Here is a 113051-nt window from a genome sequence, read left to right as displayed (position 1 = left end):
GCGGCATAGGCCAGACCGGCGGCCCCGGCCGCGGCGATGCCGGCGGTGACCTTCAGGGGTACTCCGTAACGCGCACGCATGCCCTCATGTTCGCAGACCCGGCAAGCACGCCGGGAAACCGGCGGGCGCCGGAGCCCCCGTACCTGGCAGACTCGGGGCATGACCACGCTCAAGGCCAAGCTCCAGGAAGACCTCACCACCGCCATCCGCGCGCGAAACGAGCTCGCCTCGTCCACGCTGCGCCTGACCCTCTCCGCCATCACCAACCAGGAAGTCGCGGGCAAGGAAGCCCGGGTGCTCTCCGACGAGGAAGTCCTCAAGGTGATCGCCAAGGAGGCGAAGAAGCGCCGCGAGGCCGCTGATGCCTTCGCGCAGGGTGGCCGTCCCGAGCAGGCCGCGCGGGAGACCGCCGAGGGCGAGTTCCTCGACACCTACCTCCCCAAGCAGCTCGGCGAGGCCGAGCTCGACGCGATCGTGGCGCAGGCCGTCGAGGAGGCCAAGGCGGCGGGCGCCGAGGGGCCGCGGGCCATGGGCGCCGTGATGAAGATCGTGAACCCGAAGGTCGCGGGTCTGGCGGAGGGCGGGCGCGTCGCCGCCGCCGTCAAGAAGCACCTGTCCTAGTACGCGGTTCCGTGCGCGGTTGCGTACGCGGTTCCCGCAAGGGAAACAGGGAGGGCCCCCACCGATCCGGATGCGGATCTGGTGGGGGCCCTCCCTCGCTTTTCGCTACGGGGCCTACGGGGCCCACGGCGCCTAGTCGCGGCCGCCGATGAACCCCGGCGGGATCGTGATCCCGCCGAGCGGGTCGTCCCCGCCGGTGCCGCCCGTGCCGCCCGTGTTCCCGCCGGTGGGGCCGGCGGCGGTCGCCCCGCCGGGCCGCCCGTCACCGGGCTTGCCGTCGCGGCCGGGCTTGGCCGGCTTGTTGGGCTTGCCGCTGGGCTTGCCGCCGGCGGCCGGGCTCGGGGTGTCGGGGATGTTCACCGTGGTGAAGCCGGGGGCCTCGCGGCCGGAGAGCGCGCCGGAGACCGCCTGCTTCCAGATCGGGCCGGGCAGGCCACCGCCGAAGACCTTGTCATAGTACTGGCCGCCGATGGTGATGTTCTCCATCGACACCTGCTTGGCGCCGCCGGAGCCGACCCAGGTCGCGCCGGACATGTTCGGGGTGTAGCCGACGAACCAGGCGTTGTAACGGCTGTCGGTGGTACCCGTCTTGCCCGCGCTCTGCCGGTCGGTCAGACCCGACTGCTGGCCCGTACCGGAGTCGACCACGCCGAGCAGCAGCGTGTTGATGGTGTCGGCGGTCCGCTCGGTCATCGCGCGGCCGCACTTGGACTTCGGCACCGTCAGCGCCTTGCCGTGCGAGTCGGTGATCGACTCGATGGAGACCGGGGTGCAGTACACGCCGCGGTTGGCGAAGGTGGCGTAGGCGTTGGCCATGGTCAGCGGGGACATGCCCTCACTGCCGAGTGCGATGGCCGGGACCTCGGGGAGCTTGGCGCCGTTGGCCGGGATCACGCCGAGCTTGGTGGTCATCTCGGTGACGGGGCACAGGCCGATCTCGGAGATCATCTCGACGAAGTAGGTGTTGACCGACTTGGCCATCGCCTCCTTCATCCCGTACGGGCCGACCTCGGACTCGGTCTCGTTCTCCACCTTCGCGCTGCCGGTGTTGACCCAGGGCTTGTCGCCGCAGGTCCGCACCGGGCTCGGGTAGTCCATGTCGTACGGGGACTGGTACATCTTCGTCGGCGGCAGCCCGCCCTCGAGGGCCGCGGCCGCGACGAACGCCTTGAAGGTGGAGCCGGTCGGGAAGCCGAAGTTCGAGCCGCCCATCTTCTTGTCCACCGAGAAGTTGATCTGGGTCTCGTTCTTGCCGAAGCCGTACGGCTTGGACTGGCCCATGGCGAGGACCCGCCCGGTGCCGGGCTGGACGAGGGTGACGGCCGTCGCGACCTTGTCGTCCTGGTCCACGTGGTCCTTGATGGACTCGTTGACGGAGTCCTGCGACTGCGGGTCCAGGGTCGTGCGGACCGTCAGGCCGCCCTGGTTCCAGACCTTCGCCCGCTCCTCGCGGGTCTTTCCGAAGGCGGTGTCGTCGAGGAAGGTGTTGCGCACGAAGTCGCAGAAGAAGCCCGCGCCCTTGACTGCGGTGATGCAGCCGTTCTTCGGCTTGGTCACCTTCAGCTGGAGCGGCTTCGCCTTCGCCGCGTCCGCCTCGGCCTGCGAAATGTTCTTCACGTCGGCCATGCGCTGGAGGACGATGTTGCGGCGCTTCGTCGCCTCCTGCGAGTCGTTCACCGGGTCGTACCGGCTCGGCGACTGCACCACGCCCGCCAGCATCGCCGACTCGTCCAGGGTCAGGTCCTTGGCGGGCTTGCTGAAGTAGCGCTGGGCCGCGGATTCGATTCCGTACGCCTGCTGCCCGAAGTACGTGATGTTGAGGTAGTTCTCGAGGATCTTCTGCTTCCCGAGCTCCTCCTCGACCTGGATCGAGTACTTCAGCTCGCGGATCTTGCGCCCGAGGCTCTTCTCCTGTGCCTCGCGCACCTTCGTCTCGTCGTCGCCGGCTTCCTCGACGAAGACGTTCTTCACGTACTGCTGCGTCAGCGTCGATGCGCCCTGCGCCGCCCCGCCCTCCTGGGCATTGCGGTTGACCGCACGCAGGATGCCCTTGAGGTCGATCGCGCCGTGTTCGTAGAAACGGGAGTCCTCGATCGCGACGATGGCCTTCTGCATGTACGGGGAGATGGCCGTGATGGGGACCACCTGCCGGTCACGCGAATAGACCGTGGCGATCAAGCCACCCTCGGAGTCCAGAATCGTGGTGCGCTGGCTCAACGGAGGTGTCTTGAGATTGGCCGGGATCTCATCGAACCCCTCGACCGTGCCCTTGGCCGCGAGCCCCAGGGCGCCGGCGCCCGGGATCGCGATGCCCGCGAGCACAACTCCGGAGAGAACGGACACACCGAGGAACTTGGCGGCCTGCTGTGGCCCCGTGAGCCCGCCGCCCGAGCGCTTCTTTCCCATAGAGGGCAGCCTACGTTCTCATTCGCCGGACACGCGCGAATGCCTTGGCCTAAGCTGTCCCCAACTGTCACAGCAGTGCGGTGGGACATCAACCCCTCGGCTTGTTTTTCACCCTTCCCGAATGGGGTGGACGCATGTCCGAATCTCGCCTCCTGTGATCAGCATGCCTCGTCGATTTCACCCAAATCGCCGGAATGGTCGGGCATGTCGCAGGATCACTCCGTCGGGTGATCTGCCGCTTACCCATAGTCCGTTCGGACCATTCAAGATTGGGCCCGTCGGGGGTGTTGCACTGTGCCCACCTTCCGTAACGTCCTCAACTGGCAGCGGTGAATATGCCGCTACCGCCGTGGGGGAGCCTCGATTCGGGAGAGGACGGCGCCGGGATGGGCTGGGTTACCGACTGGAGTGCGCAGGCAGCCTGCCGCACTACCGATCCGGATGAACTGTTCGTTCAAGGAGCGGCACAGAACAGGGCCAAGGCGGTGTGCACCGGATGTCCGGTGCGGACCGAGTGCCTGGCCGACGCGCTCGACAACCGTGTCGAGTTCGGAGTGTGGGGCGGAATGACCGAGCGGGAGCGACGTGCGCTGTTGCGCCGGCGTCCCACCGTCACCTCGTGGAGGCGACTGCTCGAAACCGCACGCACGGAGTACGAGCGCAGTACGGGCATCCTCACCATGGATGACGATGAGGAGATCGGTGTTCCGTACGAGACGTACGCGGCAGCCGGGTAGACCACCTGGGCACCCGTCGTAGGAACGCCTACGCTCCGGCCGGAACCCCGGCCGCGAGTCGCTCTCCGATGGCCCGCAGCCCGGCGAGGTCGTGCACGTCGCCGGGCAGGGCGGCCACTTCGGCCACCGCCACCTCGGGGTGCAGCGAGGTGAAGCGGTCACGCGTGCGCTGTTCGCGCGCGATGACCTGCATGCGCTCCGCGTGCAGGCGCAGCAGTCCTGCCGTGATCACGTCCACGTCGGCGTCCGCGCCGGCGTCTACGGTGTCGGCGCCGATCTCTCGCTCGGTGCGGGCGGCGGTGTCGGTGTCCGTCTCCGTGTCGGTTTCCGTGGAGTCACGAAGTCCAGCTTTCCCGGACTCCTGATCCACAATGCCGCCTTCTTCAAGATTCTCCGCGGCGGCCAACGCCCGCTCCGCGGAGAGCTGTTCGGCGTCGCTGCCATGTACCCGGTTCAGTACGAGCCCGGCCAGCGGCATCCGTTCCGCGGCCAGCCGCTCGACGAAGTACGCGGCCTCGCGCAGCGCGTCCGGTTCGGGCGCGGAGACCACGAGGAAGGCCGTACCGGGAGCCTGGAGGAGCTGGAAGGTCGCGTCCGCGCGGGTGCGGAAGCCGCCGAACATCGTGTCCATGGCGGCCACGAAGGTCTGTACGTCCTTCAGCAGCGAGGCACCCATCAGCTTGCTCAGCGTGCCCGTCATCATCGACATGCCGACATTGAGGAACTTCATCCCCGCCCGGCCGCCCACCTTCGCCGGAGCCATCAGCACCCGGATGAACTTCCCGTCCAGGAAGGACCCCAGGCGCCCCGGCGCGTCCAGGAAGTCCAGCGCGGACCGGCTCGGCGGGGTGTCCACCACGATCAGGTCCCAGTCGTCCCGGGCCCGCAGCTGCCCCAGCTTCTCCATCGCCATGTACTCCTGCGTGCCCGCGAAGCCGGCCGACAGGGACTGGTAGAAGGGGTTGGTGAGGATGGCCTGCGCCCGTTCGGGGTCGGAGTGGCCCTCGACGATCTCGTCGAAGGTCCGCTTCATGTCGAGCATCATGGCGTGCAGTTCGCCGCCGTCCCCGGACACCCCGGAGACCTTGCGGGGGGTGTTGTCGAGCGAGTCGATCCCCATCGACTGGGCCAGCCTGCGTGCCGGGTCGATGGTCAGGACGACCACCTTGCGCCCGCGCTCGGCCGCCCGCACCCCGAGCGCCGCGGCGGTGGTGGTCTTGCCGACCCCGCCCGCCCCGCAGCACACGATGATCCGGGTCTGCCGGTCGTCCAGCAGTCGGTCGACGTCGAGCCGCGGGGGAGCGTCCATCGTCGCCTTCATGGTCCGGGCCTCGCTCATTCCTCGCCCACCTGCTTCCGGAGCTCCGCGGCGAGCCCGTAGAGCCCGGCCAGGTCCATCCCCGCACCGAGCAGGGGGAGTTCGTACGTCGGCACGTCCAGCCCCGCCAGTACGGTGCGCTGGGTGCGCTCCAGCTCCACCCGGCTCGCGTGCTCCGAGGCCTGCGCGAGCAGCGGGTCCACCAGCCGTTCGGCCAGACCGCCGCGCCGGGCGCTGCCGAGGCCGGCCCGGGACAGCGCCCGGGAGACATCGGAGCGCCGCTCGCCGGCGGCGGCGCGCAGGGCGTCCTCGTCGAGGTGGTGCGGCCGGACCATGTTGACGACGACCCGCCCCACCGGCAGGCCCGCCTGCCGGAGTTCGGCGATCCCGTCGGCGGTCTCCTGGACGGGCATCTCCTCGAGCAGGGTGACCAGGTGCACGGCCGTCTCGGGGGACTTGAGCACCTTCATGACGGCCTGCGCCTGGTTGTGGATCGGCCCGAACCGGGCCAGGCCCGCCACCTCGTCGTTGACGTTCAGGAAGCGGGTGATCCGCCCGGTCGGCGGAGCGTCCATGATCACGTGGTCGTAGACGAAACGGCCGGCCTTGTCCTTGCGCCGGACCGCCTCGCAGGCCTTGCCCGTCAGGAGCACGTCCCGCAGGCCCGGCGCGATGGTCGTCGCGAAGTCGATGGCGCCGAGCTTCTTGAGGGCGCGGCCGGCCGAGCCGAGCTTGTAGAACATCTGGAGGTAGTCCAGGAGCGCCCGCTCCGCGTCGATGGCGAGCGCGTAGACCTCCCCGCCGCCCGAGGCGACGGCGATCTTCCGGTCCTCGTAGGGGAGCGCCTCCGCCCCGAAGACCTGGGCGAGGCCCTGCCTGCCCTCGACCTCCACCAGAAGAGTCCGTCTGCCCTCGCGTGCGAGGGCGAGCGCGAGTGCCGCGGCGACCGTGGTCTTGCCGGTGCCGCCCTTGCCGCTGACCACCTGGAGCCTGCTCACAGGGCCCGAGCCTAATTCCTCCCGGGCGGCGGCGGTGGTGGCGGGGCCCCGCACGGCAGGCACTACGCTCGCTCCCATGACCAAGAAGTTCGAATACGCGACCGTCCCGCTGCTGGTCCACGCCACCAAGCAGATCCTGGACACCTGGGGCGAGGACGGCTGGGAGCTCGTCCAGGTCGTCCCCGGGCCGAACAACCCCGAGCAGCTCGTGGCCTACCTGAAGCGGGAGAAGGCGGCATGAGCGGAGTCGTCGAGGCGAGGCTGGCCGAACTCGGCCTGACCCTGCCCGAGGTCGTCCCGCCGCTGGCCACGTACCAGCCGGCCGTCCGGTCGGGTGCCTACGTGTACACCGCGGGCCAGCTCCCGATGGTCAAGGGCAACCTGCCGGTCACCGGCAAGGTCGGCGCCGAGGTCTCGGCGGAGCAGGCCAAGGAACTGGCCGCGACCTGCGCGCTGAACGCGCTCGCCGCGGTGAAGTCCGTCGTCGGCGACCTCGACAAGATCGCGCGCGTCGTGAAGGTGGTGGGCTTCATCGCCTCCGCCCCCGACTTCACCGCCCAGCCGGGCGTGTTGAACGGCGCGAGCGAGCTGCTGGGCGCCGTCCTCGGCGACAAGGGCGTCCACGCCCGCAGCGCGGTCGGCGTGGCGGTCCTCCCGCTGGACGCCCCGGTCGAGATCGAGATCCAGGTCGAGCTGGTCCCGGGAGCCTGACGAGCCTGACCTCAGCGTCTGCCCCGGAGGGGCTGAATCTTGCCCGCAGGGCAAATTCAGCCCCTCCGGCGTTTGCTTTTCAGCCGTCCGGCGTTTGAGGACCGGGGTCTGGGGCGGAGCCCCAGGGTCTTTGCGGGTCCGGGCAGCGCCCGGGGAACGGTGGAAGGGCGGGCCGGGGACTTCGCCCCGCGCAGCGGCAAGGGTCGCTGCGGGGACTTCGCCCCGCGCAGCGGCAAGGGTCGCTGCGGGGACTTCGCCCCGCGCAGGCGGCACCTCCGCAGCCGGGCAGCGCCCCCGCGCAGCGGGGTCTCCGAGGGCACCCCTCGAACATCGGCCCGGATGGCCGTAGCATCCCGCCATGCCGAATGGTCAGTACGGTCAGCAAGAGACCTCCGCAGGAGGTCAGTGGTACCCGCCGGAGTGGCCCGACCGGATCCGCGCGCTCGCGGACGGCGCGCTCACCCCGACGGAACCCAGGCGCGCCGCCACCGTGATGCTGCTGCGCGACACCCCCGACGGCCCCGCCGTGCACATGCTGCGCCGCCGGGTCGAGATGGCCTTCGCCGGAGGCGCCTACGCGTACCCCGGCGGCGGCGTGGACCCCCGCGACGAGGACCACCGCATCGGCTGGGCCGGCCCGAGCCGTGCCGAGTGGGCCGAGCGGATGGGCACCGACCCCGCCACCGCCCAGGCGATCGTCTGCGGAGCCGTCCGCGAGACCTTCGAGGAGGCCGGGGTCCTGCTCGCGGGCGAGTCCGCGGACACCGTCGTCGGCGACACCACCGGCGAGGACTGGGAGGCCGCCCGCGCGGCCCTGGTCGCCCGTGAGCTGTCCTTCGCCGAGTTCCTCGACCGCCGGGGCCTCGTCCTGCGCTCCGACCTGCTCGGCGCGTGGGCCCGCTGGATCACCCCGGAGTTCGAGCCGCGCCGGTACGACACCTGGTTCTTCGTCGCGGCCCTCCCCGAAGGCCAGCGCACCCGCAATGCCTCCACCGAGGCCGACCGCACGGTCTGGATCCGTCCCGCCGACGCCGCCGCCGGCTACGACAAGGGCGAGCTGCTGATGATGCCGCCCACCATCACCACCCTGCGCTCCCTGGAGCCGTACGGGAGCCCCGCCGAGGCCCTCGCCGCGGCCGGGGCCCAGGACCTGACCCCGGTCCTCGCCCGGGCCGCCCTGGAGGGCGGGGAGCTCGTGCTCAGCTGGCCGGGCCACGACGAGTTCACCAAGCGCGTCCGCCTCACGCACCCGGGCCCCGCCCGGCCCGCCCCGGCGGAGCCCGGCAGCGAGAAGCCCGCTCCGGCGGAGCCCGGCCCCGAGAACCCGGGAGGAGCCCCCGCATGACGGATGCCGCCGCCCTGCCCGGCCAGCCCCGCGGAATGGTCGCCTCCGGACCGGCCACCGCCCGCGCGGTGAACGTCCTGGCCCCGAACGCCTCCCCGATGACCCTCGACGGCACCAACACCTGGCTCGTCTCCGAGCCCGGCTCCGACCTGGCCGTGGTGATCGACCCCGGCCCGCTGGACGACGTACACCTGCGCGCGGTGATCGACGCCGCCGAGAAGGAGGGCAAGCGGGTAGCGCTCACCCTCCTCACCCACGGACACCCGGACCACGCGGAGGGCGCGGCCCGCTTCGCCGAGCTGACCCGGTCTAAGGTCCGCGCCCTGGACCCGGCCCTGCGCCTGGGCGACGAGGGCCTGGCCGCCGGGGACGTCATCCGCACGGGCGGCCTGGAACTGCGCGTGGTTCCGACGCCCGGCCACACCGCGGACTCGCTCTGCTTCCACCTGCCGGCCGACCGGGCGGTCCTGACCGGCGACACGATCCTGGGCCGCGGCACCACGGTCGTCGCGCACCCCGACGGGCGGCTCGGCGACTACCTGGACTCCCTGCGCCGGCTGCGCTCGCTGACGGTCGACGACGGGGTCCACACGGTCCTCCCGGGGCACGGGCCGGTCCTGGACGACGCGCAGGGCGCGGTGGAGTTCTACCTCGCCCACCGGGCGCACCGGCTCGCGCAGATCGAGACGGCGGTCGAGAACGGCCTGACCACCCCCGAGGCGGTCGTCGCCCACGTCTACGCGGATGTGGACCGGTCCCTGTGGCCGGCCGCGGAATGGTCCGTACGCGCACAGCTGGAGTACCTGACGGAGCACGGGCTGATCCCCGGGAACCCGGAGTGAGCGGGCCGCGGGCGCGCTAGGGCCTGTCGTCAAACTCCCTTCTGCCTCGCCCTTCTGCCTCGCCCTTCGGGCGACGACGGGAGTTTGACGACAGGCCCTAGGCCGGACGGGGCGTCTTCGTCCCGTGCCGGGCCGTGTACTCGTCCGCGAGCCACGGCCCGAGGTCCTCGACGTAGGCGCGCAGCACGGCCGGGTCGGCGACCGGGTCCAGCGCGGCGGCGGCCGCGGCCCGCATCTGGTCGGCGCGCTCGGGGTAGTACTGCGCGAACACCTCCGCCGACTCGGTGAGGTCGCTGGTCCAGCCGCCCCACCGCGGCATGACGAGGGTGAACCCGGTCCGCACGAGGTGCCGCGAGACGCCCCTGCACAGCTTGCGGTACTCCTCCGGCGTGGCCGCCTCCCGGATCCGCTCGCGCACCCGGGGCAGCAGCTCGGCGAGGTCGCCGTTGGTCTCGCGGGCGAGCAGGCCGTCCGGTCGGTAGCGGGGCAGGTGCTCGGCCAGGTCCGCGCCGAGCAGCGGGGTGCACAGGCAGGCGAGGAACCAGCCCAGGTCGTAACGTTCCTGCTCGCTCAGCAGCCGGTCCTTGCCGTACAGCAGGATCCCGACCCCGTCGATCTCCGCGAACTCCTCGTCGAGGCTGCGCGCCAGTGCCTCGGTGGTGTCGCGGTCCTCCCCGCCGGGTGCGTGCTGCAGGGCGATCAGCAGGTCCAGGTCGGACCGCCCGGGCCGGGCCGTGCCGCGCGGCACGGACCCGTACAGGTAGGCGCTGTGCAGCCGTCGCCCGTACGCCTCCGCGATCCGCTCCCGCGCGGCGGCGACGAGCCCCCGGAACTCGGCCTGCACCTGCCCGAGCGAGCCTTCGCGCTCGAAGTACCCGTACGCGTCGAGGCCTCTGTGCTCCATGGGTCCACTGTGCACAATCCAGCCTCTCCGGCGTTCGAGGCACGGGGGTTCGGGGGCGGAGCCCCCGCAACGGCGCCGCAGGAACACGCAAAGGGGCCCCGCCCGACCGGGCAGGACCCCTCAAACGGCTAAGACCAGCGTCAGCGTGACCGCTTCGCGAGCCGCTCCACGTCCAGAAGAATCACCGCACGCGCCTCCAGGCGGAGCCATCCGCGTCCCGCGAAGTCGGCCAGCGCCTTGTTCACGGTCTCGCGCGACGCGCCGACGAGCTGGGCCAGCTCCTCCTGCGTGAGGTCGTGCACGACGTGGATGCCCTCCTCCGACTGCACGCCGAAGCGGCGCGACAGGTCGAGGAGCGCACGGGCCACGCGGCCCGGAACGTCGGAGAAGACCAGGTCGGACATCTGGTCGTTGGTCTTGCGCAGGCGCCGCGCGACGGCGCGCAGCAGCGCGGTCGCCACCTCGGGCCGGGCGTTCAGCCAGGGCTGGAGGTCTCCGTGACCCAGACCCAGCAGCTTGACCTCGGTCAGCGCGGTGGCGGTGGCGGTGCGCGGGCCCGGGTCGAACAGCGACAGCTCGCCGATCAGCTCTCCGGGGCCGAGGACGGCCAGCATGTTCTCGCGGCCGTCGGGGGAGGTGCGGTGCAGCTTCACCTTGCCCTCGGTGACGACGTAGAGCCGGTCACCGGGGTCGCCCTCGTGGAACAGGGCGTCACCACGTGCGAGGGTCACCTCGCCCATGGAGGCGCGGAGCTCCGCGGCCTGCTCGTCATCGAGCGCCGCGAAGAGCGGGGCACGCCGCAGTACGTCGTCCACGAGTCTCTCTCCTATGTCGACCAGCCGGGGGATCGCTCCCCCATTTTGCCGGACGGCTCAAACAGTGCGATCAATCACGTTCATCACAAGGATGCCGGACGTACGGGTGTGCTGTGCGGCGAGAGGCCGATCGGGGTGGTGTTACCTGAGGTCCGGGGCCGTCGTCGTCGCCGTGTCCCGGACCGGCCGGGTGTCCAACAGGCCGGTGAGAGCACAGGCCAAGGGGTCCGGGGGAGTGACGACCACAGCAAATTCAGCCGTGGGCGAACACGCCCCGGTGGGAGCCCTCCCGGAGCAGTCACCCCCGCTTCCGGGCAAAACTTGGGCCAAGAAACCCCGGCCGGGCGGAGGTCACGTCCGGCCACGGGCGGAGGGCTGTGCGGCGTAGCCTTCGGGGATGGCAGAGAGCAAGGTCAAGAAGGCCGGGGCGAAGCCGGAGAGCCATCTGGCGATGGTGCGGCGGGCGCGCAGGATCAACCGCGAGCTGGCGGAGGTCTACCCGTACGCACACCCGGAGCTCGACTTCCGCAACCCCTTCGAACTGCTGGTCGCCACCGTCCTGTCCGCGCAGACGACCGACCTGCGCGTGAACCAGACGACCCCGGCCCTCTTCGCCGCGTACCCGACCCCCGAGGACATGGCCGGAGCCGATCCGGAGGCGCTGGAGGAGATCATCCGGCCGACCGGGTTCTTCCGGGCCAAGGCCAAGTCCCTGCTCGGCCTCTCGCAGGCGCTGCGCGACAACTTCGGCGGCGAGGTCCCGGGCCGGATCGAGGACCTGGTGACGCTGCCGGGGGTCGGCCGCAAGACGGCCAACGTCGTCCTCGGCAATGCCTTCGGCGTTCCCGGAATCACGGTCGACACCCACTTCGGGCGGCTGGTGCGGCGCTGGAAGTGGACCGAGCAGGAGGACCCGGAGAAGGTCGAGGCGGAGATCTGCGCGATCTTCCCGAAGAGCGAGTGGACGATGCTCTCGCACCGCGTCGTCTTCCACGGCCGCCGGATCTGCCATTCCCGCAAGCCCGCCTGCGGGGCCTGCCCGATCGCACCGCTCTGCCCGGCCTACGGGGAGGGCGAGACCGACCCGGAGAAGGCGGCGAAGCTCCTGAAGTACGAGAAGGGCGGCCAGCCCGGCCAGCGCCTGAGCCCGCCCCCGGACTACCCGGGCCTCCCGGCGCCCGCCCGGCCCGGCCCGGTGGACGCCTGAGCCCGGCAGCGGAGCCGCACCCGCAAGGAACGAATCGGTACCCGCCCCGCGTTTTGCGGAACGTGGGGAAACGCAGTAGCACGGACAGGGGTGCCTATGAGTGAGGCCACGCAGAACCGCCGGACGGGCGCCGCCGCGCAGGAGGACCCGTACGACGGGCGGTACGACACCCGGCGCGGCCGGCGCGGAAGCATCGACCTGCGCACCCACGGACTGCCCGACTGGCTGGACCCCGTCGTCGAGGCGGCCCGGACGGTCCGGCCCACCCAGCTCAGCCGGTTCCTGCCGCCGGAGGACGGCCGCGGCCGCCAGTCCGCCGTACTGATCCTCTTCGGCGAGGGCCCCCGCGGCCCCGAGCTGCTGCTGATGGAGCGCGCCGGCACCCTGCGCTCGCACCCCGGCCAGCCCTCCTTCCCCGGCGGCGCCCTCGACCCCGAGGACGGCGACCCGCGCACCACCGGCCCGCTGCGCGCCGCCCTGCGCGAGGCCGAGGAGGAGACCGGTCTGGACCCGGCCGGGGTCCAGCTCTTCGGGGTGCTGCCCCCGCTCTACATCCCGGTCAGCCAGTTCGTCGTGACCCCGGTGCTCGGCTGGTGGCGCGCCCCCAGCCCGGTCGGCGTGGTCGACCCGGCCGAGACCGCCCGGGTCTTCACGGTGCCCGTGGCCGATCTCACGGACCCCGAGCACCGGGTCACCGTCGTCCACCCCAGCGGATTCCACGGCCCGGCCTTCACCGTGGAATCGGCTCTGGTCTGGGGTTTCACCGCCGGAGTGATCGACCGGATCCTGCACTTCGCCGGCTGGGAGCGCCCCTGGGACCGGTCTCGGGAAGTCCCGCTCGACTGGCGCGCATGAGACGGTGGGCCCTGTGAACGTGCTGGACATCTTGTTGCTGCTCGCCGCCGTATGGTTCGCGATCGTCGGCTACCGCCAGGGGTTCGTCGTCGGCATCCTGTCGGTGATCGGCTTCCTCGGCGGTGGTCTCGTCGCCGTGTCCCTGCTGCCCCTGATCTGGGACCGGGTCACCGACAACGGCACTCAGGTGTCCACCACGGTCGTCGTCATCGCCGTGGTCGTGATCATCATCTGTGCCTCGATCGGCCAGGCGCTGACCACCCACTTGGGCAACAAGCTCCGGCGCTACATCACATGGTCCCCGGCCCGCGCGCTCGACGCGACGGGCGGCGCCCTGGTGAACGTGGTGGCGATGCTGCTGGTGGCCTGGATGATCGGTTCCTTGCTCGCCGGTACGTCACTTCCCACGCTGGGCAAGGAAGTCCGCAACTCCAAGGTGCTCCTCGGCATCGACCGGGTGCTCCCGACGCAGGCGGACACCTGGTTCTCGGACTTCAGCTCCACCCTGGCCCGCAACGGCTTCCCGCAGGTCTTCAGCCCGTTCTCCAACGAGCCGATCACCGAGGTCAAGCCGCCGGACCCGCTGCTCGCGCGCAGCCCCGTGGCCGAGTACGCCAAGCAGTCCATCGTGAAGGTGGTCGGCACGGCGCCCTCGTGCAGCAAGGTGCTGGAGGGCACGGGCTTCGTCTTCGCGCCGGGCAAGGTGATGACCAACGCGCACGTCGTCGGCGGGGTCGCCGAACCGACCGTGCAGGTCGGCGGCGAGGGCAAGCTCTACGACGGCAAGGTCGTGCTCTACGACTGGGAGCGCGACATCGCCGTCCTGGACGTGCCCAAGCTGAAGGCGCCCGCGCTGGAGTTCACCGACAAGGGCGCGGCGAGCGGCAGCGACGCCATCGTGGCGGGCTTCCCGGAGAACGGCTCGTACGACGTCCGCGCGGCGCGAGTCCGCGGCCGGATCAACGCCAAGGGCCCGGACATCTACCACCGCGGAACCGTGCGACGGGACGTCTACTCCCTCTACGCGACGGTCCGGCAGGGCAACTCCGGCGGCCCGCTGCTGACGCCCGAGGGCAAGGTGTACGGGGTCGTCTTCGCGAAGTCCCTCGACGACCCCAACACCGGTTACGCCCTGACCATGGACGAGATCCGCGAGGACATCCGGATCGGGGCGACGGCGAACGGGCGGGTCGGCAGCCAGGGCTGCGCCCTCTGAGCCCTACGGGAGCCTTGAGGGGCTCCCGTAGCGCTGCCGGGCCCCGTGGCCCCGCCGACTACCGGAGCCCCTGTCGGGCCCTGTCTACGTACGTTGGTGCCTGAGCCGGGCGGAGACCCAGCGGGCCCGCCGGCGCAGGATGCGCGGAATCCCGAGTCGGGGGTCGTCGTGGCCTTCGCGGCCCTGCCCCCTGTGCGTGCCCGGCGTGACCGTCGAGCGGCGTTCGTGTGCGGTGTCACCGTAGTCGTGCGTCCAGCCCATACTCCGAGCTGTGCCCGGGGCCCAAGGTCGGTAATCGCGTTGAGGGCGGCCAATTGGCCTATGCGTCAGGCAATTGAATGCTTGTCATATAAACGGCTGTCGACTCAGCGGTCGGGCTCGGGATCCTTCAGCCAGTTGACCAGCTCGGTCGAGAACGCCGCCGGGTCCTCCTCGTGGGGGAAGTGCCCGAGCCCGTCGAAGAGCCGCCAGCGGTACGGGGCTTCGACGTACTGCCCGGACCCCGCCGCACTCCGCGTCCGCATCACCGGATCGAGCGAGCCGTGCAGGTGCAGCGTCGGCACGCGCACCGGCCGCTTCATGCGCCGGTTGAACTGCAGGCCGTCGGGCCGGGCCATGGACCGCATCATCCAGCGGTAGGGCTCGACCGAGCAGTGCGCCGTGGAGGGGATGCACATCGCGCGCTGGTACACCGCGACGTCGTCCTCCTCGGGGAGCCGCGGCCCCGACCAGTCCCGGATCAGTTCGCCGACGAGCGCCCCGTCGTCGGCGACGAGCTGCCGCTCGGGCACGAACGGCCGCTGGAAGCCCCAGATGTGCGAGCTGGCGCGGGTCTGCCCGAAGTCGGACAGCATCGCGGACCGCCAGCGGCGCGGGTGCGGCATCGAGGACACCACCAGCCGGCGCACCAGCTTCGGCCGCATCACGGCCGCCGTCCAGGCGAGGTAGCCGCCCAGGTCGTGCCCGACGAGGGCGGCGTCGGGCTCGCCGAGGGACCGTACGACCCCGGTGATGTCGAGCGCCAGGTTGGCCGGGTCGTAGCCGCGCGGGGTGCGGTCGCTGCCGCCCACCCCGCGCAGGTCCATCGCGACCGCCCGGTAGCCCGCGTCGGCCAGCGCGGTCATCTGGTGCCGCCACGTCCACCAGAACTGCGGGAAGCCGTGCAGGAGCAGCACCAACGGTCCGTCACCCAGCTCGGCGACGTGGAACCGCGCCCCGTTGGCCGCGACGTCCCGGTGCGTCACTTCTCGCCCGCCGGGGATGGCGATCCGGACCGCCGTGGCGGCGGTGGGGGGCGTACCGGACGTGCCGGAATCCGACGAGGGGGAGGTCATGAGGACGAGCGTGCCACACCCACGGCGTTGTCACTGACCGACCGGGCATGGGGCTTGACGGTGCCGACGAGGGCCGCGGTCTCCTTGACCGAGGCGATGGTCTTCACCGGCGGCTTGATCTTCTTGAACTTCGCCATGGCGATCAGCCCGATCACGCCCGCGAGCAGCCAGAACGCCACGCCGACGATCAGGAAGGACCAGGCCAGCCCGAGCCCGAGGTTGTGGATCCCGTACGCCGCCGCGAAGCTCAGCACCGGCAGCGAGAAGAGGAGGAGCACGCCCGCGACGATCGCGGCGCCGCTGCCGATGCCCGCGCGCTTGACGTCCTGCTTGATCTCCACCTTGGCGAGGGCGATCTCGTCGTGCACCAGGGCGGACATCTCGGCGGTGGCCGAGGCGACCAGCTGGCCGAGTGTGCGCTCGGCTCCTGGGGCCCCTTGGTCCACTGCGCTCATCGCTCTCTCCCTCTGTCGTCCGATTGCGACGGCTGTCCTGTCGTCAGGTCAGATCATGCCGGACGGCCGCCGTCGGCGCTGGACCCGCCCGCTGCTTCGGCCGCTGCTTCCCGCGCCCCGGCCGCGACCTCCTCGGCCCTGCGCAGGTGCTCCGCCGCCTTGGCCTCGTAGATCTTCGCCATCCGCAGGTGGTAGTCCGGCTTGTCCTGCTCGTAGATGTCGGGGATGCCGTCGAGGTCCTCGTCGCGCTCCTCGTCCTCGATGAGCGCCTTGTACTTCCGGTTGCGCATCTTCAGCAGGACGCACGCGATGACCGCGGCGATGAGCGAGCCGATCAGGACGGCGGCCTTGATCTCGTCGGTGAGGACGGGGTCGTCGGTGAAGGCGAGCTCGCCGATCAGGAGCGAGACGGTGAAGCCGATGCCGGCGAGCGAGGCGACGGCGAACACGTCCGGCCAGGCGAGGTCGTCGTTGAGCTCCGCCTTGGTGAAGCGGGCGGCGAGCCAGGTGCCGCCGAAGATGCCCACCGTCTTGCCGACGACGAGGCCGAGCACCACGCCGAGGGTCTCGGGCCGGGTGAAGACCTGGCCGATGGACTCGTCGGAGAGTGAGACGCCGGCCGAGAAGAGGGCGAAGAACGGGACGGCGAGCCCGGCCGAGATCGGCCGCACGAGGTGTTCGATGTGCTCACCGGGGGAGTGGTGCTCACCCTCCGTGCGGTGGCAGCGCAGCATCAGGCCCATGGCGACACCGGCGATGGTGGAGTGGACGCCGCTGTTGTACATCAGGCCCCAGATCGCCAGGGCGAGCGGGACGTAGATGTACCAGCCGTGCACGTTCACGCGGAGCAGGAACCAGAAGAGGATCAGGCCCGCGACCGCTCCGCCGAGCGCCAGGAAGTTGATCTCGTTGGTGAAGAACACCGCGATGATCATGATGGCGAACAGGTCGTCGACGACGGCCAGGGTCAGCAGGAACGCGCGCAGGGCGGACGGTAGCGAGGTGCCGATGACGGCGAGGACGGCCAGGGCGAAGGCGATGTCGGTGGCGGTCGGGACCGCCCAGCCGTCCATCGAGCCGTTGCCGAGCACGTTGGTCAGTACGTAGACCAGCGCGGGCACGGCCATGCCGCAGATGGCGGCGATCACCGGGAGCGCGGCCGCCTTGGCGTCGCGCAGATCGCCCGCCACGAGCTCGCGCTTGAGCTCGATGCCGGCGACGAAGAAGAAGATGGCGAGCAGGCCGTCGGCCGCCCAGTGCTGGAGCGAAAGGTCCAGGCCGAGGGAGCCGGGGCCGATGTGGAAGGAGCGGACGCTGTCGTAGCTCGCCGAGATGGCGGGCACGTTCGCCCAGATGAGGGCGGCGACCGCGGCCACGAGGAGCAGGACGCCGCCGACCGTCTCGGCGCGCAGGGCGTCGGCCACGAAGCGGCGCTCCGGCAGCGAGAGGCGGCCGAGGAGCTTGCGGCTCTGGTTGTCGGTGGGGCTGGGCGCGGCCACGGGGGGACCTCCGGGGTGGGTTGGACGGCATGGCGAAGCATGTTGCCGACCAGACTTCCCGGCGCACCCTGTGGAGTAGTTCTTTAACCGTCTAATACTTTACAGGGTGTACGCGTGGGCGTATCCGGTGATCTTCACTTTATGTGCGAAAGGGGCAACCGGCGCGGCGCGCCGGATGCCCCTTTCGTCGTGTCGTACGGGCGTCTCAGACGTTCCTCAGCCGGCGGATCAGCCCTCGCTGCCGGCGGCCGGCAGCTTGCTCTGGATCAGGTCCATGACCGAGGAGTCCGCGAGCGTGGTGACGTCACCGACCGCGCGGTTCTCGGCCACGTCGCGCAGCAGGCGGCGCATGATCTTGCCCGAGCGGGTCTTCGGCAGCTCCTGCACGGGCAGGATCCGCTTCGGCTTGGCGATCGGGCCGAGCGTGACACCCACGTGGTTGCGCAGTTCCGCGACCAGGGTGTCGGTCTCGGAGGCGCTGCCGCGCAGGATGACGAAGGCCACGATGGCCTGGCCGGTGGTTTCGTCGGCGGCGCCGACCACGGCTGCTTCGGCCACGGAGGGGTGCGAGACGAGCGCCGACTCCACCTCGGTGGTCGAGATGTTGTGGCCGGAGACCAGCATCACGTCGTCGACCCGGCCGAGCAGCCAGATGTCGCCGTCCTCGTCCTTCTTGGCGCCGTCGCCCGCGAAGTACTTGCCCTCGAAGCGCGACCAGTACGTGTCGATGTACCGCTGGTCGTCGCCCCAGATGGTGCGCAGCATGGAGGGCCACGGCTCGGTGAGGACCAGGTAGCCGCCTCCGCCGTTCGGGACCTCGTTCGCCTCGTCGTCCACGACGGTGGCGGCGATTCCGGGCAGCGCGCGCTGCGCCGAACCGGGCTTGGTGGCGGTGACGCCGGGCAGCGGGGAGATCATCATCGCGCCGGTCTCGGTCTGCCACCACGTGTCCACGATCGGGCAGCGGTCGCCGCCGATGTGCTTGCGGTACCAGATCCAGGCCTCGGGGTTGATCGGCTCGCCGACCGAGCCCAGGACCCGCAGGCTCGACAGGTCGAACTTCGCGGGGATGTCGTCGCCCCACTTCATGAACGTACGGATCGCGGTCGGCGCGGTGTAGAGGATGGTGACGCCGTACTTCTGCACGACCTCCCAGAACCGGCCCTGGTGCGGGGTGTCCGGCGTGCCCTCGTACATCACCTGGGTGGCGCCGTTGGCGAGCGGCCCGTAGACGATGTAGGAGTGCCCGGTCACCCAGCCGATGTCGGCGGTGCACCAGTAGACGTCGCTCTCCGGCTTCAGGTCGAACACCGCGTGGTGGGTGTACGAGGCCTGCGTGAGGTAGCCGCCGGAGGTGTGCAGGATGCCCTTGGGCTTACCCGTGGTCCCCGAGGTGTAGAGGATGAAGAGCGGGTGCTCCGCGTCGAAGGCCTGCGGCGCGTGCTCGCTGCTCTGCCGCTCGACGATCTCGTGCCACCAGACGTCCCGGCCCTCGGTGAAGGCGGTGTCCTGGCCGGTGCGGCGCACCACGAGGACGTGCTCGACCTGCGGGCACTTGGCGACGGCCTCGTCGATGGCGGGCTTCAGTGCGGAGGGCTTGCCCCGGCGGTAGCCGCCGTCGGAGGTGATGACCAGCTTCGCGTCGGCGTCCTGGATGCGGGAGGCGACGGCGTCGGCGGAGAAACCGCCGAAGACCACGGAGTGCGCGGCGCCGACGCGGGCGCACGCGAGCATCGCGACGACCGCCTCGGGGATCATCGGCAGGTAGACGGCGACCCGGTCGCCGGCCTGTACGCCCAGCTCGGTCAGGGCGTTCGCGGCCTTGGAGACCTCGTCCTTGAGCTCCGCGTAGGTGATCGAGCGGCTGTCGCCGGGCTCGCCCTCGAAGTGGATGGCCACGCGGTCGCCGTTGCCGGCCTCGACGTGACGGTCCACGCAGTTGTAGGCGACGTTCAGCTTGCCGTCCGCGAACCACTTCGCGAAGGGCGGGTTGCTCCAGTCGAGCGTCTCCGTCGGCTCGGTGTCCCAGCTCAGGCGGCGGGCCTGCTCGGCCCAGAAGCCCAGCCGGTCCGCGTCGGCCTGTGCATACGCAGCCTCAGTCACATTGGCGGCGGCGGCCAGATCGGCAGGCGGTGCGAACCGCCGCTCCTCCTTGAGCAGATTGGCCAGGCTTTCATTGCTCACGACGCATCTCCCTTTCCCAGGGTGTCCGTTGTGTCCCCGGTTGTGTCCCCGGGCATAGCTCATCAGTCAATGGCCCGGGTGACAAGAGGTTGCCGGGAATTGGTGTAGACCTATTACCCCGCCGGGCCCACGCACGAGTGGCCCCCTCCCGCTACAGGGTGCGGGAAGGGGCCACTCAGTGGCACGGATACGGGAGGGTATCGGTTCAAAGCTCCCGCGGACGGCTGCTACCCGCTCAGCCGCGCACCGCGCCCGCGCCGACGGTGTCGAAGACCCGGCAGTCGAAGAAGTCCTCCCCCTCCGACAGCAGGTACGCCTGCGCCTCACCGACGTGGAAGTACATCCCGTGCAGCTCCAGCGTGCCCTCGGCGAGCCGCCGGGCCACCGATTCGTGGGCCCTCAGGTGCTCCAGCTGCTGCACCACATTGGTCAGGCACAGCTGCTCCACGGCGTCCGCCGGCAGCCTCCCGGAGATCCGCGCCCAGGCGTGGTGGCGGCTGGCCATCCGCTCCAGGCTCGGCAGCCCGTGCCGCAACCACCGCCGCAACGGGGTCATGGGCACCCCGGGCGCGGAGTTGAGCAGCGCCTGCATGGCCCCGCACCCCGAATGCCCGCACACCGTGATGCTGTCCACCTGGAGGACGTCCACGGCGTACTCGATGGCCGCCGCGACCGAATCGTCCGTGGACTCGGCCCCCGGGAGCGGGACGAGGTTGCCGACGTTGCGGACCGTGAACAGGTCCCCGGGGCCGCTCGCCGTGATCATGCTGGTCACCAGGCGGGAGTCCGCGCAGGTGAGGAAGAGCTGGGAGGGCCGCTGGCCCTCCCGGGCCAGCCGGGCCAGCTCCTCGCGCACGTGCGGAGCCGTGTCCCGCTGGAAGGCGCTGATCCCGTTGGCCAGTTGACCGGCGCCGCGCCCGCGGAGCCCGGCCGGCGGGGTGGGGGCCGGGGCGGGAGGTGCGGCCGGGCTCTCCTCCGCGGTCCGGTCCGTACGGGTCACCGTGCCGCGGTGGTCGCAGTGGTTCTGCCACGGGGTCCAGGGCCGGCAGCACTGGTGGTCCCCGCGCTGGGTTGCCCGCTCGGCGCGCTCGGCCCGCTGGGCCTGCTCGGCTTCGGCGATCCTGGCTCCCGACCGGCCGGTGACCTCCAGCGAGCCCCCGTGGGCCAGGTGGGAGTCCTGCCAGTCCTGGAGGGTCTCGTAGGCGGCGTGGTCCATGAACGAGCCGTCCAGCTCGATGACGGCGTGCCCGTGGTGCGGGATCTGGCTCAGCACCCGGCTCAGCCGCGGCACCGCGAGGAAGGTCAACTGCCCGCGGGCCCACACCCGGTGGACGCCGCTGTCGAGCTGCTCGACGGTGATCCGGGTCCGGGCCAGGCGGTGCAGGGCCAGGGCGACGGCCATCGCGATGCCGATGGCGACGCCCTCGAGGACCCCGCCGAGCACCACGGCCACGATGGTCGTGGCGTAGACGAGGATCTCGCCGTGCCGGGTGACGGTGCGCAGGTGCGTGGCGCTCACCATCTGTACGCCCACCGCCATCACCAGCGCGGCGAGCGAGGCGAGCGGGATCAGGTCGAGGGCGGGGACGAGCAGTCCGGCGGCGAGCAGGATCCACAGCCCGTGCAGCATGACCGAACGGCGGCTGACGGCACCGGCCTTGACGTTCGCCATGCTGCGGACGGCGCCGCCCGCGACGGGCAGTCCGCCCAGGGCCCCGGAGACGATGTTCGCCGCGCCCTGGCCGCGCAGTTCGCGGTTGAGGTCGGCCCGTGCGGGACGCCCCTCCCTGCCTCGCTGGGTGGCGATCAGCTTGTCGGTGGCCACCGCCGACAGCAGGGATTCCACGCTGCCGACCAGGGTGATGGTCAGGACGGCGGCGATGATGCCGAGGACCGGGCCCTCGGGCAGTTCGGGCAGCGCGTGGCTGCGCCAGGACGGCAGGTCCACGCGGGGCAGGGTGAGCCCGGCGAGGGCGGCGCAGGCCGTGGCGACGGCGACGGCGGCCAGCGCGGCGGGCACCTTGCGCAGGTTCCGCCCGGTGCGCCCCGGCAGCCGCGGCCAGCAGAGCAGGACCGCCAGGGTGAGCACGCTGACGCCGAGCGCGGCGGGATGCAGATCGGCCAACTGGTCGGGAAGTCCGATGACATTGGCCAGGGCGGAGCTCTGCGGGGTGCCGCCGAGCACGATGTGCAGCTGTGCCAGCGCGATCGTCACGCCGACACCGGCGAGCATCCCGTGGACGATCGCCGGGCTCACCATCAGCGCGGACCGGGCGGTCCGCAGCGCGGCCAGCCCGAGCTGGCACACCCCGGCGAGCACGGTGATGGCACAGGTGGTGCGCCAGCCGTAGTGCTGGATCAACTCGGCGGTGACGACGGTGAGTCCGGTTGCGGGGCCGCTCACCTGGAGCGGTGTTCCGCCGAGCCGTGCGGCCACGATCCCGCCGGCCGCCGCGGCGACGAGCCCCGCCTGGAGCGGGGCGCCGGTGGCCAGGGCGATGCCGAGGGAGAGCGGCAGGGCGATCAGGAAGACGGCGACGGAGGCGGAGAGGTCGGCCTGGAGGCCGGCCGGGAGGCCTTTGGTGGGGGGAGGGGAAGTGGGGGAGGGGGTGGCTGTCATAGGTCCCGTCTCCTCGGGGGGAGGGGTGAAGCGGCGGGATTCTCAAAACTCGGTAAATGAACGGTAATGGAGAGTAAAGCCCTGTGGTGAGTAATGCGGGCAAACGGCCTAGGAATTAGCGCTCACGAGTGATTAGGCATTTAGTCCGGCTTGTCACACCTTCCTTAAAACGGACCGCGTGGGACGTTGCGGCGCGGAAGTCCTGCGACGGAACTGCGAGGGAAGAGGTGCGGCGGATGACTGCCACCACGAAGAGGCCCGCCACGAAGAAGGCCGCCAAGAAGAGGATCGCCGGCGGTCTCGTCGCCACGGCGCTGGTCCTGGGAGTGGCCGGGTGCAGCACCTCGGAGCCCGCCGGCCGTCCGGCCCCGGGAAGTCAGGCGGCCAAGAAGGGCGCGCCCGCGCCGGAAGGCCCGGCTCCGGGCAGCGTCAAGCGGCTCATCGGGGACGGCTCGACCTCGTACACGGGCCTGCAGCCGAACGTACAGAAGGCGGAGAAGCTGAAGCCCGGCGAAAAGCCGCCGCAGTTCGTCGTCTATTCGTGGGACGGGGCGGGCGAAGACAGCCAGAAGCTCTTCTCGCATTTCCGTGAGGTGGGCAAGAAGTACAACGCCCGTATGACGTACTTCCTCAGCGGCGTGTACATGCTCCCGGAGGAGAAGCGTTCCCTCTACACCGCGCCCCAGCACTCCCCGGGCCGCTCCGACATCGGCTTCGGCGACCCCCAGGGCATCAAGGACACCGCTCTCCAGGTGCGCGAGGCCTGGCTGGAGGGCAACGAGATCGGCACCCACTTCAACGGCCACTTCTGCGGACCCGAGGGCGGGGTCGGGACCTGGTCCGTGGAGGAGTGGAAGAGCGAGATCAACCAGGCGAAGTCGTTCGTCAAGAACTGGAAGACGAACTCGCCGGCCCTCAAGGGCATGGAGGCGCTCCCGTTCGACTACGACAAGGAGATGATCGGGGCCCGCACCCCCTGCCTCGAAGGCCAGAAGAACTTCATGCTGGCCGCGAAGGAGATGGGCGGCTTCCGCTACGACTCCAGCGGCATCAGCAAGCAGATCTGGCCGAAGAAGACGGACGGCCTCTGGGACATCCCGCTCCAGCTGGTCCCCATGCCGGGCCGCGCCTTCGAAACGCTCAGCATGGACTACAACTACCTGGTCAACCAGTCCGGTACGACCACGCAGGGCGATCCCTCCCAGCACGCGTACTGGGGTGAGCAGATGCGCGACGGCCTCGTCAAGGCCTTCGAGCGGACCTACCAGGGCAACCGCGCGCCGCTGATCATCGGCAACCACTTCGAGTCCTGGAACGGCGGCACCTACATGCGTGCCGTCGAGGACTCCATCAAGACCATGTGCACGCAGAAGGAGGTCCGCTGCGTGCCGTTCCGCGAGCTGGTGGACTGGCTGGACGCCCAGGACCCGAAGGCCCTGGAGTGGATGCGCACCCTCGACGTCGGCGAGGCGCCGAAGCAGGGCTGGAACACGTTCCTGACGGCGGGGCCGCCGGCCAAGCCGGCCGCCCCCGCCGGGGTCAAGCCGGCTGCGGAGCCGGCAGACGCGAGTCAGAACGAGGAGTGAGCAGTTCCCGTAGGACGAAACCGGGGTCGACCTGGTCCGCCAGGTCGACCCCGGTCTTCGCGTTGCCCCAGCTCTCCGCGTTGCGCAGGTGGAAGTGGACCATCTGCTCGGTGTACCGCTCCCAGTCGCGGTGCGCGTAGGAGTCGTCCGCCGCGTCCTGCAGTGCCTGCAGGGCCAGCCGGTTGGTGGCCTCCAGCAGCTCGAAGGCGGCCGGGCGGCCCTTCTCCATCGCCCGTACCCAGTCCGACTGCCCGACGGTGACCAGCAGGTCCTCGCCGGCCTCGTCCTGGAGGAACTCGATGTCCTCCGGGCCCTGCACCTTGTTGCCGACGACCTTGAGCGTGATCCCGAAGTCCCGCGCGTACTCCTTGTACTGGCGGTAGACGGAGATGCCCTTGCGGGTCGGTTCGGCGACCAGGAAGGTCACGTCGAAGCGGGTGAACATGCCGGAGGCGAAGGAGTCCGAACCGGCCGTCATGTCGACGACGACGTACTCGTCCGGGCCGTCGGCGAGGTGGTTGAGGCAGAGCTCGACCGCGCCGACCTTGGAGTGGTAGCAGGCCACGCCCAGATCGGACTCGGTGAACGGCCCCGTGGCCATCAGCCGTACGGGCTCGCCGTCGAGCGTCAGGGTGCGCGCGCAGGCGTCGTAGACGGGGTTGTCCTCGTCGACGCGCAGCAGCCGGGATCCGGTGCCGGGCGGGGTGGTCTTGATCATCGTGTCGGCGGAGGCGATGCGCGGGTTGGACCCCCGCAGGTAGTCCTTGATGAGGGGCAGGTGCGCGCCCAGCGCGGGCAGCGAGGCCGCGTCGTCCTCGCTGAGTCCGAGCGCGGTGCCCAGGTGCTGGTTGATGTCGGCGTCCACCGCGACGACACGGGCTTCATTGGAGGCGAGGTGGCGGATGAAAAGGGAGGACAGCGTGGTCTTGCCGCTGCCGCCCTTCCCCACGAAAGCGATCTTCATGTTCACGAAGGGTAGTGGGTCGGTGGCTTTGTGTTGTATGCCTGAGTGAAGAAGACCACTCCAAGGAGGGGTCGGTGCTATGGGGGAGCAGTGCGTAGGCTCCTTACTTATGAGTAGCGCCTCTGCCTCCGCCGCCTCTTCCGCCGGTTCGGCTCCTTCCGGAGCCGCCCCCGCCGACCCGCTCGCTCCGCTCGCCGGTCTGCCGGGTGTCGCCGAGTCGGTGGATTCCGTACGCAAGGCCGTGGACCGGGTCTACGGCCACCGCGTCATGCGCCGCCGTGCCGGGGAGATCACCTCGGAGGCCGCGCTGCGCGGAGCCCGCGGCAGTGCGGCGCTGTCCGGGGCCGACTGGGCGCTGGAGGAGGTCCGCCGCCGGACCGATTTCGGCTCGGAGCCGGAGGCGCGCACGGTGGGTGCGGCCCTGCGCCTGACGGCGGAGGCCGGCCAGCTGCTGAGCATCTGGCGCCAGTCGCCGCTACGGGTCCTGGCGCGGCTCCACCTGGTGGCCTCGGGCTCCACGGCCGACGGCGACGTGGTCGGCCGGCCCCGCCTGGCCGGTGAGCCGGTGGGCGAGCCGTTGATCGACCTGCCCCTGCCCGACGCGCAGGAAGTGGCGGGCAGGCTGGACGGGCTCTCCCGCCTGATCATCGCGGGCGGCTCCGCTCCGGCGCTGATCACGGCGGCGGTGGTGCACGGCGAGCTGCTCGCACTGCGTCCGTTCGGTTCGTACAACGGCCTGGTGGCGCGGACGGCGGAGCGGATCGTGCTGATCAACAGCGGCCTGGACCCGAAGGCGATCTGTCCGGCGGAGGTCGGCCACGCCGAACAGGGCCGGGATGCTTACGTGGATGCCTTCAAGGGCTACGTCTCCGGGACCGCGGAGGGGATGTCGGCCTGGATCGCGCACTGCGGCCGTGCCATCGAGCTCGGTGTCCGCGAGTCGACCGCGGTCTGCGAGGCGCTCCAGCGCGGCGCGGCCTGACGGAGTCCGGTGGGGCCTGACGGGCCGGCGCGGGCTGACGGGGTCCGGACATGGGTTGCGGCGACACCGTACTGCTCTGGTGTCGCCGCTGGCACTTACGCCCAGTTACCAAGCGTCCTCGATGATTGCCCATCAGGTCGGGAGCTTTGCCCGTCACCTGGTGCGGCTGGCCCGTAATCGACGGGTCGACGTCGCGTGGGTGCTCGGCGTTCATGCTTCGGTCCGTGGGCCTTACTGCGTTTTAAAGATGATCCTCTCGGATGTTCTTTGGTCTCGCGGGCCGTTGATTCCTTTGTACTCCGCTTCGGAGTGGAGCGGAACCCCTGGCCGCATTTCTTTGCTTTACGGTGCGAAGCAGGATGTATCGGACATCCAATGTTCGCGCAGGTCAGCGGGGTGCGGCGGCGGCCAGTGCGCGTCGCCGGCTCGCGTACCAAACCAGTCCGGCGGTGGCCGCGGCCGCGCCCACCGCGGCGGCGGCGACCAGCGCCGGCCGTGCGGGCATCGACAGTCCCGGCAGTCGCTGCTTCAGCCGTACCGGCCGGTTGAACACCAGCACCGGCCACTCGCGCGCCACCGCCTCCCGCCGCAGGGCCCGGTCGGGGTTGACCGCGTGCGGGTGCCCGACCGCCTCCAGCATCGGAATGTCCGTGGCCGAGTCGCTGTACGCGTAGCAGCGCGAGAGGTCGTACCCCTCGGACTCCGCGAGTTCGCGTACGGCCTCCGCCTTGGTCGGGCCGTAGGCGTAGTACTCGATCTCGCCGGTGAAGCAGCCGTCCTCGCCCACGACCATCCGGGTGGCGACGACCCGGTCGGCGCCCAGCATCTCGCCGATGGGCTCGACGACCTCGGCTCCGGAGGTGGACACGATCACCACGTCGCGGCCTGCGGTGTGGTGGGCCTCGATGAGGGAGGCGGCCTCGTCGTAGATCAGCGGGTCGATGAGGTCGTGCAGGGTCTCGGCGACGATCTCCCGTACCTGCTGCACGTTCCACCCCTTACAGAGGGCGGACAGGTACTCCCGCATCCGCTCCATCTGATCGTGGTCGGCGCCGCCGGCCAGATAGATGAACTGCGTGTAGGCGGTGCGCAGCACGGCCCTTCGGTTGATCAGGCCGCCCTGGTAGAAGGACTTGCTGAACGTCAGAGTGCTCGACTTCGCAATGACCGTCTTGTCCAGGTCGAAGAAGGCTGCGGTGCGAGGCAAGGAGTGCGGCAAGGGCTGATTTTCCACGACCCGAGCATATGCGCCCACCATTCGGCGTAAAGTGCGGCGCGTGGGTTTGCCTGAGAAGCCTCTCGGGTACACCATGGAAGTCACGGATCGTTCGCGACCGTGCTAACCCGGTCTGGCTCCTCCCCCCCCTGAGTCGGACCGTGGGGACGACCCCCGCTCTCCCCCCCGGCGGGGGTCGTCGCATGTCCGGACGCGGTTTGCGTCCCTGCTTTCGACCCCAAGTGATCACTCCTCGGGCCTCCTCGTCTTCGAGGGGCCTGCGCGGCGAAGGCCCTCACCCCCTCGAACTCGTCACGGTGCGTAGTCGTTCCGGCGCGCTCCGGAACTCACCTGTTGGGGTGAGCGAGTTATTCACAATGGGGCGCCCGTCCACGGTTTTAGAGCAAGATCCACTTCTTTTCCCCGATCCCGTCACGGTGATTCCGGCCGCGAAGTCCGCGGCGCTGGATTTGCTGTGAGAAGGAGGCGGAGATCGTGGCTGGATCGAAGTCGTGTGAAGTCCGGGATCTCGCGATGGCGGGCGGGGACGGGCCGAATCCCGGGGCCGGCGGGCCTGTGGCCGCCGGCGGACGGCCGCTGATCATCACCGAGGACCCCCTGCTGCTCGACGACCTGCTGCGGCTGTGCGCCGCCGCGGGGGCCGAGCCGCATGTGCACCATGCGGTGCCCGAGCAAAGCGGAGCCGGTGGTGGCGAGAGTGGCGACGGTAGCGGCGGGGGCAGCGGGGGCGCCGCCGGGGTCGTAGGGGTCGCGGGGGTCGGCTGGGAATCGGCACCGCTCGTCCTGGTCGGCGACGATGCCGCGCGGCGGGTGCGCGGCGCACCCCGGCGGGACGGGGTCTTCCTCGTCGGCCGGGATCTGGACGACCCCCACGTATGGCAACGGGCTGTGGAGATCGGTGCCGAGGAGGTGCTGACCCTCCCCGACGCCGAGAGCCGGCTCGTCGACCGCATCGCCGATGTCGTGGAGGGTGCCGGGCGGCCCGCCCTCACCGTCGGGGTGATCGGGGGCAGCGGCGGAGCCGGAGCCTCCACCCTCGCCTGTGCGCTGGCCCTGCGGGCAGCCCGGGCCGGGGAGCGGACCATCCTCATCGACGGGGACCCCCTCGGCGGCGGTATGGACGTCCTCCTCGGAGGCGAAGCCGCCGAAGGACTGCGCTGGCCCGACTTCGCCGCCTCGCGCGGCCGCGTCGGCGCCGGAGCCCTGGCTGAATCCCTGCCCGAACTGCACGCCCTGCGGGTGCTCAGCTGGGACCGCGGGGACCGCGTGGTGGTGCCGCCCGCCGCGATGCGCTCGGTGGTGGCCGCCGCGCGGCGCCGGGGCGGGGTCGTCGTGGTCGACCTGCCGCGCCGGGTCGACGAAGCCGTGGCCGAGGTGCTCGCGCAGCTGGACCTGGTGCTCATGGTGGTGCGGGGCGAGCTGCGGGCGGTGGCGGCGGCCGGCCGGGTGGCCGCCGGAGTCCGGATGGTGGCCCGCGACGTCCGCGTGGTCGTACGGGGCCCCGCGCCCGGCGGACTCGACGCGGAAGCCGTCGCCGGACTGCTGGGGGTGCCCCTGGCCGGCGAAGTACCGGTCGAGGTGGGGCTCCCGGGCCGGGTGGCCGAGGGCGAGCCCCCGGGATCGCACGGACGGGGCGCCCTCGCCCGCTTCTGCGACGGCTTCTGGCAGCGCGCGCTCGGCTCCGCCCAGGGGGTGGCGGTATGAGCGCCGTACTCCTCGACGCGGTGCGCCAGCGCCTCGCCGAGAGCGGGGCGGAGCCCACCCCGGCGCGGGTGGCGGCGGCCCTGCGGGCCCAGGGCCGACTGCTGGGCGACGCGGAGGTGCTCGGCGTCGCCGCCGAGCTGAGGTCCGAACTGGTCGGCGCGGGCCCGCTGGAGCCACTGCTCGCCGACCCCGAGGTCACCGACGTCCTGGTGGCGGCCCCCGACCGGGTGTGGGTGGACCGCGGCGGCGGGCTGGAGCTGACCGGGGTGACCTTCACCGACGCAGCCGCCGTGCGCAGGCTCGCCCAGCGGCTCGCCGCCGTCGCCGGGCGCCGCCTCGACGACGCCCGGCCCTGGGTAGACGCCCGGATGCCCGACGGCACCCGCTTGCACGCCGTACTGCCTCCGGTGGCCGTCGGATCGGCGTGCCTGTCCCTGCGGGTGGTGCGGCCGCGCGCCTTCACGCTGGAGGAGCTGGTCGCGGCGGGGACGCTGCCGCCCGGCGGGCAACGGCTGCTGCGGGACATGGTGCGGGCCCGGTTGTCCTTCCTGGTGTCGGGAGGGACGGGCACCGGCAAGACCACGCTGCTCAGCGCTCTGCTCGGGCTGGTCGGCCCCGGGGAGCGGATCGTGCTCGCCGAGGACTCGGCCGAGCTGCGGCCCGACCATCCGCACGTGGTGCGGTTGGAGACCCGGCCGGCCAACCAGGAGGGTGCCGGCCAGGTCACCCTCGCCGACCTGGTCCGCCAGGCGCTGCGGATGAGGCCGGACCGGCTCGTCGTCGGCGAAGTCCGGGGCGCCGAGGTCGCGGACCTGCTGGCCGCCCTCAACACGGGTCACGAAGGCGGCTGCGGCACGGTCCACGCGAATGCGGCCGCCCATGTGCCGGCCCGGCTGGAGGCCCTCGGGACGGCCGCCGGGCTGGACCGGGCCGCCCTGCACAGCCAGTTGGCGGCAGCCCTGACCCTGGTGGTCCACCTCGTACGGGACCGGACCGGCCGGCGCCGGGTCGCCGAGGTGCACGTCCTGGAGCGGGACCCCGCCGGGCTCGTGGTCACCGTGCCGGCGCTGCGCTGGGGCGCCCGCGGGTTCGTACGGGACCGGGGCTGGGAGCGGCTGCGCCCGCTGCTCGCGGGTGCCCGGTGAGCGCCGGGGCGGTGGCGCCGCTGCCGGTGCTCGCCGGAGTGTTGTGCGCCGGAGCGGCGGCCTGGGCGCTGGCCGGAGCCGACGGGGTGTCCCGGCGGGCCAGGGCGGTGCTGGCCGGGTCGGGGCGGCCGGTGGCGGCGGCGCCGGCGCCGTGGGAGCGGCTGGCGGCCGGAGTCAGGGTCCGGGCGGCGCAGAGCCGGGAGTGGGCCTGCCTCGGGGCCGGGCTGGTGCTCGCCCTGCTGGGCGGGTCGGTGATCCCGCTGCTCGCGGGGGCGGCGGCGGTACCGCTGGTGCGCCGGTGGCTGCGGGCCGCGCAGCGGGCGCGGGCCCGGACGGCGCGGGCCGCCGAAGTGGTGGCCCTGTGCGGCGCGGTGGTGGGCGAGCTGCGCGCCGGGGCGCAGCCGGGCCGGGCGCTGACCGAGGCGATGCGCCGCACGGTGTCGGGCCCCGGCGGGCCGGGAGCCGCGGAGACCGGGGTCCTGGCGGCCGCGGCCTTCGGCGGGGACGTTGTCGCAGCACTGCGGCAGGCGGCACGGGAGCCCGGCGCGGAGGGGCTGGCGGCGATGGCCGCCTGCTGGTGGGTCTCCGTGGACGGCGGCGCCGGGCTGGCCGCCGGACTGGACCGGCTGGAAGGGGCCCTGCGGGCCGAGCGGGACCGGGAGGAATCACTGCGCGCCCAGCTCACGGGAGCGAGATCGACGACAACGGTGCTGGCCCTGCTTCCGGTGGTCGGTCTGCTGATCGGTACCGGACTGGGGGCCGATCCGCTGCGGGTGCTCCTGCACACGCCGGTGGGATGGGGCTGCCTGCTGGCGGGCGCGGTGCTGGAGGCGCTGGGGCTGCTGTGGTGCCGGCGGATCGTACGGGTGGGGGAGCGGTGATGGACGGCTTCGCCATCCACAGGCTGGGGACGGCCCTGTGCCTCGCGGCGGCGGCGCTGTGCGCGGTGTCGCTGGTGGCGGCGCGCATCAGGGCGCGGGCGGCCAGACGGCGGCTCACCCGCCTGCTCGCGGTGGAGGCCCCGCGCAGGCGTCCGCTGGCCGGGCCCCGGCTGCGGGCGGCGCTGACGGCCTGGGCCGGGCCGGCGGGGGCGCTGGTGGCGGCCTGGGTGCTGATCGGCGGGCTTGCGGGGGTGGCGGCCGGCATCGCGGCGGGCTTCGCGGTCCGCAGGTGGCTCGCGCGGCGACGGCCGGCCGCGGGGGTGGACCTGGCGGAGGCCGAGCGCCAGCTTCCCTTTGCCGCCGATCTGTTGGCCGCCTGCCTGGCGGCCGGAGCCGGGCCGGTGGACGCCGCCGAGGCGGTGGGGGAGTCGCTGGGCGGCCCGGTGGGTGAACGGCTGGCGATGGCCGGGGCGGAGCTGCGGCTCGGCGGCGAACCGGGCGCCGCGTGGGGGAGGTTGGCGGAGATACCGGGAGCCCGCGCCCTGGCCGAATGCCTGGAGCGCTCCGCGCGTACGGGTGCGCCCGCCGCGGAACCGGTCTCCCGGCTCGCCTCGACGCTCCGGGCGGACCGTGCGCGCCGGGCGGGGGCCCGGGCGCAGCGGGCGGCGGTCCTCGTCACCGCGCCGGTGGGCCTGTGCTTCCTCCCCGCCTTCCTCGCACTGGGAGTGGCGCCGGTGGTGATCGGAATGGCCTCCGGCCTCCTCTCCGGCAGCTGAGGGCCGCCTGGGGGCCACGTGAAGGGCCGCCTGAATGGCCACGTGAAGGGCCGTGTGCGGGGCCATGCGCGGGGCCATGGAAGGGCTTTGTGGGGACTGCTTGAGGGGGGCATCTGAAGATCCGTCCGAATGGCCGCCTGAATTGGGCGCCTGAAATGACCATCTGACATCCGAGATCTGAGATCCGAGATCTGAGAGCACGTCAAAAAGCTGATTCAACGGGAGGTTGTCATGTCGATCATCTGGATTCGTGTGCGGGTGGCAATGGCGGGGCTGGTGGGACGCGCGCGACTGAAGGGCCGTGGAGGCGACGCGGGGATGTCCACATCCGAATACGCCATGGGCACGATCGCGGCGTGTGCGTTCGCGGCCGTTCTGTACAAGGTGGTGACGAGTGAACTGGTTTCGACCGCACTTCAGTCGACCATCGGGAAGGCACTCGATGCGCCGTTCTGACAGCGGATTCGTGACGGCGGAGGCGGCCCTGGTGATTCCGGCGCTGGTGCTGTTCGCGGGGCTGCTGGTGTGGGCGCTGATGGCGGCCGCCGCGCAGATCCGGTGCGTGGACGCCGCTCGGGCCGGTGCCCGGGCGGCGGCCCGGTCGGAGCCGGCGGGCGCGGCGGTGGCGGCGGCCGAGGCGGCGGCCCCGCCCGGGGCGCGGGTGGAGCTTTCCCGGACGGGTGACCTGTGGCGGGTCCGTGTGTCGGCTCCGGCCCCGGGCCCGGCCGCGCTGCCGGTCCGGCTCACCGCCCTGGCCGCCGCCCTGGCCGAGGACACCGTCGGGCCGCCGCCGTGAACCGCCGCGGGGGCCGCCTGCGGGCCCGGGACCGGGACCGGGGGTCGGCCACAGTGTGGGGGGTCGTGGTGGTGACCGTGCTGATGGCGGTGTTCGGCGGGGTGCTCCTGCTCGGGCAGGCGGTGGTCTCCCGGCACCGTGCCGCGGCCGCCGCCGACCTGGCCGCCCTCGCAGCGGCCGCGAGCTGGGCCCACGGCCCGGAGGCCGCCTGCGCCACGGCGGTGCGGGTGGCGGTGGCTCAGGGCGCGCAGGTCACCGGGTGCGTAGTGACGGGAGAGGTCACGGAGGTCACCGCCCGTGCCCCGACGGGCCCCTTCCGACCGGAGCTGCGCTCCCGCGCGGGCCCGCCGCTGCCCCGGGAGCCCCGGTGAGGGGGCCCTCCCACGGAGCCGGGTCCCCGGGACCCGCGGCCTTGCGGAACCCGCAGCCGGGAGGGCCGCGGGGCCCACCCCGCCGTCCGGGAGGGCCGCGGGGCCCACCCCGCCGTCCGGGAGGGCTGGAGGGTGCTCGCCCCGCCCGTCCGGGAGGGGGGGGCGAGGGTGCTCGCCCTCTCCCGGGAGGGGCTGAGGATCCCGCTTCTGCCCTGGGGAGGAGCGAGGGTGCCTGCCCCCCCCGCCTGGGAGGGGTCAAGGACGCCCTGGAGGCCCGTCTGGGAGGGGCTGGGGGTACGGGCGTGGCTCCAGGGCGACTGTCCCGGTTTGGGGGGCGACAGGGGCGATTTTCAGCCAATCGCCGGTGAATCCGCGAAGCCCTGGTTCCCGCTGTCGGCCCTGGCGGCCCGTCGGCCCAGCCCCGCCCCCGAAGGTTCGGAGGGGCTCAGGGGGTCGCTGGTGGGGTGGGGGGTGGGGATTCCGAGAGGAGGTGGGTGAGGAGGCGGACGGCGCCGCGCTTGTGCAGGGGGTCGTTGCCGTTGCCGCACTTGGGGGACTGGATGCAGGAAGGGCAGCCGGCCTCGCACTCGCAGGCGGCGATCGCGTCACGGGTCGCCGTCAGCCAGGCGCGGGCCGTGTGGAAGGCGCGCTCGGCGAAGCCGGCTCCGCCCGGGTGGCCGTCGTAGACGAAGACCGTCGGGAGCAGGGTGTCGGGATGCAGCGGGACGGAGACCCCGCCGATGTCCCAGCGGTCGCAGGTGGCGAAGAGCGGGAGCAGGCCGATGGAGGCGTGCTCGGCGGCGTGCAGGGCGCCGCCGAGGATCTCCGGGTTGATCCGGGCCTCGTCGAGCTGGTCCTCGGTGACCGTCCACCACACGGCCCGGGTGCGCAGGGTGCGGGGCGGCAGATCCAGTTTGGCTTCGCCGAGCACCTCGCCGGTGATCAGTTTGCGGCGCAGATAGGAGACGACCTGGTTGGTGACCTCGACGGAACCGAAGCAGAGCCTGCCCCGGCCCCAGGCGATCTCCGTTTCGGTCTCCAGGACGGAGATGGCGGTCGTATCGCGGGCCGTGGTGGAGAACGGCGGGTTCGCCTCCTCGACCAGCGCGACCGAGTCCTCCAGGTCCAGGTGTTTCACCAGGTACGTGCGGCCCTGGTGGAGGTGGACCGCCCCGTCGTGGACGGCGGCGTGGGAGGCCTCCTCGTCGACCGTGCCCAGCAGGCGGCCCGTGGCGGCCTCGACGATCTGGACCGGGCGTCCGCCGCCGCCCCGGATGTCGGTGAGGTCCGAGGCCCGTTCCCGGCGGGTCCAGTGCCAGGCCGTGGCCCGGCGGCGCAGCAGTTTCGCCGCTTCGAGCTGGGGGAGGAGGTCGCGTGCCGCCGGGCCGAAGAGGTCGAGGTCGGGCTCCGTGAGGGGTAGCTCGGCTGCGGCCGCGCACAGGTGCGGGGCCAGGACGTACGGGTTGTCGGGGTCCAGGACCGTGGCCTCCACGGGCTGCCGGAACAGGGCCTCGGGGTGGTGGACCAGGTAGGTGTCCAGCGGGTCGTCGCGGGCGACCAGGATGGCCAGCGCGCCCTGGCCCGAGCGCCCGGCCCGGCCGGCCTGCTGCCACAGGGAGGCGCGGGTGCCCGGGTAGCCGGTGATCAGGACGGCGTCCAGGCCGGAGACGTCCACGCCCAGCTCCAGGGCGGTCGTCGCGGCCAGACCGAGCAGGTCGCCGGAGTGCAGGGCCCGTTCCAGGGCCCGGCGCTCCTCGGGCAGGTAGCCGCCGCGGTAGGCCGCGACCCGCCGGGGCAGCGAGCGGTCCACGGCCGCGAGCTTCTCCTGGGCGATCACGGCGATCAGCTCGGCGCCGCGCCGGGAGCGGACGAAGGCGACCGTACGGACGCCCTGGACGACCAGGTCGGTGAGCAGATCGGCGGTCTCGGCGGTGGCCGTACGGCGTACGGGGGCGCCCCGCTCGCCCTTGAGGTCGGTCAGGGGCGGCTCCCACAGGGCGAAGACGACCTCGCCGCGCGGGGAGGCGTCGTCGGACACCTCCACCACCGGCAGGCCCGTCAGACGGGACGCGGCGGTCGCCGGGTCGCTCGCGGTGGCGGAGGCCAGCAGGAACACGGGATCGGAGCCGTAGCGGGCACACAGCCGGCGCAGCCGCCGCAGGACCTGGGCGACGTGAGAGCCGAAGACGCCCCGGTAGGTGTGGCACTCGTCGATGACCACGTAGCGCAGGGCCCGCAGGAAGGAGGACCAGCGCGGGTGGGCCGGGAGGATCCCGCGGTGCAGCATGTCGGGGTTGGTGAGGACGTAGTTCGCGTACTGGCGCACCCACTCGCGTTCCTCGACCGGGGTGTCGCCGTCGTAGACGGCGGGCCGGATGGCGTTTCCGAGCGGGCCGGCCAGTTCCCGTACGGCACGGCGCTGGTCGGCGGCCAGGGCCTTGGTCGGGGCCAGGTACAGGGCGGTCGCGCCCCGGCCGTTGGGCGCCTCGGCCCCGTCGGCGAGGGCTGAGAGCACGGGCGCGAGGTAGGCCAGCGATTTGCCCGAGGCGGTGCCCGTGGCGACGACCACGGACTCCCCGTCGAGGGCGTGCTCGGCGGCCGCGGCCTGGTGTTCCCACGGATGGTCGATCCCGGCGGCCTGAATTGCGGCCACGACATCAGTTCGGATGCGATCGGGCCAGACCGCATGACGACCCTCCCGAGGGGGCAAGTGCTCCGTATGGGTGATGCGCGCAGCTCGGGAAGGCCCCCGTGACAGCCGGTCCAGGACCGTGCCGGGGGTGGGTCTGACGTCCTCGTGTGCCGTGGGCGGACCGGGACGGTGAGTGTTGGCCATTGGAACCGAGTGTGTCACCGGCGTGCGGGACAATGGTCCGAAGGCGTCGTGCGCGCCTGCCGGTAAGTGATTGAATGCCATCGCGGCAGCCAATCCCTCTCCTACCTCCGGGTTGGGGAGGCCCCTGGGGGGCGCCGCTCGATAGCAAGGTGCTGGAGGATCCGTGGACCTGTCCCTGTCGACTCGCACTGTCGGCGACCGTACGGTCGTGGAGGTCGGTGGCGAGATTGATGTGTATACCGCGCCCAAGCTGCGCGAGCAGTTGGTCGAGTTGGTGAACGACGGCAGCTACCACCTGGTTGTCGACATGGAGCGAGTGGACTTCCTCGACTCCACCGGGCTTGGTGTGCTCGTGGGAGGCCTCAAGCGCGTCCGCGCGCACGAGGGCTCGCTGCGTCTGGTGTGCAACCAGGAGCGCATCCTGAAGATCTTCCGAATCACCGGTCTGACCAAGGTGTTTCCGATCCACAACTCGGTGGAAGACGCCGTCAACGCCACCGACTGACGGCGCTCGGCGGCGAAACGGCCGATGATGGAGCGGGGGGTACCGGGCCACAAGCGGTCCGGGCCCCTGTAAGGCACGCCCGTAGTCCGAGGGGGACGCGCATGGCCACCGTTGAACTGCGCTTCAGCGCCCAGCCCGAACACGTCCGGACGGCCCGCTTGGTCGCGGCCGCCGTGGCGCGACGGGCCGGTGTGGAGGAAGCCGTCCTCGACGAGGTCCGTCTCGCCGTGGGCGAGGCCTGTTCGCGTGCCGTCGGACTGCATCGCACCAACGGGCTGACCGCGCCCGTCCGGGTGGTGCTGACCGAGGAGGAGAAGGTGTTCTCCATCGAGGTCAGCGACGAAGTACCCGGACCGGCCGGCGGTCCGGCTGCTGCCGTGCCCGGAATGGACGCCGTCCTGGACCCCGACATCGAGGGCGAGGACGAGATGGGCCTTGCCGTGATCAGCGGCCTGGTCGACGACGTCGACGTCATCAGCGGGGAGACCGGCGGGACCATCCGGATGAGCTGGCCCGTCTCGGGGACCTCCGAACTGCCGTAGTCGGCGGGTGCCCGGCTGCGGCTCGACCGCCGCCGGTCGCGGGGCGCTGCTCCCATCGGCGCCGGTCACGGCTCGACGCCCACCGCTTCGTGCCCGTTGTTACCAACCGCTATGTGCCCGTTGCCCGCCGAGTGGCCCTGTGCCGCCCGGGGGTTTTTGTGCTGCCCCGGGGCCCTCGTGGCCCCGGCGGGGTCTTGTGCTGCCCAGCGGTCACATGCCGTCCGGTGGGGCTCCGTGCGGCCTTGCAGGGTGTCGTGGGGCCTCCGCTGGGGCGCATGCCGGCTCGCAGGTCTCGTGGGGCTGGCGGGTTCTCGTGGTGCCCGGCGGGTTCTCGTCCCGCCTCGCGGGTTTGGTGCTTCCCCGTCTGTTTCGTGCCTCGGTCGGGCTGCGCCGCGGGCGGTCCTCGGCGTCCGGTCGTCTGGCGACGGGGGACCGGGCGGGTGCCGGTAAGGCGTCGGAGGCGCCTTGGTGTGGGCGCCGATGATGTTCCGCCGCGCGTGCCGACGTATCTTCTGATCTTATTCAAGGCCCTGCCGAGCAGGGCCTTTTGTGTGCCCGTAGATCAATTCCGTGATCGTTCTCCGGCAGATTTCCCGATCGGTGATCAAGCGTCAATGCTTTTGCCCCGTTACCGCTTTCGAGGGTAATGGAGTGACCAGATCTATTGGTGAGGAGCAAGTGCGGGCCAATTCCGTTTCCTGCGCACTGTTTTGATCGGGTCCCGCTCCCTACAATCCGTCCACATCTTGAGCTCATCACGTCAAGGAGGACGAATGACGGGGCTCTTCACCCCTATCGCGCCGGGTCGCACCACAGACCTGGCATCCGCAGTACTCACGGATGACAATCGGCTCATCGTGATCGTCATTGCGGCCGTGGCCATCGCCGCGCTCGTCGTCGCGCAGATCCTGGTCCGCCAGGTCCTCGCCGCCGACGAGGGAACCGACTCCATGAAGGAGATCGCCGCCGCCGTCCAGGAAGGCGCCAACGCCTACCTCGGCCGGCAGCTCCGCACGCTCGGCGTCTTCGCCGTCGTCGTGTTCTTCCTGCTGTTCCTGCTCCCCGCGGACGACTGGACGCAGCGGGCGGGACGTTCCGCCTTCTTCCTCGTCGGCGCCATCTTCTCGGCCGCCACCGGCTACATCGGCATGCGCCTCGCGGTCCGTGCCAACGTCCGCGTCGCCGCCGCCGCGCGCGAGGCCACCCCCAGAGAGGGCGAGCCCGCCAAGGACCTGACCGAGGTCTCCCACAAGGCCATGCGGATCGCGTTCCGCACCGGCGGCGTGGTGGGCATGTTCACCGTCGGCCTCGGCCTGCTCGGCGCGTCCTGCGTCGTGCTCGTCTACGCCGCCGACGCGCCCAAGGTCCTGGAGGGCTTCGGCCTCGGCGCCGCGCTCATCGCGATGTTCATGCGTGTCGGAGGCGGCATCTTCACCAAGGCCGCCGACGTCGGCGCCGACCTGGTCGGCAAGGTCGAGCAGGGCATTCCGGAGGACGACCCGCGCAATGCCGCGACCATCGCCGACAATGTGGGCGACAACGTCGGAGACTGCGCGGGAATGGCCGCCGACCTCTTCGAGTCGTACGCCGTCACCCTCGTGGCGGCCCTCATCCTCGGCAAGGCCGCCTTCGGCGACCTGGGCCTGGCCTTCCCGCTGATCGTCCCCGCCATCGGGGTCGTCACCGCGATGATCGGCATCTTCGCGGTCTCCCCGCGGCGCACCGACCGCAGCGGAATGACCGCCATCAACCGCGGATTCTTCATCTCCGCAGCCATCTCGCTGGTCCTCGTCGGGATCGCCGTCTACGCGTACCTGCCGGGCACCTACAAGGAGCTCGTCGGCGTCGACGACGCCGCGATCTCCGGGCACTCCGGCGACCCGCGGATCCTGGCGCTGGTCGCCGTCGCCATCGGCATCGTGCTCGCGGCCCTGATCCAGCAGCTCACCGGCTACTTCACCGAGACCAACCGCCGTCCCGTCCGGGACATCGGCAAGTCCTCCCTGACGGGCGCCGCCACGGTCGTGCTCGCGGGCATCTCGGTCGGCCTGGAGTCCGCCGTCTACACGGCGCTGCTCATCGGCCTCGGCGTGTACGGGGCGTTCCTGCTGGGCGGCACCTCGATCATGCTGGCGCTCTTCGCCGTGGCGCTGGCCGGCACCGGCCTGCTCACCACGGTCGGCGTCATCGTCGCCATGGACACCTTCGGCCCGGTCTCCGACAACGCCCAGGGCATCGCGGAGATGTCCGGGGACGTCGAGGGCGCCGGCGCGCAGGTGCTGACCGACCTGGACGCGGTGGGCAACACCACCAAGGCGATCACCAAGGGCATTGCCATCGCCACCGCCGTGCTCGCCGCGGCCGCGCTCTTCGGCTCGTACAACGACGCCATCGCGAACGCGGTCAAGGAGGTCGGCGCCAAGACGGCCGGGGAGATGAACCTCAGCCTGGACATCGCCCAGCCCAACAACCTGGTCGGGCTGATCCTGGGCGCGGCCGTCGTGTTCCTGTTCTCGGGCCTCGCCATCAACGCGGTGTCCCGTTCGGCCGGCGCGGTGGTCTACGAGGTGCGCCGCCAGTTCCGGGAGCACCCCGGGATCATGGACTACACCGAGAAGCCCGAGTACGGGCGCGTCGTGGACATCTGCACCAAGGACGCGCTGCGCGAACTCGCCACGCCCGGGCTGATCGCCGTCCTCACCCCGATCGCCGTCGGGTTCACGCTCGGCGTCGGAGCGCTCGGCTCCTTCCTCGCCGGCGCGATCGGCACCGGCACCCTGATGGCGGTCTTCCTCGCCAACTCCGGTGGCGCGTGGGACAACGCGAAGAAGCTCGTCGAGGACGGGCACCACGGCGGCAAGGGCAGTGCGGCCCACGAGGCGGTCGTCATCGGCGACACCGTCGGTGACCCGTTCAAGGACACCGCCGGTCCCGCCATCAACCCGCTGCTCAAGGTCATGAACCTGGTGGCGCTGCTGATCGCCCCCGCGATCGTGCAGTTCAGCTACGGCGCGGACGCCAGCCCGACCGTACGGGCGATCGTCGCGATCCTCTCGATCGGCGTCATCATCGGCGCGGTGTACGTCTCCAAGCGCCGCGGCATCTCCGTGGGCGACGACGGGGCGGGCGAGGGCGCGACCGCGGAGCGGGTGGGCCAGCAGGGCGACCCGGCGGCGGCGGTCTCCTCCTGAGACGGCAGTTGCGGGCCTGACCCGGCTCTCGCGGGCCTGAACCGGCCCGACTCGACCGTACGCCCGAATGGCGGACGGGGGGCGCGGACTGACGCGCCGTCCGTCCGCCTTTGCGTTTCCCGGATGGTGGACGTGTATCTTCCGGGCCGAGAGCCTTCGAAGGGACCAATCCGGTGAACAAGAAGCTTGCGGCCGCGGTATCGGGCGCTGCGGTGCTGATGCTCGTCCTGTCCGGCTGCGGCGGGGACGACGGCGACAAGAAGACCGACGCCTGGGCCAAGAAGGTCTGCGACAGCTGGCAGCCCGAGCTCAAGAAGATCGAGCAGGCGAACGCCGACATCAAGCGGGTGGCGACCGAGAGCAGTAAGCCCGAGGAGGTCCAGTCGACCGACTCGGCGGCCTTCGGGACCATGTCCGAGTCGTACAAGGCGATGGGTACGGCCCTTACGGGCGCGGGAGTTCCGCCCGTCAAGGACGGGGAGAAGACCCAGGCCGCCGCGGTCATGGGCTTCGAGTCGACGTCGGCGGGCTACACCGCCCTGAAGACGAAGATGGACGCCCTCGACGCCAAGGACCAGGGCAAGTTCGCCGAGGGCCTCAAGGAGGTGGCGGGCGGCCTGGAGGAGGCGACGAAGGGCGGCAAGGAAGCCCTCGACCAGCTCAAGGCGGGCGGGCTGGACAAGGCGATGAACAGCCAGAAGGGCTGCCAGGTGACGACTCCGTCGCCGGCGAAGTCCTAGAAGTCTTCGCGGAGGCCGCCGCTTTGCAGGCGGCGCCGCACACACCGGGGCGGCCGGGATCCTTCGGGACCCCGGCCGCCCCGGCGCATGTCCGTGGTGCTCGGCGGATGTCCGAAGGCCCCAGCGGATGTCCGTGGTGCTCGGCGGATGTCCGCAGGCCCCGGCGGATGTCCGCCCGCGCCGAAGGCCGTGTGGCGCGGGCAACGGCGGCGGCAGCGGCCACAATGGGCGGGTGAGTACCACCAGCCTTCCCCCCGGTCTGCCCACCCGCCTCCCCTCGTCGACCCGCGCGGCCGAGCTCCGCGCCGCGTTGCTCGCCGCGGGCTTCACCGCCGACGGGCTGCTCGACCTGCTCGGTGCCCCGGCGTACGCCGCGCTCGCCCGCAGTGAGACGGTCCCCGCCCTGCGCGCCACGCGGAGCCACGGCGACGGGCCGCTCGCGAGCCTGACCCGGCTGTTCCTGCTGCGGCAGCCGGTGCCGTACGTGCACGCGGCGGCGGCCCTGCCCGTCGATGCGGCGCTGGCCGACGGCTGGCTGCGGCGGGAGGGGGACGAGGTGCACGCCACCGTGGACGTGCGCCCGTACGGCGGTCCGGACGGCGAGGACTGGTTCATCGTCTCCGACCTCGGCTGCGCCGTCGGCGGGGCCGGCGGGATCGGCAGCCGCGAGGAGGGCGTGGTGCTCGGTGTCGGCGGAGCCTCCACGACCCTGGCCGGGATCACCATCCGCATCCCGGTCGGCTCGGCCCTCGACGTCGGCACCGGATCCGGGATCCAGGCACTGCACGCCGCCCAGCACGCGACCCGGGTCACGGCGACCGATGTCAACCCGCGGGCCCTGGAATTCACCCGGTTGACGCTGGCGCTGTCGGGGGCCCCCGAGGCGGAGCTGCTCGCCGGGTCGCTGTTCGAGCCGGTCGGCGGGGCCACGTACGACCTGATCGTGTCGAATCCGCCCTTCGTGATCTCCCCCGGAGCCCGGCTGACGTACCGGGACGGCGGGATGGGCGGCGACGACCTGTGCCGGACCCTGGTCCAGGAGGCCGGAGCCAGGCTCAACCCGGGCGGATTCGCGCAGTTCCTGGGCAACTGGCAGCACGTGGACGGCGAGGACTGGCACGACCGGGTACGGGCCTGGGTGCCGCGCGGCTGCGATGCCTGGATCGTGCAGCGCGACGTGCAGGACGTGACGCAGTACGCGGAGCTGTGGCTGCGCGACGCGGGAGACCACCGCACCGACCCCGCCGAGTACGAACAGCGGTACGAGGACTGGCTGGACGAGTTCGAAGCCCGCAAGACCAAGGCGGTCGGCTTCGGCTGGATCACGCTGCGGCGCAGCGACGCGGCCGAGCCGTCGATCGTGGTCGAGGAGTGGCCGCACTCGGTGGAACAGCCTCTCGGGGAAGCCGTCCTGGCGCACTTCGCGCGCCAGGACTACCTGCGCGACCACGACGACGCGGCCCTGCTCGCGGGCTATTTCCGGCTGACCGAAGAGGTCGTGCAGGAGCAGGTCGGCGCGCCCGGCGCGGAGGATCCGGAACACGTCGTGCTCCGGCAGAACCGGGGCATGCGGCGCGCCACCAAGGTCGACACGGTCGGGGCCGGCTTCGCCGGGGTGTGTGACGGATCACTGACCGCAGGGCGGATTCTGGACGCCATCGCCCAGCTGGTCGAGGAGGACCCGGTGGTCCTGCGGGACCGGACGCCCGAGGCGATCCGGATGCTCGTGGAGCAGGGGTTCCTGGAGCCGGTGAGCGCGGCGGAAACGGAAGCGGGCGCGGGGGCGGAGGCGGCCGGGGAGTAGGGCCGACGGCGCGGGCCGCGCAGTCGGAGCCAGGATGTAACCCCAGGTTCGACTGCTGTCTCCCCCCGGGTGAAATCCTCCCGTCAGCGGGATCCGGGGGGATCCCGAGAGCGGCCCGGGGGATGAGGTGAACGGCATGGAGCACGGTCCGGCGATCTTCGCGGCGGCCGTGTTCCTGCTGTTCGGGGCCGCTCTGCCGGCTTGGATGGGGGCGCGCGCCCCACGCGGCGCGCCGGTGGCCGAGGGCGTGCGCCCCGTCGTGGCCGTACCACTGGCCCTGCTCGTCGGCGGGGTGTCGCTGGCTCTCGGGGTCTGGTGCCTCGGACGGCTGTGAGGGCGGGGCCCGGCCCTTGTGACATGGGGCTCTGTGACATTGGGCTCTGACGTCCGGCCGGTGGCGCTCGGCCCCGCGGCGCTCGGCCCCGCAAAATTCGCCCGGTGGCGCTCGGCCCTGTGACATTCGGCCCACGGCACTCGGGCCCGTGATGCCGGGGCGGTGTCGCCGTCGGTGGTGGTGGCCGCTTCGGTCCGGCGGAGACGGGGGTCCCGGCTCGGGGCCGCCGAATCTGCCGGATGTCGCCCAGGTTCCGGCGGCGCGCCGGGTTTCGTCCGCTCGTCCGGAATGCGCGCAGGACCGTACGCATGGACGCACGTCGATCAACATCGACAAACACCGACGTGAAGAGGGGTCCGGGGGCGGGGCCAGACGGCCCTTCGGCCACTCTGCCCGGTGAGTGCGGAGGGCCCGGCGCGGCATCCGGGCGGCAGAAATGGCACTTGTCGGGTTACCGTTCGAGTGGCCGTTGCGGGCTTCTGCCGTTTGACACGGGGGCGGGTTGTACCGTCACACTCCGCAGCGTCGCCGTACTGCGACCGAGTGCCGACCGGAGAGAAGAGCCAAGTTGTCCCCGACTAGCGAGACCGCAAAGGGCGGCCGCCGACTCGTCATCGTCGAGTCCCCTGCCAAGGCGAAGACGATCAAGGGCTATCTCGGCCCCGGATACGTCGTCGAGGCGAGCGTCGGGCACATCCGCGACCTCCCGAGTGGCGCGGCCGAGGTTCCCGACAAGTACACCGGTGAGGTCCGCCGTCTCGGTGTGGACGTCGAACACGACTTCGCGCCGATCTACGTCGTCAACGCCGATAAGAAGGCCCAGGTCAGGAAGCTCAAGGAGCTGCTGGCCGAGTCCGACGAACTCTTCCTCGCCACCGATGAGGACCGCGAGGGCGAAGCCATCGCGTGGCACCTGCAGGAAGTCCTCAAGCCCAAGGTCCCCGTCCACCGGATGGTCTTCCACGAGATCACCAAGGACGCGATCCGCGACGCCGTCGCCAACCCGCGCGAGCTCAACCAGCGCATGGTCGACGCGCAGGAGACCCGCCGCATCCTCGACCGCCTCTACGGCTACGAGGTCTCGCCGGTCCTGTGGAAGAAGGTCATGCCGAAGCTGTCGGCGGGCCGCGTCCAGTCGGTGGCCACCCGCATGGTGGTCGAGAAGGAGCGCGAGCGCATCGCCTTCCGCTCGGCCGAGTACTGGGACCTGACCGGCACCTTCGCCACCGGCCGCGCCGGTGACGCCTCCGACCCCTCCACGCTGGTCGCCCGCCTGAACACGGTGGACGGCAAGCGCGTCGCACAGGGCCGCGACTTCGGTTCGACCGGGCAGCTCAAGAGCGAGGTGCTGCACCTCGACGAGGCGAACGCGCGGGCGCTGGCCGCCGCGCTGGCGGAGACCTCGTTCGCCGTCAGGTCGGTCGAGTCCAAGCCGTACCGCCGTTCCCCGTACGCCCCGTTCCGCACGACGACGCTCCAGCAGGAGGCCTCGCGCAAGCTCGGCTTCGGTGCGAAGGCGACGATGCAGGTGGCGCAGAAGCTGTACGAGAACGGCTTCATCACCTATATGCGTACCGACTCCACGACGCTCTCCGACACCGCGGTGTCGGCGGCCCGTGCGCAGGTCACGCAGCTCTACGGGGCCGAGTACCTGCCGGAGAAGCCGCGCGTCTACGCGGGCAAGGTCAAGAACGCGCAGGAGGCGCACGAGGCGATCCGTCCTTCGGGTGATCGTTTCCGCACCCCGGCCGAGACCGGTCTGACCGGCGACCAGTTCCGTCTGTACGAGCTCATCTGGAAGCGCACCGTCGCCTCCCAGATGAAGGACGCGGTCGGCAACTCGGTGACCGTGAAGATCGGCGGCCGGTCGGCGGACGGCCGTGACGCCGAGTTCAGCGCGTCCGGCAAGACGATCACCTTCCACGGCTTCATGAAGGCCTACGTCGAGGGCGCGGACGACCCGAACGCCGAGCTCGACGACCGTGAGAAGCGTCTCCCGCAGGTCGCCGAGGGCGACGCGCTGTCGGCCGAGGAGATCACGGTCGACGGCCACTCGACCAAGCCGCCGGCCCGCTACACCGAGGCCTCGCTGGTCAAGGAGCTGGAAGAGCGGGAGATCGGCCGTCCGTCGACGTACGCGTCGATCATCGGCACGATCCTGGACCGCGGGTACGTCTTCAAGAAGGGCACGGCGCTCGTGCCGTCCTTCCTGTCGTTCGCCGTGGTCAACCTGCTGGAGACGCACTTCGGGCGGCTCGTCGACTACGACTTCACCGCCAAGATGGAGGACGACCTCGACCGCATCGCGCGGGGCGAGGCCCAGTCCGTGCCGTGGCTCAAGCGCTTCTACTTCGGCGCGGAGGACGCGACCGAGGTCGTGCCGGCCGACGGTGACGCGCTCGGCGGTCTGAAGGAGCTGGTGACCGACCTGGGCGCGATCGACGCCCGGGAGATCTCCTCCTTCCCCGTCGGCGAGGGCATCGTGCTGCGCGTCGGCCGCTACGGGCCGTACGTGGAGCGCGGTGAGAAGGACGCCGAGGGCCACCAGCGGGCGGACGTTCCCGAGGAGCTGGCCCCCGACGAGCTGACGGTCGAGTACGCGGAGGAGCTCTTCGCGAAGCCGAGCGGCGAGTTCGAGCTGGGCAAGGACCCGATCAGCGGGAACGAAATCGTCGCGAAGGACGGTCGCTACGGGCCGTACGTGACGGAGATCCTGCCCGAGGGCACGCCGAAGACGGGCAAGAACGCGGTCAAGCCGCGGACGGCCTCGCTGTTCCAGTCGATGAGCCTGGACACGGTCACGCTCGAAGACGCCCTTCGTCTGATGTCCCTTCCCCGGGTCGTCGGCGTGGACGCGGAGGGCGCGGAGATCACCGCGCAGAACGGCCGCTACGGCCCGTACCTGAAGAAGGGCACGGACTCGCGGTCGCTGGAGACCGAGGACCAGCTGTTCGCCATCACCCTGGAGCAGGCGCTCGCGATCTACGCGCAGCCGAAGCAGCGGGGGCGCGCGGCCGCGAAGCCGCCGCTGAAGGAGCTGGGGACGGACCCGGTCAGCGAGAAGCCGGTGGTCGTCAAGGACGGCCGGTTCGGCCCGTACGTGACGGACGGCGAGACGAACGCGACGCTGCGGCGGGACGACGACGTCGAGACGATCACGCCGGAGCGGGGCTACGAGCTGCTCGCGGAGAAGCGCGCCAAGGGTCCGGTGAAGAAGACGGCCAAGAAGGCTCCCGCGAAGAAGGCCCCGGCGAAGAAGGCGACGGCGACGAAGACCGCTGCCGCCAAGAAGACGACGACGGCCAAGAAGGCGACGGCGGCGAAGAAGACCACCGCCACCGCGAAGAAGACGGCCGCGAAGAAGACGGCGGCCGCTGCGGCGGACGAGTAGTCGCTGACGAGCAGTCGCGGACCAGTAGTCGCGGACGAGTAGTAACCGGCAGGGCCCGTGCGATGCGCACGGGCCCTGCCGTTTCGGGGGTCACACCGGAGCTTGTCCACAGGGGCTCCGCACCCGCCAAGCACAGCGGATAGGCTGGGCGGATGACGCGAGCCGAGCAGCCAACGGTCGTGACCGCCACCACCGACACCGCCCCCACCTACGACGAAGCCCTCGCCGCGGACTCCCGCGAGCGCGCGGTGCGCGCCCTGCTGCGCACCCCCGGGCTGCGCCGTCTGTGGAGCGCGCAGTTGGTGAGCGGCATCGGCGATGCCCTCGCCCTGCTGGTCCTGGTGCTCCTGGTCTTCCAGGCGGCCGTGGACCAGGAGCCCTTCGGCGGTGGTTACACCGGCTGGGCCCTCGCCGTGGCCGCCGTCTTCGGCGTCCGCGTGGTGTCCACCGTCCTCTTCGGTGCGGTCCTCCTCGGACCGCTGGCCAAGCTCACCGCCCCCGGCGGCAAGCTGGACCGCCGCTGGACGATGATCGGCGCCGACGGGCTCCGGCTCGGCCTCTTCGTCGTGGCCCCGCTGTGGCTCGACTGGATCGGCCCGAACGCGCTGACCGCCCTGCTCGCCACCGTCTTCGTCTCCGGCGCCGCCGAGCGGATGTGGGGGCTGGCCAAGGACAGCGCCGCGCCCGGCTTGCTGCCGACGCCGCCGCCGGAGGGGGCGACCGTACGGCCGCTGCCCGATCACCTCGACGCCCTGCGCCGGCTGAACCTGCGTACCGCCTTCGCCGCCCTGCCGATCGCCGCGGCCGCACTGCTCGCCTCGACGCTGATCGGCAAGGCCCTCGGCCTCGGCATCGGCTGGTTCGCCGAGAACCAGGCCGCCCTCGGCTCGTACGTGGCCTCCGGTCTCTTCGCGGCCTCCGTATCGCTGCTGCTCCCGCTGGTGCTGCCCGCGACGAAGACCCCGCGGCCGCGCTCCCCGCTGGAGGGCCTGCGCGCCCCCAAGGCGGGGGACCGGCCGGAGAAGGGGCGTACCGGGGCCATCCCGCTGTTCGTCCTCGTCTGCGCGGCCGTCGCCGGAGCCGTCGCTGCCGCCGCCGCCGTGGCCGTCCTGCACGCCACCGACCTGGGGGGCGGAGCAGCCGCGTTCTCGCTGTTCGTACTGGCCCTGCTGGGCGGCACCGCCCTCGGCATCCGCGCCACCCAGGCCGGCAAGGTCCTTCCCTCCCTGTCCCGGCGCCGCCTGCTCGCGCTGGCCGTCGGGGTGGCCGGGCTGGCGCTGCTGCTGACCGGGCTGGTTCCGGACACCTCGACGGTGGTGTTCCTCTCGCTGCTCGCCGGCACCGCCGCGGGCGTCGCCGCGAACACCGGGCACACGCTGCTCGACCAGGAGACCGAGGAGTTCCGCCGGGCCCGGGTCACCGAGCACCTGCAGGCCGTCGTCCGGGTCGCCGTGGCCGTCGGGGCCGTGGCCGCCCCGCTGCTGGCCGCCCTGATCGGACCGCACCGGCTGGCCGCCGGCGGGGTCGTCTTCGCCCACGGCGGCGCGGCCTTCACGCTGATGCTGGTCGGCGCCCTGCTGCTGCCGGTCGCCGTCATCGTCCTGGCCAAGGCCGACGACCGCAGCGGCGTACCGCTGCGCCGCGACCTGCGCGAGGCGCTGCGCGGCGGGGAGCCGGTCCAGGCCGCGTCCGACGCCGGGTTCTTCATCGCCCTGGAGGGTGGCGACGGCGCCGGCAAGTCCACCCAGGTGCAGGCGATGGCCGACTGGATACGGGCGAAGGGCCACGAGGTCGTCGTCACGCGCGAGCCCGGGGCCACCCCGGTGGGCAAGCGGCTGCGTTCGATCCTGCTCGACGTGTCCTCCGCCGGCCTGTCGAACCGCGCCGAGGCCCTGCTGTACGCGGCCGACCGCGCCGAGCACGTGGACACCGTCGTACGGCCCGCCCTGGAGCGCGGCGCGGTGGTCATCACCGACCGCTACGTCGACTCCTCGGTGGCCTACCAGGGCGCCGGCCGGGACCTGTCCCCGACCGAGATCGCCCGTATCTCGCGCTGGGCCACGGACGGACTCGTACCGAATCTGACCGTGCTGCTCGACGTGTCGCCGGAGACGGCCCGGGAGCGGTTCACGGAGGCGCCGGACCGGCTGGAATCGGAGCCGGCGGAGTTCCACCAGCGCGTGCGCGCCGGATTCCTGACCCTGGCCGCGGCCGACCCCGGGCGCTACCTGGTGGTCGACGCGGGCCAGGACCCGGAGTCGGTCAGCACCGTCGTGCGCCACCGCCTGGACCGGATGCTCCCGCTGTCGGAGGCCGAGGTGGCCGCGCAGGCGGAGGCCCGCCGGCTCGCCCTGGAGGAGGCCAAGCGCAAGGCCGAGGAAGAGGCCGCGCGCAAGGCGGAGGAAGCCCGGCTGCTGGCCGAGGAAGAGGCCCGCAAGGCCCGCGAGGCCGAGGAGGCCCGGATCGCGGCCGAAGCCGAGGCCGCCCGCAAGGAGCACGAGGCGCGGCTGCGCGCCGAGGAGGAGGCCCGCGAGCGGGCCGAGGCCGAGCGGCTGCGGCTGGAGGCCGAGGAGAAGGCCCGCGCGGTGGAGCAGGAGCGGCTGCGCAAGCAGGCGGAGGAGGAGGCCCGGCTGCACGCCGAGGCCGAGGAGCGCCGGCTGGAGAAGCAGCGGCGGGCCGAGGAGGCCCTGCTGAAGGCCGAGGAGGCGCGGCGGCTGGCCGAGGCCTCGGCGGCGGAGGCGGCGGCGAAGTCCGCTGCTGCCGCGGCGGCTGCCGCCTCGGTCGCGGCTGCTTCGGCGTCCGTGCCGGCGGCTGCGCCTGCTGCACCGGCGGCTCCTGCGGCTGCCCCTGCTGCTGCCGGGGAGTCTGCGCCCAAGGCCGACCTGCGCAAGGAACCGCACCACGACGAGGCCGTCACGATCGAGACTCCGGTCGTCAAGCGGGTCGTGCAGCCGGACGACGTCACCCAGACGGTCCCGGTCCCGCAGGCCGATCCGGCGGCGGGTCCGGCGGACGAGACGGCGGTGCTGCCGCCCGTCCGCGCGACGGGTCCGGCGGACGAGACGGCGGTCCTGCCGCCCGTACGCCCCACGGGCACGGGCGAGGCGCCGGCTACGCGGCCGGCAGCGCCCAGGGCCCCGTACTCCGCGTCCCGGCCGACGGCCCAGCGCCCCGAGGAGAACCCGGCCGACCGGGTCCCGCCGGGCATCTTCCGCGACTCGGGCAACGACGCGACCCGCGAACTGCCGCTCCCCGCCGAGGACGGCCGGCCGCGCAGGCCCCGCTCGGACTGGGCGGAGGAGACTCCGCTGGACGATCTGCCGACGCTGGCGGACGAGCTGCTGGGACCGCGCCGGGACGACGAGGACGACCAGGGCCGGGGGCCGCGCCGCCGCTGACCGCGGCGGTGACGGGACCGGCGGCGTTGACGGCTGGGGTCGTCGTGGGGACCGGCTGACGGGGATTGTCAGTGGGAGCCGCCACACTGGGTGAGCAGACGGCACGGACGGTACGCGAGGGAAAGGTGGTGGGCGGGATGCCCGTATGGGACGACCTGGTGGGACAGGAGCGGGTCCAGACCCAGCTGGCCGCCGCCGCAGTCGACGCCGACGCCCTGGTCACCGCCATCGAATCGGGGAACCCGCCGCCGCCCGCCTCCAAGATGACGCACGCCTGGCTGTTCACCGGCCCGCCCGGCTCCGGCCGGTCCACCGCCGCCCGTGCCTTCGCGGCCGCGCTCCAGTGCACCAGCCCGGACCGCGCCCTCGGCGGCGAGCCGGGCTGCGGGTTCTGCGACGGCTGCCACACCACCGTGATCGGTACGCACGCCGACGTCGAGATCGTCCGTACCGATCAGCTGTCCATCGGCGTGAAGGACACCCGGGCGCTGGTGCGCCGGGCGCAGCTCTCCCCGGCCGTCGGACGCTGGCAGGTCATCGTCCTGGAGGACGCCGACCGGTTGACGGAAGGCGCGGGCAACGTCCTGCTCAAGGCCGTGGAAGAGCCCGCTCCGCGGACCGTGTGGCTGCTGTGCGCCCCCTCGCTGGAGGACGTGCTGCCCACCATCCGCTCCCGCTGCCGGCACCTTTCGCTGCGCACCCCGCCGGTGTCCGCCGTCGCCGAGGTGCTCGTGCGGCGCGACGGCATCGAACCGGCCGTGGCGCAGGCCGCCGCCCGCGCGACCCAGGGGCACATCGGCCGGGCCCGCCGGCTCGCCACCGACGAGGCGGCCCGTTCACGGCGCGCCACCGTGCTGCGGCTGCCGTTGCGCGTGGCCGACGTCGGCGACTGCCTGAAGGCGGCGCAGGAGCTGGTGGACGCCGCTGCGGAGGACGCCAAGCAGGTCGCGGAAGAGGTCGACACCAAGGAGACCGAGGAGCTGCGGGCCGCGCTCGGCGCCGGAGCGGGTACCGGCGGGCGGATGCCGCGCGGTACGGCGGGCGTGATGAAGGAGCTGGAGGACCGGCAGAAGCGCCGGCGTACGCGTACGCAGCGCGACAGCCTCGACCTGGCCCTGACCGACCTCACCGGCTTCTACCGGGACGTGCTGGCCCTCCAGCTCGGCTCCGCGCTGGCCATCGCGAACGAGGAGATACGGCAGGACCTGGACCGGATCGCCCGGGAGTCGGGCCCGGAGCGCACCTTGCGGCGGATCGAGGCGATCATCGCGTGCCGGCAGGCGCTGGACCGCAACGTCGCCCCGCTGCTCGCCGTCGAGGCCATGACGATGTCGCTGCGCGCGGGCTGACACGCGGTTCCGCTGCGCCTCCGGGTGCGCGCCTGCGCCTGTGACTGCCTGTGCCTGTGACTCCGGTTGACGGCCTCACCCGTTCGAGGGGTCCGCGTGGCGGGCCGGAGACGCCCCCGGTCCGTGCGGGGCGGCGCCCCGCGCCCGGGCGGCCGCCCGCCGCCCGGCGCGGGCACGACCGCCCCGGGCATGCCCGCAGGCCGTAGGCTCCGGGAATGGACACCAGTCGCCTGCTGCGCACCACCGGGACCGTGATCGCCGCTGCGGGGCTACTGCTCTCCGGGTGCACCTCGGGCGGTTCGGGAACACCCCGTGCCGCCGCGTCGTCCGGCGGGGCCTCCGAGAAGCCGTCGGCCGAGCCGACCGCCGTCCCGGCCGCGCTGCGCCCGTACTACGACCAGAAGCTGACCTGGCGCGAGTGCGGTGTGCCCGGCTTCGACTGCACCACCATGAAGGTTCCGCTGGACTACGAGAACCCCGGGGCCGGGGACATCGACATCGCGGTGTCCCGCCGCAAGGCCACGGACCCCTCCAAGCGGCTCGGCTCGCTCGTGGTGAACCCGGGCGGCCCGGGCGGATCCGGCATCGGCTACCTCCAGGCGTACGCGGGCATCGGCTACCCGGCCCCGGTGCGTGCCGCGTACGACATGGTCTCCTTCGACCCGCGCGGCGTCGACCGCAGCAGCCCCGTGGAATGCCTGAACGGCCCGGCCATGGACAAGTACACCCAGGTGGACCAGACGCCGGACACGCCGGCGGAGCAGGCCCTGCTGGTGGCCGCCTTCAAGGAGTTCGCGGCCGCCTGCCAGACGCACTCGCAGCGGGTCCTGCCGCACGTGTCCACGATCGACGCCGCCCGCGACATGGACGTCCTGCGCGCGGTGCTGGGCGACGAGAAGCTGACGTACGTCGGAGCCTCGTACGGCACCTTCCTCGGGGCGACGTACGCCGACCTCTTCCCGGGCCGAACCGGCCGGCTGGTGCTCGACGGGGCGATGGACCCCTCCCGGCCCGCGGTCGAACTGAACCGGGACCAGACGGAGGGCTTCGAGACCGCCTTCCGGGCCTTCGCGGCGGACTGCGCGAAGCAGACCGACTGCCCGCTCGGCCAGGGCAGCCCGGAGCAGATCGCGGAACGCCTGAAGGAGTTCTTCCGCAAGGTCGACGCCCAGCCGGTCCCCACGACCGACCGCTCGCGCAGCGCGCTCGGCGAGTCGCTGGCGACGACCGGGGTGATCGCCGCCCTGTACGACGAGAACGCCTGGCCGCAGCTGCGCGAGGCGCTCGGGGCCGCGATCAACGCGGACGACGGCAACGGGCTGCTGGCGCTCGCCGACAGCTACTACGAGCGCGAGCAGGACGGCAAGTACGCCAACCTCATGTCGGCGAACGCCGCCGTCAACTGCCTCGACCAGCCACCGGCCTTCGCCGGGCCCGAGGCGGTCGAGAAGCAGCTGCCCTCCTTCGAGAAGGCCTCTCCGGTCTTCGGCGCGGGCCTGGCCTGGGCCTCGCTGAACTGCACGTACTGGCCGGCGAAGGCCACCGGCACGGCCCAGGCACTGCACGCGAAGGGCGCCCCGCCGATCGTGGTGGTCGGCACCACCCGCGACCCGGCGACCCCGTACAAGTGGGCCGAGGCCCTGGCGATGCAGCTCGACTCGGGCGTCCTGCTGACCTACGACGGCGACGGCCACACGGCGTACGGCCGGGGCAGCGACTGCATCGACTCGGCGATCAACCGCTACCTGCTGGAGGGCACTGCTCCGCAGGACGGGAAGAAGTGCTGACCACCACCGGCGACGCCGTTGAAGGACCCTGTTCGGGGCACCCCGTTTAACCCTGTAGACTTGGCGCCGCTGCTGATGAGAGCCTCCCACCAGGGAAATTCTTGTCTTCCCAGCGGTGCCGCCTTAGCTCAGCTGGCCAGAGCAACGCACTCGTAATGCGTAGGTCTCGGGTTCGAATCCCGAAGGCGGCTCTGTAGAACCCCCAGGACTCACTCGCCGTGACCTGGGGGTTTTGCTTTTTTCGAGGTCGTGCTCAGACCAGTACGGATGACCTGTCGCGGAGGTCGGTGTGCAGGCGGTGCCCGTAGTCCAGGGCGGAATCCGCCGTGGGGGCCACGTGGAGCAGGGGTTGTCCGGCACGGACTTCGGTCACCATGCGTTCATCGGTGATCTCACCGGTGAGGCCGTTCTCGTCGAGGCAGCGTCGCACGTCGAAGAAGCCGCCGTTCACCGCTACCAGATGGCGGCCGGGCCAGTCCGGGAGACTCGCGGGAGCCCCGGCGGATTCGAGTGCCCCGAGGGCGAGCTCCGCCTCGGACGAGGTCCCGAACTCGGCGACGACCGAACGGGCATCGATGATCACAGCGTCGACGCCGATGCCGTCGCCATGGCCGTCGATCACCGAACCCGCCTCGAACGCACCCGTGTTGAGTCGGCAGACGATCTGCACCTGGTGGCGCTGGGCGGTCCGCACCGCCTCCGGGTGCAGTACCTTCGCGCCGTGGCGACCGAGCAGCACGACGTCCTCGTACGAGAGGGCGGGAATGCGCCGCGCCTCCGGGACCAGGCGCGGATCGGCGTCGTACACCCCGTTGACGTCGGAGTAGATCTCACAGCTCTTCAGGCCCAGAGCACCTGCCAGCGCCGTGGCGCTGAGGTCGGAACTGTTCTTCCCGAGCCAGGCCGGGTTCCCGCTCCCGTCGTCGGCCTGTCCGCCGGGAAGCACGACGACGGGAGCGCGCGTGAATGCCTCCTCCAGCGGGCCCGGGTCGAAGCCGGTGAGCGTGGCCGCCTTGTGCCGGGTGCCGTCCGAGCGCAGTCCGGTGCGGTCGCCGTGCAGCATCACCGCGTCGACGCCCTCGCCCCGCAGGGCTATCCGCAGCAGACCCGCGCCGATGGTGTCCGCAAGGGGCAGCACTCCGTGGAGCGTTTCCACGGAAACACCGGGGTCGATGGACTGGGCGATCTCGCGCAGGCCCTCGGTCGCGCCCGGCATGCCGCTGACGACCACGACGAGCCGTTCCCCGGCTTCGACCCGGGCTCTGAGGTGCGCGGCCACATCACGGTAGTGGCCGGCGGAGGCGAAGCTGGACCCGCCGAACTTCAGCACGCTTGTGGGGCGGTGGTCGATGTTGCTCATGCCATGCCCTCCTGGACGGCTCGTTCGGCGATCTGCAGCGCGTTGAGTGCGGCGCCGATCCTCAGGTTGTCCGCGACGAGCCACAGCAGGGCGCGGTTCGGGCGCTCGGGGTCGATCCGGATGCGGCCGACGTGGACCAGATCGGGCGCGTCGACGATGGTGCGGGGCGTGGGCCAACCCTCGCGCCACACCTTGACCTCGTCCTGGGCGTCCAGCAGGCGGGCCAGTTCGGTGGCGTCCACCGGGCGATCGCACTCGAGGGCAACGGCCTCGCTGTGCCCGTTCTCCACGGGGACTCGGACGCAGGTCGCGACGAGGTCCAGTCCGGGCAGGTCGAGGATGCGCCGGGACTCCTGCCGCATCTTGCGCTCTTCGAGGGTGAATCCGTCGGCCTGCATGGTGTCGATGGCCGGCAGGACGTCGAAGGCCAGTGGCTGACTGAACCGCTGGGCCTGAGCGGTTTCGCCCGCCAGAATGCTGCGCGCGCCGTCGTACAACTCGTCGATGCCGTTCTGACCACCGCCGGAGGCGGCCTGGTAGGTGGAGACGTAGACGCTCCGCAGCCCGAAGGCCTCGTGTACCGGGCGCAGCAGACGAACCAGCGGAATGGTCGAGCAGTTGGGGTTGGCGACGATCCCGGAGATCGGGCGCTCGGCCAGCAATGCGCCGTTGACCTGCGGAACGACGAGATGCGATGCGGGGTCCATCCGGAAGGCGTTGGTGTTGTCGATCACCAGGGCGCCTGCTCCGGCGGCCTTCTCCGCCCATTCGGCGCTGACGGGTGTACCCGCAGAGAAGAACGCGATGTCGACGTCGGAGAAGTCCGTGGTGCGCAGGTCCTCGACGACGACGGTCCGGCCGAGGACGGTTACGGCGCGGCCGGCGGACCGCTCCGAAGCGACCAGCCGCACGGAGTCGTGGGCGAATCCGCGCTCCTCGATCAGGCCCAGCAGGGTGCGGCCTACGGCTCCGGTGCCGCCGACGACGGCGATACGGGGTGGACGCGAACGACTCACGTGGTGCTCCGAGAAGGGAGGGCCGGTACGGGACCGGCGGCTTTGATTGCCACAGGGGCGACGGGAGTAAGGGGGGTGGCGGCGGGAACCGGGGCGACCGGGCGGCTCGGCCCGAAGCGCCAACCGAGGTTGATGCCCAGGGTCGCGGCGGCGATCAGCGGAATGCCCAGGGCTTGCAGAAGGCTCACACGGTGTCCGTACACGGCCCAGTCGCAGAACATCGCAACGGCCGGATAGATGAAGGCCAGCACGGCGATCTTGGACGTGGGCAGCTTCTGGTACGAGGAGTACATGAGGGCGTACATCACACAGGTGTGGATGACCCCGAGGCCGACCAGCCAGGCCCAGCCGGCGCCCAGACCTGCCGTCTCCGCCAGGTTCGTGAACGGAAGCAGCAGGGGGATGCCCACGAGAACCTGCATCAGGGCGACCAGATGCGGCCTCACGCCCGTCACGCGTTTGGTGTAGATGGTGGAGAGCGCATAGAAGAGGGCTGCGAGCAGCGCCTCTCCCAGTCCGATCAGGTAGCTGCCGCCTCCGACGAGGTCGGCGGGGGACACCCCGGCGACCAGGACGAGTCCACCGAAGGCGACGGCCAGCCAGCCGAACTTCGAGATCGTCAGCTTGTCGCGGAAGAAGAGCGCGCCGAGCAGGACCACGTAGAACGGCTGTGTGTGGTAGACGACCGTGGCAACGGAAATGGACGTGGACCGGTACGACTCGAAGAGCAGCACCCAGTTGAAGACGATGAACACACCGCCCAGGCAGGTCAGGAGAACCTTGTGCCGGGTGAAGCCGTGGTCACGGAAGAATCCGCGGGCCAGGCAGTACAGGCCGAGTGCGACCGCGCCGAACACGCATCGGAAGAAGACCACGTTGAACGGAGCGGCTCCGGACTCGACCACGAAGACGCCGATCGTGCCCGAGAGGACCATCGCCAGTGACAGCTGGAGAGCGCCCTTTCGTTCTGCTCCGGTCGGGGCTGCGCTCATGGTGAACCTCTTCTATCGAAGGACGGGGACAGGCCGGAGGTCGTAGCGCCTCTGGTTCTCGCTGAGCATCCGGAGCAACTCGGCCGATCCGCCCGCGTGGGCGTCCGTTCGCGCGCTCCGCGGAGGCAGGGGCATCCGGCCGGTGTCGGCCCAGGTGAGCCGCCCCTCGGGGGTGAAGGCAGTCCGTGTCCGCCCGGCGTTGTCCGGGTGGAGGCAGTACGGCAGGTCCAGCACGCCCGTACGGAATGCGGTGACCAGGGAGTCACCGATGTCAGGGCGCAGCCCGCGAACCGCATCGACCAGGGCGCGTGCCTCGAGGTAGGTCTCGCTGTCCTCGTCGCCATGGTCCGTACGGGTGATGAGAGCGGCCTGTGGCCCGAAGCGGGTCGCGTGCTCGGCTGCGAGTTCCAGCGCCTCGACGTTCTCCGCGACCGTGGGGATGCGCGAGGATTCGACGGCGGTCTTGACGATCAGCCGATGCGCGCCTGCCGCCAGTGCCAGTTCCACGCTGTCGCGGGAGATCGCCGCAGCGCCCTCGGGGGTGCTGGGGAAGAGCCCCATGAACGTGTAGACGACGATATGGGTGTCCAGATCGGGCAGGAACTCGCGGACGAGTCGGCGAAGTGCCCGGACTGCCTCGCGGTCCTGGCCGGCGTGCACCTGCTGTGCGTAGCTCAGCGAGATGCTGCGGAGACCGTGCTGCCGGAAGAAGAGCCCCTCCAGGATGCTGAGCGCGACCGTCAGCGATGGCGGACACAGCTGGCCCAACATGCAGCCGGCGAAGCTCTCCAGGTGTCCGGGCCTGCCGTCGCCGGGGCCCGGCGCGAGGACCTCGCAGCACTCGGCCCAGGCCTCGACGGCCTTGGCGAGCGGAACTCGGCTGTAGGGCAGGCAGTAGGAGACGGGGCCGCCCTCAGTGGCGTCCAGTCCCGCGTCCAGCAGGGTCCTGAAGATCTTCAGGGGCAGTGCGGATCCGTGCCGTACCTGGACGGGTACGCGGGTGCCGACGGCCTCGGCGACCATGTCGCGGGTGTCGGTGGCCCCGTGCAGTACGAGGGGATAGCCGTTCAGATCGTGGCCGTCGCGAAGGGCGAGGTCGGCGGCCGCGTGATCGCCGACCCTGGTGTAGCTGTCCAGGGTGAGGGTGCCGACGGTGTCGGCCCGTGCGCCGGCGACGGCCCGCAGACCGTCACGCATGCGGGGGATGGTGCCGAAACCCATCCGGGGCTGGACCACGAGTCGGCCCTGCGCGTGGTGCTCGGCCACGTAGGCGGAGAAGGCGATGGGCGCCGGTGACGTCGTCACGCCGCGACCAAGGCGTCAAGGTGCTCGAGGTGCCGGATGAACTCCGGAATCGCGTCCTCACCGACGAAGACCCCGGAGAAGCCCTGGTCGAGCAGGTCGGCGATGTAGCTGGTGTTCCCGTCTCCCCGAGTGCCCAACTTGCCGCCGATGACGACCGGAAGGCCGGGAAGGTGCTCGTGCAGGGCGCGGACGTACGATCCGCCCTGTTGATGGCCATGACCGTTGACGCTGCTGATGACGACCAGGTCGGGACGCTCGCTGAGGGCTTCCTGCACAAGCAGTGATTCCGGTACACAGGCACCGATGTTGACGGTCTGATGACCGAGTTCCTCCAGCAGGAGCTGGAGATAGACCAGATTCCAGGTGTGTGAATCCGAGGAGACACTGGATATGAGGACTCTCATGGGGTGCTGGGCTCCGGCTGGTGGTGTGGGTCAATGGCCCGGCATCCGGTCTGTGCGGAGACCGTTTCCCGGTGGCGTTGGAGAGAGCTTCTCCTTCCGTGCACCCCGCACGTAAGGAGATGTGGCTGGCATGAAACGCCCGGGCCGCTTGGTGCCGGTCGTAGGCTCCTAAAAACACGATCGACCAGCGCCTTCGTGACATTGGCACGCACCGGCCAGGACCTAATGGCCACGCCCTGACAGCCCGCACCCCGGCTCCGGTCGAGCTGCCGGACGGGGTCTCCGTACGCCTCGGCCTTCGGCGCGTGGGCTCGGCTCTGGCCGCGGAGCCGCCGAGAGGGGGCGGGTCAGGGGTGCCGGCCGGGGAGGCGGGACGCCGGGATCAGGGCCAGGGCGAGGAGGAGGGCTGCGATCGCGTACGTGGTGCGGAAGCCCGTCGGGGTCGTGCCCGTTCCGCTCAGGGTGACGGAGAGGAGGGCCGTGCCCACCGAGGCGCCGATCTGGGAGTTGATGCTGAGGAGGGTGCTCGCAGCCGTCATCCGGGCCCTCGGGAGGTCCCGGCTCGCGGTGGTCATCGTCGGCATCAGGACCATCCCGGCGCCGACGCCCATGACGATCGAAGCGGCGACGAACCGCCAGGGCGCCGCCTCCGCGGACCCGGCCTGGAGCGCGGTCAGGGCCATGCCCAGGGCGCCCACCGCGATCCCGGCCCGGATCAGCCGGCGCGGGGAGACCTTGTCCACGCGGCGCGAGGCGATCTGCATGACCAGCCCGACGGTGAGTCCGGCCGGTGCGCCCAGCAGCCCGGCCGCCGTAGCGGTCATGCCGCGGCCCTGCTGCCAGTACATCGGTCCGAGCAGCATGGATCCGAAGTAGCCGCAGGTGAAGAGGGTGAGCGTGGCGATCCCCGCCCGGAAGGTGCGGTCGCCCAGCAGCTTCAGGTCGAGCAGGGGCTCACGGGCCGTCAGGGCCCTTCGAGCGAAGGCGGCCACGAGTGCGGCGCCGGCCAGGGTGGGGAGCAGGGCGTCGGGGGCGGTGAAGGTGCCGCCTTCCCCGCCCCGGGCCAGGCCGTAGAGGAGCAGGGCGAGGCCCGGGGACAGCATCAGCAGGCCGGGTACGTCCAGCCGGGGCGCGGCGGACGGATCGCCCGGCGCGTCGGAGCGCAGCAGTTTCGCTGCGAGGAACAGGGCGACCGCCCCCACGGGCAGGTTGACCAGGAAGATCCACTGCCAGGACATCGAGTCGACCAGCCAGCCGCCCAGCACCGGACCGGCGACCGGGCCGACGATGATCGGCAGCCCGAGCAGGGCCATCACCCGCCCGAGCCGGGCCGGGTCCGCCGTGCGCATCACCATGGCCATGCCGACGGGCATGAGCAGACCGCCGCCGAGGCCCTGTACCGCGCGGAAGGCGATCAGGCTCCCGGCGCTCCAGGCGCACGCGGCGAGCAGCGATCCGAGCGAGAACAGGGTGAGGGCGCCCAGGTAGGTGCGCTTGGCGCCGAAGCGGCCCATCGCCCAGGCCGAGGCCGGGATGACGGCGGCGAGTGCGAGCGTGTACGCGCTGGCGGCCCACTGGATCGTTGCCAGGGGGGCGTGGAAGGCCTCGGAGAGGCGGTGCAGGGCGACGTTGACGATCGTCATGTCGAGCACCGACATGACCGAGCCGACGATGACGACGCCCGCGGTGCGGTGGAGCCGGCGCGCCGACGGGGCGGGGTCCGGCCCGGCCGCGGTGTCCGCGGGAGGCGTTGCCGGCGGGGTCGCGCCTCGGGGGGTTCGGGTCGTACGCATCCTCGTGCCGCCCCTCAGCCCTGGTACGGGTGGCTCGCGCGGGCGGCGCGCAGTGCGCGTCCCCACCAGGTCAGCTGGCCGAGCATGCCCTTGACCGCGCCCTCGGCCACGGCGGTGTCGCGCGGAACGCCGTCCGGGCCGAGCCCGGACCACGGCCCGTGCAGGCTGACGGAGTCGCGCACGGTCACGGCGTGCAGTTCGGCGAAGACCAGCCGGAGCTGCTCGACGGCGCGCAGGCCGCCGCCGAGGCCGCCGTAGGAGACGAAGCCGGCCGGCTTGGCCTGCCACTCCTCGCGGTGCCAGTCGATGAGGTTCTTCAGTACGGCCGGGAAGCTGTGGTTGTACTCGGGGGTGACGACGACGAAGGCCTCGGCCGCGGCCAGCCGGGGGCTGACCTCCGCGAGGGCGGCGGCCGCCTGCGGGCCCGGCGAACCGCCCCAGCCGGGCATGGTCAGCGGCAGGTCGACGTCGGCGAGGTCGATGAGGTCGAGGTCCAGCCCGCCGACGGCCGCCGCGGCGCCGAGGAACCAGTCGGCGACGGCGGGGCCCTGACGGCCCTCGCGGACGCTGCCGAGGATGACGGCGACGCGCAGCGGCGCGTCCTCGTGCGGGGTGGCGGGAGCGGAAGCGGTGGCGGGCATGGCAGGGTCCCCTCGTCGGTGGGGCAGCCGCTCGGTGCGGCCGCTCCTCCGGTAAACTACAACGACCGTTGTAAAAAGTGCAACGGGCGTTGTACTTCTTGTGGAGGCGAAATGAGCACCGGCGCGGGCACCGGCACCAATGCCAAGAAGCTGGAGAAGCAGATCGCCATCGCGAGCGCGTCCTGCGGGGTCTTCGGCCGTGAGGGCTACGCCCGCGCCTCGGTCGACGCGCTCGCCGCCGCGGCCGGCGTCTCGACCCGCACGCTCTACAACCACTTCCCGGGCGGCAAGGCGATGCTCTTCGCCACCGTCGTCACCTGGACCTCGGGGCAGGTGCGCGACGCCCAGATCGCCCAGATCGAAGCCGTCCTGAACCCCGAACGCCCGCCCCGTCCGGAGGACCTGGAGCGGGACCTGGTCGCCTACGCCCACCGGGTCATCGGGCTCATGACCGACTACGCCGACCACTTCGCGCTGGTCCGCCACATCCACGCCGAAGCCGACCACGTGCCCCCGGAGGTCCTGGAAGCCTGGGCGAACGCCGGCCCCGGCCCGGTGTCCCGCGCGCTCGCGGACGCGATGGCGGGCCTCGACGCCGCCGGGCTGATCGACGTACGCGGCGACGCGATGCTCGCGGGAGCCCACTTCATGGCGCTGACCTCGCACTCCATCGTGCAGCTCTCGCACTACGGGGTCCTGCCCCTCCCCAAGGCCCAGACCGACCACCTGATCGCGGGCGGCGTCGGAGCCTTCCTCCGGGCCTACCGGGCGAGTTGAGGACGTACACCGTACTGGGGTACCCCCGCCCCTTCCGGTCGCCCGGCCCCCGGCCCGGGGCTACGTTGGACGGGTGAGCACGACACGGTTGCGCAGGGCGGCTGTGGGGGCGGCCGCAGTGGGGCTCCTTATGGTGCCCGTGGGGGCCGGTGTCGGGTACGCCGTGGACGTGCCGACACCACCGGCGGCGAGCAGTGCGGCCGTATCCGATGAGTTTCCGCAGCTCACCCCCGCCGTGGCGCGGCAGTTGGACGACGCCATCCGGAAGGTGATGGACGAGGCCAAGGTGCCCGGGGTCCAAGTGGCCCTGTCGGCGCCGGGCAAGGGAGCGTACGTACGGGCCTTCGGCGTGGCCGACAAGGCCACCGGTGCGCCCATGACCGACGGCCTCAACATGCGGATCGGCAGCGAGACCAAGACCTTCACCGTGACCGCGATGCTGAAGCTGGTCGACGAGGGCAAGATCGGGCTGGACGACCCCATCGGCAAGTACATCGAGGGCGTGCCCAACGGCGACCGCATCACGCTGCGCGAGCTGGCCGGCATGCGCAGCGGACTGTTCAACTACTCGGCCGACGAGGACTTCTTCAAGGCGCTGACCAGTGATCCCCAGCGGCCCTTCACCCCGCAGGAGCTGCTCGCGTACTCCTTCAAGCACCCGGTGCTGTTCGAGCCGAACGCGAAGTTCTACTACTGCAACACCAACCTGATCCTGATCGGGCTCGTCGTGGAGAAGATCAGCGGGCAGACGCTCGCCGACTACATCACCGAGAAGGTCATCGAGCCCGCCGGGCTGACGAACACCCTCTTCCCGACCGGCGCCGAGTTCCCGACCCCGCACGCCCAGGGCTACACGGACCAGACGGCCTCGGGGAAGACCGAGGACGCGGCCGACTGGAACCCCTCCTGGGGCTGGGCGGCCGGAGCGATGATCTCCGACCTCCCGGACCTGCGGCGGTGGGCCGAGGTGCTGGCCACCGGTGAGCTGCTCACCCCGGCCACCCAGGCCGAGCGCCTCGACGTCGTACCTGCCCTGCCGGGCACCGGGTACGGACTGGGGATCTTCAACGTCCAGGGGTGGATCGGGCACAACGGCTCCATCCCGGGCTACCAGACCCTGGCCGTCTACGACGCGCAGTCCAAGGCCACCCTGGTCGTGCTGCTCAACACCGACATCTCCGCAGAGGGCGAGGAGCCGAGCACGCTGTTCGGCGAGGCGATCACCAAGATCGTGACCCCGCAGCACGTCTACACCCTCCCGGCCCAGCCCGTCACGGGGAAGGACTGACCCCTCGTCCCGAGCACCGCACAATGGATTCGGCGCGCGGGAGTGGACGAGGGAGAGCGATATGAACGGTCGGAACACGGCGGGCGGAGCCCAGGTGGCGGCGGACCCGGCCAAGGTGGTCCTGCGGCAGGCGGGCGAGGCGGATCTGGACACCGCCGCCGAGCTCTTCCGCGGCTACCTGGAGTTCTACGAGGTGGAGGTCGAGGACCCGGAACGCCCGCGCGCCTTCCTGGCGGAGCGGCTGGCGGGCGGCGACTCCTTCATCCTGCTCGCCGAGGTCCCGGGTGCGGGGACGGTCGGCTTCACGCAGGTCTACCCGATGTTCTCCTCGCTGGCCATGAAGCCCGCGTGGCTGCTGGGCGACCTGTACGTGGCCCCCGCCGGCCGCCGCACGGGCGCGGGCCGCGCGCTGCTGCGCGAGGTGCTGCGCCGGGCGCGGGAGGCCGGGGTCTCGGGCGTGCAGCTGGAGACGGCGTACGACAACCTCGTCGCGCAGGGGCTGTACGAGGCGGAGGGGTTCGTCCGCGAGGAATTCCACATGTACTTCCACGACCTCTCCGAGACGGGCTCCGGGGCGGGCTCCGGGACAGGCTCCGAGACCGTTTCCGCATCAGTCTGAGATCGGCTGAAACATTCCCGGTCCCCGTCGCGTCATTGGGGTGAGACGGGCGCGAGGGGGAGCCGATGGGGTACGGACGCAGAGATGGGTTCCGTGAGTTCGCGACGGGTAGATCGGCGCACTTGTACCGGTCGGCCTGTCTGCTGACGAGCGGTGACACCCACCTCGCGGAGGATCTCGTACAGGAGACCCTCGGGCGGATGTACCTGCTCTGGGCACGCGTCGCCCGGATCGACAATCCGGCGGCTTACGCGCAAACCGTGCTGGTGCGTGCCTTCCTGACGCACCAGCGCCGCCGGTCGGCGGGGGAGCGTCCGGTCGGGGAGTTCCCCGATGCGGGCGCGCCGGCCGGCGGCGATCCCGCGCTGCGGCTGACGCTGCTGGAGGCTCTGGGGCGGCTGGCGCCGAAGGACCGGGCGGTCCTGGTGCTGCGGTACTGGGAGGACCGCAGCGTCGAGGAGACCGCCGACGCGATGAACGTCAGCTCGGCGGCCGTACGGACCCGCAGCTCGCGTGCGTTGTCCCGGCTGCGGGAGCAACTGGGCGGCTCGCTCGCGGAGTTCGCAGGGCGCTGAGCCCCCGCCCGCTTGTGTGCACACCGTTCCACTTTTCTCACCCCATGATCCCTTTGGACGGAAGGTCTGATTCCGCATGTCCTTTGAAGATGAGCTCGGCGAGGCCCTCCGGAGTACGGGTGACGGCTTCACGTCCGAGGGCCGCGACCTCGTGGACGCCGGGGAGCGGCGCGGGCGGCGGATGGTGGCCCGTCGCCGGGCCGCCATGGCCGGCGGCTCGGCGCTCGCCCTGGCGCTGATCGGCACCGCCGGGGCCTACGCGAACGGGATGCTCGGGGCCGGCGGTGGCGGGGGCCGCGCGAACGTGGCGTCCTCGCAGGAGCCGCCTGCGCTGGGGCCGCTGGTGCGACAGGGGCAGGAGCAGCGCACCAACCGCGTCGGAACCGGCGCCGTCTCCGCCGAGCAGCTGACCGGGGTGCTCAAGCAGCTCCTGCCGCAGGGCACGCTCAGCACCGTCGAGGCGCGCGGAACGGGCCACGAGCTGGGCCCGGCGGTGAGCGCGGTCTTCGATGACGGCGAGGGCAAGAGCACGGTCGGCTTCGGCCTCTACCGGATCGACCCGAAGGGCGAGATGGCCGAGGACATGCTCAAGTGCCCCTCCAAGACCACGACGAAGTACGACAGTTGCACCTCGGAGACGCTCGAGGACGGCTCGCGGCTTTTCCTCTACAAGGGCTACGTGTACCCCGACCACCGGGCCGACGTGAAGTCCTGGCGCGCCATCGTGGTGACCCCCCAGGGGTTCATGGTGGACGCCCACGAGGAGAACTCGGAGCAGGAGAAGGGCGCGCCCGTCAGCCGTCCGACGCCGCCGCTCACGCTCGCGCAGCTCCAGGCGCTCGTGACGTCCCCGCTGTGGCATCCGGCCCTGAACGACCTGCCGGCCGCCGGTCAGGAGGAGGAGCGTCCGGCCGGCCGCCAGGGGGCGAAGGCGGTGGACATCCTGGAGCAGCTGCTGCGGACGGACGGGATCCCGGTCGTGCGCCGGGACGAGGAAGGGCCCGACCTGGGCTACCTGGTGCTCGACGAGGGCAAGGGCAAATCGCTGGTCAGCCTCGACATCCAGGTGGACAGCGCGGAAACGCCGGGGACGTGGGCAGACCTGTTCAAGGACGCCGAGACGCTGCCGGACGGAACGAAGGTCCTGACCCGGAAGCGGGACGGGGACAAGGGCGTGCCCGGCATGGTCTGGTGGAGCGCCGAGGCGCTGCGGCCTAACGGGACCCGGCTGATCCTGTCCGCGTTCAACGCCGAGACCCAGGGATCGGCGGTGACCCGCAAGGATCCGGTGCTGACGGTGGAGCGGATGAAGGAGCTCGTGACGAGCCCGAAGTGGGCCGCGGAGTACGGGCAGTAGAAGGAACCGGCAGGCCGGCCGCTTCCCCTCCGTCACTTCTTACGTCACTTCGCGTCCGCGTAGCACTCCACGACGGCCGTGGTGAAGGGGAAGCGGACCGGGGTCTCGCCGAAGGTGATGCGGCCGGCCAGGTCGCCCGCCGCGCGGATCGCCGCGACCACGGCCGGCGCCTCTTCCTCGGGGCAGTGGACGATGACCTCGTCGTGCTGGAAGAAGACCAGCTCGGCCCGCATCCCCGCCTCCGCGAGGGACCGGCGCAGGGCCGCGAGCAGGAGCAGCGCCCAGTCCGCGGCGCTGCCCTGCACGACGAAGTTGCGGGTGAAGCGGCCGCGCGCCCGGGCGTCGGTCGAGGCGTAGCTCGGCACCCAGCCGTCGGGGGCCTCCTCGGCCTCCTCCGGATCGGCCGGCGGCGGGCAGGTCCGGCCCAGCCAAGTCCGTACGAGCCGCCCCTCCTCGCCCGCCTTCGCGGCGTCGTCCACGTACGCCACGGCCCGGGGGAAGCGGCGGCGCAGCGCGGCCAGGTTCTTCAGGCCGTCCCCGGAGGTCTGCCCGTACACCGCGCCGAGCACGGCGATCTTCGCCATGTCGCGGTCGCCGGAGAAGCCCTGGCGGGAGATGGAGGTGTACAGGTCCTCGGGGCGGCCGGCCACCTCCATGAAGGCGGGGTCGCGGGAGATCGCGGCGAGCACCCGTGGCTCCATCTGGTCGGCGTCGGCCACGACGAGCCGCCAGCCGGGGTCGGCGACGACGGCCCGGCGGATCACCTTGGGGATCTGCAGGGCCCCGCCGCCGTTGGTGACCCAGCGGCCGGTGTAGGTGCCGCCGGGGATGAACTCGGGGCGGAAACGGCCGTCGTGGACCCAGTCCGCGAGCCAGGACCAGCCGTGGGCGGTGTAGATCCGGTACAGCTTCTTGAACGCGAGCAGGGGCTCCACGGCCGGGTGTTCCAGGTCCTGGATCTCCCAGCGCCGGGTGGACTTGAGCTTGATGCCGGCCTCCGCGAAGGCCTTGATGACGTCGGCGGCCAGCTCGGGCCGTACGCGCCGCCCGAACGCCGCCGAGACCTCGTCGGCCAGCTCCGCGAGCCGGCGGGGCTGGCCGCGCCCCGCGTACCGCTCGCCGAGCAGCTCGGTGAGCAGGGCCCGGTGGACGTCGGCCCGCCAGGGCAGGCCCGCGCGGTTCATCTCGGCGGCCACGAGGAAGGCCGCCGACTCGGAGGCCACGAGCAGCCGCATCCGGTCGGGGTGGGCGGTGGCGTCGAGCCGTTTCGCCTGGTCGGCGTGGACGGCGACGAGGGCGTCGAGCGGGACGGGGGCGGGCTGGGGGTCGAACAGCGAGTGCTGGCTGCCGGGCTCCGCCGCGCGCTGCGGGGGATCGGGCGGTACGGGTGCGTTCGTCAGGCGGGCCCATGCGGCGGCCGCCGAGCGGGGTTCGCCGAGGCGGCCCTCGTGGGCGAGCAGGAGCAGCTCGGCGTCCTCGATGTCGTGGCAGCGGTCCACGCGGGCGCCGGCGGCGAGGAGTCGGGGGTACACGGCCTGCGTGGAGCGCCAGACCCAGCGGGTGCCGGTGGGGGCGGCGCGGATCGCCTCGGCGGGGTCGGTGGTGGTGACACGGGCTCCGCCCGTGGGCCCGTCCAGGGGCATGGCGTGCCACCGGCCGTCGCCGTCCTCGGCGAGGGCCCACCGAGGGGTGTGGTCGCTCATGAGTGCGAGTGTCCCACCGGGGTCTGACAGCGCCGGTGCGCGCCGCGCTGGCACAGGTGTGCGCCGCTGCGCGGGCGCCGAGTCCCCTACCCGCCCTTCCACCGTTCCCCGGGCCGGCCCGGACCCGGTCCTCAAACGCCGGACGGGCTGGGGGGTACCGGGCTGCGCCCGGACCCCTGGGGCTCCGCCCCGGACCCCGGTCCTCAAACGCCGGACGGCTGTATTGGCTGCGCCCGGCCCGCCTCGAGCCCCGCCCCGGTTCTCGAACGCCGGACGGCTGGATTCGCTGCGCCCGGACCCCGTGGGGCTCCGCCCCGGGCCCCGGTCCTCGAGCGCCGGGCGGCTGGGTTTGCTGCGCCCGGACCCCGGACCGACCCCCGTCTCGGCCCCCGAGCCCCTCGTCGGCTGCGATGACGACTGCGGGATCCGCGACGTCCTCGACCGGCTCGGCGACAGGTGGTCGGTCCTCGTCGTCGTCCAGCTCGCCGCCGGACCGCTTCGCTTCAACGCCCTGCAGCGGGCCCTGGAAGGAGTCTCCCAGCGGATGCTGACCCTCGCGGTCCGCCGCCTGGAGCGCGACGGGCTCGTCCGGCGGACCGTGTGTCCGACCGTGCCGCCGCAGGTCGAGTACGAACTGACCGCGCTCGGCCACAGCCTGACCCACGTGGTGAAGGGCCTCGCCGACTGGTCCCTGGCCCACCGCCCGCAGATCGCCGCAGCCAGGGCCGAGTGGGACGAGGAGAAGCGGGAGACGGCGACGAAGGCGGCCATGTCAAGCTGAGGGTGTGAGAGACATCGTCGACCGGGCCTGCGAGGCCGCGCTGTACAACCAGGACGACGCCGGGCTGGACGCCGGGGCGTCGGTGCTCGTCGCCGAGGGGGATCGGTGGGGCGGGATCGGGCAGGCACTGCTCGCGCGCGGGGAGGAGTACGTGCGCCAGGCCTGGGAGCGCGGGTGGCGGCCGGCCGACGTGCTGCGGCTCGTACGCCGGGACCTGGAGCAGGCGCACCTGCGGATCACCGAGGACCTGATCGCCGCCGAGGCCCGGCGCTACGCGCGGCTGCCCGAGCGGTGGACCGACGCCGAGTCGTGGTGGGGGGACGACACCCAGTACGGCGAACGGCTGGTCCAGCGGGAGCGCACCGACCGCTTCAGCCTGGCCGGGACCGTCCTGGAGGTGTTCCGGCTGCTGATCCGGCTGCCGTCCATCGAGCCGGTCGGGCCGCTGCCGGGGGACCCGGCCGACGTGCTCGAGCACGCGCACATCGAGCCCCGCATGCTCGGGCGGATCCGCGCGCTGCTCGCGAAGGCCGAGGCGACCACCTTCCCGGAAGAGGCGGAGGCGCTCAGCGCCAAGGCGCAGGAGCTCATGGCCCGCCACACCGTGGACGCGGCCCTGCTCGCGGTGAAGTCCGGCACGACGCAGATACCCGGCGCCTGCCGGATCGGCGTCGAGGCGCCGTACGAGGAGGCCAAGGCGGTGCTGCTCGATGCGGTGGCGAGCGCGAACCGGTGCCGGTCCGTGTGGAACAGCGCCTACGAGTTCTCCACCGTCGTCGGCTTCGAGAGCGACCTGGAGGCGGTGGAGCTGCTGTACACCTCCCTGCTCGTCCAGGGCACCGCCGCCATGACCCGAGCGGAGGCCGGGCAGCGGGCGGGCGGGCGCAAGCGCACCAAGACCTTCCGGCAGTCCTTCCTCCTGGCCTACGCGAGCCGGCTGGGTCAGCGCCTCGCCGAGACGGCCGAGCACACGGTGGCCGACACCGTGGCCGAGGCCCCCGACAACCTGCCGGCCCTGGTCGCCCGGGACGTGGCGGTCACCTCGCGGGCCGAGGAGATGTTCCCCCGGACCACGACGACCCGACTGCGCGGGGCGACCGACCTCGCGGGCTGGGAGGACGGCACGGCTGCCGCCGACCGGGCGCACGTGGCGAACGCCGGCCGCGCCTCCCTGCGGCAGTAGCCCGGCCCGGGCCGCACGCCCGAGCTGCCCTGCGGGGCTGTCCCCCACCCGCCCTTCCCCCGTTCCCTGGGGCGCCGCCCCAGACCCCGCGCCTCAAACGCCGGCGAGGCTGAAATGTGCCGCACAGCGGCAAATCCAGCCCGGTGGGGGACCGCCCTCCGACGCGCGGGCCGCCCCACCCGGCGGGCTCCCGCGTTCCGCCCCCGCCGGGGCTACGCTCGGGGCCATGAGCTGGGTCCGGGCGCTGAAGGACACCGCCCGATCCGGATTGCGGGTCGAGCGGACCCGGCTGCAACCCCTCGTCGCGCTCCGCGCCGCCGTCGGCCTGGCCATCGTGATCGGCGCGGGCCTCGCCTTCCTCGGGCCCGGTTCCGCCGCCAGTTCCGCCTTCGGCGCCTACATGGCGGCCATCGCCACCTTCCAGAAGAGCTGGCGGCCCCGGCCCGTGCTCGCGCTCGCCGCCGGGCTGACCCTGGCCGTGTCCACCTTCATCGGCTACCTCGTCGGGTCCTCGCACACCCTGGCCTTCATGCTGCTGCTCGCCGTGTGGAGCTTCGCCGCGAGCCTGATGTGGGCGGCCGGCCCCACCGCCGGCATCATCGCCTCCGGCAACGTCGCGATCATGCTGGTCACCGTCACCCTGCCCACCTCCGTGCCCCAGGCCGCCGGGCACGCCGCGATGATCGCCGCCGGCGGGGTGGTGCAGGCCCTGCTGATCGTCCTCTTCCCCATCCGGCGCTGGGGCGCCCAGCGCGACGCCCTGGCCGACGCCCTCGCCGCCGAGGCCGACTACGCGCGCCGCCTGCGCCAGGACCCGGTCGCCTCCTTCGACCCGCAGCCGCTGATGAGGGCGCGCGACGCCGCGACCGTGACGGCGCGCCAGGCCCGCCGCCGTCCCGCCGAACTGCACGGCGCGCGGGGGCTCGCGGAGCGGATCCGGCCGGTGCTGGCCCTGCTGGCCGACCCGGCGGTCGGGGCCCCGGCCGAGGGCCCGGCGCGGGACCGGGCCCGGGAACTGCTCGCCGCGGCCGGGGCGGTGCTGGACGCCGCCGCGTCCGCGATCCGGCACGGGGAAGCGGTACGGCTGCCCGCGCCGGCCCTGGCGGTGCTCAAGGCTCCCGACACCGCCGACCTGTTCCAGGGCCCCGCGCTGCGCGCCGCGCGCAGGCTCGCCGCCCTGCTGGACGACGTACTCGACACCGCCGAGCCGGGCTCCGGGCGCACCGCCGATCCCGGGGAGTCGATGCTGCGGCCCACCCTGCCGGCGCTCGCGCCGATGGTGCTGGCAGCCGTACGGGCGGAGCTGCGCCCCGGGTCGCCGATCCTGCGGCACGCCGTGCGGGTCACCGCCGTCGCCTGCGCCGGTTACGGCATCGGCCACGCGCTGCCGTTCGGCCACGCCTACTGGGCCCCGATGGCCTCCGTCATGGTCATGCGGCCCGATTTCACGCAGACCTACACCCGCGCCGTCGCCCGCTTCGGCGGCACCCTGGTCGGGGTCGCCCTCGCGACGGCCGTGGTCCAGCTCGCGCACCCGGGGATGTACGTGTCCGGGCTGCTGGCCGTCATCAGCGCGGGCCTGATGTACACCTTCATGCGCACCGGGTACGCCGTCTCGATGGTCTTCGTCTCCGCCTACGTCGTCTTCCTGCTCGGCATGGGCGGCCTGCGCTGGGACCAGACCGTGCCGGACCGCGTCATGCTCACCCTGGTCGGCGGAGTCCTCGCGATGATCTCCTACGCCGTCTACCCGGCCTGGGAGACCCCGCGACTGCGGACCCGGCTGGCCGACTGGGTGGCCGCCGGCGGCCGGTACGCGGCGGCCGTGCTCGGGCAGTACGCGGACCCGGCCGGAGCACGCCGCGACGAGGTGCGCAGCGCCCTGCTGGCGGTGCGCGACGCCCGGGTCGCCTGGCAGGAGGCGGTGGACCGGGCCGCCGGGGAGCCGGTGCGCCACCGCGGGATCTCCCGGGCGGCCGCCGAGGACGCGGGCCGGGCCCTGGCCTCGATGGGCCGCCACGCGATGCTGCTGGAGGCGCACTTCCCGGACCGGTCCCGGCCCCCGGTGCCGGGCGCGGCCGAGCTGGCCCGGGCGCTGCGCGAGGCGACGGAGGCGGGCGCGAAGGCGGTACGGGAGCGGCGGGTGCCCGACTGGGAGGGGGTCCGCACGGCGCTGGCCGACGGGGGCACCCCCGACCCGGGCGTGCTGCGCGGGGCGGCGCGCCAGTTGCTGGACTCCCTGGAGGAGGTCTCCGAGGCCCTGCGGGTCCCGCCCCGCCCCGAGTCAGGGGAAGGTCGTCACCCTTAGTGGTGCCTTGCCTTCCGCTCGTGCACGTGCATCTGCCCATGCAGGCGTTCATGAACACAGCTATGATCCGGTGCAGTTGACATCTGCACTATCGGGGGCTTCCTGTGGACCACGCGTACAACGGGATGGCAGCTGCAGAGCTTGACGGGGTGACCTGGCAGAAGAGCAGACACAGCAACTCGCAAGGTTCCTGTGTGGAGTTCGCGAAACTGCCCGGAGGCGACGTTGCCATGCGCAACTCGCGGTTTCCGGACGGACCGGCACTCGTGTACACGCCGGCCGAGATAGAAGCGCTGCTGCTGGGTGTCAAGGACGGCGAGTTCGACCACCTGATCAGCTGAAGACCAGCCGAAGATCAGCCATGCACGTGCAGCGGCCGGGATTGATCGCCATGATCAATCCCGGCCGCTTGTCGCGTATGCGGTGATTGTGCGGTGATTCAGTCCTGGAGCGTGAACAGCGCCCAGACCACCTTGCCGGTCAGTCGCCCCGCGAGCGGGTGCCAGCCCCAGCTGTCGCTGTAGGAGTCGACGAGGAAGAGCCCGCGTCCCGACTCCAGGTCGCTGTTGCGCTCCGTCGCCTCCGGTGCGAAGCACCCGCCGGGCCGGTCCTCGCTGGGATCCCGCACCGCGCACACCAGCCGGGTGCTCCACCGCATCAGGTGGAGGCGCACCGGCGGCTCGCTCTCGCCCGGGGCCGGCCGGGAGTCGTCCGGGAGGGCGTGGCGCAGCGCGTTGGTGACGAGTTCGGAGACGACCAGTGCCACGTCGTCGAACCGGTCGTCGAGGCCCCACTGGGCGAGGGTGGAACGGGTGAAGGTGCGGGCACCGCGCACCGCTTCGAGGCGTGCGGGGAGGGCGCAGGATGCGGACCCGGAGACAGCCGTGGGGTCGACCGGGGGAAGCCCCTGCCGTAACGGCTCGAGCATGGTCGATCCATTCGTCCCCATGCGAGGCACTCCCGGGATTCGAAAGAACTGCGGGGCACGCAGGTGCGCGGGACCATGCTTCCGAATGCCGGAGCCGGATGCAAGGGCAGATGCACGTGCACGCGCCGGACCTGTCCGGTCCCGTGACGGTTCTTGCTCATTTCTTCCTACGCAGACTTACGGACTTCTTTTACAGCGCGGCCAAATCCGTTACAGAACGAGTACGGGCAGATGCGTTTTGGTGGCAGACTGCGGGCCTTGAGGGGCACGGGGGCCCCTGCGACGCAGCCGTACACGCGCATCCGTACGTATCCATCCACCGCATGGGGAGGGGCAGGACTCGTGACCGCAGAAGCCAGTGGTTCTGTGGTGCGCCGCATCCTCCTGGGCTCCCAGCTCAGGCGACTCCGAGAATCCCGCGGCATCACCCGTGAGGCGGCCGGTTACTCGATCCGCGCATCCGAATCGAAGATCAGCCGCTTGGAGTTGGGAAGGGTGAGCTTCAAGGCCAGAGACGTCGAGGACCTCCTCACGCTCTACGGAGTCACGGACGGCGCCGAGCGGGAGTCCCTCCTGGGGCTGGTCCGCGAGGCCAACGTGGCCGGCTGGTGGCACAGCTACGGAGACGTCCTGCCGGGCTGGTTCCAGACGTACGTGGGCCTGGAAGGCGCCGCCTCCCTCATCCGCATCTACGAAGTGCAGTTCGTGCACGGCCTGTTGCAGACCGAGGCCTACGCCCAGGCCGTGGTGAGCCGCGGCATGCCCGGCGCCGGCCGCGCCGAGATCGACCGCCGGGTCGCGCTGCGCCTGGAGCGCCAGAAGGTGCTGGTCTCCGAGAACGCCCCCGTCTTCCACGCCGTCCTCGACGAGGCCGCGCTGCGCCGCCCGTACGGCGACCGGGACGTGATGCGCGGTCAGCTGGAGCACCTCATCGAGATCTCGCAGCGGCCGAACGTGCACCTGCAGGTCATGCCCTTCTCCTTCGGCGGCCACGCCGGCGAGAGCGGCGCCTTCACCCTGCTGCGCTTCCCCGAATCCGACCTCCAGGACGTCGTCTATCTGGAACAGCTCACCAGCGCCCTCTACCTCGACAAAGACGAGGAAGTGGGTCAGTACGAGCGGGCGATGCTGCGCCTCCAGAGCGACTGCCCCGACCCCGACAAGACCCGGGATCTCTTGCGCGGTCTTCTTCAACTGTCTTGATTCGCACGTACTATGACGCCTGATCAGAGCATGACGATGAGCCGGATGACCCCCGGCTCTCCGGTGCAGCGCAAGGAAGCGCGTTCGACGTAAGGGATGGCATGTCCATATTCGAGGACCTGGCTCACCAGTACATCGACGGCGAATGGCTGGCCGGGACCGGGTCGTGGGACATCATCGACGTCAACCCGTACAACGGGGAGAAGCTCGCGGCCATCACCGTGGCCACCGTCGAGCAGGTCGACCGGGCCTACCGGGCCGCCGAGCGCGCCCAGAAGGACTGGGCCGCCACCAGCCCGTACACCAGACGAGCCGTCCTGGAACGCGCCCTGCGGATCACCGAGGAGCGCGAGAAGGAGATCGTCGAGGCGATGATCGACGAGCTCGGCGGGACCCGTCCCAAGGCCGAGTACGAGGTGCACCTCGCGAAGGAGTTCATCCGCGAGGCCATGCAGCTGGCCGTCCGGCCCGAGGGCCGCATCCTGCCCTCGCCGGTCGAAGGCAAGGAGAACCGGATCCAGCGCCTGCCCGTCGGGGTCGTCGCCGTGATCAGCCCCTTCAACTTCCCCTTCCTGGTCACCCTGAAGTCGGTCGCCCCGGCCCTGGCCCTCGGCAACGCCGTCGTCATCAAGCCCAACCAGAACGCGCCCGTCGTCGGCGGCGGGGTCATCGCCAAGATCTTCGAGGAGGCCGGCCTCCCGGCCGGCCTGCTCAACGTCCTGGTCACCGACATCGCCGAGATAGGCGACGCGCTCCTGACCCACCCCGTCCCCAAGGTCATCTCCTTCGCCGGCTCCGACCGGGTCGGCCGGCACGTCGGCGCGGTCGCCGCCCGCCACTTCAAGCGGACCGTCCTGGAGCTCAGCGGCAACAGTGCGCTCGTCGTCCTCGACGACGCCGACCTCGACTACGCGGTGGACGCGGCCGTCTTCAGCCGCTTCGTCTACCAGGGCCAGGTCTGCATGGCCGCCAACCGGATCCTGGTCGACGCCTCGGTCGCCGAGGAGTTCACCGAGAAGTTCACCGCCCGCGTGCGCGCCCTGAAGACCGGCGACCCGCACGAGGCCGACACCCACATCGGCCCGCTGATCAACTCCTTCCAGGCCGACGCCCTCACCGCGCTCGTCGACCGCGCCGTCGACTCCGGCGCGCAGGCGCTCGTACGGGGCTCTACGCGCGGCAACCTGGTCGAGCCCACCGTGCTCGCCGGGCTCCCCGAGGACTCCCCGCTGCTCGGCCAGGAGATCTTCGGCCCCGTCGCCCTCCTCGTGGTCTTCGACGGCGAGGACGAGGCCGTCCGCCTCACCAACGCGACCCCGTACGGACTCAGCGGCGCCGTCCACACGCGGGACGTGGAGCGCGGGGTCCGCTTCGCCCGGCGCATCGAGACCGGCATGATCCACGTCAACGACTCCACCATCGGCGACGAGCCGCTCGCGGCGTTCGGCGGGGAGAAGGCCTCCGGCATGGGCCGCCTCAACGGCGACGCCACCATCGAGGCCTTCACCACCCAGAAATGGATCTCGGTCCAGCACGGCCGGACGCAGTTCCCTTTCTAGCCCCGCGGGGGATCTAGACTCGGGCGGGTCAGGCGAGGACCAGTCCGGGGGAGAGCCGAGTTGAGCAACATACCGGAGACCGGGCGCACACCCCGGGTCCAGAACCGGCTCGTCATGATCCAGATCGTGGTGTTCTCGCTGCTGCTGACCCTCGGCGGGCGTCTGTGGTACCTCCAGATACGCAACGGCCAGGAGTACACGGACGAGGCGAAGAACAACAACACCCAGCAGGTGGTCCAGCCCGCCGTGCGCGGCTCGATCCTGGATTCCCGCGGGATCCCGCTCGCCGACAACGAGACCCGCATGGTGGTCTCCGCCAGCCGCACCGAGCTCTCCAAGATGAAGGACCGCGGCAAGGGCGTCCTGACCCACCTCGCCGGGGTACTGGGCCTGAACCCGGACGACGTGGTCAACGGCGTCCGGCTGTGCGACGCCAAGACCCCCAAGCCCTGCTGGAACGGCTCCCCGTACCAGCCGATCCCCATCACCGACGAGGCGACGACCGACCAGGTCCTGGAGATACGGGAGCACGCCGAGCAGTTCCCCGGCATCACCGCCGAGCCCACCGCCCTGCGCCGCTACGCCGGCCCCGACGGCGCCAACACCTCCCAGGTGCTCGGCTACCTCTCCCCGGTGACCGACGAGGAGATCACCAAGGCGAAGGGCTCCGACTCCCCGTACCTGCGCTCCGACCAGGTGGGCCGCAGCGGCCTGGAGCGCACCTACGACAAGGAGCTCCGCGGCAAGGCGGGCATCACCCGCTACGAGGTGGACAACCTCGGCCGGATCATCGGCGAGGGCGTGAGCGACAAGCCGCAGGCCGGCGCGAACATCGTGACCTCGATCGACTCGCGCGTACAGGCCGTGGCCGAGCGCGAGCTGAACAACGCGATGATCGAGGCCCGCAAGGGCATCGACAAGAACAACACGGGCCGCCACTACGAGGCCGACTCGGGCGCCGTCGTGGTCATGGAGGCCAAGACCGGCCGGGTCGTCGCGATGGCCTCCAACCCGACCTACGACCCGAACGCCTGGGTCGGCGGGATCTCCGCGAAGGACTACGCCTCCCTCACCGACAAGGGATCGAACTACCCGCTGCTGAACCGCGCCATCCAGGGCCAGGCCGCCCCCGGCTCGATCTTCAAGGTGGTCTCCTCGACGGCCGCGGTCAACGCCGGCTACCCCTTCAACAAGCTCTACGGCTGCCCGAGCTCGTACTCGGTCGGCAGCCAGGTCTTCACCAACTTCGAGTCCCAGGGCTACGGCGACATCACCATCGGCAAGGCCCTCGAGGTCTCCTGCGACACCGTCTACTACGCCATCGCCGACAAGGAGTGGAAGAAGGACGGCGGCATCAAGCCCAAGGCGCAGCCCGGCGACTGGTTCTTCAAGACCGCCCACGAGTTCGGCCTCGGCAAGCGCACCGGCATCGACCTGCCCAGCGAGGTCCCCGGCCGGGTCCCCGACCGCCAGTGGAAGAAGGACTTCTTCGAGGCGAACAAGGCCGCCTGGTGCCGCGACGGAAAGAAGGACGGCTCGTACGCCGAGAAGATCGCCTACGAGAACTGCCGCCAGGGCAACCAGCTCCGCGAGGGCGACGCGATCAACTACTCCATCGGCCAGGGCGACACCCTCGTCACCCCGATCCAGATGGCCTCCGTCTACGCCGCCATCGCCAACGGCGGCACGCTGCACCAGCCCGGCATCGGCAAGGCCGTGGTCAGCGCCGACGGCACGTCGGTCAAGGAGATCGCCCCGAAGGAACAGGGCAAGCTCCCCATGAACTCCAAGCTCCGCAACGACATCGACGGAGCCCTCGCCGACGTGGCCACCACCGGCAGCGCGGCCTGGCGGTTCGGCGGCTGGCCGCAGAAGCAGATCCCGATGCACGCGAAGACCGGTACGGCCGAGGTCCAGGGCAAGCAGACCACCTCGTGGTTCGCGTCCTACACCGAGGACTACGCGATCGTGATGACGATCTCCCAGGGCGGCACCGGCTCCGGAGCCTCGGGACCGGCCGTCCGCAAGATCTACGAGGCGATGTACGGCCTGGACGAGAAGGGCGCCCAGGACCTGAAGAAGGCCCTGCTCCCCAAGCCGCAGACGGAGCTCCCGCCGGCCCGGCAGGAAAGTCAGTGATTCCGGGGATTCCCCTGATTGCGGACGGAACCTGACCGCAAGGGTTCGTAACGTGGTTCTTGTCAGCAGGAGAGACCCGCAGGACACCCCGCAGGACAACCACGCAGGACACACGGACAGAAGGCGGTCAGGTCATGGCTCAGATTTCCATGGAGGTCCCCGGTGACGAGCGCGGCACGCTCCTCGCCTTCGTCGAGGCCCAGCGCACGGCGCTGCGCGAGGCCGCGCAGGGGCTGACCGAGGAGCAGGCGGCGAGCAAGCCCAGCGTCAGCGAGCTCTCCGTGTCCGGGCTGCTCAAGCACGCGGCCAACTGCGAGGAGGGCTGGCTGCGGATGGCGCAGGGCGCGACCGAGTACCCGGAGGGTGACTGGGCCGACGGCTTCCGGCTGGTCGAGGGCGAGTCCATGCCTTCGGTGCTGGCCTACTGGGACGGGATCAGGCAGGAGACGGAGGCGTTCATCGCAGCCGTACCCAGCCTCGACGACAGCTTCCCGCTGCCCCCGGCCCCGTGGTTCCCGCAGGACGCCAAGGTCTCGATGCGCTGGATGCTCCTGCACCTGGTGGAGGAGTTCGCCCGGCACGCGGGCCACGCGGACATCATCCGCGAAACCATCGACGGCACCCGCGCCATGGGCTAGCCACGGCGCGCCGGGGCCGGGTCAGTAGCCTGGCCCCATGTCAGCGATCCGCCTCCTCGTCCTCGGCGCAGTCCGCCGGCACGGGCGGGCCCACGGCTACCAGGTCCGGGCCGATCTGGAGTTCTGGGGCGCCCACGAGTGGTCGAACACCAAGCCCGGGTCGATCTACCACGCGCTCAAGCAGATGGCGAAGCAGGGCGTACTGCTGGCCCACGAGGTGGCCCCGTCCGCGGCGGGCGGCCCGCCGCGGACCGAGTACGAGCTGACGGAGGCGGGCCGCGCGGAGTACTTCAAGCTGCTCCGCGAGGCGCTGTCCTCCGCCGACCCGCGGGCCGACGTCCTCGCCTCGGCCCTCGGCTTCATGGTCGACCTGCCCCGCGCGCAGGCGCTGGCCCTGCTCCGCGAGCGCCTGGCCCGGCTGGCCGCCTGGCGCTCCACGGTCACGGACCACTACGTCCCCGCGGAGGGCCCCGAGCCGCTGGGCCACATCGGCGAGATCATGCACCGCTGGATCCACTCGGCGGACGCGGAGGCGGACTGGACCCGGGGGCTGGTCGCCCGGATCGAGGGCGGCGCGTACTCCTTCGCCGACGACCCGGGCGACGCCTTCGCCGGGGTCCTCGCCCCGTCCCCCTGAGCCCCCTGAGCCCCCTGAGCTCCGCCTCCCGAGGTCTGCCCCGTCGTGCCGCTGTCCGGGGTTGCACCTCACGCGACGTGAGGGACCAGGCTGGACGCGTACCCGAGAAGAGGAGCGGAAAGCGATGGGCTACTCCGTGGGCCAGGTCGCCGGATTCGCCGGAGTGACGGTGCGCACGCTGCACCACTACGACGAGATCGGGCTGCTCTCCCCGAGCGGCCGCAGCGGGGCGGGGCACCGGCGGTACGACGACGCCGACCTCGACCGGCTGCAGCGGATCCTGTTCTACCGGGAGCTCGGCTTTCCGCTCGAAGAGGTCGCGGTCCTGCTGGACGATCCGGAATCGGACCCGAGGGAGCAGCTGCGCCGGCAGCACGCCCTCCTGTCCGAGCGGATCGCCCGGCTCCAGCAGATGGCCGCGGCCGTCGAGCACGCCATGGAGGCGAAGAAGATGGGCATCAACCTCACCCCCGAGGAGAAGTTCGAGGTGTTCGGGGATTTCGATCCCGAAGAGCACGCCGAGGAGGCCGAGCGCCGCTGGGGCGACACGTACCGGGAGTCCGCCCGCCGGACCGCCTCGTACACCAAGGAGGACTGGCTGCGGATCCAGGCCCTGGCCGAGGACATCAACCGGCGGTTCGCCGCCCTGCTGGACTCCGGGACGCCCGCGGAGTCCGAGGAGGCCATGGACCTGGCCGAGGAGCACCGCGGCTGGATCAACGGCAGCTACTACTTCTGCACGTACGAGATCCACACCGGCCTCGGTGAGATGTACGTGGCGGACGAGCGGTTCACGGCGTACTACGAGGCCGTCCGGCCCGGACTGGCGGTGTTCGTGCGCGACGCGATCCTGGCGAACGCCGTCCGCAAGGTCTAGCCGCCGTTCCGCTGGAACCAGGCGGGGGTGGTGTGCGTTCATAATTGGACGGACACCCCCACCTGATCCAGGAGAGCCCGGAACCCGTGAACACGCTTGCGCTCGGTCCTGAGTGGATCTCCCCGGAGTACCTGATCGGCCATTTCGGCCTGATCGGCATCCTGGTCATCGTCTTCGCGGAATCCGGTCTCTTCGCCTTCCTGCCCGGAGACTCCCTGCTCTTCACGGCGGGTCTGTTCGTCGCGAGCGGCACCATCAGCCAGCCGCTGTGGCTGGTGTGCACCCTGATCGTGGCCGCCGCCATCATCGGTGACCAGGTCGGATACATGATCGGCAAGGTCTTCGGCCCGAAGATCTTCAACAAGCCGAACTCCAAGCTCTTCAAGCGCGAGAACCTCGACGCGGCGCACGAGTTCATGGAGAAGCACGGCCCCAAGGCCATCGTGCTCGCGCGCTTCGTGCCGATCATCCGCACCTTCGCGCCGATGGTCGCGGGCGCGACCGCGATGAAGTACCGCACCTTCCTGATGTTCAACGTCATCGGCGGCGTGCTGTGGGGCGCGGGCGTCACGGTCTTGGGCCACCAGCTCGGCCAGTTCGAGGTCATCAAGAAGAACGTCGAGCCGATCTTCATCGGCATCGTCCTGATCTCCGTGATCCCGGTGATCTTCGAGGTGCTGAAGTCCCGCAAGAACAAGAAGGCGGCGGCCGAGTCCGGCGCCACGGATTCCGGCGCCGGCGAGGACCCGCAGGCCCCGGGCCAGCAGCGCAGCGGCCGCCACGCCAAGCGCTAGGGGCTGCTCGAAGCCTCGTACGATGCCCCGCCGACCGGGATTCCCGGTCGGCGGGGCATCGCCGTGTCCGGGGCCGACGCGGCCTGGAAGCCGCGGGTGTGCTTCCTGGAACCAGTGCTTCCTAGAACCCGCGGGTGCGCTTCGCCGCGCCGCGCTTGGCCGCACTGGCCGCGCCGGGGATGCGCATGAAGAGGCGGGAGGTCTCGGAGCCGAGGTTGACGCCGATCGCGATGGCGAGGGCGATGGCCGCGGCGTTCGTCAGCGAGCCCAGCCCCTCGTTCAGCCGGTTCTCGGCGATCAGCAGGAGCCCGTAGTACGTGGCCGAGCCGGGCAGCAGCGGGCCGATGGCGGCGGTGACGAAGGGGAGGGCCGAGGAGAACCGGTGCCGGGCGAGGAGCTGTCCGAAGAGGCCGACCAGCCCGGCGGCGATCGCGGTGGACGGCACCGGCGGCATCTTGGCGGCGTAGTGCAGGGCCCCGTAGATCACCCAGGCGATCCCGCCGTTCAGCGTCACGAACCACACGGTGGAACGTTCCTGCTGGAGCAGGATCGCGAACGTGAACACCAGAACCATCGAGGCGGCGATCTGGAGCAGCGGCCGCTGCTCGATCTGGAGGATGTCCTGCGGCTGCGGATTGGAGCCGAACTGCACGCCGACGTAGAGCACCACCAGGACGCCCATGATGATGCCGATGAAGAGGTACATGACCTCCAGCAGCCGGGCGGAGGCGGTGATGTAGTAGCCGGTCAGACCGTCCTGCACGGCCGCGACCAGGGCCCGCCCCGGCAGCAGCGCGAAGAGCCCGCCGGTGATCACGGCGGAGGAGCGCACGTCGAATTCGGTGAGCTTCAGCGCCACGCCCATTGCGGCCGGGGGCATCGCCGCGACCACGAACTGGTAGAACTCCGGCAGCCCGCGCCCGGCGCACAGCCAGGCCAGCCGGTCGCCGAGCACCGCCCCGAGTGCGGCTGCGAAGAACACCAGCACGCCACCGCCGACCAGCGTGGAGGCCGCGCCGGCGAGCAGGCCGGCGGCGCCGGTGAGCACCCAGCCGGGGTACGGGTGCCGGTTGCGGCGGATCTCGGCGAGTCGGCGGTAGGCGTCCTCGAGCGAGATCTCGATCTCGTGCGCGGTGATGTCGTTGACGAGGGCGAACACGGCCGAGAGCCGGGTGTAGTCGGTGCCGCGGCGGCGGACGGTGCGGTTCGCCGACACGGGGTCGTCCACCAGGGAGGGCTGGTGCGTGATCGACAGCAGGGTGAAGGTGACGGTCGGCTCGCAGCGGTCCAGGCCGTAGCTGCGGGCCACGGCGAACATTGCGGCCTCCACGTCCTCGGCGCCCTCGCCGCCCGAGAGCAGCAGCTCGCCGATGCGCAGCGTCAGGTCGAGCACGCGCCCCACGGCCGGTCCGGTCTCCACGGCCAGCCGCTGCGAGGGCTCCGGCACCGGCCGGACGTCGACCGGCATGCGCAGCACCGTGCGCATGCGGTCCTGCCAGGGGGACTCCTTCAACCGGGTGGCGGGGAAGCCCGGAGGGCCGGTGTAGGCCGGCGGGGAGTGGGCGGCGCTGTAGGTGTGCGGCGTGGCGAAGGCGGACGCCGGGCCATCGGGGTCCACGACCACCGACGCGAGCCCGTCGGGGACGGCGAACTCCGAGGTCGGCTGGTCCTCCTCGGTCGCCTCGGGGTCCACCCCGACCCCGTCCGGCACGGAGAACGCACTGTGCGCCTCGTCCGACTTCGGCTTCCGGTCCTCGGTCCCGGATCCTTCGCCTTCCGCCACGCGTCCTCCAGTCCCCGAGCCAGCCGGTATCAGTATGCGGAACCGTTTCATCCACGGCGAAACAAGCATCTGCCCCGCAGCTGAACTTTCAGCCCCGCCAACGATCTTTCGGCCGCCGCCCGGATCGGAGCCGCGCCGCCCCCGGGAAACGCACCCGCACCCGGACACGACAACGGGCGGCACCCCCGTTCAAGGGGTACCGCCCGCGGTGTCAAAGGGGCCGGAGGGGCCTCAGGCCCGCCCCGTCACCGAGCGGAGCTCAGTGCTGGCCGCCCTGCGCCTCGAGGCGCTTGTAGGAGGCCTCGATCTCGGCCTCGGCCTCGGTGCGGCCGACCCAGTTCGCGCCCTCGACCGACTTGCCCGGCTCCAGGTCCTTGTAGACCTCGAAGAAGTGCTGGATCTCCAGGCGGTCGAACTCGGACACGTGGTGGATGTCGCGCAAGTGCTCCACACGCGGGTCGGACGCCGGCACGCACAGCAGCTTGGCGTCGCCGCCCGCCTCGTCCGTCATGTTGAACATGCCGATCGCGCGGCACTTGATCAGGCAGCCCGGGAAGGTCGGCTCGTCAAGGATGACCAGCGCGTCCAGCGGGTCGCCGTCCTCGCCGAGGGTGTTCTCGACGAAGCCGTAGTCGGCCGGGTAGCTGGTCGAGGTGAAGAGGCGACGGTCCAGGCGGATCCGGCCGGTCTCGTGGTCCACCTCGTACTTGTTCCGCGAACCCTTGGGGATCTCGATGGTGACGTCGAACTCCACGTCCTGCTCCTCCATGATCAGCTTCATTGCTTCGGGGATGCGCGATTCACCTGCGTGCGCGGCCGACCCAGCCCTGCCGGGTGGGGTGCCATGCTCGCGGCAAGACGCAATGGTTAAGTGTCCCTCACGCATATGTGTGATCGCGAAAGGGGCTGGTCCGAGGTGCCATTGGTCAAGACCTGGCAGCTCATCGCGGTGTCGGCCGTTGCCGGCCTCGCCCTGTCGGCCGCGACGGTGGCCGCCGCGGGTCCCTGGGACTCCGGCCAGCGTAAGGCCGAGCGGGTCAAGGCCGCCTCTTGGGGCCGTACGGGTGGCGCAGATCACGGTGCCGACACCGCTACGGCGCTCCCGCAGGCCGCCCCCAGCGCCCCCGGCGTGCTCGCCGGCGTCCGCCCGGCCGGGGCCGGCTCCGGCGATGCCTCGGGCGACCAGGCCGGAGCCGCGGACTCCGGGGCCCTCGCCGCCGCCCTGCGGCCGCTGCTCGCCGACCCCGCCCTCGGAACCGCCCGCGGCGCCTCCGTGATCGACACCGCCACCGGGAAGGTCCTCTTCGAAGCCGGGGCCCGGGAAGCCATGACCCCCGCCTCCACCGTCAAGATCGCCACCGCGGCGGCCTCCCTCGCGGCCCTCGGTCCCGACCACCGGATCCGCACCACCGTGACCCCCGGCGCCGGGCCCGGCCAGATCATCCTGGTCGGCGGCGGCGACCCCTCGCTCACCGCCAAGAAGAAGGCCCCCGCCGGCTCCGGCGGCAGCCTCGTCGCCCTCGCCGCGGACACCGCCCAGGCCCTCAAGGCCGCCGGCACCGACTCCGTGGCCCTCGGCTACGACGACTCGCTCTACACCGGCCCCGTCCTCCACCCGATCGGCGAGAACCCCAACCTCGCGCCCGTCACGGCCCTGACCGCCGACGAAGGCCGCCCCGACGAATCCTTCTCCGGCCCCGTCAAGCGCAGCACGGACCCCTCCCGCGACACCGCCCGCGCCTTCGCCGCCCTGCTCAAGGAGCGCGGGGTCAAGGTCACCGGCGAGCCCGCCAAGGCCAAGGCCGCCACCGGGGCCGTCCCGCTCGCCGCCACCCTCTCGCCGCCGCTCGCCGGGCTCGTCGAGCGGATGCTGACCCACAGCGACAACGACATCGCCGAAGCCCTCGCCCGCCAGACCGCCCTCGCCTCCGGAGCGCCCGCGAGCTTCGACGGCGTCGCCCGGGCCATCGGCGCCAAACTCGCCGCCCTCGGCGTCGACACCGGCGGCTCCCGCTTCGCCGACGGCAGCGGCCTCAACCGCGCCGACAAGATCAGCGCCGGCCTGCTCACCGCCCTGCTCGCCAAGGCCGCCGACCCGCAGCGACCCGAACTGCGGCCCGTCCTCACCGGACTGCCCGTCGCCGGATTCACCGGCACCCTGCGCACCCGCAACTCCGGCGGCTCCCCGGCGGCCGGCCTCCTGCGGGCCAAGACGGGCACCCTGAGCGGCGTGAACTCCCTCGCCGGCACCGTCGTCGACCCCACCGGCCGACTGCTCGCCTTCGCGTTCCTGACCGCGAACACCCCGGAGGCCGGCGCCGCGGAGAAGGGCCTCGACAAGCTCGCGGCGGCCGTGGCCAACGGTTCCTAGGGCGCTCTAGGGGGTGTCTTGCCGATCAGGCCGGGCTCGCGGTGTCTGGTGCCTCGCCGCGTTGTCGACGGTCGCCGACGCTCCGCGTCGACTCCCTCCTCCGCCTTGCGATGCACGGCACCAGACACCGCTCCCTGATCCGGCCCGATCGACAAGACGCCCCCTAGGGATCCCGCCCGCGCGCAGGTCCACGTACGGTTGACGCATGACGAGCTTCGGTGGTGCGGAGATGGTCGACTGGAACCTCGCGGTGGCGACCGCGACCAGGCTCGTGCGGCCCGGCCCGGAGGTGAGCCGGGACGAGGCCCGAGCCGTCGTCGCGGAGCTGCGCAGGCACGCCAAGACCTCCGAACGGCACGTGCGCGAGTTCACGCGGATGATGCCCGAAGGCATGACCCCGGTCGACACGCCCGTCCTCGTCGTGGACCGGGCCGGCTGGGTGAAGGCCAACGTGGCGGGCTTCCGCGAGCTCCTGTCCCCCCTCCTCGGCAAGATGCAGGACCGTCGCGCCGGCACCCCCGGCGGCGCCGTGCTCGGCGCGGTCGGCGGCAAGGTCACCGGCGTCGAGCTGGGCATGCTGCTCAGCTTCCTGGCCTCCCGCGTGCTCGGCCAGTACGAGACCTTCGCGCCCGCCGGCCTCGACCTCCCGGGCTCCGCCCCCGGCGGCCGGCTGCTGCTCGTCGCGCCGAACATCGTCCACGTGGAGCGGGAGCTGGAGGTGGACCCGCACGACTTCCGGCTCTGGGTCTGTCTGCACGAGGAGACGCACCGTACCCAGTTCACGGCCGTCCCGTGGCTCCGCGAACATCTGGAGGGCGAAATCCAGACGTTCCTCGGAGCCACCGAAGTGGACCCGATGACCGTGCTGGAGCGCCTGCGCGAGGCCGCCCAGTCCTTCGCCGGAGCCCGCCCCGACGCGGAACACGGGGACGAGGGGCGCTCCCTCGTCGAGCTCGTCCAGACCCCCGAGCAGCGCGAGGTACTGGCCCGGCTCACCGCCGTCATGTCCCTCCTGGAGGGCCACGCCGACTTCGTCATGGACGGGGTCGGCCCCGAGGTCGTGCCCTCGGTCGCCGAGATCCGCGAGAAGTTCCAGCAGCGCAGGGCCAGCGGCGCCGGCCGGCTCGACGCCGCCCTGCGCAAACTCCTCGGCCTCGACGCCAAGCTGCGCCAGTACCGCGACGGGGAACGCTTCGTGCGCGCCGTCGTCGGCCAGGTCGGCATGGACGGCTTCAACCGGGTCTGGACCTCCCCGAACACACTGCCGACCAAGTCCGAGATCGCCAGGCCCGCGGACTGGGTGGCCCGCGTCCACCGCAAGGGGAGCGAGCAGAGCGAGGCGAGCGAAGAGGTGTGACCCAAGAGGCGTGAAGATGTCCCTCTGGGGGAAGCAGCGTCACCCGTCCGAGGGACCGTGGGGCGTGGAAGGGCGTGCGATGCTCGAGGAACGGCTCGGTTCTGTCACCATCGTCGCACTCTGAGTGACAACCCCCACTCGCGGGGGAGCCGGGCAGCACACCGGCACACCACCCCCCAACGCCTCCCCAGCGCCTCCGAGGCATCCGAACTCCACCGAAGGGCACCGGACATGGGTCCCCATCCTGCGGTCGCGGCGATACGCCTGGCGGTCCGCCGCGTACTCCACGACGTCCTCACCGACCTCACAGAACTCAATAGCCGGCCCGCTCCCACCCCCGCGCCCCGGGTCGGCCGCCCCGGCCGCACCGTCGGTTCCTCGGCCGGTGCCGCCCCCCACGACCCGCTCCCCGACACCGCTCCGCTCGTCCTCGTCGCCTGCTCCGGCGGCGCGGACTCCATGGCGCTCGCCTCCGCCCTCGCCTTCGAGGCCCCCAAACTCGGAATCCGGGCCGGCGGCATCACCGTCGACCACGGCCTCCAGGACGGCTCCGCCCTGCGCGCCGCCGAGGTCGTCTCCCGCATGACCGCGCTGCGCCTCGACCCCGTCGAGTCCGTCGCCGTGCGCGTCGGCCGCGACGGAGGCCCCGAAGCCGCCGCCCGCGACGCCCGCTACGCCGCCCTGGACGAGGCCGCCGACCGGCTGGGCGCCGTCGCCGTGCTGCTCGGCCACACCCGCGACGACCAAGCCGAAACCGTCCTGCTGGGCCTCGCCCGCGGCTCCGGCATCCGCTCGCTCTCCGGCATGGCGGAAGTCTCCGGAGGCCCCGGAGACCCCGGCACCCGCGGCCGCAGCCACCGCTACCGCCGACCCTTCCTCCAGGTCGACCGGCAGACCGCCCGCAAGGCCTGCATGGTCCAGTCCCTGTCGGTCTGGGACGACCCGCACAACCTCGACCCCGCCTACACCCGCTCCCGGCTGCGCCACGAGGGACTGCCCGCCCTGGAGAAGGCGCTCGGCAAGGGGGTCGTGGAGGCGCTCGCCCGCACCGCCCAGCTCTCCCGCGACGACGCCGACGCCCTGGACGCCTGGGCCGCCGAGGCCGAGAGCGGCGTACGCGACGAAGACGGCCGCCTGGAGTGCGCCAAGTTGTACGCGCTGCCCCCCGCGGTCCGCCGCCGCGTACTGCGCCGGGCGGTCGTCGCCGCCGGTTCCCCCGCAGGCTCCCTCTTCGCCCGCCACATCGAGGAAGTCGACCGGCTCATCACCGGATGGCGCGGTCAGGGAGCCATCAACCTGCCCGGCCGGGTGGAGGCCCAGCGGCAGGGTGGCAGACTGGTCATCCGGCAGGGCTGATTGGTGCTGAAACACGGCTGAGTCCTCCGGGGTCACCCCCCGGAGCCCCAGCCGACAACGAAAGTGATGCGGGTGGACGAGAAGGACATGGGCAACGACCTCCAGTCGGTGCTCATCACCAAGGAAGAGATCGACGCGAAGCTGGCAGAGCTGGCCGCGAAGATCGACGCGGAGTACGCGGGCAAGGACCTGCTCATCGTCGGCGTCCTCAAGGGCGCGGTGATGGTGATGGCGGACCTGGCGCGCGCCTTGTCCACCCCGCTCACCATGGACTGGATGGCGGTGTCCTCGTACGGCGCCGGGACCCAGTCCTCGGGCGTGGTGCGGATCCTCAAGGACCTGGACACCGACATCAAGGACAAGCACGTCCTGATCGTCGAGGACATCATCGACTCGGGCCTGACCCTGTCGTGGCTGCTGTCGAACCTCGGCTCCCGCCAGCCGGCCTCCCTGGAGGTCGTCACGCTGCTGCGCAAGCCCGACGCCGCCAAGGTCGCCATCGACGTGAAGTGGGTCGGCTTCGACATCCCGAACGAGTTCGTCGTCGGCTACGGCCTCGACTACGCCGAGAAGTACCGCAACCTGCCGTTCGTCGGCACCCTCGCTCCCCACGTCTACGGCGGCTGATCCAGCGCCCGACAGGGGAACCCTGGAGCGTTTCCCGCCGTTGGAGCATGGAAAGGCGGGTCTGTCAGCCGTCCCATGAGGCCGCGGGTGACAATGCAGGGGTACATTCCGAAGAACAGTCTTTACTCACAGCAGCATTTACCTACGGGCAGGAGGGACGGGGTGCCTAGCGCCCCGTATGGATGGACGTGAAGCGATACTTCCGTGGGCCGGTTATGTGGATCGTGCTGGCCGTCCTCGCCGTGGTCGTGTTGATGAACGTCGTCGGCTCCGGCGGCGGCTACAAGTCGGTGGAGACCAGCGAGGTCATCAAGGCGATCAACAGTGGCCAGGTGGACAGCGCCAAGCTCACCACCGGTGACAGCCAGATGATCAAGATCGAGCTGAAGAAGGACCAGAAGCTCGGCGACAACGACGGCACCAAGTTCCAGGCCAACTACATCGGGGACCAGGGCGTACAGCTCGCCCAGAACCTCCAGACCAAGTACGAAGCCGGTCAGATCCCTGACGGATACTCCGTCACGCCGGACAAGACCAGCCCGTTCCTGAGCGTGCTGCTCTCGCTGCTGCCGTTCGTCCTCATCGTCGTGGTCTTCCTGTTCCTGATGAACCAGATGCAGGGCGGCGGCTCCCGAGTGATGAACTTCGGGAAGTCCAAGGCCAAGCTCATCACCAAGGACACCCCGAAGACGACGTTCGCCGATGTCGCGGGCTCCGACGAAGCCGTCGAGGAACTCCACGAGATCAAGGAGTTCCTCCAGGAGCCGGCGAAGTTCCAGGCCGTCGGCGCCAAGATCCCCAAGGGCGTGCTGCTCTACGGCCCGCCCGGCACCGGTAAGACCCTGCTCGCGCGTGCCGTCGCGGGCGAGGCCGGTGTCCCCTTCTACTCGATCTCCGGTTCCGACTTCGTCGAGATGTTCGTCGGTGTCGGTGCCTCGCGTGTCCGCGACCTGTTCGAACAGGCCAAGGCCAACGCTCCGGCGATCGTCTTCGTCGACGAGATCGACGCCGTCGGCCGGCACCGCGGTGCGGGCCTCGGCGGCGGTCACGACGAGCGCGAGCAGACCCTCAACCAGCTGCTCGTCGAGATGGACGGCTTCGACGTGAAGGGCGGGGTCATCCTGATCGCCGCCACGAACCGTCCCGACATCCTCGACCCGGCCCTCCTGCGCCCCGGCCGCTTCGACCGCCAGATCGCGGTCGACCGTCCGGACATGCAGGGCCGTCTGGAGATCCTCAAGGTCCACCAGAAGGGCAAGCCGGTCGCCCCGGACGTGGACCTGGGCGCCGTCGCCCGCCGTACGCCCGGCTTCACGGGTGCCGATCTCGCCAACGTCCTGAACGAGGCCGCGCTGCTCACGGCCCGCTCGGACGGGAAGCTGATCGACAACCACGCGCTGGACGAGGCGATCGACCGCGTCGTGGCGGGTCCGCAGAAGCGGACCCGGATCATGTCGGACCGGGAAAAGAAGATCACCGCGTACCACGAGGGCGGACACGCCCTGGTCGCGGCGGCTTCCCCGAACTCCGACCCGGTCCACAAGATCACGATCCTGTCCCGCGGCCGGGCCCTGGGTTACACCATGGTCCTGCCCGACGAGGACAGGTACTCGACCACGCGCAACGAGATGCTCGACCAGCTGGCGTACATGCTGGGCGGGCGCGCGGCCGAGGAGCTGGTCTTCCACGACCCGACCACGGGCGCGGCGAACGACATCGAGAAGGCCACGGCAACGGCCCGCGCGATGGTCACCCAGTACGGCATGACCGAGCGTCTCGGCGCGATCAAGTTCGGCGGCGACAACACCGAGCCGTTCCTGGGCCGCGAGATGTCGCACCCGAGGGACTACTCGGAGGAGGTTGCCGCGCTGGTCGACGAAGAGGTCAAGAAGCTCATCGAGACCGCGCACAACGAGGCCTGGGAGATCCTGGTCGAGAACCGCGACGTCCTCGACAACCTGGTCCTCGCCCTCCTGGAGAAGGAGACGCTCAACAAGGAGCAGATCGCCGAGGTCTTCTCGACGATCGTGAAGCGCCCGGCCCGCCCGGCGTGGACCGGCTCCTCGCACCGCACGCCGTCCACCCGTCCGCCGGTGCTCTCTCCCAAGGAGCTCCAGCTGACGAACGCGGCGAACGGCACGTCGGCGGCGTCCTCGACCGCCGTGTCGGTGGAGAAGACCCCGGAGCCCTCCCCGGAGGAGCATCCGGAGGCCTGATCCCTCCCGGAATGGATGCCGCGCCCCCCAGGTTCTAGCCTGGGGGGCGCGGCACTTTCACATGCCCGCGACTGCACAGACAGGAACGAGGAAGAGATGACCGACCCAGTGACCCTGACCGGTGGCGAGGGCACGATCGGCGAGTTCGACGAGAAGCGCGCCGAGGCGGCCGTCCGCGAGCTCCTGATCGCGGTCGGCGAGGACCCGGACCGCGAGGGGCTGCTGGCGACGCCGGGGCGGGTCGCGCGGGCGTACAAGGAGATATTCGCCGGCCTGTACCAGAAGCCCGAGGACGTCCTGACGACGACGTTCGACCTCGGCCACGACGAGATGGTCCTGGTGAAGGACATCGAGGTCATGAGCACGTGTGAGCACCATTTGGTGCCGTTCCACGGCGTGGCCCACGTCGGTTACATCCCGTCCCTCGACGGCAAGATCACCGGCCTGTCGAAGCTCGCCCGCCTCGTGGACGTCTTCGCCCGCCGCCCCCAGGTGCAGGAGCGGCTGACGACGCAGATCGCCGAGTCGGTCATGGAGATCCTGGACCCGCGCGGGGTCATCGTGGTCATCGAGTGCGAGCACATGTGCATGACCATGCGCGGCGTCCGCAAGCCCGGCGCGAAGACCATCACCTCGGCCGTACGCGGCCAGCTCCGCGACCCCGCGACCCGCAACGAGGCGATGAGCCTGATCATGGCCCGCTAGACGGGCAGGCGGCGCCGGTGCGTGTCAGCATCGGAGGCATGCACTACAGGGCGGCCACAGGGGCGGACGCACCGGCCATGGCGGGGCTGTTTGCCGCCAATCATCATGATGCGCTGAGCGAGGAGGAGCGGTCCCGGCACGGGTTCGTGCAGGGGGCGCTCGACGTGGAGGCGCTGCGCGCGATGGCCGAGGGCGGGGGGCTGCTCGTCGCGGACGACGTAGGGGAGATCGCCGGGCTGCTCGGGCTCGTACGGGCCGAGAGCGTGCCCGGGCCGCCGCCGCCCGTGCGGGCGCTGCTGGGGGCCCGGGATTCGCTGCTGTGGCACGGGCGGCCGCTCGGGGCCGTGCGGTGGCTGCTCTACGGGCCCGTCGTGGTCGCGGCCGCGTACCGGGGCCGGGGGATCGCCCGGGGGCTGTTCAGCGCCGCGCGGGAGGCCGCCTCGGGGCGGGCCGAGGTGATGGTGGCCTTCATCGAGATGACCAACCGGGTCTCGTGGACGGTGCACGTCGACGGGCTGGGCATGACCCCGCTCGGGGAGTTCGACCTCGACGGCCGCCTGTACGGGGTGGTCGGCGCGGCCTGCGATTAGGCGCGCGCCGGGGCCTCGGGGGCGGGGTCTTCGTCGTCCGGGAGCTTCAGGACGTGTTCCAGGAAGAGGGCCGCCGCGACGACCGCCGCGCCCGCCAGGACCGAGAATCCGGCGTACCAGGTCTGGTCGCGGCGGGCGGGGACGTCCATCGCGGAGGTGAGCAGGAAGACGCCGACGCCGCCGTAGGCGCCCGCGACCAGGGCCGCCACCAGGGCGCTGGCCTGGCCGAAGACGACCGCGCGGGCCGCCATGAGCGGCTCCACGCCCTTGGCGCCGGGCACGCGCTCGCGCTGGGCCTTCAGGCGGGAGCGCAGCGACAGGGCCGTCGCCAGCAGGACCACGGCGATGGCGCCGAGCACGATCGGCGCGGCCACCGGGACGCCGGGGAGCGTGCCGTACGCGTTCCACAGCCGGGCTCCGGCCCAGGACAGCACCGCGGCGATCGCGAAAATGCCCGCCAGGACCGCCGGCCTCAGTTGCTTCACGTGCGCCTCTCCCGCCATTCCCGCAGCGCACGCTCTCCGTGCGTGCGTATCCGGTGATCCTAAGTGTTCGACGGCCCCGCCCCGCGGGCGCGGCTCACTCGGGGAGGCGCAGTTCCAGGTCCTCGCGCCGGGTGAGCCCGGCGGGGCCGACTGCGGCCAGGAGCGCGGCGACGGGCCCGTGGCCCGGGATCTGCGCCTCGGGGTCGATGTCGTTCCAGGGGGCCAGCACGAAGGCGCGCTGGTGGGCGCGCGGGTGCGGGAGGGTGAGGACGGGATCGGCGGAGACCACTTCGGCGTACGAGATGATGTCGACGTCGATCGTGCGGGGCCCCCAGCGCTCCTCGCGGACGCGGTCGAAGGCTTCCTCGATGGCGTGGCCGCGCTCCAGCAGGGAGCTGGGGGGCAGGGTGGTCTTCACCGAGATGACGGCGTTGAGGTACGAGGGCTGCGAGCCCGCGTCCACGCCCCACGGCTCCGTCTCGTAGACGGGGGAGACGGCCTTGACCCGAAGGCCCGGGGTGTCTCCGAGGGCGTCGATGGCGCCCTGGAGGGTCTCCAGGCGGTTGCCCAGGTTCGCGCCCAGCGCGACGACGGCCCACTTGGGGTTGGACAAGGTGACGTCCGCCGCGTCGACCGCTTCGACCACGGAGGCGGGTACCGGCTGGACGGTGGGGTCGCTCTGGGCGTTCATTCCGTTGTTCACGCGCGGCTCCGGGTGATCGTGATGGTCACGTCGTCGAAGGGGACGGTGATCGGCGCGTCCGGTTTGTGGACGACGACCTCCACCTGGGCGACCGCTTCGTGCTTGAGGCACTGCTGGGCGATCCGCTCGGCGAGGGTCTCGATCAGGTCCACGGGCTCGCCCTGGACCACGTCGACGACTTCTTCCGCGACTACCCCGTAGTGCACCGTCTTAGCCAGGTCGTCGCCCGCCGCCGCAGGGCGGGTGTCGAGGTGGAGCACCAGGTCGACGATGAAGGTCTGGCCTTCCTCGCGTTCCCGGGGGAAGACGCCATGGTGCCCGCGAGCCTTGAGGCCGCGCAGCGCGACACGATCCACGCGAATCACTCCTGCTTTTCGTAGGTGCTTCCGGTCCGGGACTCCCCGGATCCATGGTCGGAGCCGAGTGCGGTCGGCGTCGTCCATCTTCGAATTTACCTGCGAAATACCTCGGACCCCGACAGCATCCCGACTGAGGGGCTAGGAGGGCTCCTCCTCGTCGTCCTCGTCGGAGTCGGTGAGGACGGGAGAACCGTGGTGCGACCAGAGGCGCCAGCCCTCCGGTGTGCGTCGGAACACATTCGTCGCGACGACGAGCTGGCCGACGAGCGGGCCCAGTTCCCCGCCGTCCTCGGCGGGTCCGCCGCTGAGGATGTTCTCGGTGCAGGTCACCAGGGCGGTGTCGCCTATGACGGTGACCTTGGTGTCGGTCAGGAAGAACTGGATGTACTCGGTGTGCGACATGATCAGCGCGTAGGAGCGCAGCACTTCGCCGCGTCCGGACAGCACCGGCCAGCCCGGGTGCACGCAGGAGATCTCGTCTTCGAGCCAGAGCGCCGACAGTGCGTCGAAGTCCCCCCGCTCCATGGCCTCGTAGAAGGCCGTGTTGACCTCTTCGACGGATTCGATGTCGGTACGGCTCACCGTGCCCCTTCCTCGTTGCTACGGGTCGTACGCAGTGCCCCTTCCACGGCACGGGCCACCCGAACCGCGTCGGCGCTCGCCCGTACCTCGTGGACCCGTACGGCCCAGGCGCCCCGGGCGGCGGCGATGGCGGTGACGGCGGCGGTGGCGGCGTCGCGTTCGCGGGCGGGCGGCGGGGAGGCGTCGTCGGCGCCGGCCAGCACCCGGCCGAGGAAACGCTTCCGCGAGGCGGCCACCAGCAGCGGGAAGCCCAGCGCGCGCAGCTCGGAGAGGTGGGCGACCAGGGCGAGGTCGTGCTCGGCGTTCTTGGCGAATCCGAGGCCCGGGTCGACCAGGAGCCGTTCGGGGGCGATGCCGCCGGTGACGACGGCGTCGATGCGGGTGCGGAGTTCGGCGGTGACCTCGGCGAGGACGTCCTCGTAGACGGCGAGGCTGTTCATGCCGTCGCTGAAGCCGCGCCAGTGCATGACGATGAAGGGCACCTCGGCGGCGGCGACGGCCGGGATCATGCCCGGGTCGGCGAGGCCGCCGCTGACGTCGTTGACCAGGGTGGCGCCGGCGGCGACGGCCCGGGCGGCGACGGAGGCGCGCATGGTGTCGACGGAGACGACGACGCCTTCGGAGGCGAGGCCGCGGACGACGGGGACGACCCGGCGCAGCTCTTCCTCCTCGTCGACGCGGGAGGCGCCGGGGCGGGTGGACTCGCCGCCGACGTCCACGAGGTCGGCGCCCTGGGCGACGAGGTCGAGCCCGCGCTTGACGGCCGCGGTGGTGTCGAACCAGCGGCCGCCGTCGGAGAAGGAGTCGGGGGTGACGTTGACGACGCCCATGACCGCGCAGCGGTCCCAGTCGGGGAGGCCTGTCACCAGGCCCCTGGGGGCGGGACCGCTGTTCGTGTTCATGGTTCCCAGGGTAGGGCCCGTGTCCTCGGCCCGGCCGGACGGCCGTGGGGACCCCCAGCCGGGGCTGCGCCCCGGACCCCTTCCGCGCCTCGAACGCCGCCGGGCCTGGAGTCGGCCCGGCGGGAAGCGGCTCAGGCGGCCCGGACCCCACGCTCCGCCTGGGCGGGCACGGTCTGCACGCGGTGGTGGGCGCAGGTGCGGACCGGCTTGGGACGCCGGCGGCCGGCGAACAGGCGGGGCAGGGCGAGCGTGACGAAGCCCTCGGCCTGCATCGCGGCGAAGCCGATGCGGGGCAGGTCCCGGGTGGTGCGGAAGACCACGAAGCGGGGCTCCCAGCGGGGGCGGAACTTCGCGTTGAACTTGTACAGCGACTCGATCTGGAACCAGCGCGAGAGGAACACGAGCAGGCTGCGCCACATCCGCAGGACCGGGCCGGCGCCGATCTTCTCGCCGCGAGCCAGGGCCGAGCGGAACATCGCGAAGTTCAGGGAGACCTTCTCGATGCCGAGCGCCGGGGAGGCCTCCAGGGAGGCGACGATCAGCAGTTCGTTCATGCCGGGGTCGGCGGCGCGGTCGCGGCGCATCAGCTCCAGCGACATGCCGTCCTTGCCCCAGGGGACGAAGTGCAGGACGGCCTTGAGGTCGCCGAAGGGCGAGGCGTCGCCCTCCTCGACGCGGTGTGCGGTGGCGATGTAGCAGTCGCCGTCGCCCGGGTCGCCGACGCGGCCCAGCGCCATGGAGAAGCCGCGTTCGGTGTCGGTGCCGCGCCAGGCCTCGGCGGCGCCGCGCACCTGCTCCAGCTCGGCGGCGGTCAGCTCGCTGACCCGGCGGACCTTGGTGGTGTAGCCGTTGCGCTCGATGCGCTTCACCATCTGCCGGACGTTGCGCATCGCCCGGCCGGAGAGGGAGAAGTCTTTGACGTCGACGATCGCCTCGTCCCCGAGCTCCAGGGCGTCGAGGCCGGTCTCGCGGGTCCAGACCTCGCCGCCGGTCTCGCTGCAGCCCATGACGGCGGGGGTCCAGGAGTGGGTCTTGGCCTCCTCCATGAACCGTTCGATGGCGCCGGGCCAGGCCTCGACGTCGCCGACCGGGTCGCCGGAGGCGAGCATCACGCCGGAGACGACGCGGTAGGTGACGGCGGCCTTGCCGCTGGGGGAGAAGACGACGGCCTTGTCGCGGCGGAGCGCGAAGTGGCCCAGCGAGTCGCGGCCGCCGTGCCGGGCGAGCAGCTCGCGGAGCTTGACCTCGTCGTCGGCGGTGAGCCGGGCGGCCGGGTGCTCGGGGCGGAAGGCCAGGTAGATGGTGGTGACGGCGGTCAGCATGCCGAGGGCGCCCAGCGAGTAGCCGACGGTCCAGGACACCCGGCCGGCGTAGTCGACGGGGCCCTCGAAGCCGAAGAGCCCGTAGACGACGTGGCTGATCTGTTCATAAACACCCGGATTGCCTACAACGCGGCCGGGGTGCGAGTTGACGATGACCAGACCGAGGCCGATGGACCCCGCGCTCATCAGCACGAAGTTGGCGAGCGCCTTCCAGCGGCTGCGCGGGTCGGGCAGCGCCTTGAACTCACCCTGATGGCGCAGCAGGAGTGCCAGGAGCACCGCCGCGATGACCACGCTGATGACCGAGTGGCGGTACGTGAACTGCGCGACGGCGCCGGCCGGCAGCAGCACCACGGCGGCCCGCCAGGCGCGCCGCTTGCGGCGCTTGAGCCCGTGGGCGAGCAGCAGGAGCAGGACGCCGGCGCTGAGGGCCAGGGCGGCGGCGAAGGGACCGAAGGAGCCGGGCAGCACCTCGGTGACCGCGTGGATGCGGCTGTGCCGGAAGCGCGGGAAGACTCCCGCGGCGATGTCCAGCAGGCCGACGACCGTGACGGCGGTGCCCACGACTCCGGGGACGGACTCCGGTCGGGGGCCTCGGAGGATTCGGCTGACAGGCTTCGGAACCTGTCCCGACTTATCGCCATCTATCCTGCTAGACATCGCTTCCCGTTGCTCCGCGAGAGATCATGTGGCCGAAGGCCGCTGGGGCCCTTCGTTGGGTGGTGCGTCCACTAGGACGACATCGAGGGGGAGCGGGTTCACTCTTCCGTCGAGAAAAAACTAGTCCTGCCATAGAAAGTCGACTGACTGCTCATGGGTCTCACCAGTAATACGGTTCTGGCGCTGGCCATCCTCGCCGGTGTGCTGCTGTTCGCAGCCACGGTCTGGTTCTGGCCGAAGCTCTCGGGCCGCTCCTGGCGCTCGGTCCTCGGCCGGATCGGCCTCCTCCTGGCGACGCAGCTGGCGTTGTTCGCCGCGATCGGTCTCGCCGCGAACAAGTCGTTCCTCTTCTACGGGTCCTGGGCCGACCTCTTCGGCCAGGAGACGTCGATCGGCAAGGTCGTCGACCACTCGATGAGCAGCGACGACATCAAGGTCGTCGACAAGCAGCACCTCGACGTGCCCGGCGGCGCCAAGCCGCCGGTCGGCGGGCAGATCCTGAAGGTGTCCATAACCGGCGAGAAGTCGAAGATAACGACGACCGGCTTCGTGTGGCTGCCGCCGGAGTACTTCCAGCCGCAGTACGAGGACCAGAACTTCCCGGCCTCCATCGTCCTCACGGGTTACCCGGGCATGGCGGAGAACCTGATCAAAGGGCTGGACTACCCGATGACGGCCTTCAGGCAGGCCAAGACGGGCAAGATGAAGCCGATGATCCTGGTCATGCTCCGTCCGACCCCGGGCTCGCGCGACACCGAGTGCGTGGACATACCCGGTGGCCCGCAGACCGAGACCTTCTACGGCCAGGACCTCCCGCAGGCCATCCAGAGCACCTTCCGGGTCGGCAAGAAGCCCGAGAACATGGGCTTCATCGGGAACTCCACGGGCGGTTACTGCGCCCTGAAGATCGGCGCGCACTACCCGCAGACCTTCGGCGCCGCCGCGGGGCTGTCCGCGTACTACGAGGCCGCGGACGACCCGACGACCGGTGACCTCTTCCACGGGGACGACAAGCTGAAGGCCCGCGCGAACGTGCTGGAGGCCATCAAGGCGAAGCAGCCGACCGGTACGTCGTTCCTGGTCACCAGCAGCGAGAAGGGCGAGCCGAACCTCGCCGGCACGAAGAAGTTCATCAAGCTGGTCAAGGGCCCGGACCGGGTCTCCTCGATCATCCTCGACAGCGGCGGCCACAACTTCAACACCTGGCGCCGCGAGATCCCGCCGATGCTGGTGTGGATGAGCGGCAGGATCCAGGCGTAGGAGGGGCTGTTCGAGCGGGGTGGCTCAGGCCTCCTGCAGCCGGGCCCGGCGCAGCGCCCGGTGCACCCCTTCCGGGGTGAGTACGCCGATCAGCGCGCCGGAGTCGGGATCCGTGACCCCGATCCGGCCCGAGTCCTCCTGGAGCAGCAGCGCGAGCGCCTCGCGCAGACTGGCCCCCAGCGCCACTTCGGCGGTGGGGGCCTTTCCGTCGGCGGAGGCGAGGTCGGCGAGGTCGGTCAGGTCGGCCTGCGCCACGGCGGTGACCGCGAGCCGCTTCAGCCCGCGGTCGGCGCCGACGAAGCCGGCCACGTACTCGGTCGCCGGGGCGCCCAGCACCTGCGCCGGGCGGGCGAACTGCTCGATGGTGCCCGCTCCGTAGACCGCGATGCGGTCCCCGAGCCGGACGGCCTCCTCCAGATCGTGCGTGACCAGCAGGATCGTTTTGCGCACGGTCCGCTGGAGCGCCAGGAACTCGTTCTGCAGCCGCTCGCGCACCACCGGGTCCACCGCGCCGAACGGCTCGTCCATCAGCAGCACCGGCGGGTCGGCGGCGAGCGCCCGGGCCACGCCGACGCGCTGGCGCTGGCCGCCGGAGAGCTGTTCCGGGTAGCGACCCCCGTAGACGGCCGGGTCCAGCCCGACCAGGTCGAGGAGTTCCGCGGCCCGCGCGCGGGCCTTGGCCTTCGGGGTGCCGATGAGCTGCGGCACGGTGGCCGTGTTCTCCAGCACCGTCTTGTGCGGGAACAGCCCGACCTGCTGGATGACGTAGCCGATGCGCCGGCGCAGTTCGACCGGGTCGGCGGCGGCGATGTCCTCGCCGTTCAGCAGGATCCGGCCCGAGGTCGGCTCGATGAGCCGGTTGACCATCTTCATGGTGGTCGTCTTGCCGCAGCCGGACGGGCCCACCAGGGTGACCAGTTCTCCCTCGGCGACCTCGAAGGACAGGTCGGCGACGGCCGTGGTCCCGTCGGGGTAGCGCTTGGTCACTTGCTCGAATCGGATCACCCGGCCATCTTTCCCTACCCGCGGGGTCCGTTTGTGAAGGGCGTGTTGCCCGCGTGCGAAGGATTCCGGCCATTGTCCGTGCCGGGGGTTATGGTCGCTCCTACGTACGGTCGGTGACGGGGGGCGAGGAGCGATGGCCGGGCAGAGCTGCCTGGTGGCGAACGACTGGATCTGCTGGGAGTACGTCACCTCCCGCTCCCAGGAGCTCACCGACGCCACCCTCGAACACGTCTGGATCACGGGCGTGTCGGTGCTGATCGGCATCGCCGTGTCCGTCCCGCTCGCCCTGCTGGCCCGCCGCGGCCGCCACTGGGCGGCCCCCGTCCTGGGCATCACCACCCTGCTCTACACGGTCCCCTCGCTCGCCATGTTCTCCCTGCTGCTGCCGGTGTTCGGGCTGTCGGCGGCGCTGGTGGTGACCGGGCTGGTGCTGTATTCGCTGACCATCCTCGTGCGCAACGTGCTGGCCGGTCTCGAATCCGTGCCCGAGGACGTACGGGAAGCCGCGCGCGGGATGGGGTACGGCCCGGGCCGGTTGCTGTGGCAGGTCGAGCTGCCGCTGGCGCTGCCCGCCCTGCTGGCCGGCGTACGGATCGCGACCGTCTCCACGGTGGCGCTGACCACCGTCGGCTCCATCGTGGGCAAGGGCGGCCTCGGCAATCTCATCGCACCCGCCGTGAACAGCTCGTTCAAGGCCCAGGTGCTCACCGCCTCGGTGCTGTGCGTGCTCCTCGCGCTCGTCGCGGACCTGGCCCTGCTCGGCCTCCAGCGGCTGCTGACGCCCTGGACCCGAGTGACCCGGGCGAGCCGCCCGACCCGCGCCGCTCGCGCCGCGCGCACCGCCGACGTCAGCGGGGGAGCCGTCTGATGGGAGTGCTGGGACAGGCCTGGGACTGGCTGGCGGACGGGGCCAACTGGTCCGGGGAGAGCGGGGTCTGGCACCGCCTCGGCGAGCACGTGTACGTCAGCGGGATCGCCCTGGCCCTGGCCTGCGCGGTGGCCCTCCCGGTCGGACTGTGGCTGGGCCACCTCGGCAAGGGCGGCGGCCTCGCCGTCAACGTCTCCAACATCGGGCGGGCCGTCCCGGTCTTCGCGGTGCTGGCGCTGTTCATGGTCTCCCCGCTGCGGGGCGCCGGGTACGTGCCCACCATCGCCGCGCTGGTCCTCTTCGCCGTCCCGCCGCTGCTGACCAACGCCTACGTCGGCATGCGCGAGGTCGACCGCTCGGTGGTGGAGGCCGCCCGGGGCATGGGCATGTCCGGCCGCCAGCTCTTCTGGCGGGTGGAACTGCCGCTCGCGCGCGGCCTGGTGATGACGGGACTGCGCTCGGGAGCCGTCCAGGTCATCGCCACGGCCACCATCGCCGCCATGGTCGGCCAGGGCGGCCTCGGCCGGATCATCACCGCCGGCTTCAACACGTACAACACCCCGCAGGTCGTCGCGGGCGCCCTGCTGGTCGCCGCGCTGGCCCTGCTCGTGGAGGGCGCGCTGGTGGCGGCCGACCGGCTGCTGCCGGGCGCGGCCACCCGCTGAGCGGGCCCCGGCACGTCGGCCCACCCCTTGTTGGCCCACCCCTTGAAGGAGATTGAGATGAGCAAGTCCACGCGCGCCCTCGGCGCGGCCCTGGGTGCCGTCGCCCTGACCGCATCGCTCGCCGCGTGCGGCGGCGACAGCCTGGAGAAGAGCAAGGACGGGGGCTCCTCCGCCGCCGCCTCCGGGTCGTCCGAGGGCGGCAAGGGCGGCAAGCTGGTGATCGGAGCCGCCGGCTTCACCGAGTCCAACGTGCTGGCCGAGCTGTACGCGCAGGTCCTGGGGGACGCCGGCTACGACACGTCGATCACCACGGTCAACAACCGCGAGCTGTACGAACCGTCGCTGGAGAAGGGCGAGATTGACGTCGTCCCGGAGTACGCGGCGACCCTCGCGGAGTTCCTCAACGCCAAGGTGAACGGTTCCAAGGCGCCGACGGAGAAGCCGGTCGCGTCGAGCGATGTGACGGCGACGGTGGCGGCCCTGGAGAAGCTGGCGGGCCCGCTCGGCCTGAAGGCGCTGCCCGCGGGCTCGGCGGTCGACCAGAACGCCTTCGCGGTGAGCAAGGAATTCGCCACGAAGAACAATCTCAAGACCCTTTCCGATCTGGGCAAGTCCGGTCTGAAGGTGAAGATCGCGGCCGGTGACGAATGCGCGGTGCGGCCCTTCTGCGCACCCGGATTGAAGACGACATACGGAATCGATGTTTCCGGTATCGACCCCAAGGGCGTCGGAACCCCGCAGGCCAAGCAGGCGGTCAAGGACGGCGCGGACCAGCTCGTCCTCACCACCACCACGGACGCCACCCTCGACAGCTTCGGCCTGGTCCTGCTGGAGGACGACAAGAAGCTCCAGAACGCCGACAACGTGCTCCCGGTGGTCAACGCCAAGGACGCCGGCGCCCCCGAGATCGCGGCCGCCCTCGACAAGATCACCAAGGCGCTCACCACGGCCGATCTGGTCGAGCTGAACCGCAAGGTCGACGCCGAGCGCGCCAAGCCGGCGGATGTCGCGAAGGCCTATCTGGAGTCCAAGGGCCTTCTGAAGAAGTAGGAGTTGCGCCTTTCGTGCGGGACGTGCGGTAACTGCTCGGAAACAGATTCCCGGGCGGCTACCCCACACCCTGTCCACGCCCTGTAAATTTCAGGCCATGCCCCGTGGACGCCACCGCAATCCCGAACCTCTTCACCGGCTCCTCACGCCGACGGCCGTCGCCGGTGTGTCCGTTGCCGGCGCCGGCGCCGCCTGGCTGCTCGCGGAACCGATGGCGCTGCGCCTGCTCGTGGCGCTCACCGCGGCCGCCGGGCTGGCCGGCGCCGTCGTCATGCGCTCGTGGGACCTGGCGGCCGGCCGCCGGGTCACCGAGCTCGGGCGCGAGCGGGTCAAGGACGAGTGGCGCACGGACGAGCGGATAGCCGAGCTCGAATCCGACCTCGAAGAGGCCCGGGTGCTGCGCGGCAAGCTCGACGCCAAACTGCGCGCCAAGCGGGTCGAACTCGCGGGCCTGCGCGGGGAGCACGCCTCGCTGCTGCGCCGGTACGCCACCGCCGAGACCGAGCGGGCGAGCGCCCTGGAGGGGCGCCGGCTGCTGGCCATCGAGGCCGCGGCCCCGGCCGCTTCCGCCGCCCCGGCCCCGGGTCCCAAGGAACTTCCCGCGGTCTCCGAAGAGCGCACCAGCGCCGGTGCGGCCACCTCGGTGGGCTTCGCCCGCGCCCACGCCGCGCTGGCGGCGCTCGCCGGCAAGGCGGCCGAGCAGGCCAAGGCCGCCGCGTCCGCCCCGCAGGCCCGGACCGGCCCCACCGCTCTGCCCGCCGCCCCCACTGCTCCCGCGCTCCCCGCCGGCCCGGCTGCTCCCGCCGCCCCGGCGAAGCCCGCCGAGCTGGAGGCACACGCCCGCCCCGCGCTCACCGGCCCGGTACCCGCGGGCCCGGCGGCCGCCGTCCCCGCGCGCCGGCTCGCGGCCGCGGTGGCCCCGTACGCCGCTCAGCGCCGACCGGCCTCCCGCGTCGAGGGCGGCTTCGACTTCTTCGGTACGAAGACCGCGGCGCAGGCCCGCGCGGTCATCGAGTCCGTGCAGAACGAGGACCTCGCCGACGTCGTCGGCGCGGAGGCCCTCGCCGTCCACAAGGCGGAGGCCGCCCAGGGCGCGACGGAGCCGGCGGCCCTCGTCGACACCGCCAAGGCGGCCACCGCCGAGACCCGCGCCGTGGGCCAGGTCATCGACCTGACCGCCCACGACGAGACCGAGCCGATCGACGTGGTCCAGCTGCGCACCGCGATCTCTTAGTCCGGCTCCGGTCTCTTTGGCGCGGCCGACTATCCGGGGGGATGAGGCATGGCAGAAGCCGAGCACACAGGCGTCGAGCACTCAGGCGTCGAGCACACCGGGGCCGCGGACGCGGCGGACGCACGGGGGCGGCGCATCCGTCGCTCCGCGGTCTTCGGCGCGTGCGCCATGGGAGGTCTGTTCGCCGCGAAGATCTCGCTCGCGTCGTTCGCCGCATCGTTCTCCTGGGAGCTCACCGCGGTGCTCGCCGTCGCGTTCGGGGTGCTCGGGGCGTGTGCCGGTGCCCGGCTGGGACGGGTGGACGGGGTCCGTGAGGTGGCGCTGGAGCCGGGGGAGATCGTGCTGAGTGCCTTCGCCGTCCGTCCGTTGATGTGGGAGGGCCGCCCCACGCGGCACCACGACATCGAACGCTTCGAGCTGCGAGTGACCACTCGGGGGCTCCAGCTCTGGGACCGGTCCGATCAGCTCTGGAACCACCCCTGGGGGTCCCTGCGCCTGACGGCCGACGAGCAGGGCGTGGTGCTCGTCCACCACGAGGAGCAGCTGATCGAGGAATTGCGGGTGGACACCCCCCTGGAGGGTTCGCCGGCCGGGCTGATCCTCGCCGCGGAAAGAATGCGTGCCCGCGCCCGCCACCGGTGACGGGGCCCGGACTCCCTAGAACAGCGGGAGTTGCCCCGGGAGCGGGGACAGGGCGAAGCCGTCCAGGGTGGGGGCGCAGGCGCCGAGGGTCACTCGGGCGCGGGAGCCGGGGCAGGAGACGAGGTCCCCGCGGCCCCGCCCGGCCGGCGGGTCGTGGCGGGCGATCCGCCCGGCGGTGACGGCGCAGTCGCGGCCGCAGGTGGGGCAGGCCCGGCGGGGTGAGAGGGACATCCCCCAAGTCTGCCCTGCCGCTCGGACATCGGCCCGTCCGGCCGCTCCGGGGTCAGCCCTCGCGGCCGGCCGCCCAGCTCTCGTGGGCCCGGCTCACCCGTGTCCACAGGGCCGTGCGGTCCGTCGGGGTCAGGTCGTCGAGCGCGCGGCCGAAGACGCCCTCCAGCGCGGCGTAGAACTCCTCCGGGCCGTCGAGCACCCGCTCCGTGTTCCCCTTCGCCGGGTCGATCCGGCTCAGCACCCGTCCCCGCAGGGCGTCGATGCCGTCCGCGTCGCGGCGCAGGGCCGCGAAGGTCCGTACGAAACCGGAGTCCGCGGAGGTCGACAGCCGGACGTGCTCGGCCTCGAAGCCGGTTGCTCCCGCCGTCCCGGCGGGCTCCGCGCGGAAGTTCACGAGCGGGGCGGAGCTGCCCGGGTGGCGGTAGAGCCAGCCCGATCCGGGCAGTCGCTCCAGGGAGTAGGCGAAGGCCCCCTGGCGGTACGGGCCTTCGCGCAGCGGCAGCGGCTCGTACGGGCCGTCTCCGAGCCCGGCGTCCACGTAGTAGACGCCGTCCCCGTCGGCCGCCGCCCCCGGCACGCGGACGGTGAGCGCCAGGTGGTCTCCGCTCACGCCCCGCAGGGCGTCTTCGGACTGGGATTCCTTGTACACGCCGCCCACGTGGCGGGTGACCTCGTAGCCGAGGTGGTCGAGGAGCGCGGCGAGGGCCCCGTTGAGGTGGAAGCAGTAGCCGCCGCGTCCGGCGGCGAAGCGGCGTGCCGACAGCTCGGGGTCGATACCGGGGGCGCGGCCGAGCTGGATGTCGACGTTCTCGTACGGGACGCGCTCCAGGTGCGCCCGCTGGAGGGCGAACAGCCCCTCGACGGACGGCGCACCGGGGGCCTCGATGCCGAGCCGCCGCAGGTAGGCGGCGTATATGGCGCCTGCGTCGGCGTGCGGGCCTGCTGCTGTGCCGGAGGTCATGCGGGCAGCCTAGGCCGCGGGTAGGACAGTGACCGCCGGGCGGGTCACTTGTCGATGTCGCCGACGACGAAGAACAGCGAGCCGAGGATCGAGACCATGTCCGCGACCAGCTGCCCGGGGAGCAGCACCGCGAGCGCCTGGATGTTGTTGTACGAGGCCGAGCGCAGCTTGAGCCGGTACGGGGTCTTCTCGCCCTTGGAGACCAGGTAGTAGCCGTTGATGCCGAGGGGGTTCTCGGTCCACGCGTACGTCTCGCCCTCGGGGGCCTTCAGCACCTTCGGCAGCCGCTGGTTGATCGGTCCGGGTGCCAGCTCCGCCATCCGGTCCAGACAGGCGACCGCGATGTCCAGCGCGTTGTGGGTCTGCTCCAGCAGGACCTCGAAGCGGGCCAGGCAGTCGCCCTCGGTGCGGGTGACGACCTTCAGGACGTCCTGGAGCTCGCCGTAGGCGAGGTACGGCTCGTCGCGGCGCAGGTCGAAGTCGACGCCGGAGGCGCGGGCGATCGGGCCGGAGACCCCGTACGCGTGCACGGCCTCGGCGGACAGGACGCCGACGCCGCGGGTGCGGGCGCGGAAGATCTCGTTGCCGCGCACCAGGTCGTCGTAGACGTGCATGCGCGTGTTGACGTCGGCGATGGCGGCGCGGGCCCGGCCCAGCCAGCCGGCGGGCAGGTCCTCCTTGAGGCCGCCGACGCGGTTGAACATGTAGTGCATGCGGCCGCCGGAGATCTCCTCCATGACGGCCTGGAGCTCCTCGCGCTCGCGGAACGCGTGGAAGATCGGGGTGATCCCGCCCAGCTCCAGCGGGTACGAGCCGAGGAACATCAGGTGGTTCAGGACCCGGTTCAGCTCGGCGAGCAGGGTCCGCATCCACACGGCCCGCTCGGGCACCTCCATGCCGAGCATCCGCTCGACGGCCATGACCACGCCCAGCTCGTTGGAGAACGCGGACAGCCAGTCGTGGCGGTTCGCGAGCATCACGATCTGGCGGTAGTCGCGGGCCTCGAAGAGCTTCTCGGCGCCGCGGTGCATGTAGCCGACCACCGGCTCGGCGCTGACGATGCGCTCGCCGTCCAGGACGAGGCGCAGGCGCAGCACGCCGTGCGTGGAGGGGTGCTGGGGGCCGATGTTGAGCACCATGTCGGTGCTCTCCGCCGCGCCGCCGATGCCGACCGTGGTCTCCGTCATGGCGGCATTGTCTCAGCCTGCGGGGGCGGCTCGTGGCTCGGTCCGGATTCCGGATCGGGGAGCGGCGGCCGACCGGCGCCGCAAGCCCGGTCCGGGAGACGGGACGCGCCCCTAGGGTGGGGGGATGGACACGGGGACAGAGGGACGGGCGGGTCTGCCCGAGTGGGTGGGGCTGCCGGGTGGGCTGCTGACGCTGCGCAGGCTGGTGCTGGTGCTGTGGATGTCCCTCTTCACGGTGGCGACGGCCGTCGTGCTGGGGCTGACCGCCGGGCCGGGATGGGCGGCGCTCGGCGGAGTGTGGCTCGCGGTCCTGGCCTGGGGCTGGGTGATGCTCGGACGGAACTGGCGGTCCTGGCGGTACGCGGAGCGCGCGGACGACCTGCTGATCAGCCGGGGCGTGATGTGGCGCGAGCAGACCGTGGTCCCGTACGGGCGGATGCAGCTGGTGGAGGTCACCTCGGGCCCCCTCGAGCGCCGCTTCGGACTGGCCTCCGTACAGCTCCACACGGCCGCAGCGGCCACCGACGCAAGGATCCCCGGACTCGCGCCCGAGGAGGCGGAACGGCTGCGCGACCGGCTGACGGAGCTCGGCGAGGCAAGGTCGGCGGGACTGTGACGCCGCCGGTGGGGGCCGGGGCGGGGCCCGAGCGCGACCCCGGGACCGCTGCCGAGGCCGGCACCGCCGCGGTCGGGGCGGCGTCCCGCGCGCCGGACGCCGGCGGGTCCGGGCAGGAGCGGCGGCTGCATTTCCTCACCCCGCTGCGCCGGGCCTGGGTGCCGATCGCCGCGACCATCGGCATCGTCGCCCAGCAGGGCGAGAACGTCACCGATTGGGTGACGGCCGTCTCCACCGCCCTGCGGGTCCTCGGGCTGGCCGCGCTGGTCGTCGTCTTCGGCGCGTACGGCTTCCTCAGTTGGTGGTTCACGCACTACGCCGTCACCGACACCGAACTGCGCATCCGCAGCGGCCTCCTCTTCCGCCGCACCGCGCACATCCGCCTCGACCGGATCCAGGCGGTGGACGTCACCCGCCCCCTGCTGGCCCGCATCGCGGGCGTCGCCAAGCTGCGGCTCGACGTCATCGGCACCGAGGCGAAGGACGAGCTGGCCTTCCTCGCGGAGAAGGACGCCGTCTCGCTCCGCGCCGAGCTGCTGGCCCGCGCGGCCGGCTTCGCCCCGGCCGAGGCCCCGCTCCTGGGCGAGGCCCCCGAGCGGGAGCTGCTCCGGGTGGGGCCGCGCGATCTGGTGATGTCCCTGCTCCTCACCCTGACCACCTGGGCGATCCTCGCCGGCGGGATCGCGGGCCCCTCGCTGGTGTGGTGGTTCAGCTCCAGCCCGTGGGTGGCCATGGCCACCCTGCTCCCGGTGCTGGGGGCGATGTGGGCGGGGAGCGCCGGCCGCTTCCTCGCCGAGTACGACTGGCGGGTCGCCGAGTCCCCCGACGGGCTCCGGCTCGATCACGGAATGCTGGACCGCGCCCACGAGACGGTGCCGCCGGGGCGGGTGCAGACCGTACGGATCGTCGAGCCGCTGCTGTGGCGCCGGCGCGGCTGGGTCCGGGTGGAGCTGGCGGTGGCCGGCTCCAAGAACAACGTCCTGGTGCCGGTGGCCACCCGGGCCGCCGCCCACGCCGTCGTCGCTCGGGTGCTGCCCGGCGTCGACCTCGGGGGCCTCGTCTTCGAGCCCTCGCCCCGGAGCGGATCGCGCTGGGTGGTTCCGGTGTGGTGGAAGGGGTACGGCCTGGCCGTCTCCGCGGACGTGTTCGCCGCCCGCCACGGCCGCCTGTGCCGGCGTACGGAGATCGTCCCGCACGCCAAGGTGCAAAGCGTGCGGCTGTCCCAGGGCCCCTGGGAGCGTGCCCGCGGGGTGGCCGACGTCCACGTGGACACCGGCGCGAACGGCACGGTCACGGCCCGCCTGCGCGCCGCGGCCGAGGCCGCCGAACTGCTCCACGCCCAGTCGGCCCGCTCCCGCACCTCCCGGGCCGCGGCCCGCCCGGACCGCTGGATGACCTGAGGGCCGGGCGGGCACGCGGTCCGCGGTGGGGCGAGCCTGCTCCGCCTCCGCCGGGGGTGGGGCTACGCGGCCCCGCCACCGCCCGCGCGGACCAGACCGGTCTCGTACGCCAGGACCACGACCTGGACCCGGTCGCGCAGGTTCAGCTTGGTCAGGATGCGGCCCACGTGGGTCTTGACCGTGGCCTCCGACAGGACCAGGCGGGCGGCGATCTCGCCGTTCGACAGGCCCTGGGCGACCAGCAGCATGACCTCGCGCTCGCGCTCCGTCAGCCGCTCGACGTCCTTGTTCCGCGGCTCCGCCGACGTCGACGGCAGCATCGGTGCGAACCGGTCCAGCAGCCGGCGCGTCGTCGACGGGGCGACGACCGCGTCGCCGCTGTGCACCGAGCGGATCGCGGCCAGCAGCTCGCCCGGCGGGACGTCCTTGAGCATGAACCCGCTCGCGCCCGCCTTCAGGCCCGAGAAGGCGTACTCGTCGAGGTCGAAGGTGGTCAGGATGATGACCTTGGGGTGTTCCTCGGGCTCGCAGATGCGGCGCGTCGCCTCGACCCCGTCGAGCCGGGGCATGCGTACGTCCATCAGCACCACGTCCACCTTGGTGGCCCGCAGCACCTCCAGCGCCTCCAGGCCGTCGCCGGCCTCGGCGACGACCTCCATGTCGGGCTGTGCGGCGAGCACCATCCGGAAACCGGTGCGCAGCAGTACTTGGTCGTCGACCAGCATCACGCGGATGGAGGGGCCGGTGGGGAAGGACATGGTCACCTTTTCTTCAGGGGGAGCAGGGCGCTGATCCGGAAGCCGCCACCGGGCCGGGGGCCCGCGTCGAGGGTGCCCCCGACCATACCGATGCGTTCGCGCATGCCGATCAGCCCGTGTCCGGCGCCGTCCGCGCCGCCGTCCGTGTACAACTCGTGGGCCGCGCCCCGGCCGTCGTCCTCGACGAGCAGGCCGAGCCCGTCGTCGAAGTAGACGAGTCGGACGCTGGCCTTCGCGGCGGGGCCGCCGTGCTTGCGCGTGTTCGTCAGCGCTTCCTGGACGATCCGGTACGCCGTCAGCTCCACGCCGCTGGGCAGCTTGCGCGGGGCGCCCTCGACCTCGAAGTCCACGGCGAGCCCGGCCGCCCGTACCTGCTCGACCAGCACCTCGATCTGCTCCACGTCGGGCTGCGGCACGTAGTCCTCGGACTCCTGCGGCTCGCCGGTGCGCAGGACGCCGAGCAGGCGGCGCATCTCGGCGAGGGCCAGGCGCCCGGTGCCGGAGATCGTCTGCAGGGCCTCCTTGGCCTGCTCGGGGGCCGCGTCCATCACGTAGGCGGCGCCGTCGGCCTGGACCACCATCACCGAGACGTTGTGCGCCACGACGTCGTGCAGCTCGCGGGCGATCCGGGCCCGCTCGGCGGCGACGGCCACCTTGGCCTGGGCCGCGCGCTCCTTCTCCAGGCGCTGGTTGCGTTCGACGAGCTGGGCGTAATAGGCCCGGCGGGTGCGCAGGGAGTCGCCCATCACCCAGGCGAGGGCGAAGGGGACCATCAGGAACATGACGAAGAGGATGCTCTCGACGCCCGAGACCCCCTTGTCCACGCCGATGCGCAGGAAGTACAGGGGGGACGCGAGCAGCCCCCAGCCGAGGGCGGTGCGCGAGACCCAGCGCGGCACGTCGGAGGCGGCGACCGTGAAGAGGACGACGAGCATCGCGAAGTCGTAGAAGTTCGCCTCCGCGCCGATGGCCAGTTGGTAGAGGCCGGTGGCGACGGTGAGCCAGAAGACCGGGACGGTCCACTTGCGGCGCAGCGCGACGGCGCTGCTCAGCGCCACCACACAGGGGGTGGCGAGCAGTGCGGCGCCGGTGCCTTCGTGCATCGAGGCGACGACGGCCATCGAGAACCCGAAGAAGAGGACAGCCCAGAAGCTGTCGACGCCCGTCGGGTGTCTGCGGAGGAAATCGTAGAGGCGCTGCACGTAACCCAGAGTAGGGACAGCCGATAGGTGCTGGAGTCAACCAGAGGGGCGATCCGTGCGAGACGCGAGTACTACCGGAGGTGGAGGCGACCATAACCTTTCAGCGATGAGCACTCAGGGTGAAGGCACGGCGCAGGCGGGTCCGGTCCGCTGGCGGACGGCGATGGAGCGGGCGCTGTACGGCCCCGACGGCTTCTACGTACGCCCCGGCGGGCCCGGCCCCGCAGGGCATTTCCGCACGTCCGTGCATGCCTCGCCGCTCTACGCGCAGGCCGTGGCCCGGCTGCTCCTGTGGGTGGACGGGGAGCTCGGCCGCCCGGAGGAGCTGGACCTGGTCGACGTAGGGGCCGGACGCGGGGAGCTGCTGGCCGGGGTGCTGACGGCGCTGCCGCCGGAGACGGCCGCGCGGGTGCGGCCGTACGGGGTGGAACGCGCGCAGCGGCCCGCAGGGCTCGACGGGCGGATCCGCTGGGTGAGCGAGCCGCCCCGGGGGACCCGGGGGCTGCTCTTCGCCAACGAGTGGCTCGACAACGTACCGCTGGACCTCGCGGAGGGCGGGCGCTACGTGGAGGTCGCGCGGGACGGTACGGAGCGTCCGGGCGGCCCCTTGGACGGGGCGGACCGGGCCTGGGTGGAGCGGTGGTGGCCGGAGGCGGGCGCGGGCGCGGAGTCGGGTGCGGAGTCGGGCGCCGGGGCGGGCGCGGGCGCGGGCCGGGCGGAGATCGGCCGGCCCCGCGACGAGGCCTGGGCCGGGGCCGTCGCGACCGTGGAGCGCGGGCTCGCGGTCGCGGTGGACTACGCCCACACCCGGGAGGCCCGGCCGCCCTTCGGGACGCTGACCGGATTCCGCGCCGGGCGGGAGACCGCCCCCGTGCCGGACGGGAGCTGCGACGTCACCGCGCACGTGGCGCTCGACGCGTGCGCGGGGCCGGGGGCGGTGCTGCTGAGCCAGCGGGACGCGCTGGCGGCCCTCGGCGTCTCGGGGGCCCGGCCCCCGCTGGCCCTGGCCTCCACCGACCCGGTGGCGTACGTCCGGGCGCTGTCCCGTGCGGGGGAGGCCGCGGAACTCACCGCGCGGGGTGGCCTCGGCGACTTCGGCTGGCTGGTCCAGCCGGTGGGGGTGGCCCCCTGGCCGGGCTAGGGCACTGCCGCTGCGCGGGGCCGTCCCCTACCCGCCCTTCCACCGTTCCCTGGGGCTCCGCCCCAGACCCCGCTCCTCAAACGCCGGAGGGGCTGGATTTTGGCCGACGTCCGGGAGTCGGCCCCCGGGGAACGGGCGAAGGGCGGGTAGGGGACTCGGCGCCGCGCAGCGGCCGTCCCCCACCCGCCCCCCTTGCCCTCGGGACGGACTACTCCGTGGCGTCGACGTGGTCGTGGCCCTCGTGGAGGCCACCCCCACTGCCTCCGCCATTGCTCGGCTCCGAGACGACGGGCCGACCCAGCGGCGCCAGGTCATACGCGTAGTGACCCACCGCGTCCGCGATGACGTCGACGTTGATGTCGAGCGCCTTCTGGTCGATGTTCGCCAGGGTGTCGCCCTTGCCGTGGTAGTTCACGTCGTACGCGACCCCGGCCTGCCCGCCGAACTTCGCCGCCTGCTCGGGCGTCTTGATGCCCTCGGCGCCCGTGAACGTACCGCCCGAGGGGATGCCGACCGCGATGAACGGGCCGTAGTCCGAGCGGCCCGAGAAGTCGGTGCCCTCGCGCGGGATGCTCTTGGAGTCGAGGAAGTCGTTGATCCCCTTCTCCAGCTGCGCCGAGCCCTCCGGGCCGGGGCCCGAGCCGACCTTGTCCGAGTCGTCGCCGTCGTAGACGAAGTACGCGGCGTTCGGCGAGGCGATCATGTCGAAGTTCAAGTAGAGCTTGATCTTCTTCTTCTGCTCCTCCGTCAGCCCGTCGACGTACGCCTCGGAGCCGAGCAGGCCGAACTCCTCCGCCGACCACCAGGCGAACTTGACCTTGTTCTTGATCTTCGTCTGGCTGCTCGCGAGCTTCTGCGCGACCTGGAGGATGCCGGCCGAGCCGGAGCCGTTGTCGTTGATGCCCGGGCCCGCCGCGACGGAGTCGAGGTGCGCACCGAGGAAGACGGTGTTGTTCTCGTCGCCGCCGCGCGTCTCCGCGACGACGTTGTACGTCTTGCGGTTCTCCCGGAACTCGCGGATGTCGAGGGTGACCTCGACCGGTCCCGCGGCCGCGTCGGCTGCGAGCCGCTGGCCCTCGGCCAGCGTGACGCCGCCGGTCGGGATCTTGCCCGCGTCGGCCGAGCCTATGGTGCCGTTCAGGGCGCCCTCGGCGTTGTTGTAGATCACCGCACCGACCGCGCCGGCCGTCGCCGCGTTCTGCTGCTTGACCGCGAAGGCGCAGCCGCCGCGCTTGATCAGCGCGACCTTGCCCGTGAAGGCGCCCGCGGCGAAGTCGGCGGGCTCGCAGCCGTTGGTGCCGTCGGCGTCGACCGGGGCGACGGCGATCTGCGCCGTCACGCCGTTCGCCGGGCCGCTGGCGGTGTACGTCATCAGCTTGATCGGGACGTCGCGGCCGGCCGGGCCGTTGACCTTCAGGGTCTCGGCGACCGTCTCGACGTACACGAACTCGAACTCGTTCTTGGTGACCTTGTATCCGGCCGCGCGCATGACGAGCTCGACGTACTGGGCCGACTGGACGTGGCCCTTGGAACCCGCCACACGGGTGCCCTTGTTGTAGTCGGCGATGGCCTGGAAGACCTTCAGGTGGTTGTTGGCACCCTTGCCGGTGGAGTCCTTGACCAGCTTTCGGGCCAGTGCATCACCCCGGGCGGCGTCGCTCTGCGGGCTGCCGGTGGCTCCGGCCGGTCCGGCGAGGAGCAGCGGGGAGACGAGGGCCGCGGCCGCCAGGGCGGCGGTGGCTGCGGCTATACGGCGTGAGGGCATGAAAGTCCTTCCACGGCAGATGCGCGAGCGCATGCGTATGGCGTTTCGGCGTAGGGCGTGGGGTGTACGAGGGTGCGGCGTGCGGGGGTGCGGCGTACGGAGGTGTGGGGACGCGGACGCAGACGCAGGTCAGGTGCGTTGCGCCGAGTGGGGGAGCGGGGAGCGGTGGACGCACGTTAGACATCAAGTGGCGCCCATGGCCAGACTTTTCACTGATTCCGGTTTGTGAAATCCGTATATCGGAGCATCTGAGCCGTCGCATTCAGGCCAGTGCCCGTGTCTGCCCGTTCTCCGTGCCGGGCCCGGCCCACCGAACTGCCGCAAGACTGCCGCGGAGTCGCCGCAGGGATGGTGCAGGCCTAGCGCAGGATGCCCTCGATGAAGTCGGATCCGATCCGCGCGACCGTCGCCAGATCCAGCTGGTGCTGGACGTACCGGCCTTGGCGGCGGGTCTGGATCAGCCCGGCCTTCTTCAGCACCGTCAGATGGCGGGACACCTCCGGGGCGGTGATCCCGTGCGCGGCCGCCAACTCGCCGGTCGTGTACGGGGCGCGCGCCAGATTGCGGCACAGCATCATCCGCATCGGATGGGCCAGTGCCTCCATGCGCCGCTGCATCAGCTCCACCGACCCCGGGGAGGAGGCCAGTTCGGGAGAGCCGAGCGGGTAGTGGATCACCGGACGCCAGCCGGGTGCGTGCAGCACCAGCAGGTGGGGCCAGCCGAAGTTCGTGGGCACGAACAGCAGGCCGTCGCCTATTCGGGGATCGGTCGCGGTCGTGGACCCGTGGACCATCTTGTCCACCGTGACGGTGGTCAGCCCCTCGTCGACGCTCAGCGCCGAGGAGACCTCCTTCAGCACGGCCGGCAGCCCCTTGCGCCGCAGCACCTCCGTCTTGTGCCGGGCGTCCGCGCTCTGGCGGGGCCCGACCCGGCGCCAGGTCTCCGCGAAGAAGGCCTCGTCGCAGTCCTCCATCAGCCGGCGCAGCCAGACCCGGACACCGGCGGTGTCGTCGAGCACCCGTACGGCGAAGGCCAACTGCTGCGGCCCGCGGGCGGAGGCCGTCTCCAGGGCCTTCGACCGGGCGAGCGGATCCGCGAGCGGGGACGGCCCGCCGCCTTCGTTGTAGAGGCCCAGCCGGCAGTGCTCCAGGGCGGCCGTCACGAACCGCTCGTCGTCCAGCCGGTCGAGTACGTCGAGCTCGGCGGCCAGGGTGGCGGCGGGCAGCCCGGACCCGCCGGGAATCCCGGCGAAGGCCATGAACAGATCGGCGAAGGAGCTGCGCCACATGAAATCGCCCTCCAGCAGCCGGTCCGCGAGGTCCGGATCGAGCGCGGCGGCGGTGGTGGAGGTCCATGAGGCGAGCCCGGGGTGATGGCCGGGCTGGGAGAGCGCGTGCAACGCCATGCAGAGCTCTGCGAGGGGGGACGGCGCGAAGCCGATCCGTTCCGCGGGGAGCCCGGTGATGTCGATGGTGACGCTCATCGGATCATTCTGCCGCCGTGCGGCCCACCCGGCCGCCAGGCCACGCGCCCTTCGCCCACCCGGCGGATCCCCGGGCCGGGGGCCCCGGATTCGCAGCCGTGCGGCGCCGTTGCCGGGGACCGGTCCCCGGGCCCCTGCGCCTCAAACGCCGGCGGGGCTGGGGTGTGGTCGGTCTGTGCGCCGGCTGCGGAGGGTGGGTCGGTGCCGGGGCCGGGGTGGGGTGTCGGCCTGGACTGCATGATTTAGGCGCCCCGTGCCCTACGTGGACGGGGCGCGGCGTGCTCCGGCGCCACACATCACC

At 71.8% G+C, this 113051-nt stretch carries 98 protein-coding genes, 1 tRNA gene and 1 pseudogene (1 of these 100 running past the window's edge); 61 read left to right on the top strand and 39 right to left on the bottom strand.

The window, feature by feature from the left end:
• Positions 1–80, bottom strand: the 5' portion of a protein-coding gene (locus ACFVX6_RS03180; protein ID WP_389687387.1) for a metallophosphoesterase. It extends 859 nt beyond the left edge of the window; the window shows 80 of its 939 coding nt (coding positions 1–80); the start codon lies at positions 78–80; its stop codon lies off the left edge, out of view.
• 79 nt (positions 81–159) lie between these two features.
• On the opposite strand from ACFVX6_RS03180, the gene ACFVX6_RS03175 reads away from it, so the two are divergent.
• Positions 160–621: a GatB/YqeY domain-containing protein gene (locus tag ACFVX6_RS03175; protein WP_243330535.1), complete on the top strand. Its 462-nt coding sequence runs from the start codon at positions 160–162 to the stop codon at positions 619–621.
• A gap of 132 nt (positions 622–753) precedes the next feature.
• On the opposite strand, the gene ACFVX6_RS03170 is transcribed toward ACFVX6_RS03175, so the two are convergent.
• Positions 754–3027: a transglycosylase domain-containing protein gene (locus ACFVX6_RS03170; RefSeq protein ID WP_389687385.1), complete on the bottom strand. Its 2274-nt coding sequence runs from the start codon at positions 3025–3027 to the stop codon at positions 754–756.
• A 386-nt stretch (positions 3028–3413) separates the two neighbouring features.
• Between ACFVX6_RS03170 and ACFVX6_RS03165 the strand changes: the two genes are divergently transcribed.
• Positions 3414–3764, top strand: coding sequence for a WhiB family transcriptional regulator (locus ACFVX6_RS03165; RefSeq protein WP_250745358.1), 351 nt, complete (start codon positions 3414–3416; stop codon positions 3762–3764).
• Positions 3765–3792: 28 nt separating this feature from the next.
• Here the strand turns inward: ACFVX6_RS03165 and ACFVX6_RS03160 are convergent, their stop codons facing one another.
• Positions 3793–5103 (bottom strand): ArsA family ATPase, encoded by a 1311-nt coding sequence (locus ACFVX6_RS03160; protein WP_389687383.1) that lies wholly within the window; start codon positions 5101–5103, stop codon positions 3793–3795.
• Positions 5100–6080, bottom strand: a complete 981-nt coding sequence (locus ACFVX6_RS03155; protein ID WP_389687381.1) for an ArsA family ATPase — start codon at positions 6078–6080, stop codon at positions 5100–5102. The genes ACFVX6_RS03160 and ACFVX6_RS03155 overlap by 4 nt, the downstream gene beginning before the upstream one ends.
• Positions 6081–6156: 76 nt before the next feature.
• Here ACFVX6_RS03155 and ACFVX6_RS03150 point away from each other — a divergent pair, with 76 nt between their 5' ends.
• From ACFVX6_RS03150 to ACFVX6_RS03135, 4 genes are all read left to right on the top strand, one after another.
• Complete coding sequence (locus ACFVX6_RS03150; RefSeq protein ID WP_112447450.1) at positions 6157–6321, top strand: DUF4177 domain-containing protein; 165 nt, start codon at positions 6157–6159, stop codon at positions 6319–6321.
• Positions 6318–6791: a RidA family protein gene (locus ACFVX6_RS03145; protein WP_250745361.1), complete on the top strand. Its 474-nt coding sequence runs from the start codon at positions 6318–6320 to the stop codon at positions 6789–6791. The genes ACFVX6_RS03150 and ACFVX6_RS03145 overlap by 4 nt, the downstream gene beginning before the upstream one ends.
• Positions 6792–7149: 358 nt before the next feature.
• Complete coding sequence (locus tag ACFVX6_RS03140; protein WP_389687379.1) at positions 7150–8136, top strand: NUDIX hydrolase; 987 nt, start codon at positions 7150–7152, stop codon at positions 8134–8136.
• Positions 8133–8978 (top strand): MBL fold metallo-hydrolase, encoded by an 846-nt coding sequence (locus ACFVX6_RS03135; protein WP_389687377.1) that lies wholly within the window; start codon positions 8133–8135, stop codon positions 8976–8978. The genes ACFVX6_RS03140 and ACFVX6_RS03135 overlap by 4 nt, the downstream gene beginning before the upstream one ends.
• Before the next feature lie 97 nt (positions 8979–9075).
• On the opposite strand, the gene ACFVX6_RS03130 is transcribed toward ACFVX6_RS03135, so the two are convergent.
• Both ACFVX6_RS03130 and ACFVX6_RS03125 read right to left on the bottom strand, forming a co-directional pair.
• The gene (locus ACFVX6_RS03130) at positions 9076–9882 is read right to left on the bottom strand and encodes a nucleotidyltransferase domain-containing protein (RefSeq protein WP_389687375.1); all 807 of its coding nucleotides are present in this window, start codon (positions 9880–9882) and stop codon (positions 9076–9078) included.
• A 140-nt stretch (positions 9883–10022) separates the two neighbouring features.
• The gene (locus ACFVX6_RS03125; protein ID WP_003981529.1) at positions 10023–10697 is read right to left on the bottom strand and encodes a Crp/Fnr family transcriptional regulator; all 675 of its coding nucleotides are present in this window, start codon (positions 10695–10697) and stop codon (positions 10023–10025) included.
• A gap of 397 nt (positions 10698–11094) precedes the next feature.
• Between ACFVX6_RS03125 and nth the strand changes: the two genes are divergently transcribed.
• The 3 genes from nth to ACFVX6_RS03110 all read left to right on the top strand — a co-directional run bounded on the left by nth (position 11095) and on the right by ACFVX6_RS03110 (position 13975).
• Positions 11095–11904 (top strand): endonuclease III, encoded by an 810-nt coding sequence (nth, locus tag ACFVX6_RS03120; protein WP_389687373.1) that lies wholly within the window; start codon positions 11095–11097, stop codon positions 11902–11904.
• 96 nt (positions 11905–12000) lie between these two features.
• Positions 12001–12759 (top strand): NUDIX hydrolase, encoded by a 759-nt coding sequence (locus ACFVX6_RS03115; protein WP_389687371.1) that lies wholly within the window; start codon positions 12001–12003, stop codon positions 12757–12759.
• Between the two features lie 13 nt (positions 12760–12772).
• Complete coding sequence (locus tag ACFVX6_RS03110) at positions 12773–13975, top strand: MarP family serine protease (RefSeq protein ID WP_389687369.1); 1203 nt, start codon at positions 12773–12775, stop codon at positions 13973–13975.
• 365 nt (positions 13976–14340) lie between these two features.
• Here the strand turns inward: ACFVX6_RS03110 and ACFVX6_RS03105 are convergent, their stop codons facing one another.
• The 5 genes from ACFVX6_RS03105 to ACFVX6_RS03085 all read right to left on the bottom strand — a co-directional run bounded on the left by ACFVX6_RS03105 (position 14341) and on the right by ACFVX6_RS03085 (position 22067).
• The gene (locus ACFVX6_RS03105; RefSeq protein WP_389687367.1) at positions 14341–15309 is read right to left on the bottom strand and encodes an alpha/beta fold hydrolase; all 969 of its coding nucleotides are present in this window, start codon (positions 15307–15309) and stop codon (positions 14341–14343) included.
• On the bottom strand, positions 15306–15764 hold the full coding sequence (locus ACFVX6_RS03100) for a phage holin family protein (protein WP_266906122.1): 459 nt from the start codon (positions 15762–15764) through the stop codon (positions 15306–15308). Before ACFVX6_RS03100 ends, ACFVX6_RS03105 begins: the two co-directional genes overlap by 4 nt.
• Positions 15765–15817: 53 nt before the next feature.
• Positions 15818–17263, bottom strand: coding sequence for a Na+/H+ antiporter NhaA (gene nhaA / locus ACFVX6_RS03095; protein ID WP_389687365.1), 1446 nt, complete (start codon positions 17261–17263; stop codon positions 15818–15820).
• A 228-nt stretch (positions 17264–17491) separates the two neighbouring features.
• The gene (gene acs, locus ACFVX6_RS03090; RefSeq protein ID WP_389687363.1) at positions 17492–19447 is read right to left on the bottom strand and encodes an acetate--CoA ligase; all 1956 of its coding nucleotides are present in this window, start codon (positions 19445–19447) and stop codon (positions 17492–17494) included.
• Positions 19448–19682: 235 nt separating this feature from the next.
• On the bottom strand, positions 19683–22067 hold the full coding sequence (locus tag ACFVX6_RS03085; protein ID WP_389687361.1) for a SulP family inorganic anion transporter: 2385 nt from the start codon (positions 22065–22067) through the stop codon (positions 19683–19685).
• Between the two features lie 236 nt (positions 22068–22303).
• On the opposite strand from ACFVX6_RS03085, the gene ACFVX6_RS03080 reads away from it, so the two are divergent.
• The gene (locus tag ACFVX6_RS03080; RefSeq protein ID WP_389687359.1) at positions 22304–23653 is read left to right on the top strand and encodes a hypothetical protein; all 1350 of its coding nucleotides are present in this window, start codon (positions 22304–22306) and stop codon (positions 23651–23653) included.
• Here the strand turns inward: ACFVX6_RS03080 and ACFVX6_RS03075 are convergent.
• Positions 23607–24617, bottom strand: a complete 1011-nt coding sequence (locus ACFVX6_RS03075) for an ATP-binding protein (RefSeq protein WP_389687357.1) — start codon at positions 24615–24617, stop codon at positions 23607–23609. The genes ACFVX6_RS03080 and ACFVX6_RS03075 overlap by 47 nt on opposite strands.
• A 109-nt stretch (positions 24618–24726) precedes the next feature.
• Between ACFVX6_RS03075 and ACFVX6_RS03070 the strand changes: the two genes are divergently transcribed.
• Positions 24727–25599 (top strand): oxidoreductase, encoded by an 873-nt coding sequence (locus tag ACFVX6_RS03070; RefSeq protein ID WP_389687355.1) that lies wholly within the window; start codon positions 24727–24729, stop codon positions 25597–25599.
• Positions 25600–25987: 388 nt separating this feature from the next.
• Here ACFVX6_RS03070 and ACFVX6_RS03065 read toward each other — a convergent pair whose 3' ends face one another.
• Positions 25988–26857: an HAD family phosphatase gene (locus ACFVX6_RS03065; protein ID WP_250745380.1), complete on the bottom strand. Its 870-nt coding sequence runs from the start codon at positions 26855–26857 to the stop codon at positions 25988–25990.
• Between the two features lie 492 nt (positions 26858–27349).
• On the opposite strand from ACFVX6_RS03065, the gene ssd reads away from it, so the two are divergent.
• The 7 genes from ssd (at position 27350) to ACFVX6_RS03030 (ending at position 32509) form a co-directional block, all read left to right on the top strand.
• Positions 27350–28540: a septum site-determining protein Ssd gene (gene ssd / locus ACFVX6_RS03060; protein ID WP_389687474.1), complete on the top strand. Its 1191-nt coding sequence runs from the start codon at positions 27350–27352 to the stop codon at positions 28538–28540.
• On the top strand, positions 28537–29685 hold the full coding sequence (locus ACFVX6_RS03055) for a TadA family conjugal transfer-associated ATPase (protein ID WP_389687353.1): 1149 nt from the start codon (positions 28537–28539) through the stop codon (positions 29683–29685). Before ssd ends, ACFVX6_RS03055 begins: the two co-directional genes overlap by 4 nt.
• Positions 29682–30566, top strand: a complete 885-nt coding sequence (locus ACFVX6_RS03050; RefSeq protein WP_389687351.1) for a type II secretion system F family protein — start codon at positions 29682–29684, stop codon at positions 30564–30566. Before ACFVX6_RS03055 ends, ACFVX6_RS03050 begins: the two co-directional genes overlap by 4 nt.
• A complete protein-coding gene (locus tag ACFVX6_RS03045; protein ID WP_389687349.1) occupies positions 30566–31342 on the top strand; it encodes a type II secretion system F family protein in 777 nt (258 codons plus the stop codon). The genes ACFVX6_RS03050 and ACFVX6_RS03045 overlap by 1 nt, the downstream gene beginning before the upstream one ends.
• Positions 31343–31606: 264 nt before the next feature.
• Positions 31607–31798, top strand: coding sequence for a DUF4244 domain-containing protein (locus ACFVX6_RS03040; RefSeq protein WP_274551764.1), 192 nt, complete (start codon positions 31607–31609; stop codon positions 31796–31798).
• Positions 31785–32138: a TadE family type IV pilus minor pilin gene (locus ACFVX6_RS03035; protein ID WP_250745387.1), complete on the top strand. Its 354-nt coding sequence runs from the start codon at positions 31785–31787 to the stop codon at positions 32136–32138. Before ACFVX6_RS03040 ends, ACFVX6_RS03035 begins: the two co-directional genes overlap by 14 nt.
• 65 nt (positions 32139–32203) lie before the next feature.
• Positions 32204–32509 (top strand): Rv3654c family TadE-like protein, encoded by a 306-nt coding sequence (locus ACFVX6_RS03030; protein WP_389687347.1) that lies wholly within the window; start codon positions 32204–32206, stop codon positions 32507–32509.
• Positions 32510–32954: 445 nt separating this feature from the next.
• Here the strand turns inward: ACFVX6_RS03030 and ACFVX6_RS03025 are convergent, their stop codons facing one another.
• Positions 32955–35426 (bottom strand): DEAD/DEAH box helicase, encoded by a 2472-nt coding sequence (locus ACFVX6_RS03025; protein WP_389687345.1) that lies wholly within the window; start codon positions 35424–35426, stop codon positions 32955–32957.
• Between the two features lie 82 nt (positions 35427–35508).
• Here ACFVX6_RS03025 and bldG point away from each other — a divergent pair, with 82 nt between their 5' ends.
• The 11 genes from bldG (at position 35509) to ACFVX6_RS02970 (ending at position 52577) form a co-directional block, all read left to right on the top strand.
• A complete protein-coding gene (gene bldG / locus ACFVX6_RS03020) occupies positions 35509–35850 on the top strand; it encodes an anti-sigma factor antagonist BldG (protein ID WP_243339893.1) in 342 nt (113 codons plus the stop codon).
• Positions 35851–35951: 101 nt separating this feature from the next.
• On the top strand, positions 35952–36392 hold the full coding sequence (locus ACFVX6_RS03015; protein ID WP_389687343.1) for an ATP-binding protein: 441 nt from the start codon (positions 35952–35954) through the stop codon (positions 36390–36392).
• A 773-nt stretch (positions 36393–37165) separates the two neighbouring features.
• Complete coding sequence (locus ACFVX6_RS03010) at positions 37166–39583, top strand: sodium-translocating pyrophosphatase (protein WP_389687341.1); 2418 nt, start codon at positions 37166–37168, stop codon at positions 39581–39583.
• 173 nt (positions 39584–39756) lie between these two features.
• Positions 39757–40323, top strand: coding sequence for a small secreted protein (locus ACFVX6_RS03005; RefSeq protein WP_250745401.1), 567 nt, complete (start codon positions 39757–39759; stop codon positions 40321–40323).
• A 232-nt stretch (positions 40324–40555) separates the two neighbouring features.
• Positions 40556–42127 carry a methyltransferase gene (locus tag ACFVX6_RS03000; protein WP_389687339.1) on the top strand — a complete coding sequence of 524 codons (1572 nt, stop codon included), beginning with the start codon at positions 40556–40558 and terminating at the stop codon, positions 42125–42127.
• Positions 42128–42263: 136 nt separating this feature from the next.
• A complete protein-coding gene (locus ACFVX6_RS02995) occupies positions 42264–42461 on the top strand; it encodes a hypothetical protein (protein ID WP_389687337.1) in 198 nt (65 codons plus the stop codon).
• A gap of 568 nt (positions 42462–43029) precedes the next feature.
• On the top strand, positions 43030–45852 hold the full coding sequence (gene topA, locus ACFVX6_RS02990) for a type I DNA topoisomerase (protein WP_389687335.1): 2823 nt from the start codon (positions 43030–43032) through the stop codon (positions 45850–45852).
• A gap of 152 nt (positions 45853–46004) precedes the next feature.
• Complete coding sequence (gene tmk / locus ACFVX6_RS02985; protein WP_389687333.1) at positions 46005–49250, top strand: dTMP kinase; 3246 nt, start codon at positions 46005–46007, stop codon at positions 49248–49250.
• A 137-nt stretch (positions 49251–49387) separates the two neighbouring features.
• Positions 49388–50599: a DNA polymerase III subunit delta' gene (locus ACFVX6_RS02980; protein WP_389687331.1), complete on the top strand. Its 1212-nt coding sequence runs from the start codon at positions 49388–49390 to the stop codon at positions 50597–50599.
• Between the two features lie 215 nt (positions 50600–50814).
• A complete protein-coding gene (locus ACFVX6_RS02975; RefSeq protein WP_389687329.1) occupies positions 50815–52386 on the top strand; it encodes an alpha/beta hydrolase in 1572 nt (523 codons plus the stop codon).
• 117 nt (positions 52387–52503) lie between these two features.
• Positions 52504–52577, top strand: a tRNA-Thr gene (locus tag ACFVX6_RS02970).
• Positions 52578–52639: 62 nt separating this feature from the next.
• Here the strand turns inward: ACFVX6_RS02970 and ACFVX6_RS02965 are convergent.
• The 7 genes from ACFVX6_RS02965 to ACFVX6_RS02935 form a co-directional block, all read right to left on the bottom strand.
• On the bottom strand, positions 52640–53746 hold the full coding sequence (locus ACFVX6_RS02965; protein WP_389687327.1) for an aspartate kinase: 1107 nt from the start codon (positions 53744–53746) through the stop codon (positions 52640–52642).
• The gene (locus ACFVX6_RS02960) at positions 53743–54762 is read right to left on the bottom strand and encodes an aspartate-semialdehyde dehydrogenase (protein ID WP_389687325.1); all 1020 of its coding nucleotides are present in this window, start codon (positions 54760–54762) and stop codon (positions 53743–53745) included. The genes ACFVX6_RS02965 and ACFVX6_RS02960 overlap by 4 nt, the downstream gene beginning before the upstream one ends.
• Complete coding sequence (locus tag ACFVX6_RS02955; RefSeq protein WP_389687323.1) at positions 54759–55754, bottom strand: DMT family transporter; 996 nt, start codon at positions 55752–55754, stop codon at positions 54759–54761. Before ACFVX6_RS02955 ends, ACFVX6_RS02960 begins: the two co-directional genes overlap by 4 nt.
• A gap of 12 nt (positions 55755–55766) precedes the next feature.
• Entirely contained in the window at positions 55767–57059 is a 1293-nt protein-coding gene (locus ACFVX6_RS02950; RefSeq protein WP_389687321.1) for a methylaspartate mutase, read from the bottom strand.
• On the bottom strand, positions 57056–57463 hold the full coding sequence (locus ACFVX6_RS02945) for a cobalamin B12-binding domain-containing protein (RefSeq protein ID WP_389687319.1): 408 nt from the start codon (positions 57461–57463) through the stop codon (positions 57056–57058). The genes ACFVX6_RS02950 and ACFVX6_RS02945 overlap by 4 nt, the downstream gene beginning before the upstream one ends.
• Before the next feature lie 347 nt (positions 57464–57810).
• A complete protein-coding gene (locus tag ACFVX6_RS02940; RefSeq protein ID WP_389687317.1) occupies positions 57811–59256 on the bottom strand; it encodes a DHA2 family efflux MFS transporter permease subunit in 1446 nt (481 codons plus the stop codon).
• Positions 59257–59270: 14 nt separating this feature from the next.
• Positions 59271–59897 (bottom strand): NADPH-dependent FMN reductase, encoded by a 627-nt coding sequence (locus ACFVX6_RS02935; protein WP_389687315.1) that lies wholly within the window; start codon positions 59895–59897, stop codon positions 59271–59273.
• 111 nt (positions 59898–60008) lie between these two features.
• On the opposite strand from ACFVX6_RS02935, the gene ACFVX6_RS02930 reads away from it, so the two are divergent.
• The 5 genes from ACFVX6_RS02930 (at position 60009) to ACFVX6_RS02910 (ending at position 64513) form a co-directional block, all read left to right on the top strand.
• Positions 60009–60674: a TetR/AcrR family transcriptional regulator gene (locus tag ACFVX6_RS02930; protein ID WP_389687313.1), complete on the top strand. Its 666-nt coding sequence runs from the start codon at positions 60009–60011 to the stop codon at positions 60672–60674.
• A 130-nt stretch (positions 60675–60804) separates the two neighbouring features.
• Positions 60805–61962 (top strand): serine hydrolase domain-containing protein, encoded by a 1158-nt coding sequence (locus tag ACFVX6_RS02925; protein ID WP_389687472.1) that lies wholly within the window; start codon positions 60805–60807, stop codon positions 61960–61962.
• Positions 61963–62023: 61 nt separating this feature from the next.
• The gene (locus tag ACFVX6_RS02920) at positions 62024–62581 is read left to right on the top strand and encodes a GNAT family N-acetyltransferase (protein ID WP_389687311.1); all 558 of its coding nucleotides are present in this window, start codon (positions 62024–62026) and stop codon (positions 62579–62581) included.
• A 65-nt stretch (positions 62582–62646) separates the two neighbouring features.
• Positions 62647–63156, top strand: coding sequence for a SigE family RNA polymerase sigma factor (locus ACFVX6_RS02915; protein WP_389687309.1), 510 nt, complete (start codon positions 62647–62649; stop codon positions 63154–63156).
• 76 nt (positions 63157–63232) lie between these two features.
• Entirely contained in the window at positions 63233–64513 is a 1281-nt protein-coding gene (locus tag ACFVX6_RS02910; RefSeq protein ID WP_389687307.1) for a hypothetical protein, read from the top strand.
• 44 nt (positions 64514–64557) lie between these two features.
• Here the strand turns inward: ACFVX6_RS02910 and ACFVX6_RS02905 are convergent, their stop codons facing one another.
• Positions 64558–66216, bottom strand: a complete 1659-nt coding sequence (locus ACFVX6_RS02905; RefSeq protein ID WP_389687305.1) for a bifunctional 3'-5' exonuclease/DNA polymerase — start codon at positions 66214–66216, stop codon at positions 64558–64560.
• Between the two features lie 349 nt (positions 66217–66565).
• Here ACFVX6_RS02905 and ACFVX6_RS02900 point away from each other — a divergent pair, with 349 nt between their 5' ends.
• From ACFVX6_RS02900 to ACFVX6_RS02885, 4 genes are all read left to right on the top strand, one after another.
• On the top strand, positions 66566–66997 hold the full coding sequence (locus ACFVX6_RS02900) for a winged helix-turn-helix transcriptional regulator (RefSeq protein WP_389687303.1): 432 nt from the start codon (positions 66566–66568) through the stop codon (positions 66995–66997).
• Positions 66998–67001: 4 nt separating this feature from the next.
• Positions 67002–68180, top strand: a complete 1179-nt coding sequence (locus tag ACFVX6_RS02895; protein ID WP_389687301.1) for a DUF2786 domain-containing protein — start codon at positions 67002–67004, stop codon at positions 68178–68180.
• A 226-nt stretch (positions 68181–68406) separates the two neighbouring features.
• Positions 68407–70488: an FUSC family protein gene (locus ACFVX6_RS02890; protein ID WP_389687299.1), complete on the top strand. Its 2082-nt coding sequence runs from the start codon at positions 68407–68409 to the stop codon at positions 70486–70488.
• 104 nt (positions 70489–70592) lie between these two features.
• Complete coding sequence (locus ACFVX6_RS02885; RefSeq protein WP_112450436.1) at positions 70593–70829, top strand: DUF397 domain-containing protein; 237 nt, start codon at positions 70593–70595, stop codon at positions 70827–70829.
• A 98-nt stretch (positions 70830–70927) separates the two neighbouring features.
• On the opposite strand, the gene ACFVX6_RS02880 is transcribed toward ACFVX6_RS02885, so the two are convergent.
• Complete coding sequence (locus ACFVX6_RS02880; protein ID WP_389687296.1) at positions 70928–71416, bottom strand: ATP-binding protein; 489 nt, start codon at positions 71414–71416, stop codon at positions 70928–70930.
• Between the two features lie 342 nt (positions 71417–71758).
• Between ACFVX6_RS02880 and ACFVX6_RS02875 the strand changes: the two genes are divergently transcribed.
• The 7 genes and pseudogenes from ACFVX6_RS02875 to ACFVX6_RS02845 all read left to right on the top strand — a co-directional run bounded on the left by ACFVX6_RS02875 (position 71759) and on the right by ACFVX6_RS02845 (position 79263).
• Entirely contained in the window at positions 71759–72619 is an 861-nt protein-coding gene (locus tag ACFVX6_RS02875) for a helix-turn-helix domain-containing protein (RefSeq protein ID WP_388504426.1), read from the top strand.
• Between the two features lie 101 nt (positions 72620–72720).
• Positions 72721–74178 carry an aldehyde dehydrogenase family protein gene (locus tag ACFVX6_RS02870; protein WP_389687294.1) on the top strand — a complete coding sequence of 486 codons (1458 nt, stop codon included), beginning with the start codon at positions 72721–72723 and terminating at the stop codon, positions 74176–74178.
• 60 nt (positions 74179–74238) lie between these two features.
• Positions 74239–76293 (top strand): annotated as a pseudogene (gene mrdA / locus ACFVX6_RS02865) (penicillin-binding protein 2); the annotation flags it as partial.
• Between the two features lie 158 nt (positions 76294–76451).
• Complete coding sequence (locus tag ACFVX6_RS02860) at positions 76452–76955, top strand: DinB family protein (RefSeq protein WP_389687292.1); 504 nt, start codon at positions 76452–76454, stop codon at positions 76953–76955.
• 37 nt (positions 76956–76992) lie between these two features.
• Positions 76993–77592: a PadR family transcriptional regulator gene (locus ACFVX6_RS02855; protein WP_389687290.1), complete on the top strand. Its 600-nt coding sequence runs from the start codon at positions 76993–76995 to the stop codon at positions 77590–77592.
• Positions 77593–77716: 124 nt separating this feature from the next.
• Complete coding sequence (locus tag ACFVX6_RS02850) at positions 77717–78469, top strand: MerR family transcriptional regulator (protein WP_389687288.1); 753 nt, start codon at positions 77717–77719, stop codon at positions 78467–78469.
• Between the two features lie 86 nt (positions 78470–78555).
• Positions 78556–79263, top strand: coding sequence for a DedA family protein (locus ACFVX6_RS02845; RefSeq protein WP_389687286.1), 708 nt, complete (start codon positions 78556–78558; stop codon positions 79261–79263).
• A 121-nt stretch (positions 79264–79384) separates the two neighbouring features.
• On the opposite strand, the gene ACFVX6_RS02840 is transcribed toward ACFVX6_RS02845, so the two are convergent.
• Together ACFVX6_RS02840 and ACFVX6_RS02835 are read right to left on the bottom strand one after the other, a co-directional pair.
• On the bottom strand, positions 79385–81097 hold the full coding sequence (locus ACFVX6_RS02840) for a threonine/serine exporter ThrE family protein (RefSeq protein ID WP_389687284.1): 1713 nt from the start codon (positions 81095–81097) through the stop codon (positions 79385–79387).
• A 208-nt stretch (positions 81098–81305) separates the two neighbouring features.
• Entirely contained in the window at positions 81306–81800 is a 495-nt protein-coding gene (locus tag ACFVX6_RS02835; protein WP_266960167.1) for an inorganic diphosphatase, read from the bottom strand.
• A 162-nt stretch (positions 81801–81962) separates the two neighbouring features.
• Here ACFVX6_RS02835 and dacB point away from each other — a divergent pair, with 162 nt between their 5' ends.
• The 7 genes from dacB (at position 81963) to ACFVX6_RS02800 (ending at position 90268) form a co-directional block, all read left to right on the top strand.
• Positions 81963–83417 (top strand): D-alanyl-D-alanine carboxypeptidase/D-alanyl-D-alanine-endopeptidase, encoded by a 1455-nt coding sequence (dacB, locus tag ACFVX6_RS02830; protein WP_389687282.1) that lies wholly within the window; start codon positions 81963–81965, stop codon positions 83415–83417.
• Positions 83418–83622: 205 nt separating this feature from the next.
• The gene (locus ACFVX6_RS02825; RefSeq protein WP_389687280.1) at positions 83623–84774 is read left to right on the top strand and encodes a zinc-dependent metalloprotease; all 1152 of its coding nucleotides are present in this window, start codon (positions 83623–83625) and stop codon (positions 84772–84774) included.
• A 231-nt stretch (positions 84775–85005) separates the two neighbouring features.
• Positions 85006–86130, top strand: coding sequence for a tRNA lysidine(34) synthetase TilS (tilS, locus tag ACFVX6_RS02820; RefSeq protein ID WP_389687278.1), 1125 nt, complete (start codon positions 85006–85008; stop codon positions 86128–86130).
• 66 nt (positions 86131–86196) lie between these two features.
• On the top strand, positions 86197–86757 hold the full coding sequence (hpt, locus tag ACFVX6_RS02815; RefSeq protein WP_243339812.1) for a hypoxanthine phosphoribosyltransferase: 561 nt from the start codon (positions 86197–86199) through the stop codon (positions 86755–86757).
• Positions 86758–86939: 182 nt separating this feature from the next.
• Entirely contained in the window at positions 86940–88973 is a 2034-nt protein-coding gene (gene ftsH, locus ACFVX6_RS02810; protein WP_389687276.1) for an ATP-dependent zinc metalloprotease FtsH, read from the top strand.
• Between the two features lie 96 nt (positions 88974–89069).
• Positions 89070–89678 (top strand): GTP cyclohydrolase I FolE, encoded by a 609-nt coding sequence (folE, locus tag ACFVX6_RS02805; protein WP_389687274.1) that lies wholly within the window; start codon positions 89070–89072, stop codon positions 89676–89678.
• Positions 89679–89716: 38 nt separating this feature from the next.
• The gene (locus ACFVX6_RS02800; RefSeq protein WP_389687273.1) at positions 89717–90268 is read left to right on the top strand and encodes a GNAT family N-acetyltransferase; all 552 of its coding nucleotides are present in this window, start codon (positions 89717–89719) and stop codon (positions 90266–90268) included.
• On the opposite strand, the gene ACFVX6_RS02795 is transcribed toward ACFVX6_RS02800, so the two are convergent.
• From ACFVX6_RS02795 to ACFVX6_RS02770, 6 genes are all read right to left on the bottom strand, one after another.
• A complete protein-coding gene (locus ACFVX6_RS02795) occupies positions 90265–90753 on the bottom strand; it encodes a DUF3180 domain-containing protein (RefSeq protein WP_389687271.1) in 489 nt (162 codons plus the stop codon). The genes ACFVX6_RS02800 and ACFVX6_RS02795 overlap by 4 nt on opposite strands.
• 94 nt (positions 90754–90847) lie before the next feature.
• Positions 90848–91444, bottom strand: a complete 597-nt coding sequence (gene folK / locus ACFVX6_RS02790) for a 2-amino-4-hydroxy-6-hydroxymethyldihydropteridine diphosphokinase (RefSeq protein WP_389687470.1) — start codon at positions 91442–91444, stop codon at positions 90848–90850.
• Between the two features lie 8 nt (positions 91445–91452).
• Positions 91453–91812, bottom strand: a complete 360-nt coding sequence (gene folB / locus ACFVX6_RS02785; protein WP_030010912.1) for a dihydroneopterin aldolase — start codon at positions 91810–91812, stop codon at positions 91453–91455.
• A gap of 141 nt (positions 91813–91953) precedes the next feature.
• Positions 91954–92397: a nuclear transport factor 2 family protein gene (locus tag ACFVX6_RS02780; RefSeq protein WP_389687269.1), complete on the bottom strand. Its 444-nt coding sequence runs from the start codon at positions 92395–92397 to the stop codon at positions 91954–91956.
• Positions 92394–93299, bottom strand: coding sequence for a dihydropteroate synthase (gene folP, locus ACFVX6_RS02775; protein WP_389687267.1), 906 nt, complete (start codon positions 93297–93299; stop codon positions 92394–92396). Before folP ends, ACFVX6_RS02780 begins: the two co-directional genes overlap by 4 nt.
• Positions 93300–93430: 131 nt before the next feature.
• The gene (locus tag ACFVX6_RS02770; RefSeq protein ID WP_389687265.1) at positions 93431–95281 is read right to left on the bottom strand and encodes a phosphatidylglycerol lysyltransferase domain-containing protein; all 1851 of its coding nucleotides are present in this window, start codon (positions 95279–95281) and stop codon (positions 93431–93433) included.
• Between the two features lie 153 nt (positions 95282–95434).
• Between ACFVX6_RS02770 and ACFVX6_RS02765 the strand changes: the two genes are divergently transcribed.
• Complete coding sequence (locus ACFVX6_RS02765) at positions 95435–96541, top strand: alpha/beta hydrolase-fold protein (protein ID WP_389687263.1); 1107 nt, start codon at positions 95435–95437, stop codon at positions 96539–96541.
• 24 nt (positions 96542–96565) lie between these two features.
• Here ACFVX6_RS02765 and ACFVX6_RS02760 read toward each other — a convergent pair whose 3' ends face one another.
• On the bottom strand, positions 96566–97546 hold the full coding sequence (locus ACFVX6_RS02760; RefSeq protein WP_389687261.1) for an ABC transporter ATP-binding protein: 981 nt from the start codon (positions 97544–97546) through the stop codon (positions 96566–96568).
• Between the two features lie 133 nt (positions 97547–97679).
• On the opposite strand from ACFVX6_RS02760, the gene ACFVX6_RS02755 reads away from it, so the two are divergent.
• From ACFVX6_RS02755 to ACFVX6_RS02735, 5 genes are all read left to right on the top strand, one after another.
• Entirely contained in the window at positions 97680–98414 is a 735-nt protein-coding gene (locus ACFVX6_RS02755; RefSeq protein ID WP_389687259.1) for an ABC transporter permease, read from the top strand.
• Positions 98414–99079, top strand: a complete 666-nt coding sequence (locus ACFVX6_RS02750) for an ABC transporter permease (protein ID WP_389687257.1) — start codon at positions 98414–98416, stop codon at positions 99077–99079. The genes ACFVX6_RS02755 and ACFVX6_RS02750 overlap by 1 nt, the downstream gene beginning before the upstream one ends.
• A 57-nt stretch (positions 99080–99136) precedes the next feature.
• Entirely contained in the window at positions 99137–100129 is a 993-nt protein-coding gene (locus ACFVX6_RS02745; RefSeq protein WP_389687255.1) for an ABC transporter substrate-binding protein, read from the top strand.
• A gap of 97 nt (positions 100130–100226) precedes the next feature.
• Positions 100227–101363, top strand: a complete 1137-nt coding sequence (locus ACFVX6_RS02740) for a hypothetical protein (RefSeq protein WP_389687253.1) — start codon at positions 100227–100229, stop codon at positions 101361–101363.
• Positions 101364–101411: 48 nt separating this feature from the next.
• Positions 101412–102005, top strand: coding sequence for a hypothetical protein (locus ACFVX6_RS02735; RefSeq protein WP_389687251.1), 594 nt, complete (start codon positions 101412–101414; stop codon positions 102003–102005).
• A 15-nt stretch (positions 102006–102020) separates the two neighbouring features.
• Here the strand turns inward: ACFVX6_RS02735 and ACFVX6_RS02730 are convergent, their stop codons facing one another.
• The 3 genes from ACFVX6_RS02730 to ACFVX6_RS02720 are packed head-to-tail and all read right to left on the bottom strand — an operon-like array spanning position 102021 to position 104384.
• Entirely contained in the window at positions 102021–102236 is a 216-nt protein-coding gene (locus ACFVX6_RS02730; protein WP_389687249.1) for a hypothetical protein, read from the bottom strand.
• A 52-nt stretch (positions 102237–102288) separates the two neighbouring features.
• Positions 102289–103197 (bottom strand): arylamine N-acetyltransferase, encoded by a 909-nt coding sequence (locus ACFVX6_RS02725; protein ID WP_389687247.1) that lies wholly within the window; start codon positions 103195–103197, stop codon positions 102289–102291.
• A 44-nt stretch (positions 103198–103241) separates the two neighbouring features.
• Positions 103242–104384, bottom strand: coding sequence for an NADH-quinone oxidoreductase subunit D (locus ACFVX6_RS02720; protein ID WP_250754463.1), 1143 nt, complete (start codon positions 104382–104384; stop codon positions 103242–103244).
• A gap of 124 nt (positions 104385–104508) precedes the next feature.
• On the opposite strand from ACFVX6_RS02720, the gene ACFVX6_RS02715 reads away from it, so the two are divergent.
• A complete protein-coding gene (locus ACFVX6_RS02715) occupies positions 104509–105000 on the top strand; it encodes a PH domain-containing protein (RefSeq protein WP_389687244.1) in 492 nt (163 codons plus the stop codon).
• A complete protein-coding gene (locus ACFVX6_RS02710) occupies positions 104997–106400 on the top strand; it encodes a PH domain-containing protein (RefSeq protein ID WP_389687242.1) in 1404 nt (467 codons plus the stop codon). The genes ACFVX6_RS02715 and ACFVX6_RS02710 overlap by 4 nt, the downstream gene beginning before the upstream one ends.
• Positions 106401–106462: 62 nt before the next feature.
• Here ACFVX6_RS02710 and ACFVX6_RS02705 read toward each other — a convergent pair whose 3' ends face one another.
• A complete protein-coding gene (locus tag ACFVX6_RS02705; RefSeq protein WP_266905934.1) occupies positions 106463–107158 on the bottom strand; it encodes a response regulator transcription factor in 696 nt (231 codons plus the stop codon).
• Between the two features lie 2 nt (positions 107159–107160).
• Positions 107161–108360: a sensor histidine kinase gene (locus ACFVX6_RS02700; protein ID WP_389687239.1), complete on the bottom strand. Its 1200-nt coding sequence runs from the start codon at positions 108358–108360 to the stop codon at positions 107161–107163.
• 106 nt (positions 108361–108466) lie between these two features.
• On the opposite strand from ACFVX6_RS02700, the gene ACFVX6_RS02695 reads away from it, so the two are divergent.
• Positions 108467–109501 carry an SAM-dependent methyltransferase gene (locus ACFVX6_RS02695; RefSeq protein ID WP_389687237.1) on the top strand — a complete coding sequence of 345 codons (1035 nt, stop codon included), beginning with the start codon at positions 108467–108469 and terminating at the stop codon, positions 109499–109501.
• A 208-nt stretch (positions 109502–109709) separates the two neighbouring features.
• Here ACFVX6_RS02695 and ACFVX6_RS02690 read toward each other — a convergent pair whose 3' ends face one another.
• Together ACFVX6_RS02690 and ACFVX6_RS02685 are read right to left on the bottom strand one after the other, a co-directional pair.
• Entirely contained in the window at positions 109710–111266 is a 1557-nt protein-coding gene (locus ACFVX6_RS02690; protein WP_389687235.1) for a M20/M25/M40 family metallo-hydrolase, read from the bottom strand.
• A 359-nt stretch (positions 111267–111625) separates the two neighbouring features.
• Positions 111626–112750, bottom strand: coding sequence for a DUF5937 family protein (locus ACFVX6_RS02685; protein WP_389687233.1), 1125 nt, complete (start codon positions 112748–112750; stop codon positions 111626–111628).
• Positions 112751–113051: the final 301 nt, after the last annotated feature.

Source organism: Streptomyces sp. NPDC058289 (assembly GCF_042880975.1).
GTDB classification, from domain to species: Bacteria; Actinomycetota; Actinomycetes; order Streptomycetales; family Streptomycetaceae; genus Streptomyces; species Streptomyces stoeckheimensis.
This window is presented reverse-complemented; position numbering and strand designations above follow the sequence as displayed.

Excerpts from the sequence above, each read along its gene's own strand:
- ACFVX6_RS03175 (WP_243330535.1), top strand. The coding sequence starts at position 160 with ATGACCACGCTCAAGGCCAAGCTCCAGGAAGACCTCACCACCGCCATC.
- ACFVX6_RS03170 (WP_389687385.1), bottom strand. The coding sequence starts at position 3,027 with ATGGGAAAGAAGCGCTCGGGCGGCGGGCTCACGGGGCCACAGCAGGCC.
- ACFVX6_RS03165 (WP_250745358.1), top strand. The coding sequence starts at position 3,414 with ATGGGCTGGGTTACCGACTGGAGTGCGCAGGCAGCCTGCCGCACTACC.
- ACFVX6_RS03160 (WP_389687383.1), bottom strand. The coding sequence starts at position 5,103 with ATGAGCGAGGCCCGGACCATGAAGGCGACGATGGACGCTCCCCCGCGG.
- ACFVX6_RS03150 (WP_112447450.1), top strand. The coding sequence starts at position 6,157 with ATGACCAAGAAGTTCGAATACGCGACCGTCCCGCTGCTGGTCCACGCC.
- ACFVX6_RS03145 (WP_250745361.1), top strand. The coding sequence starts at position 6,318 with ATGAGCGGAGTCGTCGAGGCGAGGCTGGCCGAACTCGGCCTGACCCTG.
- ACFVX6_RS03140 (WP_389687379.1), top strand. The coding sequence starts at position 7,150 with ATGCCGAATGGTCAGTACGGTCAGCAAGAGACCTCCGCAGGAGGTCAG.
- ACFVX6_RS03135 (WP_389687377.1), top strand. The coding sequence starts at position 8,133 with ATGACGGATGCCGCCGCCCTGCCCGGCCAGCCCCGCGGAATGGTCGCC.
- ACFVX6_RS03130 (WP_389687375.1), bottom strand. The coding sequence starts at position 9,882 with ATGGAGCACAGAGGCCTCGACGCGTACGGGTACTTCGAGCGCGAAGGC.
- nth (WP_389687373.1), top strand. The coding sequence starts at position 11,095 with ATGGCAGAGAGCAAGGTCAAGAAGGCCGGGGCGAAGCCGGAGAGCCAT.
- ACFVX6_RS03115 (WP_389687371.1), top strand. The coding sequence starts at position 12,001 with ATGAGTGAGGCCACGCAGAACCGCCGGACGGGCGCCGCCGCGCAGGAG.
- ACFVX6_RS03105 (WP_389687367.1), bottom strand. The coding sequence starts at position 15,309 with ATGACCTCCCCCTCGTCGGATTCCGGCACGTCCGGTACGCCCCCCACC.
- ACFVX6_RS03100 (WP_266906122.1), bottom strand. The coding sequence starts at position 15,764 with ATGAGCGCAGTGGACCAAGGGGCCCCAGGAGCCGAGCGCACACTCGGC.
- ACFVX6_RS03085 (WP_389687361.1), bottom strand. The coding sequence starts at position 22,067 with ATGACAGCCACCCCCTCCCCCACTTCCCCTCCCCCCACCAAAGGCCTC.
- ACFVX6_RS03080 (WP_389687359.1), top strand. The coding sequence starts at position 22,304 with ATGACTGCCACCACGAAGAGGCCCGCCACGAAGAAGGCCGCCAAGAAG.
- ACFVX6_RS03075 (WP_389687357.1), bottom strand. The coding sequence starts at position 24,617 with ATGAAGATCGCTTTCGTGGGGAAGGGCGGCAGCGGCAAGACCACGCTG.
- ACFVX6_RS03070 (WP_389687355.1), top strand. The coding sequence starts at position 24,727 with ATGAGTAGCGCCTCTGCCTCCGCCGCCTCTTCCGCCGGTTCGGCTCCT.
- ACFVX6_RS03065 (WP_250745380.1), bottom strand. The coding sequence starts at position 26,857 with ATGGTGGGCGCATATGCTCGGGTCGTGGAAAATCAGCCCTTGCCGCAC.
- ssd (WP_389687474.1), top strand. The coding sequence starts at position 27,350 with ATGGCGGGCGGGGACGGGCCGAATCCCGGGGCCGGCGGGCCTGTGGCC.
- ACFVX6_RS03055 (WP_389687353.1), top strand. The coding sequence starts at position 28,537 with ATGAGCGCCGTACTCCTCGACGCGGTGCGCCAGCGCCTCGCCGAGAGC.
- ACFVX6_RS03045 (WP_389687349.1), top strand. The coding sequence starts at position 30,566 with ATGGACGGCTTCGCCATCCACAGGCTGGGGACGGCCCTGTGCCTCGCG.
- ACFVX6_RS03040 (WP_274551764.1), top strand. The coding sequence starts at position 31,607 with ATGGCGGGGCTGGTGGGACGCGCGCGACTGAAGGGCCGTGGAGGCGAC.
- ACFVX6_RS03035 (WP_250745387.1), top strand. The coding sequence starts at position 31,785 with ATGCGCCGTTCTGACAGCGGATTCGTGACGGCGGAGGCGGCCCTGGTG.
- ACFVX6_RS03025 (WP_389687345.1), bottom strand. The coding sequence starts at position 35,426 with ATGGCATTCAATCACTTACCGGCAGGCGCGCACGACGCCTTCGGACCA.
- ACFVX6_RS03015 (WP_389687343.1), top strand. The coding sequence starts at position 35,952 with ATGGCCACCGTTGAACTGCGCTTCAGCGCCCAGCCCGAACACGTCCGG.
- ACFVX6_RS03010 (WP_389687341.1), top strand. The coding sequence starts at position 37,166 with ATGACGGGGCTCTTCACCCCTATCGCGCCGGGTCGCACCACAGACCTG.
- ACFVX6_RS02995 (WP_389687337.1), top strand. The coding sequence starts at position 42,264 with ATGGAGCACGGTCCGGCGATCTTCGCGGCGGCCGTGTTCCTGCTGTTC.
- tmk (WP_389687333.1), top strand. The coding sequence starts at position 46,005 with ATGACGCGAGCCGAGCAGCCAACGGTCGTGACCGCCACCACCGACACC.
- ACFVX6_RS02980 (WP_389687331.1), top strand. The coding sequence starts at position 49,388 with ATGCCCGTATGGGACGACCTGGTGGGACAGGAGCGGGTCCAGACCCAG.
- ACFVX6_RS02975 (WP_389687329.1), top strand. The coding sequence starts at position 50,815 with ATGGACACCAGTCGCCTGCTGCGCACCACCGGGACCGTGATCGCCGCT.
- ACFVX6_RS02965 (WP_389687327.1), bottom strand. The coding sequence starts at position 53,746 with ATGAGCAACATCGACCACCGCCCCACAAGCGTGCTGAAGTTCGGCGGG.
- ACFVX6_RS02955 (WP_389687323.1), bottom strand. The coding sequence starts at position 55,754 with ATGAGCGCAGCCCCGACCGGAGCAGAACGAAAGGGCGCTCTCCAGCTG.
- ACFVX6_RS02945 (WP_389687319.1), bottom strand. The coding sequence starts at position 57,463 with ATGAGAGTCCTCATATCCAGTGTCTCCTCGGATTCACACACCTGGAAT.
- ACFVX6_RS02940 (WP_389687317.1), bottom strand. The coding sequence starts at position 59,256 with ATGCGTACGACCCGAACCCCCCGAGGCGCGACCCCGCCGGCAACGCCT.
- ACFVX6_RS02935 (WP_389687315.1), bottom strand. The coding sequence starts at position 59,897 with ATGCCCGCCACCGCTTCCGCTCCCGCCACCCCGCACGAGGACGCGCCG.
- ACFVX6_RS02930 (WP_389687313.1), top strand. The coding sequence starts at position 60,009 with ATGAGCACCGGCGCGGGCACCGGCACCAATGCCAAGAAGCTGGAGAAG.
- ACFVX6_RS02925 (WP_389687472.1), top strand. The coding sequence starts at position 60,805 with ATGGTGCCCGTGGGGGCCGGTGTCGGGTACGCCGTGGACGTGCCGACA.
- ACFVX6_RS02920 (WP_389687311.1), top strand. The coding sequence starts at position 62,024 with ATGAACGGTCGGAACACGGCGGGCGGAGCCCAGGTGGCGGCGGACCCG.
- ACFVX6_RS02915 (WP_389687309.1), top strand. The coding sequence starts at position 62,647 with ATGGGGTACGGACGCAGAGATGGGTTCCGTGAGTTCGCGACGGGTAGA.
- ACFVX6_RS02910 (WP_389687307.1), top strand. The coding sequence starts at position 63,233 with ATGTCCTTTGAAGATGAGCTCGGCGAGGCCCTCCGGAGTACGGGTGAC.
- ACFVX6_RS02905 (WP_389687305.1), bottom strand. The coding sequence starts at position 66,216 with ATGAGCGACCACACCCCTCGGTGGGCCCTCGCCGAGGACGGCGACGGC.
- ACFVX6_RS02890 (WP_389687299.1), top strand. The coding sequence starts at position 68,407 with ATGAGCTGGGTCCGGGCGCTGAAGGACACCGCCCGATCCGGATTGCGG.
- ACFVX6_RS02880 (WP_389687296.1), bottom strand. The coding sequence starts at position 71,416 with ATGCTCGAGCCGTTACGGCAGGGGCTTCCCCCGGTCGACCCCACGGCT.
- ACFVX6_RS02870 (WP_389687294.1), top strand. The coding sequence starts at position 72,721 with ATGTCCATATTCGAGGACCTGGCTCACCAGTACATCGACGGCGAATGG.
- ACFVX6_RS02860 (WP_389687292.1), top strand. The coding sequence starts at position 76,452 with ATGGCTCAGATTTCCATGGAGGTCCCCGGTGACGAGCGCGGCACGCTC.
- ACFVX6_RS02855 (WP_389687290.1), top strand. The coding sequence starts at position 76,993 with ATGTCAGCGATCCGCCTCCTCGTCCTCGGCGCAGTCCGCCGGCACGGG.
- ACFVX6_RS02850 (WP_389687288.1), top strand. The coding sequence starts at position 77,717 with ATGGGCTACTCCGTGGGCCAGGTCGCCGGATTCGCCGGAGTGACGGTG.
- ACFVX6_RS02840 (WP_389687284.1), bottom strand. The coding sequence starts at position 81,097 with ATGAAACGGTTCCGCATACTGATACCGGCTGGCTCGGGGACTGGAGGA.
- ACFVX6_RS02825 (WP_389687280.1), top strand. The coding sequence starts at position 83,623 with ATGACGAGCTTCGGTGGTGCGGAGATGGTCGACTGGAACCTCGCGGTG.
- tilS (WP_389687278.1), top strand. The coding sequence starts at position 85,006 with ATGGGTCCCCATCCTGCGGTCGCGGCGATACGCCTGGCGGTCCGCCGC.
- hpt (WP_243339812.1), top strand. The coding sequence starts at position 86,197 with ATGCGGGTGGACGAGAAGGACATGGGCAACGACCTCCAGTCGGTGCTC.
- ftsH (WP_389687276.1), top strand. The coding sequence starts at position 86,940 with ATGGACGTGAAGCGATACTTCCGTGGGCCGGTTATGTGGATCGTGCTG.
- folE (WP_389687274.1), top strand. The coding sequence starts at position 89,070 with ATGACCGACCCAGTGACCCTGACCGGTGGCGAGGGCACGATCGGCGAG.
- ACFVX6_RS02800 (WP_389687273.1), top strand. The coding sequence starts at position 89,717 with ATGCACTACAGGGCGGCCACAGGGGCGGACGCACCGGCCATGGCGGGG.
- folK (WP_389687470.1), bottom strand. The coding sequence starts at position 91,444 with ATGAACGCCCAGAGCGACCCCACCGTCCAGCCGGTACCCGCCTCCGTG.
- folP (WP_389687267.1), bottom strand. The coding sequence starts at position 93,299 with ATGAACACGAACAGCGGTCCCGCCCCCAGGGGCCTGGTGACAGGCCTC.
- ACFVX6_RS02770 (WP_389687265.1), bottom strand. The coding sequence starts at position 95,281 with ATGTCTAGCAGGATAGATGGCGATAAGTCGGGACAGGTTCCGAAGCCT.
- ACFVX6_RS02765 (WP_389687263.1), top strand. The coding sequence starts at position 95,435 with ATGGGTCTCACCAGTAATACGGTTCTGGCGCTGGCCATCCTCGCCGGT.
- ACFVX6_RS02755 (WP_389687259.1), top strand. The coding sequence starts at position 97,680 with ATGGCCGGGCAGAGCTGCCTGGTGGCGAACGACTGGATCTGCTGGGAG.
- ACFVX6_RS02750 (WP_389687257.1), top strand. The coding sequence starts at position 98,414 with ATGGGAGTGCTGGGACAGGCCTGGGACTGGCTGGCGGACGGGGCCAAC.
- ACFVX6_RS02745 (WP_389687255.1), top strand. The coding sequence starts at position 99,137 with ATGAGCAAGTCCACGCGCGCCCTCGGCGCGGCCCTGGGTGCCGTCGCC.
- ACFVX6_RS02740 (WP_389687253.1), top strand. The coding sequence starts at position 100,227 with ATGCCCCGTGGACGCCACCGCAATCCCGAACCTCTTCACCGGCTCCTC.
- ACFVX6_RS02735 (WP_389687251.1), top strand. The coding sequence starts at position 101,412 with ATGGCAGAAGCCGAGCACACAGGCGTCGAGCACTCAGGCGTCGAGCAC.
- ACFVX6_RS02730 (WP_389687249.1), bottom strand. The coding sequence starts at position 102,236 with ATGTCCCTCTCACCCCGCCGGGCCTGCCCCACCTGCGGCCGCGACTGC.
- ACFVX6_RS02725 (WP_389687247.1), bottom strand. The coding sequence starts at position 103,197 with ATGACCTCCGGCACAGCAGCAGGCCCGCACGCCGACGCAGGCGCCATA.
- ACFVX6_RS02720 (WP_250754463.1), bottom strand. The coding sequence starts at position 104,384 with ATGACGGAGACCACGGTCGGCATCGGCGGCGCGGCGGAGAGCACCGAC.
- ACFVX6_RS02715 (WP_389687244.1), top strand. The coding sequence starts at position 104,509 with ATGGACACGGGGACAGAGGGACGGGCGGGTCTGCCCGAGTGGGTGGGG.
- ACFVX6_RS02705 (WP_266905934.1), bottom strand. The coding sequence starts at position 107,158 with ATGTCCTTCCCCACCGGCCCCTCCATCCGCGTGATGCTGGTCGACGAC.
- ACFVX6_RS02695 (WP_389687237.1), top strand. The coding sequence starts at position 108,467 with ATGAGCACTCAGGGTGAAGGCACGGCGCAGGCGGGTCCGGTCCGCTGG.
- ACFVX6_RS02690 (WP_389687235.1), bottom strand. The coding sequence starts at position 111,266 with ATGCCCTCACGCCGTATAGCCGCAGCCACCGCCGCCCTGGCGGCCGCG.
- ACFVX6_RS02685 (WP_389687233.1), bottom strand. The coding sequence starts at position 112,750 with ATGAGCGTCACCATCGACATCACCGGGCTCCCCGCGGAACGGATCGGC.